125 protein-coding genes, 1 tRNA gene, 1 rRNA gene and 3 pseudogenes (1 of these 130 running past the window's edge) are annotated in these 111,305 nt (G+C 51.4%); 73 read left to right on the top strand and 57 right to left on the bottom strand.

Annotated elements, in window-relative coordinates; all coding sequences use genetic code 11:
* Both NWE93_13120 and NWE93_13115 read right to left on the bottom strand, forming a co-directional pair.
* Window positions 1-967: the 5' portion of a right-handed parallel beta-helix repeat-containing protein gene (locus NWE93_13120; GenBank protein ID MCW4001168.1), read on the bottom strand. It extends 206 nt beyond the left edge of the window; the window shows 967 of its 1,173 coding nt (coding positions 1-967); its start codon is at window positions 965-967; the stop codon falls past the left edge of the window.
* Between the two features lie 77 nt (window positions 968-1,044).
* Window positions 1,045-3,441, bottom strand: coding sequence for a PQQ-binding-like beta-propeller repeat protein (locus NWE93_13115; protein ID MCW4001167.1), 2,397 nt, complete (start codon window positions 3,439-3,441; stop codon window positions 1,045-1,047).
* A 257-nt stretch (window positions 3,442-3,698) separates the two neighbouring features.
* Between NWE93_13115 and NWE93_13110 the strand changes: the two genes are divergently transcribed.
* The 10 genes from NWE93_13110 (at window position 3,699) to NWE93_13065 (ending at window position 13,329) form a co-directional block, all read left to right on the top strand.
* Window positions 3,699-4,496 (top strand): hypothetical protein, encoded by a 798-nt coding sequence (locus NWE93_13110; protein MCW4001166.1) that lies wholly within the window; start codon window positions 3,699-3,701, stop codon window positions 4,494-4,496.
* Between the two features lie 350 nt (window positions 4,497-4,846).
* Entirely contained in the window at window positions 4,847-6,553 is a 1,707-nt protein-coding gene (gene ilvB, locus NWE93_13105; GenBank protein ID MCW4001165.1) for a biosynthetic-type acetolactate synthase large subunit, read from the top strand.
* A 1-nt stretch (window position 6,554) separates the two neighbouring features.
* Window positions 6,555-7,067, top strand: a complete 513-nt coding sequence (gene ilvN / locus NWE93_13100) for an acetolactate synthase small subunit (protein ID MCW4001164.1) — start codon at window positions 6,555-6,557, stop codon at window positions 7,065-7,067.
* Between the two features lie 94 nt (window positions 7,068-7,161).
* On the top strand, window positions 7,162-8,424 hold the full coding sequence (locus tag NWE93_13095; protein MCW4001163.1) for a 3-isopropylmalate dehydratase large subunit: 1,263 nt from the start codon (window positions 7,162-7,164) through the stop codon (window positions 8,422-8,424).
* Window positions 8,424-8,924 (top strand): 3-isopropylmalate dehydratase small subunit, encoded by a 501-nt coding sequence (locus tag NWE93_13090; GenBank protein ID MCW4001162.1) that lies wholly within the window; start codon window positions 8,424-8,426, stop codon window positions 8,922-8,924. The genes NWE93_13095 and NWE93_13090 overlap by 1 nt, the downstream gene beginning before the upstream one ends.
* Window positions 8,921-9,955: an isocitrate/isopropylmalate dehydrogenase family protein gene (locus NWE93_13085; protein MCW4001161.1), complete on the top strand. Its 1,035-nt coding sequence runs from the start codon at window positions 8,921-8,923 to the stop codon at window positions 9,953-9,955. The genes NWE93_13090 and NWE93_13085 overlap by 4 nt, the downstream gene beginning before the upstream one ends.
* A 10-nt stretch (window positions 9,956-9,965) precedes the next feature.
* A complete protein-coding gene (locus NWE93_13080) occupies window positions 9,966-11,483 on the top strand; it encodes a 2-isopropylmalate synthase (protein ID MCW4001160.1) in 1,518 nt (505 codons plus the stop codon).
* Window positions 11,480-12,292 carry a prephenate dehydratase gene (pheA, locus tag NWE93_13075; protein MCW4001159.1) on the top strand — a complete coding sequence of 271 codons (813 nt, stop codon included), beginning with the start codon at window positions 11,480-11,482 and terminating at the stop codon, window positions 12,290-12,292. Before NWE93_13080 ends, pheA begins: the two co-directional genes overlap by 4 nt.
* A 43-nt stretch (window positions 12,293-12,335) precedes the next feature.
* Entirely contained in the window at window positions 12,336-12,884 is a 549-nt protein-coding gene (locus NWE93_13070) for a nucleotidyltransferase domain-containing protein (protein ID MCW4001158.1), read from the top strand.
* Window positions 12,859-13,329 carry a HEPN domain-containing protein gene (locus NWE93_13065; protein MCW4001157.1) on the top strand — a complete coding sequence of 157 codons (471 nt, stop codon included), beginning with the start codon at window positions 12,859-12,861 and terminating at the stop codon, window positions 13,327-13,329. Before NWE93_13070 ends, NWE93_13065 begins: the two co-directional genes overlap by 26 nt.
* 85 nt (window positions 13,330-13,414) lie before the next feature.
* Here the strand turns inward: NWE93_13065 and NWE93_13060 are convergent, their stop codons facing one another.
* From NWE93_13060 to NWE93_12995, 14 genes are all read right to left on the bottom strand, one after another.
* A complete protein-coding gene (locus tag NWE93_13060; GenBank protein ID MCW4001156.1) occupies window positions 13,415-13,870 on the bottom strand; it encodes a hypothetical protein in 456 nt (151 codons plus the stop codon).
* Window positions 13,871-14,311: 441 nt separating this feature from the next.
* Window positions 14,312-14,944: a gamma-glutamyl-gamma-aminobutyrate hydrolase family protein gene (locus NWE93_13055; GenBank protein MCW4001155.1), complete on the bottom strand. Its 633-nt coding sequence runs from the start codon at window positions 14,942-14,944 to the stop codon at window positions 14,312-14,314.
* A gap of 2 nt (window positions 14,945-14,946) precedes the next feature.
* Window positions 14,947-15,819 (bottom strand): prephenate dehydrogenase/arogenate dehydrogenase family protein, encoded by an 873-nt coding sequence (locus NWE93_13050; protein ID MCW4001154.1) that lies wholly within the window; start codon window positions 15,817-15,819, stop codon window positions 14,947-14,949.
* Window positions 15,816-16,895: a pyridoxal phosphate-dependent aminotransferase gene (locus NWE93_13045; GenBank protein ID MCW4001153.1), complete on the bottom strand. Its 1,080-nt coding sequence runs from the start codon at window positions 16,893-16,895 to the stop codon at window positions 15,816-15,818. Before NWE93_13045 ends, NWE93_13050 begins: the two co-directional genes overlap by 4 nt.
* A 34-nt stretch (window positions 16,896-16,929) precedes the next feature.
* Window positions 16,930-17,190: a chorismate mutase gene (locus tag NWE93_13040; GenBank protein ID MCW4001152.1), complete on the bottom strand. Its 261-nt coding sequence runs from the start codon at window positions 17,188-17,190 to the stop codon at window positions 16,930-16,932.
* Window positions 17,191-17,193: 3 nt separating this feature from the next.
* Entirely contained in the window at window positions 17,194-18,297 is a 1,104-nt protein-coding gene (gene aroC / locus NWE93_13035; GenBank protein ID MCW4001151.1) for a chorismate synthase, read from the bottom strand.
* A complete protein-coding gene (gene aroA / locus NWE93_13030; GenBank protein MCW4001150.1) occupies window positions 18,275-19,567 on the bottom strand; it encodes a 3-phosphoshikimate 1-carboxyvinyltransferase in 1,293 nt (430 codons plus the stop codon). Before aroA ends, aroC begins: the two co-directional genes overlap by 23 nt.
* Window positions 19,568-19,569: 2 nt before the next feature.
* Window positions 19,570-20,439 carry a shikimate kinase gene (locus tag NWE93_13025; protein MCW4001149.1) on the bottom strand — a complete coding sequence of 290 codons (870 nt, stop codon included), beginning with the start codon at window positions 20,437-20,439 and terminating at the stop codon, window positions 19,570-19,572.
* Window positions 20,440-20,441: 2 nt separating this feature from the next.
* Window positions 20,442-21,302 carry a shikimate dehydrogenase gene (locus tag NWE93_13020; GenBank protein MCW4001148.1) on the bottom strand — a complete coding sequence of 287 codons (861 nt, stop codon included), beginning with the start codon at window positions 21,300-21,302 and terminating at the stop codon, window positions 20,442-20,444.
* Window positions 21,299-21,985 (bottom strand): type I 3-dehydroquinate dehydratase, encoded by a 687-nt coding sequence (locus tag NWE93_13015; GenBank protein ID MCW4001147.1) that lies wholly within the window; start codon window positions 21,983-21,985, stop codon window positions 21,299-21,301. The genes NWE93_13020 and NWE93_13015 overlap by 4 nt, the downstream gene beginning before the upstream one ends.
* On the bottom strand, window positions 21,982-22,995 hold the full coding sequence (locus NWE93_13010) for a 3-dehydroquinate synthase II (GenBank protein MCW4001146.1): 1,014 nt from the start codon (window positions 22,993-22,995) through the stop codon (window positions 21,982-21,984). The genes NWE93_13015 and NWE93_13010 overlap by 4 nt, the downstream gene beginning before the upstream one ends.
* Window positions 22,992-23,783, bottom strand: coding sequence for a 2-amino-3,7-dideoxy-D-threo-hept-6-ulosonate synthase (locus NWE93_13005; GenBank protein MCW4001145.1), 792 nt, complete (start codon window positions 23,781-23,783; stop codon window positions 22,992-22,994). The genes NWE93_13010 and NWE93_13005 overlap by 4 nt, the downstream gene beginning before the upstream one ends.
* Before the next feature lie 11 nt (window positions 23,784-23,794).
* Window positions 23,795-25,036, bottom strand: coding sequence for an aspartate kinase (locus NWE93_13000; GenBank protein ID MCW4001144.1), 1,242 nt, complete (start codon window positions 25,034-25,036; stop codon window positions 23,795-23,797).
* A 389-nt stretch (window positions 25,037-25,425) separates the two neighbouring features.
* Window positions 25,426-27,108: a hypothetical protein gene (locus NWE93_12995; GenBank protein ID MCW4001143.1), complete on the bottom strand. Its 1,683-nt coding sequence runs from the start codon at window positions 27,106-27,108 to the stop codon at window positions 25,426-25,428.
* Between the two features lie 166 nt (window positions 27,109-27,274).
* Here NWE93_12995 and NWE93_12990 point away from each other — a divergent pair, with 166 nt between their 5' ends.
* On the top strand, window positions 27,275-27,736 hold the full coding sequence (locus tag NWE93_12990; GenBank protein ID MCW4001142.1) for a helix-turn-helix domain-containing protein: 462 nt from the start codon (window positions 27,275-27,277) through the stop codon (window positions 27,734-27,736).
* On the top strand, window positions 27,733-27,921 hold the full coding sequence (locus tag NWE93_12985; protein ID MCW4001141.1) for a glycine zipper family protein: 189 nt from the start codon (window positions 27,733-27,735) through the stop codon (window positions 27,919-27,921). The genes NWE93_12990 and NWE93_12985 overlap by 4 nt, the downstream gene beginning before the upstream one ends.
* On the opposite strand, the gene NWE93_12980 is transcribed toward NWE93_12985, so the two are convergent.
* The 3 genes from NWE93_12980 to NWE93_12970 are packed head-to-tail and all read right to left on the bottom strand — an operon-like array spanning window position 27,908 to window position 30,544.
* Entirely contained in the window at window positions 27,908-28,606 is a 699-nt protein-coding gene (locus NWE93_12980; GenBank protein ID MCW4001140.1) for a UPF0280 family protein, read from the bottom strand. The genes NWE93_12985 and NWE93_12980 overlap by 14 nt on opposite strands.
* A complete protein-coding gene (locus tag NWE93_12975; GenBank protein ID MCW4001139.1) occupies window positions 28,603-29,037 on the bottom strand; it encodes a 4Fe-4S dicluster domain-containing protein in 435 nt (144 codons plus the stop codon). Before NWE93_12975 ends, NWE93_12980 begins: the two co-directional genes overlap by 4 nt.
* Before the next feature lie 4 nt (window positions 29,038-29,041).
* Window positions 29,042-30,544 (bottom strand): homocysteine biosynthesis protein, encoded by a 1,503-nt coding sequence (locus NWE93_12970; protein MCW4001138.1) that lies wholly within the window; start codon window positions 30,542-30,544, stop codon window positions 29,042-29,044.
* 204 nt (window positions 30,545-30,748) lie between these two features.
* On the opposite strand from NWE93_12970, the gene NWE93_12965 reads away from it, so the two are divergent.
* A complete protein-coding gene (locus NWE93_12965; protein ID MCW4001137.1) occupies window positions 30,749-31,621 on the top strand; it encodes an alpha/beta hydrolase in 873 nt (290 codons plus the stop codon).
* Window positions 31,622-31,834: 213 nt separating this feature from the next.
* Window positions 31,835-33,088 carry a cation transporter gene (locus NWE93_12960; GenBank protein ID MCW4001136.1) on the top strand — a complete coding sequence of 418 codons (1,254 nt, stop codon included), beginning with the start codon at window positions 31,835-31,837 and terminating at the stop codon, window positions 33,086-33,088.
* 18 nt (window positions 33,089-33,106) lie between these two features.
* Here NWE93_12960 and NWE93_12955 read toward each other — a convergent pair whose 3' ends face one another.
* Complete coding sequence (locus NWE93_12955; protein ID MCW4001135.1) at window positions 33,107-34,126, bottom strand: isocitrate/isopropylmalate dehydrogenase family protein; 1,020 nt, start codon at window positions 34,124-34,126, stop codon at window positions 33,107-33,109.
* A gap of 261 nt (window positions 34,127-34,387) precedes the next feature.
* Between NWE93_12955 and NWE93_12950 the strand changes: the two genes are divergently transcribed.
* On the top strand, window positions 34,388-35,737 hold the full coding sequence (locus NWE93_12950) for a HAMP domain-containing histidine kinase (GenBank protein ID MCW4001134.1): 1,350 nt from the start codon (window positions 34,388-34,390) through the stop codon (window positions 35,735-35,737).
* Window positions 35,738-35,781: 44 nt separating this feature from the next.
* On the opposite strand, the gene NWE93_12945 is transcribed toward NWE93_12950, so the two are convergent.
* Window positions 35,782-36,267 carry a hypothetical protein gene (locus NWE93_12945; GenBank protein ID MCW4001133.1) on the bottom strand — a complete coding sequence of 162 codons (486 nt, stop codon included), beginning with the start codon at window positions 36,265-36,267 and terminating at the stop codon, window positions 35,782-35,784.
* Window positions 36,268-36,572: 305 nt separating this feature from the next.
* Here NWE93_12945 and NWE93_12940 point away from each other — a divergent pair, with 305 nt between their 5' ends.
* Complete coding sequence (locus NWE93_12940; protein ID MCW4001132.1) at window positions 36,573-37,520, top strand: TIGR03560 family F420-dependent LLM class oxidoreductase; 948 nt, start codon at window positions 36,573-36,575, stop codon at window positions 37,518-37,520.
* On the opposite strand, the gene NWE93_12935 is transcribed toward NWE93_12940, so the two are convergent.
* The 4 genes from NWE93_12935 to rrf form a co-directional block, all read right to left on the bottom strand.
* Window positions 37,517-37,873, bottom strand: a complete 357-nt coding sequence (locus NWE93_12935; protein MCW4001131.1) for a hypothetical protein — start codon at window positions 37,871-37,873, stop codon at window positions 37,517-37,519. The two genes, NWE93_12940 and NWE93_12935, sit on opposite strands and share 4 nt — an antisense overlap.
* Window positions 37,874-38,005: 132 nt before the next feature.
* Complete coding sequence (locus tag NWE93_12930) at window positions 38,006-39,493, bottom strand: 2-isopropylmalate synthase (protein ID MCW4001130.1); 1,488 nt, start codon at window positions 39,491-39,493, stop codon at window positions 38,006-38,008.
* A 118-nt stretch (window positions 39,494-39,611) separates the two neighbouring features.
* Window positions 39,612-39,932 (bottom strand): cupin domain-containing protein, encoded by a 321-nt coding sequence (locus tag NWE93_12925; GenBank protein ID MCW4001129.1) that lies wholly within the window; start codon window positions 39,930-39,932, stop codon window positions 39,612-39,614.
* Window positions 39,933-40,033: 101 nt separating this feature from the next.
* Window positions 40,034-40,153 (bottom strand): 5S ribosomal RNA (gene rrf / locus NWE93_12920).
* A 185-nt stretch (window positions 40,154-40,338) separates the two neighbouring features.
* Between rrf and ilvD the strand changes: the two genes are divergently transcribed.
* On the top strand, window positions 40,339-41,970 hold the full coding sequence (gene ilvD / locus NWE93_12915) for a dihydroxy-acid dehydratase (protein MCW4001128.1): 1,632 nt from the start codon (window positions 40,339-40,341) through the stop codon (window positions 41,968-41,970).
* A 32-nt stretch (window positions 41,971-42,002) separates the two neighbouring features.
* Here the strand turns inward: ilvD and NWE93_12910 are convergent, their stop codons facing one another.
* The gene (locus NWE93_12910) at window positions 42,003-42,371 is read right to left on the bottom strand and encodes a hypothetical protein (protein ID MCW4001127.1); all 369 of its coding nucleotides are present in this window, start codon (window positions 42,369-42,371) and stop codon (window positions 42,003-42,005) included.
* 154 nt (window positions 42,372-42,525) lie between these two features.
* On the opposite strand from NWE93_12910, the gene NWE93_12905 reads away from it, so the two are divergent.
* On the top strand, window positions 42,526-43,140 hold the full coding sequence (locus NWE93_12905; protein MCW4001126.1) for a hypothetical protein: 615 nt from the start codon (window positions 42,526-42,528) through the stop codon (window positions 43,138-43,140).
* A 91-nt stretch (window positions 43,141-43,231) separates the two neighbouring features.
* Here the strand turns inward: NWE93_12905 and NWE93_12900 are convergent, their stop codons facing one another.
* The 3 genes from NWE93_12900 to NWE93_12890 all read right to left on the bottom strand — a co-directional run bounded on the left by NWE93_12900 (window position 43,232) and on the right by NWE93_12890 (window position 45,565).
* Window positions 43,232-43,822: a hypothetical protein gene (locus tag NWE93_12900; GenBank protein MCW4001125.1), complete on the bottom strand. Its 591-nt coding sequence runs from the start codon at window positions 43,820-43,822 to the stop codon at window positions 43,232-43,234.
* A gap of 106 nt (window positions 43,823-43,928) precedes the next feature.
* Window positions 43,929-44,771, bottom strand: coding sequence for a hypothetical protein (locus NWE93_12895; protein ID MCW4001124.1), 843 nt, complete (start codon window positions 44,769-44,771; stop codon window positions 43,929-43,931).
* Window positions 44,753-45,565, bottom strand: coding sequence for a hypothetical protein (locus tag NWE93_12890; protein ID MCW4001123.1), 813 nt, complete (start codon window positions 45,563-45,565; stop codon window positions 44,753-44,755). Before NWE93_12890 ends, NWE93_12895 begins: the two co-directional genes overlap by 19 nt.
* Before the next feature lie 181 nt (window positions 45,566-45,746).
* On the opposite strand from NWE93_12890, the gene NWE93_12885 reads away from it, so the two are divergent.
* Entirely contained in the window at window positions 45,747-46,211 is a 465-nt protein-coding gene (locus tag NWE93_12885; protein MCW4001122.1) for a flavodoxin domain-containing protein, read from the top strand.
* A gap of 139 nt (window positions 46,212-46,350) precedes the next feature.
* Window positions 46,351-46,458 (top strand) — tRNA-Met (locus NWE93_12880).
* Window positions 46,459-46,536: 78 nt separating this feature from the next.
* Here the strand turns inward: NWE93_12880 and NWE93_12875 are convergent.
* From NWE93_12875 to NWE93_12865, 3 genes are all read right to left on the bottom strand, one after another.
* Window positions 46,537-46,926 (bottom strand): hypothetical protein, encoded by a 390-nt coding sequence (locus tag NWE93_12875; GenBank protein MCW4001121.1) that lies wholly within the window; start codon window positions 46,924-46,926, stop codon window positions 46,537-46,539.
* Window positions 46,927-47,135: 209 nt separating this feature from the next.
* Entirely contained in the window at window positions 47,136-47,606 is a 471-nt protein-coding gene (locus NWE93_12870) for a flavodoxin family protein (GenBank protein ID MCW4001120.1), read from the bottom strand.
* Window positions 47,607-47,626: 20 nt separating this feature from the next.
* A complete protein-coding gene (locus NWE93_12865) occupies window positions 47,627-48,631 on the bottom strand; it encodes a nitrogen fixation protein NifH (protein ID MCW4001119.1) in 1,005 nt (334 codons plus the stop codon).
* A 171-nt stretch (window positions 48,632-48,802) separates the two neighbouring features.
* On the opposite strand from NWE93_12865, the gene NWE93_12860 reads away from it, so the two are divergent.
* The 3 genes from NWE93_12860 (at window position 48,803) to NWE93_12850 (ending at window position 51,475) form a co-directional block, all read left to right on the top strand.
* Window positions 48,803-49,234 (top strand): heavy metal-binding domain-containing protein, encoded by a 432-nt coding sequence (locus tag NWE93_12860; protein ID MCW4001118.1) that lies wholly within the window; start codon window positions 48,803-48,805, stop codon window positions 49,232-49,234.
* 20 nt (window positions 49,235-49,254) lie between these two features.
* On the top strand, window positions 49,255-50,862 hold the full coding sequence (locus NWE93_12855; GenBank protein MCW4001117.1) for a long-chain fatty acid--CoA ligase: 1,608 nt from the start codon (window positions 49,255-49,257) through the stop codon (window positions 50,860-50,862).
* A 106-nt stretch (window positions 50,863-50,968) separates the two neighbouring features.
* Window positions 50,969-51,475, top strand: a complete 507-nt coding sequence (locus NWE93_12850) for an SLATT domain-containing protein (protein MCW4001116.1) — start codon at window positions 50,969-50,971, stop codon at window positions 51,473-51,475.
* Here the strand turns inward: NWE93_12850 and NWE93_12845 are convergent.
* Together NWE93_12845 and NWE93_12840 are read right to left on the bottom strand one after the other, a co-directional pair.
* On the bottom strand, window positions 51,472-51,696 hold the full coding sequence (locus NWE93_12845; GenBank protein ID MCW4001115.1) for a hypothetical protein: 225 nt from the start codon (window positions 51,694-51,696) through the stop codon (window positions 51,472-51,474). The two genes, NWE93_12850 and NWE93_12845, sit on opposite strands and share 4 nt — an antisense overlap.
* A 36-nt stretch (window positions 51,697-51,732) precedes the next feature.
* Window positions 51,733-52,152 (bottom strand): hypothetical protein, encoded by a 420-nt coding sequence (locus NWE93_12840; GenBank protein ID MCW4001114.1) that lies wholly within the window; start codon window positions 52,150-52,152, stop codon window positions 51,733-51,735.
* Window positions 52,153-52,370: 218 nt separating this feature from the next.
* On the opposite strand from NWE93_12840, the gene hypF reads away from it, so the two are divergent.
* From hypF to hypD, 3 genes are read left to right on the top strand one after another with little or no spacing between them, the layout of a single operon-like run.
* Window positions 52,371-54,653 (top strand): carbamoyltransferase HypF, encoded by a 2,283-nt coding sequence (gene hypF, locus NWE93_12835; GenBank protein MCW4001113.1) that lies wholly within the window; start codon window positions 52,371-52,373, stop codon window positions 54,651-54,653.
* Between the two features lie 49 nt (window positions 54,654-54,702).
* Window positions 54,703-54,927 carry a HypC/HybG/HupF family hydrogenase formation chaperone gene (locus NWE93_12830; protein MCW4001112.1) on the top strand — a complete coding sequence of 75 codons (225 nt, stop codon included), beginning with the start codon at window positions 54,703-54,705 and terminating at the stop codon, window positions 54,925-54,927.
* Between the two features lie 9 nt (window positions 54,928-54,936).
* Window positions 54,937-56,028, top strand: a complete 1,092-nt coding sequence (gene hypD / locus NWE93_12825) for a hydrogenase formation protein HypD (GenBank protein ID MCW4001111.1) — start codon at window positions 54,937-54,939, stop codon at window positions 56,026-56,028.
* A gap of 48 nt (window positions 56,029-56,076) precedes the next feature.
* Here the strand turns inward: hypD and NWE93_12820 are convergent, their stop codons facing one another.
* Together NWE93_12820 and hypE are read right to left on the bottom strand one after the other, a co-directional pair.
* Window positions 56,077-56,475: a hypothetical protein gene (locus tag NWE93_12820; protein ID MCW4001110.1), complete on the bottom strand. Its 399-nt coding sequence runs from the start codon at window positions 56,473-56,475 to the stop codon at window positions 56,077-56,079.
* Between the two features lie 87 nt (window positions 56,476-56,562).
* Entirely contained in the window at window positions 56,563-57,627 is a 1,065-nt protein-coding gene (gene hypE / locus NWE93_12815) for a hydrogenase expression/formation protein HypE (protein MCW4001109.1), read from the bottom strand.
* Between the two features lie 198 nt (window positions 57,628-57,825).
* Between hypE and NWE93_12810 the strand changes: the two genes are divergently transcribed.
* Both NWE93_12810 and NWE93_12805 read left to right on the top strand, forming a co-directional pair.
* Entirely contained in the window at window positions 57,826-58,179 is a 354-nt protein-coding gene (locus tag NWE93_12810) for a hypothetical protein (protein MCW4001108.1), read from the top strand.
* Window positions 58,180-58,602: 423 nt separating this feature from the next.
* Window positions 58,603-58,923 carry a hypothetical protein gene (locus tag NWE93_12805; GenBank protein ID MCW4001107.1) on the top strand — a complete coding sequence of 107 codons (321 nt, stop codon included), beginning with the start codon at window positions 58,603-58,605 and terminating at the stop codon, window positions 58,921-58,923.
* 356 nt (window positions 58,924-59,279) lie between these two features.
* On the opposite strand, the gene NWE93_12800 is transcribed toward NWE93_12805, so the two are convergent.
* On the bottom strand, window positions 59,280-59,501 hold the full coding sequence (locus NWE93_12800; protein MCW4001106.1) for a hypothetical protein: 222 nt from the start codon (window positions 59,499-59,501) through the stop codon (window positions 59,280-59,282).
* A 487-nt stretch (window positions 59,502-59,988) separates the two neighbouring features.
* Between NWE93_12800 and rplV the strand changes: the two genes are divergently transcribed.
* The 18 genes and pseudogenes from rplV (at window position 59,989) to NWE93_12710 (ending at window position 70,652) form a co-directional block, all read left to right on the top strand.
* Window positions 59,989-60,474, top strand: a complete 486-nt coding sequence (gene rplV / locus NWE93_12795) for a 50S ribosomal protein L22 (GenBank protein ID MCW4001105.1) — start codon at window positions 59,989-59,991, stop codon at window positions 60,472-60,474.
* Complete coding sequence (locus NWE93_12790; GenBank protein ID MCW4001104.1) at window positions 60,475-61,269, top strand: 30S ribosomal protein S3; 795 nt, start codon at window positions 60,475-60,477, stop codon at window positions 61,267-61,269. It begins immediately after the preceding gene.
* A gap of 11 nt (window positions 61,270-61,280) precedes the next feature.
* The gene (gene rpmC, locus NWE93_12785; GenBank protein MCW4001103.1) at window positions 61,281-61,556 is read left to right on the top strand and encodes a 50S ribosomal protein L29; all 276 of its coding nucleotides are present in this window, start codon (window positions 61,281-61,283) and stop codon (window positions 61,554-61,556) included.
* The gene (locus NWE93_12780) at window positions 61,553-61,834 is read left to right on the top strand and encodes a ribonuclease P protein subunit (GenBank protein MCW4001102.1); all 282 of its coding nucleotides are present in this window, start codon (window positions 61,553-61,555) and stop codon (window positions 61,832-61,834) included. The genes rpmC and NWE93_12780 overlap by 4 nt, the downstream gene beginning before the upstream one ends.
* 7 nt (window positions 61,835-61,841) lie before the next feature.
* Window positions 61,842-62,156: a 30S ribosomal protein S17 gene (locus NWE93_12775; GenBank protein MCW4001101.1), complete on the top strand. Its 315-nt coding sequence runs from the start codon at window positions 61,842-61,844 to the stop codon at window positions 62,154-62,156.
* A 46-nt stretch (window positions 62,157-62,202) separates the two neighbouring features.
* Window positions 62,203-62,601, top strand: a complete 399-nt coding sequence (locus NWE93_12770; protein ID MCW4001100.1) for a 50S ribosomal protein L14 — start codon at window positions 62,203-62,205, stop codon at window positions 62,599-62,601.
* Between the two features lie 9 nt (window positions 62,602-62,610).
* Window positions 62,611-62,979, top strand: a pseudogene (gene rplX, locus NWE93_12765) (50S ribosomal protein L24).
* Between the two features lie 287 nt (window positions 62,980-63,266).
* Window positions 63,267-64,031 (top strand): 30S ribosomal protein S4e, encoded by a 765-nt coding sequence (locus NWE93_12760; GenBank protein MCW4001099.1) that lies wholly within the window; start codon window positions 63,267-63,269, stop codon window positions 64,029-64,031.
* Complete coding sequence (locus NWE93_12755) at window positions 64,024-64,566, top strand: 50S ribosomal protein L5 (GenBank protein MCW4001098.1); 543 nt, start codon at window positions 64,024-64,026, stop codon at window positions 64,564-64,566. Before NWE93_12760 ends, NWE93_12755 begins: the two co-directional genes overlap by 8 nt.
* Before the next feature lie 15 nt (window positions 64,567-64,581).
* The gene (locus NWE93_12750) at window positions 64,582-64,746 is read left to right on the top strand and encodes a 30S ribosomal protein S14 (protein ID MCW4001097.1); all 165 of its coding nucleotides are present in this window, start codon (window positions 64,582-64,584) and stop codon (window positions 64,744-64,746) included.
* A gap of 15 nt (window positions 64,747-64,761) precedes the next feature.
* On the top strand, window positions 64,762-65,145 hold the full coding sequence (locus tag NWE93_12745) for a 30S ribosomal protein S8 (GenBank protein ID MCW4001096.1): 384 nt from the start codon (window positions 64,762-64,764) through the stop codon (window positions 65,143-65,145).
* 12 nt (window positions 65,146-65,157) lie between these two features.
* The gene (locus NWE93_12740; protein MCW4001095.1) at window positions 65,158-65,703 is read left to right on the top strand and encodes a 50S ribosomal protein L6; all 546 of its coding nucleotides are present in this window, start codon (window positions 65,158-65,160) and stop codon (window positions 65,701-65,703) included.
* Window positions 65,703-66,095 (top strand): annotated as a pseudogene (locus NWE93_12735) (50S ribosomal protein L32e). Before NWE93_12740 ends, NWE93_12735 begins: the two are co-directional and overlap by 1 nt.
* A 272-nt stretch (window positions 66,096-66,367) precedes the next feature.
* Window positions 66,368-66,823: a 50S ribosomal protein L19e gene (locus tag NWE93_12730; protein MCW4001094.1), complete on the top strand. Its 456-nt coding sequence runs from the start codon at window positions 66,368-66,370 to the stop codon at window positions 66,821-66,823.
* Between the two features lies 1 nt (window position 66,824).
* Window positions 66,825-67,418 (top strand): annotated as a pseudogene (locus NWE93_12725) (50S ribosomal protein L18).
* 236 nt (window positions 67,419-67,654) lie between these two features.
* Window positions 67,655-68,320, top strand: a complete 666-nt coding sequence (locus tag NWE93_12720; protein ID MCW4001093.1) for a 30S ribosomal protein S5 — start codon at window positions 67,655-67,657, stop codon at window positions 68,318-68,320.
* Window positions 68,321-68,322: 2 nt separating this feature from the next.
* The gene (locus NWE93_12715) at window positions 68,323-68,811 is read left to right on the top strand and encodes a 50S ribosomal protein L30 (protein MCW4001092.1); all 489 of its coding nucleotides are present in this window, start codon (window positions 68,323-68,325) and stop codon (window positions 68,809-68,811) included.
* Between the two features lie 191 nt (window positions 68,812-69,002).
* Window positions 69,003-70,652: a hypothetical protein gene (locus NWE93_12710; protein MCW4001091.1), complete on the top strand. Its 1,650-nt coding sequence runs from the start codon at window positions 69,003-69,005 to the stop codon at window positions 70,650-70,652.
* Between the two features lie 334 nt (window positions 70,653-70,986).
* Here NWE93_12710 and NWE93_12705 read toward each other — a convergent pair whose 3' ends face one another.
* Entirely contained in the window at window positions 70,987-71,625 is a 639-nt protein-coding gene (locus tag NWE93_12705) for a hypothetical protein (GenBank protein MCW4001090.1), read from the bottom strand.
* A 194-nt stretch (window positions 71,626-71,819) separates the two neighbouring features.
* Between NWE93_12705 and NWE93_12700 the strand changes: the two genes are divergently transcribed.
* The 10 genes from NWE93_12700 (at window position 71,820) to NWE93_12655 (ending at window position 79,491) form a co-directional block, all read left to right on the top strand.
* Window positions 71,820-72,125 carry a DUF3892 domain-containing protein gene (locus NWE93_12700; protein ID MCW4001089.1) on the top strand — a complete coding sequence of 102 codons (306 nt, stop codon included), beginning with the start codon at window positions 71,820-71,822 and terminating at the stop codon, window positions 72,123-72,125.
* Between the two features lie 565 nt (window positions 72,126-72,690).
* The gene (locus NWE93_12695; protein ID MCW4001088.1) at window positions 72,691-73,128 is read left to right on the top strand and encodes an Hsp20/alpha crystallin family protein; all 438 of its coding nucleotides are present in this window, start codon (window positions 72,691-72,693) and stop codon (window positions 73,126-73,128) included.
* Window positions 73,118-73,540, top strand: coding sequence for a 50S ribosomal protein L15 (locus tag NWE93_12690; protein ID MCW4001087.1), 423 nt, complete (start codon window positions 73,118-73,120; stop codon window positions 73,538-73,540). Before NWE93_12695 ends, NWE93_12690 begins: the two co-directional genes overlap by 11 nt.
* Before the next feature lie 9 nt (window positions 73,541-73,549).
* Window positions 73,550-74,983 carry a preprotein translocase subunit SecY gene (gene secY, locus NWE93_12685; protein ID MCW4001086.1) on the top strand — a complete coding sequence of 478 codons (1,434 nt, stop codon included), beginning with the start codon at window positions 73,550-73,552 and terminating at the stop codon, window positions 74,981-74,983.
* Window positions 74,984-75,122: 139 nt separating this feature from the next.
* The gene (locus tag NWE93_12680) at window positions 75,123-75,668 is read left to right on the top strand and encodes a nitric oxide synthase (protein ID MCW4001085.1); all 546 of its coding nucleotides are present in this window, start codon (window positions 75,123-75,125) and stop codon (window positions 75,666-75,668) included.
* A gap of 219 nt (window positions 75,669-75,887) precedes the next feature.
* Window positions 75,888-76,799 (top strand): EMC3/TMCO1 family protein, encoded by a 912-nt coding sequence (locus NWE93_12675; protein ID MCW4001084.1) that lies wholly within the window; start codon window positions 75,888-75,890, stop codon window positions 76,797-76,799.
* Window positions 76,800-76,824: 25 nt separating this feature from the next.
* Window positions 76,825-77,451, top strand: coding sequence for a cytidylate kinase family protein (locus tag NWE93_12670; GenBank protein ID MCW4001083.1), 627 nt, complete (start codon window positions 76,825-76,827; stop codon window positions 77,449-77,451).
* Between the two features lie 94 nt (window positions 77,452-77,545).
* On the top strand, window positions 77,546-77,941 hold the full coding sequence (locus tag NWE93_12665) for a hypothetical protein (GenBank protein MCW4001082.1): 396 nt from the start codon (window positions 77,546-77,548) through the stop codon (window positions 77,939-77,941).
* 37 nt (window positions 77,942-77,978) lie between these two features.
* Window positions 77,979-79,217 carry a glycosyltransferase family 2 protein gene (locus NWE93_12660; protein MCW4001081.1) on the top strand — a complete coding sequence of 413 codons (1,239 nt, stop codon included), beginning with the start codon at window positions 77,979-77,981 and terminating at the stop codon, window positions 79,215-79,217.
* A 28-nt stretch (window positions 79,218-79,245) separates the two neighbouring features.
* Window positions 79,246-79,491, top strand: a complete 246-nt coding sequence (locus tag NWE93_12655) for a hypothetical protein (protein MCW4001080.1) — start codon at window positions 79,246-79,248, stop codon at window positions 79,489-79,491.
* Between the two features lie 5 nt (window positions 79,492-79,496).
* Here NWE93_12655 and NWE93_12650 read toward each other — a convergent pair whose 3' ends face one another.
* The gene (locus NWE93_12650) at window positions 79,497-80,531 is read right to left on the bottom strand and encodes a radical SAM protein (GenBank protein ID MCW4001079.1); all 1,035 of its coding nucleotides are present in this window, start codon (window positions 80,529-80,531) and stop codon (window positions 79,497-79,499) included.
* 158 nt (window positions 80,532-80,689) lie between these two features.
* Between NWE93_12650 and NWE93_12645 the strand changes: the two genes are divergently transcribed.
* From NWE93_12645 to NWE93_12635, 3 genes are all read left to right on the top strand, one after another.
* A complete protein-coding gene (locus tag NWE93_12645) occupies window positions 80,690-81,352 on the top strand; it encodes a class I SAM-dependent methyltransferase (GenBank protein MCW4001078.1) in 663 nt (220 codons plus the stop codon).
* Window positions 81,353-81,357: 5 nt separating this feature from the next.
* Complete coding sequence (locus tag NWE93_12640; protein MCW4001077.1) at window positions 81,358-82,086, top strand: glycosyltransferase family 2 protein; 729 nt, start codon at window positions 81,358-81,360, stop codon at window positions 82,084-82,086.
* A 79-nt stretch (window positions 82,087-82,165) separates the two neighbouring features.
* Window positions 82,166-82,921 carry a glycosyltransferase family 2 protein gene (locus NWE93_12635; GenBank protein MCW4001076.1) on the top strand — a complete coding sequence of 252 codons (756 nt, stop codon included), beginning with the start codon at window positions 82,166-82,168 and terminating at the stop codon, window positions 82,919-82,921.
* A 7-nt stretch (window positions 82,922-82,928) separates the two neighbouring features.
* Here the strand turns inward: NWE93_12635 and NWE93_12630 are convergent, their stop codons facing one another.
* Window positions 82,929-83,936, bottom strand: coding sequence for an AIR synthase family protein (locus NWE93_12630; GenBank protein ID MCW4001075.1), 1,008 nt, complete (start codon window positions 83,934-83,936; stop codon window positions 82,929-82,931).
* A 26-nt stretch (window positions 83,937-83,962) separates the two neighbouring features.
* On the bottom strand, window positions 83,963-84,508 hold the full coding sequence (locus NWE93_12625) for an ECF transporter S component (GenBank protein MCW4001074.1): 546 nt from the start codon (window positions 84,506-84,508) through the stop codon (window positions 83,963-83,965).
* A 328-nt stretch (window positions 84,509-84,836) separates the two neighbouring features.
* On the opposite strand from NWE93_12625, the gene NWE93_12620 reads away from it, so the two are divergent.
* Window positions 84,837-85,238, top strand: coding sequence for a hypothetical protein (locus tag NWE93_12620; GenBank protein ID MCW4001073.1), 402 nt, complete (start codon window positions 84,837-84,839; stop codon window positions 85,236-85,238).
* Window positions 85,239-85,269: 31 nt separating this feature from the next.
* On the opposite strand, the gene NWE93_12615 is transcribed toward NWE93_12620, so the two are convergent.
* Window positions 85,270-86,016 carry a hypothetical protein gene (locus NWE93_12615; GenBank protein MCW4001072.1) on the bottom strand — a complete coding sequence of 249 codons (747 nt, stop codon included), beginning with the start codon at window positions 86,014-86,016 and terminating at the stop codon, window positions 85,270-85,272.
* A 176-nt stretch (window positions 86,017-86,192) separates the two neighbouring features.
* Here NWE93_12615 and NWE93_12610 point away from each other — a divergent pair, with 176 nt between their 5' ends.
* Window positions 86,193-87,230, top strand: a complete 1,038-nt coding sequence (locus NWE93_12610; GenBank protein MCW4001071.1) for a HesA/MoeB/ThiF family protein — start codon at window positions 86,193-86,195, stop codon at window positions 87,228-87,230.
* On the opposite strand, the gene NWE93_12605 is transcribed toward NWE93_12610, so the two are convergent.
* The 4 genes from NWE93_12605 to NWE93_12590 all read right to left on the bottom strand — a co-directional run bounded on the left by NWE93_12605 (window position 87,221) and on the right by NWE93_12590 (window position 92,369).
* Window positions 87,221-88,453 (bottom strand): SDR family oxidoreductase, encoded by a 1,233-nt coding sequence (locus NWE93_12605; GenBank protein MCW4001070.1) that lies wholly within the window; start codon window positions 88,451-88,453, stop codon window positions 87,221-87,223. The genes NWE93_12610 and NWE93_12605 overlap by 10 nt on opposite strands.
* Window positions 88,454-88,485: 32 nt before the next feature.
* On the bottom strand, window positions 88,486-89,835 hold the full coding sequence (locus tag NWE93_12600; protein MCW4001069.1) for an SLC13 family permease: 1,350 nt from the start codon (window positions 89,833-89,835) through the stop codon (window positions 88,486-88,488).
* A gap of 125 nt (window positions 89,836-89,960) precedes the next feature.
* A complete protein-coding gene (ilvC, locus tag NWE93_12595; protein ID MCW4001068.1) occupies window positions 89,961-91,022 on the bottom strand; it encodes a ketol-acid reductoisomerase in 1,062 nt (353 codons plus the stop codon).
* A 120-nt stretch (window positions 91,023-91,142) separates the two neighbouring features.
* A complete protein-coding gene (locus NWE93_12590) occupies window positions 91,143-92,369 on the bottom strand; it encodes an FprA family A-type flavoprotein (protein MCW4001067.1) in 1,227 nt (408 codons plus the stop codon).
* Window positions 92,370-92,527: 158 nt separating this feature from the next.
* Here NWE93_12590 and NWE93_12585 point away from each other — a divergent pair, with 158 nt between their 5' ends.
* Window positions 92,528-92,761 carry a hypothetical protein gene (locus tag NWE93_12585; protein ID MCW4001066.1) on the top strand — a complete coding sequence of 78 codons (234 nt, stop codon included), beginning with the start codon at window positions 92,528-92,530 and terminating at the stop codon, window positions 92,759-92,761.
* Here NWE93_12585 and NWE93_12580 read toward each other — a convergent pair.
* The gene (locus NWE93_12580) at window positions 92,746-93,219 is read right to left on the bottom strand and encodes a GyrI-like domain-containing protein (GenBank protein ID MCW4001065.1); all 474 of its coding nucleotides are present in this window, start codon (window positions 93,217-93,219) and stop codon (window positions 92,746-92,748) included. The two genes, NWE93_12585 and NWE93_12580, sit on opposite strands and share 16 nt — an antisense overlap.
* A gap of 97 nt (window positions 93,220-93,316) precedes the next feature.
* Between NWE93_12580 and NWE93_12575 the strand changes: the two genes are divergently transcribed.
* The 3 genes from NWE93_12575 to NWE93_12565 all read left to right on the top strand — a co-directional run bounded on the left by NWE93_12575 (window position 93,317) and on the right by NWE93_12565 (window position 95,577).
* The gene (locus tag NWE93_12575) at window positions 93,317-93,805 is read left to right on the top strand and encodes a DUF3795 domain-containing protein (protein MCW4001064.1); all 489 of its coding nucleotides are present in this window, start codon (window positions 93,317-93,319) and stop codon (window positions 93,803-93,805) included.
* A 153-nt stretch (window positions 93,806-93,958) separates the two neighbouring features.
* Window positions 93,959-94,756: a WbqC family protein gene (locus NWE93_12570; protein MCW4001063.1), complete on the top strand. Its 798-nt coding sequence runs from the start codon at window positions 93,959-93,961 to the stop codon at window positions 94,754-94,756.
* A 215-nt stretch (window positions 94,757-94,971) separates the two neighbouring features.
* Window positions 94,972-95,577, top strand: coding sequence for a serine acetyltransferase (locus tag NWE93_12565; protein ID MCW4001062.1), 606 nt, complete (start codon window positions 94,972-94,974; stop codon window positions 95,575-95,577).
* Window positions 95,578-95,637: 60 nt separating this feature from the next.
* On the opposite strand, the gene NWE93_12560 is transcribed toward NWE93_12565, so the two are convergent.
* The gene (locus tag NWE93_12560) at window positions 95,638-96,549 is read right to left on the bottom strand and encodes an ornithine carbamoyltransferase (GenBank protein MCW4001061.1); all 912 of its coding nucleotides are present in this window, start codon (window positions 96,547-96,549) and stop codon (window positions 95,638-95,640) included.
* A gap of 115 nt (window positions 96,550-96,664) precedes the next feature.
* Between NWE93_12560 and NWE93_12555 the strand changes: the two genes are divergently transcribed.
* The 6 genes from NWE93_12555 to NWE93_12530 all read left to right on the top strand — a co-directional run bounded on the left by NWE93_12555 (window position 96,665) and on the right by NWE93_12530 (window position 100,365).
* Entirely contained in the window at window positions 96,665-97,501 is an 837-nt protein-coding gene (locus NWE93_12555) for a D-aminoacyl-tRNA deacylase (protein MCW4001060.1), read from the top strand.
* A 117-nt stretch (window positions 97,502-97,618) separates the two neighbouring features.
* On the top strand, window positions 97,619-97,795 hold the full coding sequence (locus NWE93_12550; protein MCW4001059.1) for a protein translocase SEC61 complex subunit gamma: 177 nt from the start codon (window positions 97,619-97,621) through the stop codon (window positions 97,793-97,795).
* A gap of 14 nt (window positions 97,796-97,809) precedes the next feature.
* Window positions 97,810-98,283, top strand: a complete 474-nt coding sequence (locus NWE93_12545) for a transcription elongation factor Spt5 (protein MCW4001058.1) — start codon at window positions 97,810-97,812, stop codon at window positions 98,281-98,283.
* 13 nt (window positions 98,284-98,296) lie between these two features.
* Window positions 98,297-98,785: a 50S ribosomal protein L11 gene (locus NWE93_12540; GenBank protein MCW4001057.1), complete on the top strand. Its 489-nt coding sequence runs from the start codon at window positions 98,297-98,299 to the stop codon at window positions 98,783-98,785.
* Window positions 98,786-98,843: 58 nt separating this feature from the next.
* On the top strand, window positions 98,844-99,494 hold the full coding sequence (locus tag NWE93_12535; GenBank protein MCW4001056.1) for a 50S ribosomal protein L1: 651 nt from the start codon (window positions 98,844-98,846) through the stop codon (window positions 99,492-99,494).
* A gap of 16 nt (window positions 99,495-99,510) precedes the next feature.
* The gene (locus tag NWE93_12530; protein MCW4001055.1) at window positions 99,511-100,365 is read left to right on the top strand and encodes a 50S ribosomal protein L10; all 855 of its coding nucleotides are present in this window, start codon (window positions 99,511-99,513) and stop codon (window positions 100,363-100,365) included.
* A 178-nt stretch (window positions 100,366-100,543) separates the two neighbouring features.
* Here the strand turns inward: NWE93_12530 and NWE93_12525 are convergent, their stop codons facing one another.
* Together NWE93_12525 and NWE93_12520 are read right to left on the bottom strand one after the other, a co-directional pair.
* Window positions 100,544-100,864 carry a hypothetical protein gene (locus tag NWE93_12525; protein ID MCW4001054.1) on the bottom strand — a complete coding sequence of 107 codons (321 nt, stop codon included), beginning with the start codon at window positions 100,862-100,864 and terminating at the stop codon, window positions 100,544-100,546.
* A gap of 78 nt (window positions 100,865-100,942) precedes the next feature.
* Entirely contained in the window at window positions 100,943-101,404 is a 462-nt protein-coding gene (locus NWE93_12520) for a methylglyoxal synthase (protein ID MCW4001053.1), read from the bottom strand.
* A gap of 136 nt (window positions 101,405-101,540) precedes the next feature.
* On the opposite strand from NWE93_12520, the gene NWE93_12515 reads away from it, so the two are divergent.
* On the top strand, window positions 101,541-102,179 hold the full coding sequence (locus NWE93_12515; GenBank protein ID MCW4001052.1) for a hypothetical protein: 639 nt from the start codon (window positions 101,541-101,543) through the stop codon (window positions 102,177-102,179).
* Here the strand turns inward: NWE93_12515 and NWE93_12510 are convergent.
* The 7 genes from NWE93_12510 to NWE93_12480 form a co-directional block, all read right to left on the bottom strand.
* Window positions 102,172-103,353 carry a cation:proton antiporter gene (locus NWE93_12510; protein ID MCW4001051.1) on the bottom strand — a complete coding sequence of 394 codons (1,182 nt, stop codon included), beginning with the start codon at window positions 103,351-103,353 and terminating at the stop codon, window positions 102,172-102,174. The two genes, NWE93_12515 and NWE93_12510, sit on opposite strands and share 8 nt — an antisense overlap.
* A 42-nt stretch (window positions 103,354-103,395) precedes the next feature.
* On the bottom strand, window positions 103,396-103,875 hold the full coding sequence (locus NWE93_12505) for a GNAT family N-acetyltransferase (protein MCW4001050.1): 480 nt from the start codon (window positions 103,873-103,875) through the stop codon (window positions 103,396-103,398).
* 96 nt (window positions 103,876-103,971) lie between these two features.
* The gene (gene larA, locus NWE93_12500; protein MCW4001049.1) at window positions 103,972-105,255 is read right to left on the bottom strand and encodes a nickel-dependent lactate racemase; all 1,284 of its coding nucleotides are present in this window, start codon (window positions 105,253-105,255) and stop codon (window positions 103,972-103,974) included.
* Window positions 105,256-105,344: 89 nt separating this feature from the next.
* Entirely contained in the window at window positions 105,345-105,629 is a 285-nt protein-coding gene (locus tag NWE93_12495) for a hypothetical protein (protein MCW4001048.1), read from the bottom strand.
* Window positions 105,630-105,640: 11 nt separating this feature from the next.
* The gene (locus NWE93_12490; protein ID MCW4001047.1) at window positions 105,641-105,991 is read right to left on the bottom strand and encodes a hypothetical protein; all 351 of its coding nucleotides are present in this window, start codon (window positions 105,989-105,991) and stop codon (window positions 105,641-105,643) included.
* A 66-nt stretch (window positions 105,992-106,057) separates the two neighbouring features.
* The gene (locus NWE93_12485; protein MCW4001046.1) at window positions 106,058-106,681 is read right to left on the bottom strand and encodes a hypothetical protein; all 624 of its coding nucleotides are present in this window, start codon (window positions 106,679-106,681) and stop codon (window positions 106,058-106,060) included.
* A 741-nt stretch (window positions 106,682-107,422) separates the two neighbouring features.
* Complete coding sequence (locus tag NWE93_12480; protein MCW4001045.1) at window positions 107,423-108,547, bottom strand: hypothetical protein; 1,125 nt, start codon at window positions 108,545-108,547, stop codon at window positions 107,423-107,425.
* 206 nt (window positions 108,548-108,753) lie between these two features.
* Here NWE93_12480 and NWE93_12475 point away from each other — a divergent pair.
* On the top strand, window positions 108,754-111,305 hold a 2,552-nt coding region (locus NWE93_12475; GenBank protein MCW4001044.1), incomplete at its 3' end, for a hypothetical protein.

Genomic DNA, 111,305 nt, shown 5'->3' with positions numbered 1-111,305 from the left:
CTTTGCTGGTTTGCTCGGTTGGGTCAGGCGGAGCCGCGGTGGCTGTGGCGGCGGGGCTTTGCTGCGGCTGATTTGGGGTTGATTGGGGTAGATACGCTGGGTAACTGCTTGTTTTGCTTGTTAACGGATAACGGTCGGTGTTGGCTGCGTCGATGATGTAGGGTTGGTCGCCTACGCCGTCGCTGTTTGCGTCTGAGCCGCTATAGCCGCTCCAGTAGTTGCCGCGGAACCCGTTGTCCCATGCATTCCCCTGACATGCGGATATGTGTGTTTGATAGGTGTTTTCAACAAAGTTATTCAGGTAGAATCTGTTGTCGGCTACATGCTCCAAAGAGACCCCAAACCAGCTGCCTGCAACGTTGTTTTCCGTTATGCTGTTGCCGTTTGAGGAGTAGCTAAGCGAGATGCCCTCATAGTTGTTTGCGATGACGTTGTTTCGCAAGATGCTGTTGCTGCTTGAGCAGTAAAGGTAAATGCCATTGTTGTTTTCTGCCACAACGTTGCCTGTTACGTTGTTATAGTTTGAGTAGTAGTCAAAGTATAAGCCGTCGCTGGTGCATCGGGTGATGTTGTTGTTGACTATGCTGTTGTAGCTGGAGTAGCAGCCTAAACCCCCCAGAAAGATGCCGAAGGCAAAATCACATATCTGCAGGTTCTTCACCGTCACGTTTTCTCTTCCACACAAACAAACTCCGGTTCCATCCCCTGAGCCCCCCAAGAAATAGCCGTTCCCATCTAGGATTATGTTGTTTTTCTCCACCACTATCTCGGCAGATACGTTGCCCACAAGAACGTAGACGTTGCCGCTTCGCTGTATCGATTCATCCGGAGGGGTTACTGTTCCATCTGTCAGTATGTATATTGTTGTGCTGCCCGCCGCTGACTGGAGCCCGCTAAACAACGTCGCCGTCGTCAGCAGCATCAGCGAAACCAACGTGAACATGAACATTCTTTGTTTCTTTTGCATGCGCAGACACAATATGATGTGTTGATTTATGTTTCGTTAATTAAATTATCCAAAAAAGGGAAAGAGAAATTGCTTCTCTATGGACGCTTCTTCAGCACTAAGATGGCAAGTACGGCGCCGATTATCAGAATCATCGCCATCATGCCAGCGATAGCAGGTACGAAATACAGGTCAGCCATTGATGGAGGTTCAGGTGTTGGTACCGGTGTGCTGTTGTCGGGGGGATAAACTGCGGACATGTAGGTTGTTGCACTTGAACTGCCATAGCTGTCGGTGCCTGCGAAGGTTGCGGTGATGCGGTATAATCCGGGGACTTCGGGAGCCCACGAAAAGCCGTAGGTTCCATCGGTGTTGGTTGTGGCTTCTCCGAGGTTGATGTAGTTGTTGTTGGGGTCGATGGCTGTTAAGGTTACAGTTACGCCTGTTGCATCTGCCGGTTTTGCCTGCTGCAGGTGTATGTACTCCATCCACGAACCCATGTATTCGTCAGATATAGCGGGGGTTCCTTCCTGTGCCGGTGACATATCCAAGACTGTGCCGGTTATGGTGAAAGCTTCGCCTACCTTTACCGCCGACGCGGGCGCAGCAACTGTTGTTTCACTTAGGCCCTTGCCGAAGACGTACATGTAGCCGTCGCCGCTAAAGTGGAATAGGTATCCTTCAGCGACAACACGCAGGTCTGAACTGTGTTTGGATGCTGCGCCAGATATTGTTACGTTCCATATGCCTTCGCCTGTTGTCATGTTTATGCAGTGGAGTCCCCAGCCTCGGGTGATGGGTACAGTGGCTGAGTGCTCGGTGTTGTACATGTATAGTTTTCCGTCAGCGATCCAGCCTTCAACGTTCCAGGGATATACGCTTTCGCCTTCCGAGTTAACGTAGGGTGAATCGTATGGGTACTTCGCCGGTGCCGTGTATGTCCACTGTATCGCGCCTGTAGACCAGTTGAATGCGTAAATCTTCGAGTAGCCGGGACGCAGAAGTAGACCGTAAGCAGACATTGTCGCGTAAGCGCCAAACGGAGGTTCATCCCAAGGATAATCCATTTTTTCGCTTGTCCATTCTAGCTGTCCGCTGTTTAGGTTCCATGCTTTCCAGTATCCGCCGTACATTAGAACAGCAATTTTTCCGTGGTCAGCGATGTGTACTGTTTGCCATTGAGTTTCGGTGAAGGTTGCATTCCAAAGAGACGCGCCTGTTAGCAGGTTAACGCCTTCTACGTTGCCGGTTGTTACTACTGCGCCTTTACCTACGTTCCAGTCGATGTAGGTTGGCAGAGCGCTTCGTGCATAGCTAGTGTTGCTTACGATTGCACCGTTGCCGCTTGTTGTCCAGTTAATTAAGCGGTATCGTTGGTCTGCGGGTATCGAGTTGCCTAGGTTTTGTACGTAGAGGCAGTGAGCATTCATGTAGTAGGTGCCGCCTGTTCCTGTTAGGTTACCGGGGAGTGTACGGTTAACTGACATGGCTCCAGTGAAGGGATCATATTTTCTCATGTATCCGCCGCTGATGGCTAAGAGCAGTGCGCCTGCTGATTCCGCGTCGCCGCCGCCTGAGGGCTTGATTTTTGCTTGGTACTCAATGTATAGCGGTGAGGTTTCGCCGGTTGCCAGTGCCCGTTCCCAGATTAATGCGCCTGTGCGGGTGTCATAGCATCCCCAGTAAGAGGCTGCTGCTGGCCCTGCGCCGGCTTTAGTGTAGGTTTGGTATGCTCGTCCGTCATAGATAATGTCGGGTCTAGCCCATGAAGTGCTCTGGGAATAGATGTCGAGGTTTTCCACGCCGATAGCGTAGTCTCCGCCCATTAACCCGCCTAAGGTAAGCTGCCGTTTCCATGCAATGTGGGCGCTTTCTGGTCCTTGAACCCATGGTGTGAAACGGTAAATTGCGTTCCAAGTCGGGTTCGTGTCAGGGTTGTACTGGTACCATAAAGGATCCACTGTTCCAGACCCATACCATGGCCAGTCACCTGTTATAGGCCACCATTCTCGATTCAAAAACGATATTGGTCTAGTCCAATAATCAGTTGGAAGTGGAGTCGAAGGCCAATTTGCGACGGGTTCTTCTTGAACTACGAGCAGCTGCTCTTTGGTGGCTACCTCGGGATAGGTGAAGTTTTCGATTGTTTCCTTGGGGTGAGTGAATTGGAGCGTGTAGTTGCCGACGATTTCAGGTACGAACTCAAACCATGCGGTTGCATCTGTCTTGACTGGATCCATTTTTATGACTTCTTTTTTGCCGTTGGGGTCTGTGATTGTAATGGTATAGTCATGGAGCTGGACGTTGTATGAGGGGGATGTCCAAAAGTTCACCAGTACCGTTTGATCTACTCCGACGGGGTTGGGTCTAAAGCTGAGGTAGGGCGTGAATTTTCTTTCTGTCTGCGCTGTTGTGCCTACTATTAGTAAACTTGATGCCAGAAATAGCAATGTAATGCTTATGGCTGTTGCCTTTTTTAATTTGTTTTTTTCCATTTTGTTTTCTCCTGTTTCTTGAGTAAGCTGAGCTTACTTTATTCTGATTAAATCGAGGGAATTTTTTAATAAAATGTATCAAGAAGGCTCCCCCACTTACAACATTGAACAAAAAAATTCAAATTTAGATTTTAATCTGTTAAAGCTATTTAATATATCCTCTTAGCGATAGCTATTTGTTTACATGTTCTTGTATTCACAGGAAGTGAGCCAGTTATATATGAAAAGTCACTACAACACAATAAGAAGACTGCGAATTGTCACAACTTAGCCATGGCACAAAAATTCTCCAAGAATTAGGACTCACAAGTGTACAAGCAAGAACATACATCGCACTCTGCAGGCTACCTACTGCATCTGACGCCAAAATGATAAGCGCCTCCGCAAACATCACTCGACAAGACATCTATCATACATTAACCGAGCTCCAACAGCTCAGTTTAGTAGAAGTTGTAATTGGAAAACCAGTTCTGTATAGGGCAGTCCCCATAATGCAAGTGGTCGCTATCTTAGCGCAGAGAAGAAAAACAAAAACAGAAGCTCTGGTTAATGAAGCTAAAACGTTCCTGTTGCCTTATCGAACTGATGAAGGGGCGCATTGGGATACAATGCATCAGTTCGTTATGATTCCACGGAAGGAAACGTGTATTCAAAGAATAAAGGAAACGGTTCAGCAGACCAAGAGTGATCTGGTTTTCGTTGCTCCTTGGCGTGAGTTGACCCAGTGGCTTTTTACGTTACAGGAAGCGGTTAAGCATGCTTTGGATCGAGGCGTTGAGGTGCGCTGTCTTTCCCAAGAGCAAAATGAAACCAAACTTGCCGCCAGCACAGTTGAGCTGTTGGGTTATCCCAATTTTAAACTGCGTTTCAGCCCTGACCTATCCAACGTAAGATTCGGGGTGTACGATAATGAAGCGGCATGTATTGCAACTATGCCCTCCTATGACGCTGCAGAATCCCCTGCTCTCTGGACCACTAACTATGCGCTTCTGCATTTGCTTACTCATTACGTAGAAACCAAATGGGCCACCGCTAAGGAAATCCATCAGGAGTAACACGTAGCCGCTCAGCTGTGTCTTGCCGCAGAAAGCCTCCAAAGCCAGCCGATTCGGTTACCTGTTGGCTCCCTGGTTGCGGCAGGTATTAACTTGATGGCAAGTTTTCCGCTGTGCACTGCAACCCAAGTGGAACATACACCACAATCTTTTTATGTAAACATGGCTTACGTTTGGGATACGTGAGGATTGAATATGAGGGATCGTCACCTCAATAGCTGGGATCGTCGGGTACAGATATTCTAATATGCCTAGCTTGCCCTCTGAATCAGCCGCACAGTTTTCAGCGCATTTTTCTTTTTCAGACAAGAGTCTATCCCATAAAACAGAACAGGAGACCATGAGTAGACATGACTAAAATGAACGGTGCCCAGGCACTACTAGAATCCCTTGAAAGACAAAAAGTGGACATAATCTTCGGCATCTTAGGCGGAGCTATCCTTCCAGTATACGACGAACTCTGCAGCCACCCCAAAATCCGCCACGTCCTCGCACGCCATGAACAATGCGCGGCGCATGAAGCTGAAGGCTACGCTAAGGCAAGTGGACGCGTCGGTGTCTGCATGGCAACCAGCGGCCCCGGAGCCACCAACCTAGTCACAGGCATCGCTAACGCCTACATGGACTCTTCGCCGGTTGTTGCGTTAACGGGGCAGGTGCCATCCAGCGGCGTCAACACCAGCTACATGATTGGCAAAGACGCCTTCCAGGAAGCCGACATCATCGGCATAGCCACCGCAGTCACCAAATACAGCTACCAGCCCCGCCGAATAGACGAAATCCCCCAGATGGTTAACAACGCCTTCTACTTGGCCTCCACAGGGCGTCCTGGGCCTGTTCTAATTGATTTGCCTAAGAACATTCAGGCAGGCATAGCAGAGGTTGAACCCACCAACAAAATCAGCCTACGAGGCTACAAACTAGTCACCGAACCCAAACCGCAAAAGATCAGCGAAGCCTCAGATTTGCTGGCTAAAGCAGAGCGTCCCATCATACTGGCAGGAGGAGGCGTTATCTCTTCAGGGGCATCTGACGAAATCGTGGCGATGTCTGATTTGCTGATGGCGCCGGTGGCAACTACGTTTATGGGTAAAGGAGCGTTCCCCGAGGGGCATCCGCTGTCGCTGGGCAGCATAGGCATGCATGGTAACCCCGCAGCCAACAGGCTAATCGGCGAGGCAGATGTGCTGCTGGCAGTGGGCACACGCTTCAGCGACCGCGCAACCGCTAATCTTGACACCTTCGCACCCGACGCCAAAAAGATACATATAGAAATCGATAATGCAGAAATCAACAAGAACATCGAGATAGATGTGCCCATAGTGGCGGACGCCAAGAAAGCCATGCGGGCGCTGCTGCAAGCCACTCAAGAGAAGCTCAAAAAAGGCGAAGGCACTGCCTGGACAAAGCGGGTTAAAGAGACCAAGGAGCAACTGAGCCCCCTGCTGAAGGATCGCCCCCTCGACGTTGTTCCCAAGCATCTGCTGTTTGCGTTACGTGAGCTTCTGCCGGAAAACGGAATCGTCACCACTGAAGTGGGGCAGAACCAGATGTGGTCTGCACTGTACTTTAATGCCCTTAAACCCCGCACCTTCATCAGCAGCGGCGGACTTGGAACCATGGGCTTTGGTTTCCCCGCAGCCATAGGCGCCAAAGCCGCGTGTCCCAGCCAGCCCGTCGTGGACATTGCAGGCGACGGCAGCTTCATCATGTCCGAGCAGGAGCTGGCATGCAGTGTTACAGAGAACCTCCCCGTGGTGGTTATCGTGCTAAACAACGGTGTGTTAGGTATGGTGGCGCAGTGGCAGAGAACCCTTTATGAGCGCCGCTACAACGCCGTCAAATTAGGCAAGTCCCCCGATATGGTTAAGCTGGCACAAGCCTACGGTGCAGAGGGATTCCGCGTGGGCAGCATCGAGGAGTTCCAAAAAGCAGTTAAGACAGCACTCGCTAGTAATGTTACGACGGTGATCGATGTGCCCATCGGCTCAGAAACCGACGTCGTGCCATTTGTGCCGCCGGGCTGCGGTCTACCACAGCAGAGAGGAGACTACTAAGATGGAAGCTGGAAAAACCAAAGTCATATCTGTGCTAGTCGAAAACAAACCCGGTGTCCTACACATGATTGCGAACCTGTTTAGGCGCCGAAACTTCAACATCGAATCCATAACCGTTGGACCCACCGAGCAAGCAGACATTGCCCGTATGACCATCACTGTTAACGAGGACGAAAAAACCGTTGACCAAGTCATAAAGCAGGTAGCCAAGCAAATCGACGTGCTGAAAGTCGGCGAACTTGAGCAGGGTAACTTTGTCATGCGTGAGCTTGCCTTGGTTAAGGTTGCAGTTAAGGATGCTAAAGAACGCAGTGACACCATAAACTTCGTGGATGTCTTCCGGGGCAGAATCATCGATGTCTCCTTCGACAGCTTAACCGTGGAAATCACTGGCACACCCGACAAAATCGACGCGTTCCTTAACCTCATGAAGACCTTCGGCATCATTGAGCTTGCCCGCACTGGCATAACAGCGTTGGCACGAGGCGCAAAATCGATAAGAATCGACGAATAAACAGCCTTTCCATGGCGGAAATACTTAATTGTCTGTTCTTTAGAAATTGCCCTTATCTCATCTCTGATTAGAATAATTCAAGGACTAGAGAAAGATGAACATTACAGAAAAAATCTTAGCTAAAGCCGCAGCCAAAAAAGAAGTGCATCCAGGCGAAATAGTCGACTGCAACGTCGACATGGTTATGGTGCATGACTTAACTGGCCCCTTAGCGGTGGAGGCATTCAAAAAAATAGGAACCCCAAAAGTTTGGGATAACAAAAAAGTAGTTGTAATCTTGGACCATCAGGTCCCCGCGGAATCCGTGAAAGCAGCGGAGCTCCACAAAACCATGCGCGGCTTCGCCAAAACCCAGAACCTCCGTTTCTACGAGGTCGGCCGAGGCGGCATCTGCCACCAAGTAATGCCTGAGAACGGACATGTTCTACCTGGCAACGTTATCGTGGGCGCAGACAGCCACACCTGCACCTATGGCGCCTTTGGCGCATTCGCCACCGGCATCGGCAGCACAGAGGCAGCGGCGGTTATGGCGACGGGCAAAATCTGGTTCAAGGTGCCCTCAACCATCAAGGTAGATGTGAAGGGCAAATTCCAACGCTTCGTTTCCCCCAAAGACCTGATATTAAACATCATTGGCACATTGAGCGTTGACGGCGCCATATACAGAGCCGCCGAGTTCACGGGGGCAACTATCAAAGCGATGAGCATAGCGGGCAGAATGACGCTGTGCAACATGGCGGTGGAGATGGGTGCCAAAAACGGCATAATCGCCCCCGACCAAGCAACAGCCGAGTTCCTATCAGGCAGAGTTAAAGAGTTACCTGACTTCAAAGCACTGCAAAGCGACAAAGACGCCAGTTATGAGCGCACCGTTGAATTCGACGTAGCTAAACTGGAGCCTCAGATTGCCTGTCCGAGTTCAGTTGACAACGTTAAACCCGTCTCTGAAGTTGGGGACGTGCCGATTGATCAGGCTTTCATCGGAAGCTGCACCAACGGTAGACTGGAGGACCTGCAGTTAGCGGCGCAGGTTATGAAGGGCAAAAAAGTCAAAGAAGGCGTCCGCGCCCTAGTTATCCCCGCATCGCAGGAAGTCTGGAAACAGGCAAACGATGAGGGATTGCTACAAATCTTCACTGAAGCAGGCGCCATCGTCTGCGGCAGCGCATGCGGTCCCTGTCTAGGCGGCCACATCGGCTTATTAGCAGCGGGAGAAACATGCCTGGCCACATCGAATCGTAACTTCATCGGGCGCATGGGCAGCACCCAAGCCAACGTCTACTTAGCCTCACCTGCCACGGTCGCAGCATCCGCGTTAACCGGCAAAATCACCAGTCCCCTGGAGGTTAAAGCATAATGGAAAGCAAAATCCAAGCTAAAGCCGTAGTCTTCGGCAACAACATCGACACCGACGTCATCTTGCCCGGCAAATACCTAATCCTAGTTGACCCCTATGACCTAGCCAAGCATGCACTGGAAGGCTTAGACACCACTTTTGTGGATAAAGCCAAAGAGGGCGTTATCCTAGTCGGCGGCAAAAACTTCGGCTGCGGCTCCAGCAGAGAGCAGGCACCACTAGCGCTCAAGTACAGCGGCGTAAAATGCGTTATCGCAGAATCCTTCGCGCGCATCTTCTTCCGCAACGCAATCAACATTGGTTTGCCGGTAATTGAATGCAAAGGCATATCAGGTGCGGTTAAGACTGGCGATTCGTTAGCCGTGGACTTTGAAGCTGGAAAGATAGAGAACCTGTCTAACGGCAAAAAGTTCCAGTTCGAGAAACTACCGCCTTTCATCTTAGAAATCTTGGCGGACGGCGGATTAATCGAGAATTTACGACGGAGAATGAAGAAATGACCGAATACAAAATATCCTTAATTCCCGGCGACGGCATCGGTCCTGAACTATCCGAAGCCACGCTGAAAGTGCTACAGGCATCTGAGAAAAAGTTTGGTTTAAAATTCAAAATATTGGAGTGCCCAGCAGGCGACATCGCCCTTGAAACACTCGGCGCCGCACTTCCTGCAGCGACCGTGGAAACCATCAAGGGCAGCCACGCCTGCATGAAGGGCCCAGTGGGCGAATCCGCCGCAGACGTTATCGTTAAGCTCCGCTACATCTTTGACCTCTATGCTAACCTGCGTCCAATCAAAACTTACCCTGCAGTTGAGGCTGCACGACCAAACATCGACATGATGTTTGTACGCGAAAACACCGAAGACGTCTATAAGGGCTTAGAATTCACCATCGGCAACGATACCACCCTGTGTCTACGCGTTATCACGCGGCAGAACAGCACCCGCATTGCCAAGAAAGCCTTCGAGATTGCAAGGCTACGCAACGGCAAAAAGAAAGTCACTGCTATACACAAAGCCAATGTTATGCGTGTCACCGACGGCCTGTTCCGTGATGTATGCCGCGAAGTCGCCAAAGGCTACCCAGACATCGCATTTAACGAACTTTACGTAGACGCAGCGTCGATGCGCCTCATCAAAGAACCCGAAAGCTTCGATGTGCTCTGCACATGCAACATGTTCGGCGACATCCTCAGCGATGAAGCTGCACAACTTGTCGGCGGCTTAGGCATGGCTCCAGGCGCAAACGTAGGCGACAACTTCGGCTTATTCGAACCCATCCACGGCAGCGCCCCTAACCGCGCAGGCAAACACACCGCCAACCCGCTTTCCATGGTGCTTTCGGCAAAGCTGATGCTGGATTGGCTAGGCGAGAAGTACCAGGACCAAAAATGCATTAAAGCAGCCTCCGCCATAGAACAGGGCGTAGTCTATGTGCTGGAAAACCGTCAGGGCGTTTCAGACTTAGGCGGAAAAGCCACGACCGTGGGAATGGCCGAGGCTATAGCCGCAGCTATGCCTGCAGGCAAATAGTCGTGTCGCTATGACTGAAAACCGAACTATCCGCATATTGGATACCACACTACGAGACGGGGAACAAACCCCCGGTGTTTCTTTAACTTCTGAAGACAAAATCGAAATCGCTCGCCAGCTCAGCCTGTTGGGCGTCGACATAATCGAGGCAGGTTTCCCCAGCAGCTCAGAGGGCGAACGCAAAGTCGTCAAAGAAATCGCAAAGCTGGGTTTAACCTCGAAAATCTGCGCGCTATCCCGATGCACAAGAAAAGACATCGACGCGGCGTTAGGATGTGACGTTGACCTGATTCACGTGTTCATACCCACCTCGCCTGTTCAGATGAAGCACGCCGTCAACATGACGCCTGAGCAGGTTCAAGCAGCCGCCGTAGACTCAATCGAATACGTCAAGAAGCATGGGGTGAAATGCGAATTTTCACCCATGGACGCTACACGCACCGAAAAGCCTTTTCTGCGCCAAATCTGTTTAGCCGCACAGGATGCAGGAATGGACAGCCTAAACACGCCAGACACAGTCGGCTGCATGATCCCCAAAACAACTTTTGAGTTCTTCAAGGAGCTAAAGAGCTACATCAAGGTTCCAGTCAGCGCTCACTGCCACAACGACTTCGGCTTAGCAACAGCCAACAGTCTGGCAGCAGTTGAAGCAGGAGCCGATCAAATCCACACAGCAGTCAACGGACTTGGCGAACGCGCAGGCAACGCGGCGCTGGAAGAAATCGTCACCACCCTGCATGTGGTCTACAACTACAAAACCAACGTGAACACAAGGTTGCTCTACAGCACCAGCCGCATGGTTTCCTCGTTGACAGGCATAAACGTGCAGGTTAACAAAGCCATAGTCGGCGAAAACGCATTCGCCCACGAATCTGGCATCCACACCCGAGGCGTAACCGAGCAGCCCCTCACCTTTGAACCCATCAGCCCTGAACTCGTCGGCAGAACCCGCAAACTCGTCGCGGGCAAACTGGCGGGGACACGCGGCATCCAGGCGGAGCTAGCGGAAATCGGCATCAACCCCAGCGGGGAACAGCTTGCCGAAATCGTTAAGCGCGTCAAGGAACTGGGTGACAAAGGCAAAATGGTGACCGACGCCGACCTCATCGCGTTAACTTCGGCGGTTATGGGTGAAGTGGGTGGGGAAAAGAGAATCGTGGACCTCTGCGATATGGCTGTTGTCACGGGCATAAAAGTTATCCCGACGGCTTCGGTGCGGTTGATGCTGGACGGAAAGGAATATGTTGCCGCAGAAACCGGCGTTGGCCCCGTCGATGCAGTGCTCAAAGCCATCCAGAAGTTAACCAGCAACCTCGAGAAGATCCGACTCAGCGAATACCGCTTGGAAGCCATCACCGGCGGCTCCAACGCAGTTGCAGAAGTCATCATAAAAGTCGAGGACGAAAAAGGCAACATCGTATCTGCACGCGCCGCCAGAGAAGACATCGTTATGGCGTCGGTTGAAGCAATGATAAACGGTATAAACAAGTGCCTACTTAAGAATCGTAGTCAGGTTAAGAAGCAATGAAGGTAACCTATCAGGGCGAAAGCGGCGCTTACAGCGAGATGGCGGTTTACAAGTTCTTCGGCGCCAAAACCGAGCCTGTGCCCTGCAGGGACTTTCGGGATGTCTTTGAATCTGTCAAGTCAGGCTCCGTGCCGCATGGCGTGGTGCCTATCGAGAACTCCATTGAGGGCAGCGTCAACCAGAACTACGATCTCTTCCTCGCCTACGACCTTAAAGTCTGCGGGGAAGTCGCCGTGAAGCTTGCCCATGTCCTCATCGGTAACCCCGACACCAGGCTTGACGCCGTAAAAACCGTTTATTCGCATCCGCAGGCGCTGGCGCAGTGCCGCCGCTACCTCGAAAAGCAGCAGTGGCAAGTTATCCCCGCCTACGACACCGCAGGCGCAGTTAAAATCATCAAGGAAGACCACTTAACCGACGCTGCAGCCATCGCATCGGAGAAAGCCGCGGACCTCTACGGCATGAAAATCCTCGCCCGCGACATCGCCGACAACCCCAGCAACTACACCCGCTTTCTTGTGCTGGGAACCGAAGACGCAGCTCCCACAGGAGACGACAAAACCAGCATCATCTTCAGTGCTAAGCATGAACCCGGAACCCTCTACCATGCACTGGGCGAGTTTGCGTCCCGAAACATTAACCTTAGCCGCATCGAATCGCGCCCCACCAAAACCACCGCGTGGCAATACAACTTTTACCTTGACTTCGAGGGGCACCGAACCGAGAAGCGCTGCGCTGAGGCGCTATCGGCGCTGGAGAAATATGCGACGTTTGTGAAAATTCTTGGCTCTTACCCTCGCGTTATCTAGTTTATAGGTAACCTTAAATTGTATTGTAACATAAATGTTACATATGGAACAAAAAGATTACAAATTCGAGATAGTACTCACCCTCCTCCAAGAAAAAAACCACATACGCGCGATCGCCAACAAACTGGGCACAAACCACATGATCATAGTACGAAAAATGCGCGAGCTACTTGACTCAAACGTAGTCGACTTTCTCCAAGAAGGAAAAAACAAAACATACTTCCTAAAAAAAACCGTAGAGGCAAAGTGCCATGTGCATATGGCTGAATACTACAAAAAGCTACAAACCATAGAGAAGTATCCATCGCTAAGGGCAATCATCGAGAAACTTGAAAATGACCAAAGAGTCCAGTTAGCGGTTATTTTCGGGTCATACGCAAAGTACACTGCCGACAAAGGAAGCGACATTGATATTTTCATAGAAACCCAAGACAAGGCTCTAAGAGATGAGTTGGCGAGGACTGATTCTAGGTTAAGCTTAAAAATAGGCACCTACCAAAAAGAGTCAGCATTGATTAGGGAGATTGAAAAAAGCCATGTTGTGCTAAAGGGCGTCGAAAAGTTCTATGAAAAAAATCGGTTTTTTGACTAAGCTCCACAAAGAAGGCAAGTTGCAGCTTGTCTCACCAAGTGACGCCATTAAAGAGTCATATCTGTCAAAATCGGAGAGTAATCTTATCTCCGCAAAGATTCTGTTGGATAACCAGCGGTTGGAAGAAGCAGTCGGTTTAGCCTACTACAGTATGTATAACATGCTGACTGCACTACTGTTTCAAGTCGGTATAAAATGCGAAAACCACACCGCAGCAATATTGCTGTTAAAATCGGTCTTTGACTTAGAGGACAGGGATATTTCGTTTGTGAGAAAAGAGAGAATTGACAAGCAATACTACGTTGATTTCAACATAACAAGAGATGACGCCCAATACGTGATAGAGACCGCGGAAGACTATAACAGGTGCCTTTTTGATTTTATAGCAAAGATGAATAGCGAGAAAATTCGATGCTACAGAGAGCAGTTTCTGAGTTTAATATAAAAATTCCTAAACCAGTTCAATTTTATAGAAGAAAGCAGTTGCACATTTAATAGGACAAAATTGCAAAACAAACAATTTTGATCTACTATTCCAGGAGGGGCTTGATTTTTTCGTATATGTCCGCGGGTTTGATGGGTTCGCCGCAGTGACTGCAGATGAGCAGCTTGCCTTTCTTGGGGATTTCAAGCATGCCGCTGCATTTGGGGCATTTAAACGCCGACCCCACCACTTCTTGCTTATCAAGCAAAGCCCAAAGCGCAGTAAAATCCGCTATGGATTCGTCGGAGGGCAGCGAAGCCTGTGGTTCCTGCTGGGGTTCTGCAGATGTGTAGTTTTCGCCCGTGAACACTTCATGCGCGCAGACCTGACAGAGCTTCTTGCCCATGTACTGAGGAAAATCCTTGCGGCTCCCCCATTCACGCGAGCCGATGACGTACCAGCGTATGTAGCCTTTTTTGAGGTGCTTGTTCCAGAACACCATCTTCCGCTCGTGCCATTCGAGTGTTTTGCCGCATCGCGCGCAGGTTTCAGTTTCGGACATGTTAGTTATGCTCTGGCGTGGTGGTAATTAGATATTACGCATAAACCGCCAGCATCAATGAGACAAGTTCGAAAGCAAACCTGCTAATGTGGGATCAACTATCAAAAAAATATGGCTTAAAAAATTAATCAAATGGTTTGCTTATAAACTGGCGGGGCTTTCCATCGCTGGCTGGCGCCGGGCAGCTGACCGGCTCCCTCATCTTGAGAGTTTTGGCGGCTTAGCCCGCTCTAACAGTAACTCAGGGATTTCGCGGTTCTGCTTGTGGAAAACGCCACAACCAGCAGGCAACCCAATGCAAACGTAGAAACAAAAAAGCAACCGCAAGCCAAACCCGCAGGTTGTTGTTGTGTAAAGGGGGGGTCCCCACAGCAACTATAGAAAAAGCAATCATCACTTAAGGCAGGAGATTTTGAGGTACTGCTAAACAGTGGGGGCAGGTTAGATGCCTAGGCGCTTGACGTTGTTGGCGTAAAAGTTGTCAAGAATTCGGTGCCCCTCAGGATGCGTTTCGTTTCCGATTGCGATGCGTTCGGGGTGGAACTGAACGCCGAAGAACAGCTTGCCTTTGTGTTTGACGGCTTCGACTTCGCAGCTATGGGAATCCGCAATCAAATTTAGCCCTGCATCATCCAGGCTGCTTTTGACGACGTAGTCGTTATGGTACTCGGCGAGGGGAACGCTTTGGCCTCTGCGGAACCTCGATAAGATATCGCCTGTCTGGACGATGTTGACTTGCTCGAAGCGGTCAAGAACTGGCTGGGGCAACGTGGCGGTTTGCGCCCCAAACGTGCGGCACATTAGCTGGTGGCCAAAGCAGATGCCAAGCAGCGGCACCTCGCAGCCCTCAATAAGGGCCTCTACACCGTCGAATTTGGCTTTATCCTTGGGGTTTGTGATTCGGGCTTCTGAGCCGCTGATAACCACCGCTGCCATGTCAACGCCGACTTGGTAGTCCTTCTCGATTTTGGTGTAGGGCACGATTTTGCAGACAGTGAACTTGTTTAGGGCGTCGGCTAAGGGGTTGATTTTGTTGCCGTCAAGGTAGCAGTTTACAAGCAGGGTTTTAGTCATGTTTATTCCTCAGTTGATTGAAGCATCTTATACATAACTTCATAACTTTTACCGTAGTCACCGTCGGCTTTCTCGAGTTTAGCTCGGAGCTTGCCCATGCGCTCGATTATGGCGGCGGAATCCTTCTTTTTCATAAGCTCAAGCCACCCCTCGGCGTTGGCGATGAAGCGCTCCTCGATTTTATCCACTCCCGCAAGCTTAGTCTGGATATTAGCGTAGAGATCCGGAGTCTCCAGCGCTGTGGCCTCCGCCAAAGTGAAGAGCATGCGGTAAGTGGTGCCTGCAAGCTGCTTGGATTCCCCGTAGGCGGGCTGCTCAAGGAGGGTTTCGCAGGCAGCTAACCCCAAAAAATGCGGGAACCCCAAAACAACCGCCATTAATTCATCATGCTTTTTGGGGGGCATAACAAAGACGTGGGCTTGCTGTTTCTCCAGCCACCTCTTAAATTCCTCAGCGTAGGCTTCTTCTTGGGGACCTGTCGGGGTAAGCACGAAGGCTTTGTGGGCTACGCCGCTGCTGCCGGGGCCAAAAACGGGGTGTGTCCCAAGCACCAGGGCATCCTTGAGGTAGCGGTGCATTATTTCCACGGGGTATTCTTTGATGGAGCAGATATCCATAACTGGCTGCCCCCTATGAATGGACGACGCGATTTTCTTGACGATTTCCTCAAAAGAAGAGATGGATACGCAGATGAGGACTCGGTCAGCGCCCTTAACTGCGGCTGGGAAATCGGCAACTTCGACGCCCAACTCGTCTTTCAGCTTTGCCAGCTTCTCTGGTTTTCGGTCGGCAACCACAACTACGTCGCCGTTGTCCCTACACCACTTCGCGAACCAAACACCCATTTTTCCCGCGCCAAGCACCGCGGTTCTCATTGGGCTGCCTCGCATATTTTATCTAAACCAGCCTCGATTTGGTCGTTTGGCGCGGTTAAGCTGATGCGGAAATGCTCAGGGTAATCGCCGAAGCTTGAGCCGGGAGCCACAGCGACGCCGCTGTCGAGGAGGTCAAGAGTGAATTTTGTGCCGTCCAGTCCCTTCTTGCGGGGGAACACGTAGAAGGGTGCTTCTGGCTCGGTGAATTCGAAGCCTGCAGCCCCAAGTTTTCTGCTTGCAAGGTCGGCGCGTTGCTTGTATTTGGCTTTGATGCCGCTGGCGATTTGCGCATGCAACTCTAGGCCCTTGAGCGCCGCGTCCTGGATGAAGACGGGTACGTTGTTGAAGGTGATTTGGTTGAGTTTGGTGACTTTGTCGACGAAGGCTTTGTTGGCGACTATGTAGCCGACGCGCCATCCCGTCATCGTGAAGGTTTTGCTAAAGCCGTTAGAGAGGATGTGGGATGTGTCGGTGCCGTAGTCAAGGATGCTTTTGGTTTTCTTAAACGCGATGGCGCCGTAAACTTCGTCGGAGAGGACGGTTACGCCTTTTCTGTTTGCGACTTCAACGATGCCGTCAAGGGTCTGGCTATCCATGACTTTGCTGGTGGGGTTAGTGGGGTTGTTGAGTATGATCATCTTTGTTTCGCCGTCGATTAAGCCCTCAAGCTTATCGAGGTCAACTTTCCAGCCGGTCTCCATTTCGGTGCGCAGCAACTTGACGTTGGCGCCGAAGCTCTTGGCGATTAAGTCGTAGGCTGTCCAGTAAGGAGTAGGGATAATCACGTTGCCGCCGCCCTTCAACATTAGAAACATAGTGGAGAAGATTGCCCATTTCGAGCCGGGGGTGATGACGACGTTTTCGGGTTTGACGCCGTGTACCTGGGCGATTTTCTGCCGCAGCCGCAGCTCGCCATATGAGGAAGAGTATTTGGTGTTGCCTGCCTTCATCGATGCGTAGGCTGCTTCCACGATTTCAGGGGGCGTAGCCATGTCTGGGTCGCCGAGGTTTAAGCGAATTATCTTTTTTCCTTCACTTTCAAGTTTCAAGGCTTTCTCGTTTATTTCATAGAGCATAGGAACTAACTCTCCGTTGAGAGCGATGGATTCTTCAGTGTTGAACGGTGCTGCACATATTAACTATTTCGTGGTAAATGCGCTCAATTCTATCGGGGTCAAGCTTTAGAAGCTCCGCTCTTTCGCGGACACGCTGGAAAACCTCGGTTTCCCGATGGATGTCATGGACTGGTTTGCCCTGTTGCTTCTTCAATTCGCCGATGGCCCGGCAGATTTTCACGCGCAACAAGATATCTCGTAGAATTTGGTCGTCGACTGCATCGATTTTTTCTCTTAAATCTGTTATTTCACTCATTTTTTATTGCTCCCTTAGGGTTTTTGGGATATCGCCTGAACGTATCAGGTGATCCGTTAAGGTGACTGCGACTGCGGCTTCAACTGCTGGCACCGCTTTAGGTACTACGCAGGGGTCATGTCTGCCCTTGACGCTTATGCTGGTGTCTTGCATCGAAGTCAAATCAACTGTTTTCTGCTCCTTACTGATAGAGGGTGTGGGTTTGATGGCTACGCGTACCACAATCGGCATGCCGCTGGATAAGCCGCCAAGTATGCCGCCTGCGTTCCCGGTTGCTGTCACCACTTTGCCGCCTTTAACCAAAAAAGCATCGTTATTCTCGGAGCCCCTTATCTCCGTGGCGTGAAAGCCAGCGCCGAACTCAACGCCCTTCACCGCGGGTACACAGAACAGTGCCTTCGCCAAATCCGCATCCAACGCATCAAACAGCGGTTCCCCTACTCCGGGGGGCATATTAAGCGCTATGCATTCGACGACTCCACCAAGGCTGTCTCCTGCTTCCTTAGCCGCGATGATGGCTTGCTGCATTTTCTCAGCGCAATCCAAATCCGGGCAGCGTGTGGCTGCGGCGTTGCGGTTCCGCCGGATTTCTGCCGGTGTGAAGTCTTTGTGGCTCTTGACGGGGCCGATGGCTTGGGTGTAAGCGAGCACGTCGATGTTGTATCTGCCCAACAGTTTCTTAGCGACTACGCCTGCCATAATCAGCGAAACCGTGACTCTTCCGCTGAAGCGTCCTCCTCCTCGGTAATCGTTGAAGCCTCCATAGCGGATGCTGGCCGGGTAATCGGAGTGACTGGGTCGGGGCGTATTTTTGAGGGAGTCGTAGTCGCTTGATTGAGTCTGCTTGTTTTCCACTGTGACCGCTATGGGTGCACCCGTGGTGTAGCCGCCAAAGACACCGCTGAGGATTCTGGCGGTGTCCTTCTCAACTCGGGCAGAAACAATTTTGGGTTCCGCAGGTATGCGCCTATCGAGTTCCTCTTGGAAGTCTGCTTCGGAAAGCAGCAGCCCCGCTGGGCAACCATCCACGACTACGCCGACAACTGCGCCGTGGCTTTCGCCGAAGCTGGTTACAGTGAATATTTTACCTATCGAGTTTCCCGACATCGACTTTTACTCCTAACTGCTTTAGATGATGGAAGAACTGCGGATAAGACTTTCTGATGCACTCTGAATGCGAAATGGTGGTCTGGCCCTCTGCACCCACCGCGGCAACTGCGGCTGCCATGGCTATGCGGTGGTCGTTGTGGGGGTCGATGGCTGCTCCATGTAGCGGTGACCCCGTGATGGCTAATCCGTCTTCGGTTATGACGATTTCGGCGCCCATACGGCTAAGTGCCTCGTAGAGTGAGGCGAGCCGATCAGATTCTTTAAGCCGAAGCCGCTTGGCGCCAGATATGTGGGAGGTGCCGTTTGCGTAGCATCCCAATGCAGCTATGGCTGGGACAAGGTCAGGGATGTTTTTCGCGTCCACATCAACCGGCTTTAGGGGGTTGCCTGTGCCCCGGACTTCGACGCTGCCCCGGCAAACCTTACCCTCCACTCCCATCTGTTGAAGGATGGTGAGTATGGCTTTGTCGCCCTGTACTGCCTGATAGTTGAGGTTGCAGACGGCGACTTTGGAGGTTGTGATGGCTGCGGCAGCTAACAGAAATGCGGCGCCAGAGAAGTCGCCTGGAACAGTGTCGTCTGCCGCTTTGTAGGTTTGGCCGGCGGGTATTGCAATGCAGTCCCCGGTTAAGCCTACGGTGATGGCGTGTCTAGAAAGCACCGCCTCAGTCATCTTCACGTAGTCCGCTGACTCCAGCGGTGAAGTAAGCGTTATCTGGGTTTCCGCCACGGCAAGGGGACACGCAAACATAAGCCCCGAAATGAATTGGGAACTGACGTCGCCTGCAATCTGGGTTCTGCCCCCCACGATGCCTCCGCCATCCACAAACACCGCATCCAACTCGCCGACTTTGCCGATGTGAGCGCCTGCGCCGAGGTCTTGGAGGCAATCCAGCAGCGGCTCTATGGGGCGACGGGTGATTGAGCCGTGAAACAGCAACGCCGAGGCTCCTTCTGCCAAAGCGGCGACGGGAACCATAAACCTCAGCGTGGCGCCTGACTCGCCGCAGTCCACCGGTTCCTCAGCGGCTAAAAGCGGCTGTGCACCCTTGATTGCCCAGCAGCCATCTTCCGCCCGAAACTCGGCGCCCAGCGCCGTAACCGCCCGTAGCGCCGCCTCCGTGTCCTCGGAATAAAGTGGATTTGTAATTTTTGAGGTACCCTCGGATAACGCTGCGGCTATCACCATGCGCTGTGTGTAGGACTTAGAAGCCGGAGCGCATACTTCGCCGCTTAGGCATGGTGATTTTTTGATGGCGACATCCATGCTTATAGCACCTTGGCTTTTTCGCTGTTGGGGTGCGCAACTATGACTTCGCCCTCAAACTTATCCAGCGCCGCCTTGACTGCATCTACCTTATCTTTGTGTGCTACAGCGGTTGTTGCGGGTCCTTTGCCGCAGAGCCCAGCCGCAACCGCGCCCGCAGCCAAAGCATCTATCGCGACTGCACTGCTGAGGCATGAGGCAGCAGAGTAAATCAGCCCATTGAGGGTGAGCGCCTGCCAGAACCTGCCCATGGTTGCCTGCTCAAACGCGACCTCCACCAGCGGCTTAACCGTGGCCAACCTCGCAACATCAACGTTTATGGTGTAGGCTTTCTGGGGTGGCACATGAAACAGAACCACTAAGTCCTGCTGCAGCGCCGCCCTGTTGAGCAGCGTACAGGTTTTGTTATCTGTGACTACGGCGCCGCCGAAGTAGGAGGCGCAGGCATCGTCGAAGGCGCCGGTGACTGTGACTTTAGCTTCAAACGCGGCTTCTACGCCGAGCTTCACAATTTCGAGGTCGCCTATTTTTCTGTCCAGAGCCGCCGCCGTTGCCAGAGCGACTGCGTTTGCGGCGACGCTGCTGCTTTTCAGTCCCCGCGCTATGGGTATGTTAGATTGGGTAGTGATTTTTGCGCCAAAACTTTTCTTTAGCCCCAAATGCTGAATGACTCTTGCAGCTGTTTTCTCGATAAGCAGCGTGCTCTCTTTGGGATCCGAAATTATTTCTGCCTCAAACACGCCTGCTTCACTGGTTAACTTTACTTCTGCTTTAGTCCACAAATCCACGCCGAACGCTGCGCCCTTACCCAGCGCAATCGCGTTAACGATTGTTGCTGCGCCATGCGCTACCGCCGATGCTTTACCGCTCACAGTTACGCCCTCTGCTGTAAGTGATTAAGCGCTGCCTTCCTCATAACTTCAACGGGGGCGGATTTGCCTGTCCAGATTTCAAATGAGGATGCGCCCTGATAAATCAGCATCTCCACGCCGCTTACGACTTTGGCGCCTGCGGCTTGGGCATCTTTGGCGAGCTTTGTCTCGAGGGGGTTGTAGACGATGTCCATAACGGCGAGGCTTCGCCGCAGCAGCTTCGCTGGCACGGGGGTTTCGTCGGCTTTAGGCTTCATACCCACCGATGTAGCGTTAATTAAAACGTCGGAATCCCGCAGGTTCTCATCAATGTCGCTTGGCGACAGTGAGCCGTACGCGATTTTTTTATTAAACGACTTCTCCAGAAGCCTAGAGATCTCCTGTGCCTGCTTGACGGTGCGGTTAAGCACTGCAAGCTCATCTGCCTCCTTTGCCAGCGCGTAGGCTATAGCTCTGGCTGCTCCGCCGGCGCCCAGCAGCAGCACCTTTCTGCCCTTAAGCTCCACCCCGTTTTCCTTAAGAGCCCTGATTGCGCCGACGCCGTCGGTGTTGAATCCGAAGAGAAGCTTTTCTTTGCAAAGAATAGTGTTAACGGAGTTTACTATTTGCGCTGAGAGGTCTATGCGGTCCAAATGCGCGATTACATTGGTTTTATGGGGCATGGTGACGTTTAAGCCGCGGATGTTTAGGGCTCGGGCGCCGTTGATGGCGTCGGCTACGCCTCGGGATTTAACCTTAAACGCCAGAAACACGTAATCCAGCTCCAGCGCCCCAAAAGCGGCGTTATGCATAGCGGGGCTTAAAGTGTGCTCGATGGGGTCGCCGATGACGCCGCATACCCGCGTTTTCCCCGAGATATTCATGGCTTCATCCCCAGCACCCCATAAGCCGCCCGCATATCGCTGATGCTCATCTGGCCCGCAGCGGTTTCGCTGCCAACCCCCAGCGAGGCAAAGGTGAAAAAGCCTCCGAACACCGGCGAGAGCAACCGCGAGGTTTTGCCGTCTTTGCCCATGCAGAAGCACACCAGCTTAGCTTTAGCGGAGGCAAACGATACAAAGCTCAGTACAGGAAGGTTATCTTCAACCTGCTTGGCGGTCAAGATGATTTTGCAGACTGCAGCTCCGCAGGCGATTTGCTCGTCTAAAATATGCTCCATCGCGGACACGGGGAGGATGCCGTCGAATTTATGGTACGAAACAATGGGTTGTGCTCCCCGCTTTTTTAGTTCAGAGACGGTTTGGTCGCGTATGCTGCTGGAGAAATCCATGTCCACATACTCAAAGCCGCTGTCTGCCGCGGCAAAGAGGATTTGCTGGCGCTGTGCTTCGGTTCCTGCGAAGAAGCCGCCTTCGCTCTGCAGTTTGTTGGTTGCGATGAGAGGGATTTTTGTGGCTGAGGTCAATTTTGAGAGGCTCTGCGTTTCCTTTAGCTGGTCAAGGCGGACTTCGATGAGGTCTGCTTTGGCTTGCTCTGCCTGCCCGATTAGGGTCAGCGCTTCCTTTTCGGTTTTGGGAAGAATCGAAACGCAGATTCTCAAGGTCACTTTTCAATCACCGTTTCATCCGGCACCGAAATGCCGAAGTGCCTGCCGCCCCGCGCGGCCAAATGCACCACCACCTCGTCGCCTGCCTTAAGCTCCGTGACGGGTTTGGAGCCAGCTGAAGTGACGACGCGTATGGTTTCGGCGTTCTGTAGAATCACCTTTATGGTTTTATCTGCCGCCTGCGCCTCGACGAGGATCAGGGGGCGGATTTCGATTTTGATTCTGCCAACGTTGGCTTTGCGGGTTTTGCCCTCGCGGTTCACCAAGATGACTTCGTCGCCGGCTTTAAGCTCGGAGAGGTAACGGGTAGTCTGCAGGTTGCCCAGCGTATACATCGAAAGTGAGCCTGCGTTGACGCGGAAGGGGCGCGACGCCACATAGGGATTCTCGTTGACTTCCGCCTCTACCAGAAAGAGCCCTGCGCTTTGGCTGCCTACCAGCATGCCTTCGCCTGCCACCATCAAGTCGCAGGTGTCCACGCAGACACGGGCGCCGGTGCTGATGGGTTTGGTTGACGATATTTTGGCGGTTGCCATCTCTAGCTTGAGGGCTTCGGGTTTTACGACGGCGACGGTTTTGAGGACTTCGTCGGGGTCAATGGTTTTAAGCAGGACGCCGTCGGTGCCCAATTCGAGGGTTTCCAGCGCCACTTTGGCTTCCTCGGCGTTTTGGACTTCGGCGATGAGTTTGCTTTTGCCCTTTATTCGGGCGATGAGGTTCTCAAGCGGAATAACCCGCCAGTTTTCGCAGCTGATAATAAGGTATTCTGCGCCCAGCTCGGCGGCTTTCACTGTCAGGTTTTCTGTTGCTTTGTCTTTTATGCAGATCCGCAGGGCTTTGTCGGCTTTTCCGATTTGGGCTTCGCTGCCGGGGGTAGATATGCTGAGGCTTGTTTTGTTTGCCAGAAACTGTACGTTGGCGTCTTCGATGACTGCATCGGCGTATTGGTCGATGAGCTGCTGCATAGATGTCTTCTTTTTTGCCTCTATTTCCAGCCAAAGTTCCTTCAAGTTTTTTCACCGAAGATTTTTTTTGCCTGCTCCACCGTCACATCCTCATGCACGATGGCGCTGAGGGCTTTGGCGATTCGGGTGGGGTTGTCGCATTGGAATATGTTGCGTCCAATCGAGAGCCCCGCTGCACCCGCCTGTAATGCGTCGTAGGTGGTTTGGAGCACTTCCTCTATGGATTTGCATTTGGGTCCGCCCGCGATAACTACGGGGGCTGGGCAGCTTTCTGTGACGGCGCGAAAGCTTTCGATGGTGCCAGTGAAGTTGGTTTTGATGATGTCTGCTCCCAGTTCGGCTCCGATGCGGGCTGCGTGAGCCACCACTTGGGGGTCATGCTCGTTTTGGATTTTGGGTCCCCTCGGGTACATCATTGCCAGCAGAGGCAACCCGTAGTGCTCGCATTCCTCGCTGACTTTACCCAGGTTAGATAGCATCTTGTCTTCGTCCTGTGCTCCTATGTTTACGTGTACGCTAACGGCGTCAGCGCCTAACCGCAGGGCTTCTTCGACGCTGCAAACCTGGACTTTGCCGTTGGGGTTGGGGCCGAGGTTAGAGGCGGCTGAGAGCATAACGATTAAGCCTGCGCCGTCCACGTCGATGCATTTAGCTATGCCTTTATGGACAAGAATGGCGTCGGCGTCGCCTGCGACAAGCTGGTTGGTTATGGTTTGCATGTTAGTTATGCCTGCTACGGGTCCGATGGTGATGCCGTGGTCCATGGGCACTATAACTGTGCGGTGGTCTTTCTGCATGATTTTTTTGAGTCTGCGCGTTTTTCCTACGTTCATAAGCATCCTTCCTAATGTGTTTTAAGCGCGTTTTTAATTAACTTTAGCGCTTTCTCTTTTTCATTCCAATCTACAAACAGCAGAATACTTGAGGTGATAGTTAAGATGCCGCTGATGTTTATGCCGTTAACACGCAGGTCCTCGCTGATTTTGCCTATGATGCCATGGGTTTCCTCGAGTCCGACGCCGCTGGTTTTGATGAATACGAGGTCGCGTTTAACTGCCATCGCTATGGTTTCCTGGTGGCTAACGGTGATCTGGTGAATCTGGTTGAATAGGTCCTCGATGTTTTCGCTTTGTGGCACGTAGAGTATGATGGAGTTGGTGTTCATGGACATGCCCAGCAGCATACTGTTCTGTTTAACCTGTTCAACTATCTCTGAGATAACCTGCGGATGAGCCGAAAGGCCGTTTCCTATCACAGTGATTTCCGCAACTGGGGCGGGCTGAGCGATTTCTGCGTCAAGCTCCCATGCTAATGCACCCGTGATGATGGTGCCTTCCATGCTTAAGTCGCCGTGCCGGTTGCTTATGACTTTCACGTCGATGCCGCGGGGTTTGTATTTAAGGGCTTTTCTGTGTATGAATTTGGCGCCGCTATCCGCTAGGCCAACCAGCGTATTCACGTCTATAGTGGGCAGAAGCATAGGTGACTGGATAATTTTGGGGTCACTAGACATTATGCCATCCGCATCGGTCACCAGCACCACTTGGTCTGCGCCTATGCCCTCTGCTAGGAGGAACGCTGTGGTGTCGCTTCCGCCTCTGCCTAAAGTTGTGATTTTGCCGTCTCGGGTTTTGCCTATGAAGCCCGCGATAACGGGTATGGTGCCTGCTTCGACGAGGGGAAGTATGCAGGCTTGGATGTTTTTGGCGCAGTCAGAGAGCAGGGGGTTGGCGTTTTGGAAGGAGTCGTCGGTGATGATGGGCCATTTATCATCCATGGGGTCGAAGTAGCATGCGTCGGCGCCGTTGTTGCGTAGGGCAGCGGCGAATACGCGTATGCTTGTGCGTTCTCCCATCGAGAGGATATCGTCTAGTTCGTGTTTTGATAGTTTGCCATTCGAAGTGTTTTTTGCTGTAGCCATGAGTACATCGGTGGTTTTGCCCATTGCTGACACTACAACGGCGATTTTGGTGCCTTTTTTTGCTTCATTAACAACAGCCATGACAGCACGCAAAAGCCGCTCGTGGTCAGCTAGGCTTGAGCCGCCGAATTTAACTACAATTTTCCGCGAGGATTGTTTTGCCATTTTCTGTTACACCCATCCTTGCCCAGAACCGTTCACAAAAATTTGCAGTTCTGGGCTTAACGAAAATAACCGAAATAATAAAAGACGTAGTCGAAGCTGCGGCGGTGGACTGCGTTGCCTTGGAGTGTGTTAGCGGTGGACATGCTTCGAACCTGAGCAATCAGACATCTTCTATTAAATATAAGCGTTTCGGATTTGAGCCTATATCAGTTGATTAAAAAAATCTGGCGTTAATTGTTTTTTTGTATAGTTGTTGTTGCGGGGGACCCCTCTTTACACAACAACAACCCAAGGGTTGCCTAAAACAATGCATTTCTGCGTCGGGCGCTGAGGCTTATTGCAGACTGGTTGTGCAATATGCCACAAGCAGAACAAGCAAAAAATCTTATCTACTGTGGGGGCTGAGGCTCCGCTTCCGGTGGACCTGGCATGGGCGCGGCGAGTTTTCTCTGCTCCAACGCCTTCACCGCCTCCGCCAATGCCCTGGCCGCTTCCCTGCGCACCCCCGCAGAGTTATCTTCAGCTTTAGAGGCGATGTCTTTCTCTAAACTCGCCATCTTACCCAACGCAGCCTGCTTCTTGCGCTCGTACTCTGCACGGAGCTGCTCCATCTCAGCCGACGAGTTCTGCTCCGCCAACTCCAGCCGCTTCCTTGCCGCAAACAGCTTTTCTTCAGCCTCAAATATCTGCTGCTGAATCGCCACTCTGCGGATGGGGTTGCTGGTTTTGGTTTTCTTGAACTCCTCAATCTGAGCCTCCAACTCCTTCACGTTGGCTGACAGTAACTCCATGGCAACGCGCCTCTTCTCGGATAGCTCTTGACTTTGAACCTCAAAATCAGCGTCGATATCCCCGCTTTTCCCCGAATCCACCGAGGAATTGCCAACAGCCATAGCCAGCCTCCTCTTTGCCGCGTTAAGCTTCTGAGTTAATTCGGAGACCTTCTGGTCTTTAGCCATCTTCTGCAGGGGGTGGCGGTAGCTGGTTTTAATCTGCTGTGCCTCAGCAAGCTCCATCTCGATGCTTTGCATGCTGCGCATGAGGTTCTCGATGGCGCTTTTTCCTTTTACCACCAGTTCCTTGCTTTGGGCAGCGTAGCCTTCATCGATTTTGTTGAGCAGATACCGATTCTCCACCAAAGTGCGGAGGGAAACTTCCATGTCTGCTTCGCTGGAGATGCGTTTTGCCAATTCCTCCTCGATTTCCCCAAATATCCGGTTGTACTGCGCCATAAAATCTTCATCTGCACCGATGACTTCGCTGGATTCAAAGGACATGATGATCTGCCGCAGATTCACCATCCAATCATCGAAGTAGCGGCTCACCGGCGCCTGCTCAAACACTTCCCCGCCCAGTAAATCCAGATAACCCAGCGTCTCAGCCACCACCGACTCAATCCCCAAGTTACGCTCCGCCAGCAAACCCGCCGCGTCAAAATCCGTCTGCGGCTCCTCAATGGGGGCTGGCTCCACCGGCAGCGGCAACTCGACGGGGGCAGGCAGCGGCGGTTCAGCGGGGACCTCCGAAGGCAGCAGAGGCTCAGCTAACAGGGGCGCGGCTGGCTCGATGACTGGCACGGCAGCCTCAACGGCTGGGGGCTCCTCAACGACAGGCGCAACTGGGGCAACGTCTTTGATTAGTTGTCCGGCGGCTGCTTGCTGGATGAGCGCTTCCAGTTTTGGCATAACATCATCTAGTACCTTCATCATGACTTCGCGGTATCTTGCCTCTTTTAGGTCCAAAAGCTCGCTGTGCCCGTTCATGAAGGATACCGCCAGGTGCCCGCTGGGGTAGATGCGTATTTGGGAAGCTAAACCCAATTCGAGGGGGAGTACATGCAGGGAAACCTCGAGGGGGCTTGTCAGGGGCGAAAGGCAGGCTTTAAGTGCAGAGAGAAACTGGGTTACCTCGTTTTGTTCCTGTTGGATTAGTTTGCCGATGTCGGTGATGTCGGAGGTGACCGCTTGGAAGGTGTCTGCAATGTCGTCTAGGCTAAGCTGTTTATTAGCGCCGTTTGGCTTGTGGGCTATGGACGCCGCTGGGTATGTTTGGGACTCCGTCTCTTGGGACATGGCTGACAACCCAGCATTAAGGGTTCATTGCAAGAAAACGCATTGGCGTACCAAAATTTACGCACACTCATCAAAGACTTTGTTAGTAAAAAATTTTTTACTAAAAATTCCTTCACCAACCATCTTATTTGCATCTTGTAATATAGAATCTTTGAGGATGAAAAGTATGTCAGAGAAAAACCAAACATCCGATAACCTCGAGCAAGATGTCTTTAAGGCGCTTGAGAACCAGAAAAGACGCGACATACTTCGCTTAGTAGGCGAAAAACGCGCTGTAACCTTCACGCATATACTATCTTCCAGCAAAATCCCCGATAGCCCCACACTCTCCTATCACCTTCGTGAACTGGCGCCTTTCATAACCCAAAAACATGGCAAATACGAGTTAACCGCCATCGGAAAAGACGCCTACAACCTGCTGCTTAAAACCGCAAGCTACGGCAAAATCGTCCTGTTCCAGAAAAAACGCATGGGGGCAACCCTTGGTAACCTGCTGCTCTGGGCAATAGGCATCGTTGCAGCGGCGTATCTGGAGGTTGATATTGCCCTGTGGGCGGTCATTATGCCTTTCTTAGCTTTGATTGCCGCGGGCACCACATGGCAACTGTTTGAGGAGGTGAAAGGATGAATCAGAAACAAAAGACGGTTTCATTGGCTGGTTTAGGACTGGTGTTTGGAGCTGCTTTCGGCGCGGTCATCGGCGGCTTTTTCGGCAACATGAGCCTCGGGATAGCATTAGGCGCAGCGTTTGGGCTGCTGTTTGCGCCTTCAATAAAAAATAGCACCGCCGACAAAAATGCTAAGTCACTTTGATAATCTGGGGAATCTTGCCTGCAGTGCCAACTTCGCCTCTGTAAAGTATCATAACGCCCTCAACACCCATTATAGCTAAAGCCCGCTCTATACCAGCTTTAATCCCTGCTTGAGTCTCCCCCTTCACCGCATTACCCGCCGCAGTCGCGGCTGCATCCGCCAAAACTGCGTTTCTGCAGAAAACCGTTGCTGCCTCCGCCTCGCCAAAGCTAAACGCATGGCTAAAACGCCCCGAACTCGTTGCAACCGCCGCGGGAAACTCTGTTAAGCGAAAGCCAAAGCGCCTCGAGAGGGGCTCGTTGCCTGCTGCGACTGCGATGTCGATGGGCTGGTTGGATTGCGCCGCGATTTCGCCTCCGTCCTCCACCACCGCCACGTTGCAGCCCACCTTGAGCATGTCGGCTACGGCTATGTCGGCTATGGCTCCTGCAACCGCCGCCATCGGGCCCACGTCGGCTTTCTGGGCTGCCTGCGCCATCAACTGCGCCACCAACGGCTTAGGAGGCGCCGCTAGGGGTTTAAGGGAATGCAGAAACTTGGGGTTTGACCGCACATACAGCTCCAGTTCACGGTAGCTGCGCTTGATGGAGGCTTTGGCTGCTTCTATCGCCTCTGGCTGCTCGCTGATCAGGGTACACTGGGACTCTTTGTAGGTGAAGCATTCTTTGTGCAGGTTCGGATTCAACTTTGTTTTTCCTTGTTATTGGCTCCGTTGGGGCCGTTGGGTTTGAGGGATTTTATGGCTCGGGCGGGGCAGGCGTCTACGCAGATGCTGCAGGTGATGCCCAGACATTTCTCCTTGTCAAACACGACGGTGGAGTCTTGGTCGAGGCTGATGGCTTCAACCGGGCAAAGCGCGATGCAGCTGCCGCAGCTAAAACACTTCTGTGAATCCACCTCGACGAGTTTAGGCACCGAGACTGTGACGCCTCGTCTTCGGAAGGCAGCCACGATTTTTTCCTCTGACTCATCAGGGATTTCAGCTAGGATTTCGCCGCCTTTGGAGTTTATGTGTGCAGAAAGAATCGCCATGGGCACTTTGTATTCGATGATGATTTGTGAAGCGATGGGCTCGGAAACCTGTTCTTCGTTGAATCGGATAAGAATTCTTCCCATACATTTACCGTCCTAGGAGTTTAGACACGTCCTCCGCTGTTATGATTCCCAGCACCCGCCGCTCAATATCCACCACGGGCAACGCTGAGATGCTGTGCTGCGCCATACGCTTCGAAGCGATCTCTAGGGGCTCGTCGGGTTTAGCGGTGAAGACGTTGTGGGTTTCGATGTCAGATAGCGCCTTTTTGCCCTCTGCCATGGCGCGGGTGATGTCCCATGAAGTGACGATGCCGCGGAGTTTGCAGCCGCCATCCACCACGACGATGTGGTTGACGGATTTGGTGACTATGCGTTCGGCGATGGCGCGGATTTCCTCCTCTTCAGTGCAGGTTACCGCGGGATGCATAACGCTTACCACGAAGGGGATTTCTTCGGTTTGCCGCATCGGCTTAAAAACCGTGTTTGTCGGAAGCTGCTCGATGGGCGAGGTTAACGTGAAGGTGCCCTCTTCAATCCATGACTTAAGTGTCCGGGAGACTTTCTTTGCCATCTTTATGCTTGAAAGGGAGCTAACGCGTACCTTTTTGCCGTTGACAGTTATCGCGCCTGATTTAAGTTCTTTGTAGCTGACTTGCCCAAATTTAGGTCGGTCTCGCCTAGGCACGCTGTAGTCGACGATGCTGGTGAAGATTTCGCTGTCGCGTATGGCGGTTTTTTTAGCTAAGCCCACGTTAAGGATTGGGATGGGGATGCCTAAGCCCACGTATAGGCTGGTGCCGTATCGGCTAAAGCTGGCGCCCTGCAGGAACTCGCTGCTCATCTGCTTAGCGTCGCCCTTAACCATCAAGGTGCCATCTTGGCCTTTGGGGCTATGCTGGGTGCCCTCGCCGATGACGTATCCTTGTCCGCCGCCTAGAAAGATGCGGGTGCCCATACCGATGGTTTCGTAGTCAGGGTCATTCATAAGCGGGTTGAGTTCGCCTGCGCCGCTGAAGGTGGCGTTTCTGAATCTGGGCAGCAGCTTACTCATGTAGGTGTAGATGGTTTCGTCGCTGCTGTTCACGGCGCAGTTGTAGCGTTGGTAGCAGTTGCGGAAGTTAATGAGATAAAACTGGTTAAGGTCCTCTTTAGTGATGGTTGTATGCACGGAGGTTCGGGGGTAACAGTCAGTGCCTGCTCCAGTGGCACGGAAATCCATTTCTTTACCCGCTACCAAATCCGAGATGACGTGTCCTCCGCCATACTCAAAGTTATGTTTCTCAGACATGTTCGTGGCGCCGACAAAAATATCCACCGCTGCGCCAGGATGCCCCACTGCGACATCGTTAATCCATGCCCGATCAATCTTTATCGGTGGATCGGCGTGTCCAAGGTTAAGGATTGCGCCGCTGCTGCACATCGCGCCAAACGTGCCTGTTGTTACCACATCTACTTCTTTGAAGGCAACCTCTACGCCGCTGCTTTCCACAAGCTTCTTCATTTCCTCGGCGGTTAAAACCTGCGCGTCGCCGCTGCGGATTTTTTGGTTGATTTCTTCTATAGTTCGAGTATTCGCTTCCTTGGACAAAGTAGCCTTACCCTTGACGCCAAACGAGAAGGCGGCGGGGCAATATAATATTTGCTATTTTTCTGGAAAAAACGGAAAAAGTCGAATTTAAAGAAAACTCTTCGTTGGAACTTAAGGAATCGGGTGTCGCTTCAAATGTTGCAACAGCATGATGCAGCATAATTGTAAATTGCACAAGATCCTAGTGGTTGGCGAGGATTTTAGATGGCGAAAATTGTTGTAAATGGAGCGGAACTCTTCTACAAAGACTGGGGCAGCTACAATGCGCAACCAGTAGTTTTTAGCCACGGTTGGCCCCTTAACTCGGATGCATTCGAAGACCAAATGTTCTATCTGGCGTCCCATGGATACCGCTGCGTAGCCCATGACCGCCGGGGACACGGACGCTCAAGTCAGCCCTGGATTGGAAACGACATGGACACATACGCCGATGACCTCAACGAGTTAATGCAGGCGCTTCACCTAAAAAACGCGGTTCTGGTGGGGCACTCCACAGGCGGCGGCGAAGTGGCACGTTACATAGGCAGGTATGGAACCGATCGGGTGGCGAAGGTGGTGCTGATAGGTGCTGTGCCTCCGCTGATGCTGAAAACAGATGGCAACCCCGATGGATTGCCCCTCGAAGCGTTTGATCAGATTCGCGCATCTGTTCTTGCTGACCGCAGCCAATTCTTCAGGGAACTAAGCATGCAGTTTTACGGCTACAACCGACCAGGCGCAACTGTATCCGAGGGCGTGCGCGAGGAGTTCTGGCGTGAAGGCATGATGGCGAGTTTACCCGCAGTTTACTATTGTGTCAAGGCCTTTTCGGAGACCGACTTCACTGATGACTTGGGGAGAATCGATGTGCCCACGCTTATTCTGCATGGCGACGATGACCAAATCGTGCCGATTGCTGACCACGCGTATCTGACAGCTAAGCTCATTAAGGAAGCAACGCTGAAAGTGTTCCCGGGGGCGCCGCATGGCATGTGCACTACCCATAAGCAGCTGATTAACGAGAACCTGCTGGCCTTCATTGAGGGCACACTGCCCCCGCCTGAGAGGGAGACTATGCCCATGCAGCCCGCAGCCTAGTTAATTCTGATAGGCTTAGTTTTTTTAGCCGCTAAAAGGCGGCTCCGCCCTTTTCTTTAATGCGGCGGCTGTGCTTTGGTTAGCCTTTGCTCTTCGTTGCCTGCTGATTAACGGCGTTTTGCAGTCCCCCAATTTCTGCATAATTGCTTACAATTTGTATTTCCTCTTCAGGCAGGCTTAAAAGCTGAAGGCTTAAACATCTGCTTGACCTCCATGGCGCGCACGAAGCGGAGCAGAGTCAGCGGCGACTTAGCTGAGTACGTAGTGCTCATTTTGCATAAGGAAGGCGCCCAGACCCTGCAGCAAATCGAGGAAAAGACGGCGCTGCAGACCGTGACTTTTCATAGCCGAGCCCAAAGGCGCCATGATGATTACGCGAAGGTTCAATACGCCTGCGAGGGGCTGGTCTGCAGCAAACTGATCAAACTTAACTCCGATGCCAAATACGAGTTAACTGACGACGGCAGGGCAAAAGCGGCGGAAACCGTATGGCAGATGGAGCGGGGCGCAGCTGTCATAGAAAACCAGTTTCTCAGTCCCAGTGCCACCGCACGCAATTGCACCGTGGGCTACGTGTTTTTGGCGGCTTTGAAGATGCTGGTGGGGCTGTTTACGGGCAGCGTTGGCTTAGTTGCTGATGGCGCCGACACCACTGTGGATACGGCGGCTTCGGCGATTGTCTGGGCAGGGATAAGGTTCAAACGTGAGCTATGGGGAACCATAACGATTTTGGGGTTGATGTTCTTCACCGCCGCCTTGCTGTTCTATGATTCGGCGGGATCCATCCTTGAAAACTTGAAGGGCACTTTTGTGCCTATGACCTTGCCCCTTGTGGTTGTCATCGTGGAGCTTTTAGCGTTGGGGTTGATGATGGTGATTTCGATTTATCAGCGGTTTGTCGGGCGGAGAAGCCAGAGTTTAGCGTTGATTTCGCAGTCGATTGACTCCAAAAACAGTATGTACTCCTCAGCAGCCGTCATCGTTGGCGCCGTCGCCACAATATTTGGGGTTTACTGGGTGGATGCAGTTGTAGGCGGCTTTATAGCGGTTCGAATAACACTTGACGGCATCGATTTAACCCGTGAAGTCATAAAATCGATGCGGGGCGAAAAACCAGAGCTTTCCAAATACAAGATTCCCTTTGAAAAGCAAATTGCTACGCGGCGCAGCGCCAACTTCCGCAATTGGATACTCTACGCCATCCAAGACGAGAAAGCCCACACTAAAACCCAGCTTGTTGATTCGCTGGAAAAAACGTTCCGCCCCAGCTATATGCCCGATGTCTTCAACGAGTTCACGGTTGGTCGCGGAATGGATTTCAACGAGGAATTCGATGCGCTTATCAAGCCGCTGCTCGACGAGGGCTACCTGACCCAAGTTGACGGCAAATATGCGTTAACCAGCCGGGGCAAAACGTTCCTTAAAGACACAATCGATACCATACGGTACCGTGAAACTGAACTCTAAAAAGAAAGAAAGATTGGTTTAATGGATTTTTGAAACGATAGCGGCGGTGATTTCGCTGCCCTTATTTGACCCGCCTAAGTCATGCGTGCGCACCTTGCCCTCTTTAAGCACCGCGATTACAGCGTCCTCGATTTTCTTTGCAGCGGCCTTTTCACCAAGCCAAAATAGCATCATAGCGCCCGCCAAGATGGTTGCGATGGGATTAACGCGGTCCAAACCCGTGTATTTTGGTGCGCTGCCGTGGACGGGTTCGAACATGCCGTAGGATGCGCCGATGTTGGCTCCTGCTGCCAATCCGAGGCTGCCTGTGACCTGTGCGGCTTCGTCGGATATTATGTCGCCGAAGAGGTTTGTGGTGACCATAACATCGTATTTTTCGGGTTGCTTGATGAGCTGCATGGTAGCTGCGTCAATGTGCAAGTCATCCACTTCAACTTGGGGGTAGTTCTGCTGGGCTTCTTTAACTGCGTCTTTAAAGATGCCGTCGGTTACCCGCAGAATGTTGCCTTTATGGATGTAGGTGAGGTGTTTTCTGCGCTGCATCGCCAGCTTGAACGCGAAGTCAGCGACCTTAAAGGAGGCCTCTTTAGTGATTATGCGAAGCGCGACGCCGACGCCGGGTGCCAGAAGCGACTCCATGCCCGAGTATAAGCCCTCGGTGTTCTCGCGGACTACGACGAGGTCGATGTTGGGTTTAAGGGATTCCACGCTGGGGAAAGTCTTGCAGGGACGCACGTTTGCATAGAGGCCGAACATACGGCGTAGCGTGACGGCGACGCTGACGGGTGCACCGGGTTCCTCAGGTGTAGTCATGGGGCCCTTGAGGCATGCGTTGGTCTGCTTGATGAGCTCAACGGTTTCCTTGGGCAGGTTAGTGCCGTGCTCTGGGATGCAGTGGGCGCCTGCTTCTCCGTAGAGTATGTTGAGTTTGAAACCTGATTTCTTTTCCACCGCCTCCAAAACCTTGACTGTGGCTTCGGTGACTTCGGGTCCGATGCCGTCGCCTTTGAGTGCGGCTATGCTGTATGTTTTAGTCATAAACGTCTCTTCCTTGTGGCTTCTGTAGAATAATGTTTTTCCTTATCTGTTTTCCTGTTGATGATTTGCCTTTTTGTTTTGGGTCTAGTTAAGTTGCAGGCTGCTGCTTGGGGTTTATGGTGCGTGGTGGCTGTTGTATGGCTGCTTTAGCTTTGCTCTGTTTTCTGTTACTTGCTATACGCACAAACCACTAAGTGCCTGAATGGAGAAGAAGAATATAAGCTTGGGCAGCCATAAAGCGTCAATCGGCAGGAGCAAAGAATGGTGATGTATGAGGCGTTAAAAGACAGCGTTTTTCTGCTAATTCCCTTGGTTGCTTGGCTTCTGCTCTCCTGTATCCTCGCCTGTCAGTACTTTAAAGATAGAAACAAGCGGAAACTGGTTTTTACCATAGGCATTTTTGTATCTGCCTTTAGCTTCTACAACCCATTTATCGAAAGCATAGGTGCAACACCGTTTTTTCCCTCCTCAAATTGGCTTTTTCTACCCATAACGTTGGCGGTTGTCATCGCCGCGTTATCCAGCCTCTTTAAAGTGGAAGATTTTAAGGTGCCCTTCGCCACGTTTATGTGTGGAACATTGGCTTCAGCAGCTGCATTTTTCCTGCAGCTCCCCTCGATAGTGCAAGTTACGCTGACGATACTGTTTATGGCAACCTCCATCCCGATTCTAACGTACATATTCCTGAAGAGTCATGCATCAGCTGACCTTTACTTTTTGATGGCTGCGCTCTGCTTCCTTTTTGAGGGGCTGGTCGCAGGATTAGGGACTTCTATTGATATCCCTGTGCTTCTTGCTTTATTCGGCGTAGTTTTCATCGGCTTGATGTTTTATAGGCCCGAAAACGTGAACCCCAGCAGTTTGCCGTCTTTTATTATATTGGAAAAAAAACTCGATGAGGCAAACCATAACCTTAAGGTGATGGAGGCTAAGCTGCTTAAGGCAGAACGGCTAGCCGCCATCGGTGAACTCGCAGGCATCATTGGGCACGATTTACGCAACCCCCTGCAGGGCATCATGGGCGCCACCCACTACCTAAAGTCGCATGCTAAAGAGAAAGCCGATCCCGTCTGCTTAGAGATGCTTAATGAAATCGATGACTGCATCTTGCGGGCTGACAAAATCGTTAATGATTTAGTCGAGTACTCGCAGGTTATCACTTTAATGCCGTTCTCGACCAACCCCGCGGCGTTAACCTCGAAAACTCTCAGCCAACTCAAGCCCCCCGTCAACATCGAAATAGTGAATCAAACAGCGCCTCAGCCGCAGTTGACAGTTGACGACCTGAAGATTCAGCGGGCGTTTGCCGCTATAATCAAGAACGCCTTCGACGCCATGCCCAGCGGCGGAAAATTAACCATCAAAAGCAGAAAAAGCCGCGGCCAAGTTGTTTTCAGCTTCCAGGATACAGGCGCTGGCATGACTGAAGAGACCTTAGCTAAACTCTGGACGCCCCTGTTTACAACCAAAGCCCAGGGCATGGGTTTCGGCTTAGCCGTCAGCAAGCGTTTTGTGGAAGCACACGGGGGACAAATCATTGCCCACAGCGTCTTGGGCAAGGGCACTGAAGTCACGGTGATGTTACCCCAAGATTTCAGGGCTGCCAGTTAGCTGTGTTCTAGTTTGGGCTGACCTGCTTTCTAATCTTCAGCTGTTTATGGCGAGCTGCATTCGGCGCTGACGTATTTGGGTTTGTATTTTCGCCGAAGAATCGCCGCATTCGACTTTACCCGCATAAAACGCTTCTTGGCGTTATTCTTTTCCTGCAGCTTAATGATGTCGGATACTTTTCCAAATTTCTCATTTTCCCCGTTTTCTCGGGTGCGCTCGATTTTGATGCAGTCATCTACCATGCAGTTCGCGACGCATGCGCCGCAGTAAACACAGAGGTCATCGATGATGCCGACTTCGCCGGTCCCCCAGTAGAGCGCGTTGGTGGGGCATTTTTGGATGCAGAGTTTGCATTGTCCGCCCACGCAGGTGAATTTGTTGATGCTGATTTTGCCTTCTTTAAACAGTTCCTGCACGCCGGTGGGTTCTAAAAGCTCCTTTCGCCGCTGTTTCCTTTCTTCTTCCTCGCTTACCGCTGCCTCGTCTTCATTCATCAAGTCGAATATAGAAGGCGGCTTATCTGCAGGCATGGAGCTATCACGGTGGGTGTCTAAAAAATTGTTTTAGAATTATAATTACTTATCTTATCGCTCTGGACTTTTTCATGTTTGGAAATGCGGTTTTAACCATTTTTTTCTACATTTGTATGGCGGCTTTTAATACTTCCCTGTTATCGTTGCAACTTTGACTTATCCGGCCCCGATGGACAAGACGCACAAACAAGCAACCCCCGCCGGTAAATCCATAGAGCCGCAGTTCCTGTAATCCATCAAACATATCGCAACCTAAAACCTAATACCGCCAGCCTCCAATACATAAAGCACTGGTGGGCTATTTGGGTAGGCTTAAATTCGGTGTGTTTCTGCCCTTCTACGGCTTCCAAGCCAAAACAGCCAAAGAGCACTACCAGCAGCTCCAAACCATAACCCTGGAATGCGAGAGGCTCGGCTACGACTCCGTCTGGCTAGACGACCACCTCATGTATGGAGACACGCCGATTCTGGAATGCTGGACCACCCTCTCCGCGTTGGCTGCCCAAACCAGCAAAATCCGATTAGGCACGATGGTTACCTGCACTGCACACCGCAACCCCGCGTTGCTTGCTAAAGCCGCCGCCACCCTTGACGTAATTTCGGGGGGACGCCTCGAGCTGGGGTTAGGCTCGGGTGTACAGGAGAAGGAACACCTTGCCTACGGCTTCGGCTACCCCAAACCCAGAGTCCGCGCCGAGCAACTGGCGGAGTCATTGGAAATAATCACTCGGCTCTGGACGGAAGAAACCGCCAGCTACCAGGGCAGACACTACCATCTAAACGGCGCCGTCTGCCAGCCCAAACCCCAGCAGAAGCCGCATCCGCCCCTCATCGTGGGAGGAAACGGCAAAAAACACACCCTGCCCATAGCTGCCCGCTACGCTGACCGCTTTGACTGGGGATACTTGCCCCTTGAGGAGTACCGGCGCAAGCTGGCTGTTCTGGAGCGGCTCTGCAGAGAAGTCGGCAGGGACTTCGGGGCGATTGAGCGGTCCTGCTGGCCAAGCGGGCAGGTTCTGATGGCTCAAACACAACGGGAAGTAGATGCGAAGGTTAAGCTACATAGGCCCAAAGGCACCACGCATGAGGAATATGAGCGATACACGTTGGCTGCAACGCCCGAGGGCTGCATTACGCGCTTACAGGCTTACTTGGATTTGGGTGTGACTTATTTTATGCTCTACTTCGCCGACTTACCCTGCCTTGAAAGCCTGCGGCTGTTTAGTCAAGCTGCCGCCCAGCTGCGTTAGAGGTCGCCCCGCGCGATATGCGCCAGTTCGTGGCTGATGATTTCCTGTAGGCTATGGTAGGGGCTCTGGCGAATCAGCATAACGTAGTCTGCGCCGTCGGCTGCCTCGCCGCAAAAGACGCAGGCGTCGGTGCCCTGGACCGTGAGCAGGTGGCCCCACTCCTCGATTTCGCGTTGGTCATCCTCTGGGCAGCGGCGATGCGCCAGAACATGGTTGAAGTCGGCGTCGCTGACTTGGAGTGCTTTGATTTTGGGCAGCGGTTTTGCGCTTAGTTTTTGCCATGCCGCGGCGAGTTGGCGCCTTGGGATTTGGCGGGCTTGCATCTCTAGTCCTTCAACAGAAGCCAAAACCACATGTGTCACCTGTAAAATCAGAAAATAGGGTTGCCCTTTGGGCAGGTCACTATGTAGACAGCGGGTTTGGCGCTAAAAGCCTTAGCTGTAGCTTAGGCACAACCACAAGCAACAGCAGCCAAGGAGGGGGGCTTAGGGTTTTTGTTTGCCGTTGTAGTCGGTTTTAAGCACGTTCATGCCTGAGATGACTGCTTCGATGCTGGCTTTCACGATGTCCTCGCGTACGCCCAATGCCTTGACGGTTCGGCTGCCCTTACGCATATGCACAACCACCTCAACCATGGCGTCGGTGCCGCCGGTGATGGCTTTAACCATGTACTGCTCAAGCGTTATGGGCTCGGTTTCTTTCAATGCATCTTTGACTGCGTTTATGGCTGCGTCCACGGGGCCCACGCCGATGCCGCTGCCCCAGACTTCTTTGCCGTTAAGCTTGATTTTGGCGGAAGCCGTCGAGGTGACTTTGTTTCCTCCCACATAGGTCATCTCCTCGAGCACTATGGGTTTCTCGCCGCCTAGCCCCATTACGGTTTCAGCGATGGCGAGGACGTCGGCGTCCATGACTGTTTTGCCTTTGTCGCCTAGCTCTTTTATGCGCTGCATGATGTCGCGGAACTGGTCTTCGCTGGGTTTAAGGCCCATGTTGGTGAGGTCCGCGCGGATGGCGTTGCTGCCGCTGTGCTTGCCGGGTGCGATGCGGCGTGTGCAGCCTACCAGTTCAGGGGCAATCGGCTCATACGTTAATGGATTCGCCAAGACGCCCTGGGTGTGGATGCCGCTTTCGTGGGTGAAGGCGTTCTCGCCGACAACGGCTTTGTTGGGCTGCGTATACACGCCAGTTAGCCGAGATACGAGTTGGCTGGTGCCGTAGAGCAACTCGGTTTTGATGCCAAGCTCCAGCTTGTAGAAGGTGCGTAGCGCCACCACGATTTCCTCAAGCGCCGCGTTGCCTGCGCGTTCGCCAAGGCCATTGATGGTTGCATGGCACTCCTCGACGCCTACGCCCAGCGCCGCTACCGAGTTGGCGACTGCCATGCCGAAGTCGTTATGGCAGTGCACGCCCATGGGCACCTTAACGTTTTCCCGCAGTTTAGTGTAGAATTCTACGGTTCGCTCCGGTGTGAGGTAGCCGACGGTGTCGCAGGGGGTGACTCGGTCGCATCCAGCGGAAACCGCAGTCTGGAAAACCCTGATGAGGTAATCTATGTCGCTGCGGGTGGCGTCCTCGGCGAGTAGCTCCACAGTTAAGCCGTGGGCTTTAGCGTAGCCTACACATTCCTCAGTTATCTTAAGAACCTGCTCGCGGGTCTTGCGGAGTTTGCATTCGATATGCAAATCCGAGGTGGGTATGATCATGCTGATGGTGGATGCGCCGCTTTTCAGGACGGCGTCGATGTCGCCCCGTGTGCCTCTTGCTGCACTGCTAATTTCGGCTCGCAGCCCCTGTTTAGCGATGGCGCTGATCGAGGCTAATTCACCCTCGGATACCGCGGCGAATCCGGCTTCAATCACGTCTACGCCGAGTTCGTCGAGCCTTTGGGCTATTCGCAGTTTGTTTTCTGGGACAAGAGATACTCCGGGTGTTTGTTCACCATCCCGCAGGGTGGTGTCTAAAAATTTCACGGTTTTAGGGAAGCGGTTGAATAAAGCAATACCCCATTGTATAGTCAACTCTTCAAGTTTCACCGTCAAGCAGAGATATAAAAATTATGGTGTGTGACCTTTGCTGTGAACTCAAGGGCTAAGCGGTTTTCGGCAACTTCACTACGAGAAACCTAAAGACGTCCTCGCCGGTGTTTCGGAGAAGATGCGGAATACCTTTTGGGCTATCAATTATGGTGTCCTTCTCTACTTCGGTGGCTTGGTCGCCGACTTCCACTACGCCTTTGCCCTCAAGGATATAGAAGAAAACGTTCACGGGGGTTGTGTGCCGCTTAAGCGCTTCATCCCGCTGCAGCGCCATATGGATGACTTCCGCGTTGGGGGACGCGTAGATTTTTCGGGCGTCCACGCCATGTGCGTTTTGGACGGACTCAGCATCATGTACCTTAACGATTTTCATAGCTAAATGACAGGCGTCAGCACAGTTTAGGGTTACCCCTGACAAATAAGGGATTGCTGGCAAAAACGGGTCCGGGCTGCATTTGCGATAGGATAAGTAGGTGCTGCCAGCTTTCCCAGGTTCACGTGGCCTAAGACCACACTACAGCTGGGAACGGAACACGGTTTAACTTCTGAGTTCGGTATGGGATCAGGTGGAACCCGTGCCCTTTGACCGGCAAACCTGCAGTAACTGTACGTTGAGGCTTATATGTGTTGTTTTTGGCTTAGCGGGATTTGTTAGTTTATCGGTCATTTGAATGGATACGTTTGATAGTCGGCATAGCCAAAGCTGGATTGACGCGTAAAAAAACTTAACAGCAACCCATGCCAAATAGTTCTCATCAGCCACAGTTGAGGCATACAACTTGAAAAGTGACCAAATTAAAACCGGAACCGAAAAAGCGCCCCACCGCGCTCTTTTGAAATCACTGGGACTCCAAGACGACGACCTCGCCAAGCCCCTTATCGGCGTCGCCAACAGCTACACCAACATAGTCCCCGGACACATACACCTCCGCACCATCGGAGAAGCAGTCAAAGAAGGCATCCTGGCCGCAGGCGGCACACCCTTCGAATTCAGCACCATCGCGGTATGCGACGGCATCGCCATGGGACACATCGGCATGCGCTACAGCCTACCCAGCCGCGAAGTCATCGCTGACTCCGTGGAGATTATGCTGCAGGCCCACAGCCTCGATGGCCTGGTTATGATTTCTAACTGTGACAAAATCACCCCCGGCATGCTCATGGCAGCCGCACGGGTGGATATCCCCGCCATCATGGTTACCGGAGGCCCGATGGCTGCTGGACGCCACCGCGGCAAAAAAGTCAGCTACGCCAGCATGCCTGAAGCCACATTTGGCCAAGTTGCCATGGGAAAAATGACTGAGGCTGAACTCCTCGAATTGGAAACCAATGCGTGTCCAGGTTGCGGAAGCTGCAGCGGCATGTTCACCGCCAACACCATGGCTTGCCTCACCGAAGCGCTCGGCCTCTCGCTGCCCTACTGCGCTACGTCTCTGGCGACCAGCGCTTTTAAACTTCGCTTGGCACGGGCAACGGGTAAACAAATCGTTAAACTCATCCAAGCCGACCTTAAACCCTCCAAGATACTTACCAAAGCGGCTTTTGAAAACGCCATCGCCGTGGATATGGCGCTGGGCGGCTCAACCAACACCACCCTGCACCTGCCCGCTATAGCAAAAGAAGCCGGTGTGTCTCTTCCGCTGTCAGCGTTTGATGAAATAGGCAGAAAAACCCCGCATTTATGCAGCATGATTCCAAGCGGCATCTATGCGATGGAGGACTTGGATGCTGCAGGCGGTGTCCCGGCGGTGATGGCTGAAATCAAAGAGCAGCTTAGCCTAGATGCGCCGACTGTATCGCTAAAGACTGTGGGCCAGAACATCAAGGATGCAGTGGTGCTTGACCGCAACGTCATCCGATCCCTCTCTGATCCGGTGCATAAGGAAGGCGGCATAGCCATCTTGACGGGCAATTTGGCGCCGAAGGGCTCAGTTATCAAATCAGCCGGTGTATCCGAGAAGATGATGCGTCACAGGGGACCCGCTAAAGTCTTTGACTCCGAATCTGAAGCGCTCGCCGCAATCAGGGGCGGCAAAATCAAGGCAGGCGACGTCGTCGTCATCCGCTACGAGGGACCACGCGGCGGACCCGGCATGCCCGAAATGCTTTTCCCAACCGCCACTATCGCAGGCATGGGCCTCTCCGAATCCGTTGCCCTAATCACGGACGGCCGATTCAGCGGAGCAACCCGCGGCGGCAGCATCGGACACGTGGCGCCTGAAGCCTTCGAGGGCGGACCCATCGCGGCTCTCAAAGACGGCGACACCATAACCATCGACATACCAATGCGCATCCTGAAAGTGGAGTTATCCGACAAAGAACTGGCGGAGCGGTTGGCAGCTTGGAAACCCCGCGCGCCAAAATTCAGCAGAGGAATCCTTAGTCGCTACAAGCCCACAAGTATAGAATAAAATTGGGGGTATGGGTTTGGTTGCTGCCCAGTTTATCGGCAGCCTCCGCAACCCCATCCGTTTCTTTCATCGCCAAAGCGCGTCTGCTGCTGGTTCTGGGTTTGTTCACCGCAACCGTAGCCGTAGCTGTTGGCGCAGCTGTTTTCTTGGCATCCTTGGCCACTGCCACAGCCGTAGCAGTTGCCCGCTGCGGTGCAGGTTTGATTGCAGTATGGTTGGCCTGTTGTGCCGTTGATGCAGTTTACTTGAGTTTGGTTGCTGGGGCCTGTTAGGCAGGGTTGCTGGTTTGCTGTGTTTGTGTAGGGGGTTTGGTTGGCGCCGAATTGGGCTGCTGCGAGGCCGACGGCTGCGGTTGCGACTGTTGCTATGGTGATGAGTGCGAGGATGAGTTTTAGGTTCATTTTTTTCACCTCACAAGATATACTGGGGTTGGGGTGGTTTGGATGTTGGCTGAAACGGGTTTGAAACGGTTTTTTGAAACGTTTCTTGGGGTGTTGGCTGGGTTCTGCGGGGAATGCTTAAATCCCGCCGTGATGAGTCTAATTTAGATATAAAATGAAGAGAGTTAACCTGTTTCTGATCCTACTGATAACCGCCATAGCAGCCCTCATAGTCGCAACAGCCATCGGCTTTGCAGTCTTCTCCACCCAGCAGAACCCCACCGGATGGATGGGCCAGATGTGGGGCGGCAACGCCAGCAGCAGCGTCAACGGCCATGGTTCAATGATGAATCACAACGGCGCGACGCAGACCCCCACGGCAACCGCAGCCGCCAGTTGGCTACCATACTTCGGCGTCCTATTCGCAGTAATCATCGGCATCACCATCCTATCGGTAATCGGAGTAACCTACTACTTGGTTTACCCCCAAATCCGCATCGGAGCAGCCCCTCAGCCGCCCGCCACACTAACTGGCGCTGTAGGCAACGGAGGTTTAGCGTATGAATCGGTTTCCAAAACCCTCACCGACGAGGAACGCCAAGTCATCGAGGTCCTCAAAGCCCATGACGGCAAATACCTGCAGAAATACATCAAAGCCGAAACGGGCCTCAGCCGCCTAAAAACCCACCGCATCCTAGCACGGCTTTCAGAACGCGGTATGGTTTCGCTGGAGAAAGTCGGCAACACCAACCAAGTAACATTGGCCGAGTGGCTAAACCAGACGGCTTAGTGCTTCTCGGCTCTGTCACCTTTTCTTTCTGTATAGGCGGCGCTTCTGTTGCTGCCCCAGAGACCTCCCTCCCCTTATTTAAAGCAAAAGCCTACTTTTTGGGCAACCTACGCCACAACGCCACCATACCAACCGCCAAAACCGCAACTGCAGCAGTTAAAAGGGCCAAGGCTACGTTCTGCCAATCAATATTTTCCAGAAAAAGACGCTCAAACCCCGCTGTTGAGAGTGTTTCTTGTGGTGCTTGCGGCTGCGGAGTTGATGATGGACTGTAAGGTTGCTGGGTAGGTGGTTGTGTTGGGTCAGATTGGATAACTTTGCCGTCGATTGATTGGGTAGGGCTCCATCCGCTACTTTCGCCGCTAAAAGTGAAGGTTGTCAGGGCGCTAAACAGGTCGAGTGCGTGGTCGTTGTGTGATGTAACAAGTCCAACAAATGCTTGAACCTGAAACTCCTGCTTTACTTCTGTACTAATCGTCAAAGTAGTGTACTCCCCAGAAAGCGCCCGTCGGTACGGTTCTCTTTGCCAAAATCCCGAGTCATAAACAGTATAAACTTCAATAAGCATCCAATCGTTGGAATTGTGATCTTTTGTGCGTACCTGATAATACAGAGCGTTATTTTGGGGTATTTGCTGGTTTAGTATTTTGATGACCGTGCTGCCATCTTCGTTGACATGCACAGTAAACTGCGGAACCGACGGCGTAGGAATTGTTTGTGCAGATGCGAATCCAGCCCAAAGCAGACTTGACACCACCAAGATAGCGACAAGAGCTAACGAGCATACCTTACGCATTCTTTTTGGTGCCTCCTCTATGTGAAAGCAACAATGCCGCCGCCAAAACAGCAATCACTGTGCAAGCCGCTGCAAGCGCGATGTCTTTCCAGCTAAGTTCGAACGCAACAGTTGATTCAGTAATTACTTGAGTTGGAGTTGCCGTTGAGCATTCTGTTGGGGGTGCAGTTGCCGTTGGAGTGGGTGTAGCCGTGGGTGTCACCGTAGGTGTTACGTGGGCTTCGCCGGTAACCAAGTCTATTGTATTGATGCTGCTCCAGTCGCTTTCTCCAAACATAGTTGTTCTTGATCCTCCGAATGGGTCTGTAGCTGAAGGCGTTGCCATAACTTCGCCCCATGTTTCCGCTTTAACCTGAAAATCCAATTGCCCTTCAGAGGGAACAAAGAAGCTTTCGCCGCCTCGATAAAAGTATCCTGATTGCCCCGGCAAGTCCTGTCCTCTCAAGGTTGAAAATGTCCAAAGGGTAAGCTCTGGGCTTGAACTATTAACCCATCCTTTGTAGATGCCTGTCCAATTCTCGGAAAAGTGTCCTTTCATACGGATAACATAGTACAGTTGACCGGTTTCCGTCGAAATGGATCTCTTTATAGTAAATTGTAGCGTTCGGTTTTCCACATGCATTGAAGGGACTTCGATGGTTTGTCCAGTATAGGGGTCAATAGTAGAATATGCGGGTGAATCGTATGAACAATCAATGTATCTTACTGAAACTTCGGGAGTGGCAAGTTTTGTTGTTGTGCATACAGCCGGTTGCAGTGTAACAACACTGGATAAGGCAAGGATAAGAATTAAGCCAAGTGCTCTTCGGTGCCCTGTCATTTTCTTTTTCTCCATAAAAGTACCAAGGCAGCCGCCAGAACAGTAATCACTGCAAGAGCAGATACAAGCGCGACATCTTCCCCGTTAAGCTCGAACACAACACCCGATTCAGCAGTAACTTGAGTCGGCGGTGCTGTTGAATTCTCGCTGGGAGTTGCGGTTGCTGTTGTGGTTGGTTCATCCTTTGGGGCTGATGTAGGAGTTATGTATGTTTGGCCGTTAGTTGTGTCTATTGTTTCGGTTTGGCTCCAGTAGCTTGCTTGGCCATCAAAGTAGTAATCATAGAAATCACCTTCAAAAATTTGTATAGGCGTGTTATGCGTGGCGCGGTAATCGCCGTAAAGTGCCTGCACTTGGACATCTAGGGCGCCCGAAATGTGGTTTACCGAAATTACCGTAATTACAGTGTATTCTGAGTCAGAGGCGTATGCTGGAGGACCACTGAAGCCAGATGCGGATAAAGAAGGAGTTTGGTCAGCCTCAGTGTCAAAGGGGTGGTAATACCAGCGGCTTTCGTTGTGTGGTTTCCACCTGAAATTATATGCATCAACACCAGACGGATTCTTTATTGTCGCCACAATCGATTTATTCTCAACACGGTAACCTGGAATAGTTGTGGTTATTGTTTCGCCGGTATAGAGGTCTTTGGTGAATGTGGGGGAAGGCGCAACATCATATGAGCTGTCAACGTATTGGAGCCGAAATTCATTTACCTCGGGTTTGAGGGTCTGAGCCGAAACCGGCCCAGCAATCACTAAACTCGAGGCTACTAAAACCGCTATGAGTGCGAAGGCGATGGTTCTGCTCATGGCTGTCCCTGAGAAATTGTGGGTTTGGTTTTGCATTAAAGCGTTTTTGTATAGGTTTCTTGACAAGGGTTAGTCCAGGTTTATTGACAAGCCCATTTGCGGGCAGCTTCTGTTTTTCCCTGAATTGTTAGGGAGCCACTTTTAACGTCGCCACATACAATTATGGTTTGAGTTGGAAGCGATGGCGAAGGTCTTTATCTTCTACGATTCAAAATACGGCAACACCAAACAGGCAGCAAAACAAATCCTTGAAGGCATACGCTCGGAGGGCGTGGAAGCCGACATGGGCTACATTAAAGACGCCAGCCTCCAGACCGCAGAAGGCTACGACGCCATAGTTTTGGGGGCGCCAAACCACATGGGCCGACCCTCACGGGCTATGAAGCGTTTTGTAGAAAGCTTAGCCTTAGCAGACCTAAAAGCAAAAAGTGTCGCTGTTTTCGGCACCTACTCAGGTAGGGTCCGCCTCCAAGACCGAGCCGAGAAAAAACTGGAAAAGCTAGCAGCCCAAAAATTGCCCAAGCTAAAGCAGCTTACGCCGGGGCTGTCTGTGAGGGTGAAGGGCGTAACGGGGCCCCTAGCCGAGGGGGAACTGCCCCGGTGTTTTGAGTTCGGCAAAAAAGTTGCGGCTCAACTGAAAACTTGACTGCCAAGGCGCCTACCCGCAAGCTGGTTTGCCGTTTTTTCTTTGTCCCGCTGGAGCGCCTATTCATTGATTTGCCCTTAAAGGTTTAAATGACAGAATCTAGACTAAACATTCCGATGCCTCCGTTTTGGAGGCGTTTGCCGGGGTAGCCTAGCCTGGCTAGGGCGCCAGACTCATAATCTGGAGAACAATAGGGCCACACGCCCCTGTCCAGAAGTCGCGGGCTCGAATCCCGCTCCCGGCACCAACAACTTTTGGCAATTAGAAGTGACTTCGGCTATCTCTGGCATGCCTCTTAAACTGTAAGCTTCTTTGGCTGGATTCTTTACTTTTGGTTTTGCAGTTTGCTTATGGCTTCTTCGAGTTTTGGCGGCAACTCGGCTCCCGAGATAGTCCAGATTTTGTTTTTCATCGTTTTGATGCTGGGTTTGGATTGCTGTATGCAGAGGCTATGTTGCCCGCTGTGTGCAAAGGCTTTAAGCGTGGCTTCGTCTTCGAAGACGGCTAATTGGCTGACTTTTTTGTTTAAAAATTCCATCTGTGCAGTGAAGCCTACTACGCCTGCTGATGTGTTTAGCTGTTTTTGGATTTTTCGTGCCCTCATCAGGAAGTTGAAGTAGGACCATACGGATTTTCTCTCAACGTATGCTGCGTAGGCAACATAGGTGCTTGATGGGTTTGTTTCTTTGAATGTCTGCCAAGCCACTTTTACCATGCTTTCATCCGATTTGTTTTATGTTGAATCAACTTATAAGATTTTTTGTAAATTAAACCAAATTATGCTTTCTCATGTATTTATTATTTGGAAGCTGCCACAAAAACACGGTTTAACCCTTGGATTTCATCCTATACGGAGAGACGATTAAGCAGTCTTCGTTAACTAAGGCAGTCTAAGCAATGTGCCCCTAGACTATTCTAAACTTCCTATTCACCAATTTTTCCTTTCAGGTTGAGCGCAAATTCTTTTGCTTCCTGGAGGTCTTCGGCGTTGGGTCGGCCCTTGTTCATGCCGCCGATGTGTTTGAGGAAGCTGTTAGTGTTGTAGCCGTGGCAGTTAAAGTCGCCTTGGATCACGTAGCCTTTAGCTTCGAGTTTCTCGCGTAGGGTCTTGTGGATTTTTGTTTGGTATTTGGGGTTTGAGACGCCGCTGGTTGAGAAAATAAACGCTTTTTGGCCGTTGCCGCTGGGCAGTTGATCCGCGAAGTCCAGCAGGGGCTTGTAGTGTTTTCCGCTGTCTATTCCTGCGCCAAAGCCGAGGAGGCTGTAGGCTTGGAGGTCTTGGGGGTTTGTTTGCTGTGGCGTCTGTGTTTGGGCGTCCAGAACCTGAGCTATGGCCTCGGCGACCTTCTGAGTATTGTTATGATGATATGAATAGACCACTAAGAGTGTTTTCATGGCATTTCCCGTCATGTGACTTAACTGTAGTATCTCTTTAGTGCGCTTAGCGCTTTTAGGGTTATCCATTTGCTGGGTTCACCCTTGCGTTCGATGCTGGTTTGGAATCTGCCGTTGAATGTGGATTCAAGCTTCCAGTAGCCCCGCTGATCCTGCTTTGAAACCACAAGGTCAACTGTCTCCTGCATTCGTTCGTCCTTATAGCCGAGTTTTGTTAGGATACCCAGCAACTCCAAGGCATCGGTTTGGTACATCAAGGGAAACCCGAATTTAAGCCAGCCGGGTTTGGAGACCTTGTTGAGGTCGTGGCTTTTTTTGTAGATGTGGTGTTTGAGGAAATATTCGGCGCCCGCCTCAATGATGGCTGAGGTTTTGCTGTCTCGGTTTTCCGCCGGGATTTCTGATAGAGCTTTCAGCGCTTTGGCAGCTCCCATGTGGCAGCTGTGTTTCCCAAAGCACATGACGTATTTATCGTATGGCCAGCCTTTAGGTGCACCTTCCCCGTCATCGAAGCGCTGGTAAGCGTTAATCCACTCTATCCCCTTCTGCACTCTAGAGTCGTCTAAGTAGCCTAAGCGGATTAGGCTAAAGACCATGTTGCCCGTTAAGCATGGGATAACGCCGCTTTCTCTGCCTCCCCCAGCCCTCTCCGAATGGGCCATCGAAAACCCCCCGCTGCCAAGGTGCTGGCTGTTCTGGAGAAGGAATTCACAGGCACTTTGCACCCTACTGTCGGCTGAGTCAGCGCCGAGTTCGGCTAGGATGATGAGTTGCCAGACGCTGCCTTTGTATTTAGCCGTGTAATGCGACTGCGGGGTTTCCCAGTAGCCGCCGCTTTGCATTCTTGCGAGGATTTTGGGGACCGCGCCAGCTTGCATGATTGCTGCTTTAGCCTCAAGGACTTGGGGGCTCTGCGGGGGTTTTTGTAGGATGTCGGTTAGGGTGAAGTAGCGGACAGAGGGGTTCTCTGGTTCTAAGAGCCAATCTGTAGGGTCGGCCTTCAGGGCAGATTTCCAATCGTTCAGAGGCATCACCGGAATGCAGATGGCGGCGTGGGCACTTAACTTTTTGGTTTAACCTGCCCAGCTTTACGTTTGCCAGTGGGGAATCCTGCAAACGCTAAAGCAAAGAATCAGATAGCTAAATTTGCGCATAGCTTTTAAGGTGCCCATCCATAGAAGAGGACGGTGTATACTTTGAATTGCATCCGATGCGGCAACAACGTTCCCGACGGCGCAGGCTTCTGCCCCAAATGCGGCGCCCAACAAACCACCCCCTCACAGTTCCTGATTGTAACCACTCCCACGGTTGCAGGCTACAAAATCAAAAAAGTCCTCGGCGTCGTCACAGGCATGACTCCCCGCACCCGAGGCATCTTCGGCCAGTTCGTAGGGGGACTTGAATCGATGGTCGGCGGCGAAGTCACGGCTTTTTCCACTGAGATGGAGAAGGCACGTTGGGACGCCATCGACCGCGCTAAAGCCCGCGCTGCAGCCATGGGCGCAAACGCCATCATCGGCTTGGACGTGGAGACCTCAAGCATAGGGCAAACCAGCATCGTACTGTTTTCGGCGACTGGAACCGCCGTTGTACTGGAGCCTGAAACCTCCGAGGGCGCATCTGTGTAGCGCTGCCGGCTGGGTCTGCTTTGAGCGACGGAACCGCGCCATGGTTCAGATGCTGGCCTGCGGCTGTTCCCACGCGCCTGTCTTATTCTTCTGTGCCGCTTCAGGGGCTGCTTGAGGCGTCGGCGCATCGGTTCGGCGGAAAGGCAGCAGTGGTTTTTGCTGGCGAAACCTTGTCTTATTCGGATTTGGATTCTTTGTGCGCTCGATTCGCGAATGGTCTCTGCGGGTTAGGCATAGCTAAAGGCGACCGCGTCGCGCTCAACTTGCCCAACATCCCACAGTTCATAATCGCCTACTTCGGAGCCCTCAAAGCAGGCGCCGCAGTCACAGCCATAAGCCCCCTGCACCGCCAACGCGAAGTCGCCTATCAACTATCTGATTCAGGCGCCAAAGCCCTCATCACACTCGACAGCCTCCACCCAGTCGTCGAGGAGGCAAAGAAGAAGACTCCCCTGCAGCATGTCATAGTTACGGGGATAACAGAATTCGGCGCCCAAAAAACCCCCGCTTGGGCCCCTCCCGATACAGTTCCCTTCCAAGAACTCCTCACCGCATCCACACGCCCACTTAACATGCCCGTCAGTCCCTCCGATTTAGCCGCGCTCCAATACACCGGCGGCACCACCGGAACCGCCAAAGGCGCCATGCTCACCCACCGCAACCTCACCTCAAACGCGCAGCAATTCGCCGCCGCCATCCAAGCCACCCCCGACGACATCTTTTTGACTGCGCTGCCACTTTTCCACATCTACGGCATGACCACCAGCCTCACCGTTCCAGTCAGCGTAGGCGCCTCGATGGTGCTGCTCCCTAAATTCGAAGCAGCCAAAGCGCTCCAAGCCATCGCGCAGCATAAGGTAACGGTGTTCTGCGGCGTCCCCACCATGTACCAGATGCTCCTCGCCGACCCCGCCTTGCCAAGCTACGACCTAACTTCAATCCGCGTATGCATCTCAGGGGCGTCTTCGTTGCCGCCGCAGGTGCAGCATCTCTTCATGGATGCCACGGGCGGCTTGTTGGCGGAGGGATATGGGCTCACGGAGGCTTCTCCGGTTACACATTGCAGCCCCGTGGCCCGCATGGCGCCGCTTAGGGTGGGCTCGATTGGTTTGCCCCTGCCTGACACCGAAGCCAAAATCGTGGATTTAGAAACAGCCACCAAAACCCTCGGCGCCGGCGAAGTAGGCGAATTAGCAGTGAAGGGTCCGCAGGTGATGCTGGGCTACTGGAACTGCCCCGACGAAACCGCAGCGACGCTTCAAGATGGCTGGCTGCTCACCGGCGACATCGCCCGCATGGACAGCGACGGCTACTTCTATGTGGTGGACCGCAAAAAAGACCTCATCAAACACAAAGACTACAGCGTCTACCCACGCGAACTCGAAGATGTACTCTACGAGCACCCAGCGGTGAAACTGTGCGCGGTCGTGGGCAAACCTGATGCGGCGACAGGTGAGGTTCCCAAGGCATACATTGTTCTCAAGGCGGGCAGTGTTGTTTCGGCGCAGGAACTGATGGTTTTTGTTAATGACAAGGTGGCGTCTTACAAGACGATCCGTGAGGTGGAGTTTAGAGCGGAGTTGCCCCTTAGTGCTGCGGGAAAGGTTCTGCGGCGGCAGCTCAAGTGATAAAAGAGCTAAAATCTCATCGGCGGGGCTGGTGGAAGCGTTGGCTGCTCTAATTGGGTATGTATATTTTTTATAGGGGAAGTGTGCTCTTCAACTTGGGGATAAATTGGATAGCATAGAACGTTTGGCTCATTGGCGCGCCGGCGTCAAAATAGCGCATAACTCACATATCGAAACCGCAACACGCTACACGCGGCTAAACAGATACTTTGGAATCCCAGTGGTTATTCTAACAGCAATAATCGGAACAACAGTGTTCACCTCGATAGCCTCCACGGAATATTCTCTTCCGCTACAAATAACCGCGGGGGTACTGAGCATCACGGCGGCGGTGCTTTCAGGCGTCTACACCTTTCTGAATTACGGTGAACTCGCAGAGCGCCACCGATCCGCGGCAGTTAAGTACGGGAATCTGCGTCGAGAAATAGAGCAAGTTCAATGTTTTACCACTCAGCAGTGTGAATCAGAAACCATGAAGCAGTTACGGCTAAAATGGGATGCACTTGACTTAGAGGCCCCAAGTATCCCGCAGGATATACATGATAGAGTTCACGGTCAAGTGCAGGCGCAGCTTAAACAAGAACTGGCAAAGATGGGTTACACAATGACCTAATTTTGCTTAGGCACGTCTTTTCTCTTGAGTAGTCTCAGCACTATTTTTTCTCCTAGCCAGCTGAAAAACAGCAATACCACAAATGGCCCTAGGAAGAATCCGAAGACGATTTCGTTGTTCTGGGTTGCTGCTTTGCCCAGCACGTCGGGGTAAAGGATGACGCCTGCCAAGATTAGGCAGACGGTGAGGGCAAATGCTGCGGCAAAGGTAATGGGTTTCATTGCACCCAAATAGGCGGATGCGGATTTATTTTTTTCTTAGTAGCGGCTATAGATGGCGGTTTGTTCTGCAGGGTTTATTTCCACGCCGAAAATATGCGTGCCCACATGCTGGCTATGTGTGTTGGTTTCCCAATTCAGGTTAACTGTCCAGATGCCGTCAGCGCTGGAGGTTGCAGTTTGGACTGTGCAGGAAGCGTTTTCTATTACCCTTGAAAACACGCCCGTCGCCACGCTAGTTGCCTCGGCGAGGCTCATTCCATCGGACAAGTCAACTTTGGCGTTAAGGATAAACGAGGGATCCGTTTGGGTCTGGGGGAAATACGCCGTTGACTGGATGTTTAAGCCCGATAGTCCCCCTATGTTATTCCACCATGCAACCGTAACAAAGGAGCAAACGACAACCGTCGCCAAAATAACGGCTGTCACCATAAGCATTTTGGTTTTTGTTTGTGTCACTTCTCTCTCCTCACCCAACAGTGGGCAGCGTCAAAGATAATTCTAACGCTTAGAACAGACTGTTCTGCACCCCAAAAGTCCCGGCGGAACACACTACTCGGCAAATCGGTTACTTGAAAAGCAGGTTTTAGTGATCCCCTAGTTTATTCTTTCATTAGCTGGGGCCAGTTTTGGGAAACCTATAAGAGAACACGTTTCTAAGAGATGGTGAAGCTAAGTTGCGAGTTAAACTCACTGTTTCAGGTATCGTGCAGGGCGTCGGTTTCCGCCCCTTCATCTACCGCATTGCAGTGCGGCATGGCTTAGCGGGCTATGTGCTTAACCGGGGCGACGCAGGCGTGGAGGTGCTGCTGGAGGGCGAGGTGGGGGCGATAGAGACGTTTTTGGCGGATTTAACGCGTGAGAAGCCGCCGCTGGCGCAGATTTACCACGTCAGTCGCCATGAGCTCTCGGGTAGCAACCAGCACCGCGACTTTACCATCCGCCAAAGCAGCCCCCAAGCCGAAAACCAGGGCTCCGTCATCCCCCCCGACGTAGCCATCTGCAACCCCTGCCTAGCCGAGCTGCGGGACCCCCAAAACCCCCGCTTCGACTACTTCTTCATAACCTGCACCGACTGCGGACCCCGCTTCACCACCATCGAGCGCTTGCCCTACGACCGAGAAAACACCACCCTAAACGAGTTCCCCATGTGCAGCTTCTGCCGAAGCGAGTATAGCGACCCCGCGAATAGGCGTTTTCATGCGCAGACGGTGGCGGATCAGACATGCGGGCCAAAGGTGTATTTGACCACAAACAAGGGCGAAGCCATAAAGGCTGATGACCCCGTGCGGCTTGCGGGCAAGCTGCTTTCCGAGGGAAAAATTTTGGCGGTGAAAGGCTATGGTGGCTTCCACATCGCCGCTTCAGCCACGTTGGAGGCGCCGCTGCAGAGGCTTCGGGAGACTAAGCATCGCCGCGAGAAGCCCTTTGCGGTTATGGCGCGCAGCCTCGATGCGGCGAAAGTCATCGGCGAAGTTGGAATCGAGGAGCAAACACTCCTCGCTTCGCCCCAGCGCCCCATCGTGCTGCTAAACAAAGCCGCGGATTATAGTCTCTCGCCGCTGGTTGCGCCGGGCCTTCACAACGTCGGCGTCATGCTTCCCTACACGGGCCTGCATTACATGCTCTTCGATGAGGTGGCGGACGCCTCGTTTGTTATGACCAGCGCCAACCCCGCTAACCAACCCATCGTTAAAGACAACGACGAGGCACTGCAGATTCTGGGCGGCACAGTGGATTACTTTCTCTTCCATAACCGCCTAATTGCGCAGCGATGCGACGACAGCGTCATGCGCCTCCACGGCGGCTACCATGTATTTCTGCGCCGAAGCCGCGGCTACGCCCCCGCCCCCCTCAAACTCAAGCTGCACTCGAAGCGCTGCGTGGTGGCTTTAGGCGGCGAACTCAACACCACCTCAACTGTGTTGCTGGGCGATAAGGCGTTTATCAGCCAGCATATCGGCGACGTAGAAAACATCGAAACCCAGCGGTTCCTCCAAGAAGCCACCCAACACCTGATGCACCTAACCAACACCCAAGCCGAAGTCATAGCCTGCGACCTGCACCCCAAATTCAACACAACCCAGCTGGCGATGGATATGGCGCAGACGCAGGGGCTGAGGCTGGTGCGGGTGCAGCATCACCATGCCCACGCCGCGGCGCTCATGGCAGAACACGGCATAGAGGACATCGTGGCGGTCACCTGCGACGGCTACGGTTACGGCTCTGATGGTGGTGCATGGGGCGGTGAGGTTCTCTACTGCGAAGCGGGCTCGGCGGAGTTTAAGCGACTTGCCCACTTAGAACCACAGCCGCTGTTAGGCGGAGACTTAGCCAGCCGCTACCCCCTTCGTATGGCGGCGGGTATGCTTACCAAGGTAGGCGTGGACGCGCAGGCATGGCTTCTAAGCAACAGTAGGCACCTGCCCCACGGCGAAGCCGAAGCCAAAATTATAGCTGACCAACTTAAAACCGGCACCTCGGCAATCCAAACCACCAGCTGCGGACGCGTGCTCGATGCCGCCGCTGCGGTGCTGGGCGTCTGCTATCGGCGAAGCTACGAGGGCGAACCCGCCATGAAACTCGAATCGTTGGCGCTGCACGGACGGGATATTTTGCACCTAAAACCCCGGCTAAGCGGCGATGTTTTGGACACTACTGCCATGATGCGGGAGATTTATGCCAATTTAGGTAGGGTTTCCGCTGCAGATTTAGCTTACAGCGTCCATCGCTATCTGGCCGAGGGCTTAGCGGAGCTGGCAATCCAGAAGGCCTCTGAAGTGGGCAGCGCTAATGTGGGTTTCACGGGGGGCGCCGCCTGCAATCAAATCCTCGCCGGCTGCATCAGATCCAAAGTGGAGGCTGCTGGCTTGCGGTTTTTCGTGCATGAGGCGGTTCCGGCGGGCGATGGCGGCGTCTCATTTGGTCAGGCGGTTGCAGCATCATTTACGGAGTTTTAGACCAATCTGTTTTTATCGCTCCAGCCCCCATTTTTTGGGGTTGATGTTTATGTGCTTAGCAATCCCCGCAAAAATAATGTCGCTTGAAGGCACCAAAGCCCAAGTGGATTTTGGGCAGGGCGTCCTACGCGAGGTAGATACCTCGCTGGTGTCGGCTAAGCTGGGCGATTATGTGCTGGTGCATGCCGGCTACGCGATCCAGGTTGTGGAAGAGCAGGAAGCCCTCGAGACGCTGAGCCTCTGGAAAGACGTGCTCGCGGCTGGGCAAGAATAGGCGAGCGGCATGACCCAGAACATGCAGTTCCGAAGCCCCCAAACCGCACATGCCATAGCCCAAAAAATCCGTGAAGTCGCACCCAAAACGGGCACTGTTAAGTTCTGCCACGTCTGCGGCACCCACGAGTGGACCATAACCCACTTCGGCCTACGCAGCCTACTGCCATCCAACGTGGAAGTCATCGCTGGCCCAGGCTGCCCCGTCTGCATTGTACCCGCCTCAGAAATCGACGAAGCCATAGCGCTCGCCAAAGACGGCAAGGTGATAGCCTGCTTTGGGGATTTACTGCGTGTGCCCGGCAGTGAGTCCTCGCTTCTGGAAGCCAAAGCCGCCGGCGGGGATGTGCGGATTGTTTATGCCCTCTCCGACGCGGCGAAAATGGCGCGTGAGGAGCCGCAGAAGGAGTTTGTGTTCCATGCCGTGGGTTTCGAGACCACTGCCCCCATTACGGCGCTTGAGGCGCTGGGGGATTTGCCTAAAAACTTCAGCTTCCTTGTTTCCCATCGCCTCATTCCCCCCGCCATGGAGCTGCTGCTGGGCATAGAGGACCTGCAAATCAACGGCTTCATCGCTCCGGGGCATGTGAGCGCCATAATCGGCACCCAACCCTACGGGGTCTTCGCCCAAAAACACCATATGCCCACAGTCGTCGCAGGCTTCGAACCCAACGACGTACTGATGGCACTCTACATGCTTCTAAAACAGCACAGCCAAGGCGACGCCAAAGTCGAAAACGAGTACAGCCGCGTCGTCAAAGCCCACGGTAACCCCCGTGCAGTGGAAATGATGAGCCGCGCCTTCGAGGTGACGGCGGGGAACTGGCGGGGCATCGGCAAACTCGACCACTCCGCCCTGCAGCTCCGCAGCAACCTCAGCGGATTGGATGCACGCAAAAAATATGGTCTCAAAGCGGCTCAGGGCAAAGATATCCATGCGGGTTGCCAATGCCACCTTGTCATAGTCGGCAAAATCAAGCCCGACCAGTGTCCCCTGTTTCTGAAGGACTGCGTGCCCGCTAAGCCCGTGGGCGCATGCATGGTGAGCAGCGAAGGCACCTGCCGGGTTTGGGCAAAAAACGTTGCTGCTAACAATCAGTAACCTATGGACTGTTAGGGCTGAGGGAAACCTGAAGGTTTGTCTGCTGGCTTACCAGAAGCCGCCTTTCGATGTCACGGCAACCGTCGCATCCAGCGACCCCGCGCCGACCAGCGCCAAAGTGAGGTTATAGCTTCCCATAGGCAACTCTATCCATTCACTGGTATAAGTCACCTGTCCACCCTGCGCGGAGGTATGCTCCCAAATCACCTGGTCGCCGCTAAGTATTTGAACCCTCCAAACCGCGATGCCGCTTTGAACATCTACCTTAACCTGCGCTTTATCCATCAGGAAAGGCTGGTCAAGGGAGGCTGTCTGGGAATCCGCGCCCACCGAGAAGGACGCGGGGACATTTAGGGTTTCTCTGGGATACGTTAAACCCGCATAAACCGCAAAGCCCGCAACAACAATAATCACGATAACCGCCACCGCTGCCACTGCTCGATTCATAACAAAAACTCCTTTCTATACCACCCTAATTAAACAAAAAGGGGTGAAGATGCCGATATAATTCTTTGTGGGCACAATCTGTTAAAGCTAACAGATTCTGGGCACGGGGTCGCCTACTGGCCGCGCCACAATCCGTTTGCCGCCCACCACCGTCTGCATCGCCACGCCGCGGAACTCGGATGTGGCTTCCCCGATTATCTGGGCTTCCCTGCCCTCGCTGGTGCCTCTTAGAAACGCCAGTGCCTCCTCGGCTTTCTGGGGGACTACTCCGATGATGAGTTTGCCCTCGTTGCCGATTTCCATCGGGTCCAAGCCAAGCATCTCGCAGGCCGCCCGCACGTCGTCATGGATGGGGATTTTGTCTTCTTGTGTTAGGATGCCGACTTTGGATTTCTCGGTCCACTCGTTTAGGGCGTCAGCTAAGCCTCCGCGGGTAGCGTCTTTGATGGCGACTACTCCGCCGACTGTGCCTAGCAGCGCCTGCACCATGCGGTTTAGGGGTTTAACGTCGGATTTGATGTCGCTGCCAAACCTTAGTCCCTGCTGAGCGGAGAGCACCGCGACGCCGTGGTCAGCGATGCTGCCCAAAAGGATGATTTTGTCGCCTACTGCAAGGTTGGAGTCCAGTAGCCAGCGGGATTGGAGCTCGCGGGTTCTACGCACGACCCCCAGGTTGCTGTCCAATGCTTCGGTGCGGCGTCCGATGCCTGAGACGTTCATGACGCAGCCGCCAAGCGCGCCCTTCTCAACCACTTTGGTGTCGCCTGTCACCACTCCCACGTCGGCTTCAAGGCAGGCTTGCCGCATACTGGATAGGATGCGTTCTAAGTCGTTGAGCAGCAGCCCCTCCTCAAGAACAAGGCCGCATGCAAGCGCGAAGGGCTGGGCGCCTAGGCAGCTGATGTCGTTGACGGTTCCTGATATGGCGATGCGTCCTATGTCGCCGCCGGCGAAAAAGATGGGCTTCACCGCGTGGCTGTCGCTTTTGAAGACCACATCGCCCACGACTGCGGCGTCATCCATGGCTTCCAAGGGGACCTCTGCGTTGCCGATGCCTCCGAAGGCTTTCACCACGTAGTTTTTGACGAGGTCATGCATGACGGTGCCGCCTGCGCCATGCAGCATAGTGATTTTCTCATCTTTAGATGCCATTTCAAAGCCATCCTGACAAACAGTACCTATCATTTCTTACCGTGAAACATAAACAAATCGCAGCTAGCCCAAAATTTTTTAAGAACACCTGCCTCAATAATCTGCGTATTGTGGGGCATGAGCAGAAATGTATGGGCAGCAAGTAAGTAAACCTGAGGCAGCGTACTATCTTACCTTGATCGGCGGCATACTGGGCATATGCCTCGGCGTGGTTCTCCTGTTTATCTTAGTGGGCATCTGGATAATCATCGCAAACGCCCTGATGATCCTGTATGCGCAGAGGCTGATGGCGCAGCCCACGGAGCACTCAAATACGGCACCTACATAATCGTGCTCTCGATTTTGGCCGGAATCAACGTTTTAGGGCTCATCGGAGGCGCACTCGCACTCACCCACAACCCAACTCCCAACCAGCCCACACAGCCCTACCAACCCTACACGCAGCCAACCCAGCCCCAAATCGAGGGTTACTGCCGACTCTGCGGCGGACCCCTAACCGCGGACTCCCAATTCTGCCCCCACTGCGGCCAACAAGTTAAGCCGCCACCTTGATTCTCCATACTTTTCTGTCTCTCTGCACTTTTTTGCCCAATTACCCCTGCCTAAATACGACAAAAAGACTACACGGCAGATTTATACGCTATACGGCTTCTCTAAGTGTCCATCGTCAGATTGGTTACCTGCAAATCCACCGTGTAATTTTCGCCCAGCTACAGCACCACCATAGATGCGCGGTATCTGCCCTGGTAACGGTGGATGCTGCCCCATTTCCTGCTTGCCCCTGATCTTTGTCTGGCGCCGTCATAAGTACAACTTGAACAGCGAGTAATGCCCGTATATCTAGACTGCATCTTGAGAACTGTCGAGATCGGGCGGCGTTTGAGGGTTTCTTCGGAAAGCATTGGACAAAGGTGCCCGGAAGATTCGGGCATAGGTTAAATAGCAAGCAGGCATCTCCTCAATCAGGAGAGTTCCATGAACAAAACAAAACTGTTAAGCAAAATCGCCCTCTACATCTCCGCAGCCGCCTTCCTATTCACCGCTTTATCCGCCATCTGCACCTACATCCTCATAGGCATCGTCAACACCGGCGTAACCATCCCCGCCGAATACTACGCCTTCAACATCCTAAACGTCATACTGCCCTACCTGCTACTCGCCGTATCCGCCCTGATAGTTTCCGCATTAACCCGCAGCGCCCAAGAAACCCCAGCAAAAGAAGACGATGGCAGCATCCCCCCAGAAGAAACATCAGCAAACGAAATCGAAAAAACTTTCAACGAGGAAACTGCCTAAACCCTTTTTATCCCAGCAAGCCGGCTTTTCGCTCCCGCAGCCGAGCAAATTGCAGAAAAATCTGGCTTATTCTATTTTGGCATTTAGGTGGCATCATAAACCCTCAAAGGCATCTGTTGCTCCACCAGCTCTATCCCCCCTCTATTTATACTAAGTGCAAACGCATAAAGTCCGCCAAACTCCCTATGCAACCATCGACCTGGAATCAGCCGCATTGAACGTCCGCAGGGTTTAAGCAGAGTTTTCTAGGCAGACGCCGCCGACCCCACCACAAGCCTCCCCCATGCGGAATTGGCAACATTGCCTATCCTAATTCCGAATAAAATTTTGGGCAGCATTTGAAATCAGTTTGCATGTTATCGTTTTAATCCTATGCCCACAATCACTGCGCCGATGCTGGCGAAAAGAAACGCCAAGCCATACCTTAAGAAGTAGTCGCCAAAAATCTGGTTCATGGAGTCAGCGGAGTTTATTTGGTCCACAGTCATCCCCAAATTAACAACCGCCACCACACAGCCAACCACTATCAATAGAACACCGATTAAAACTAAAGGTAAACTGATGGCTTTTTGATTCAAACGCTACTCCCACGCGATAGTGGGCTGTTTACGCTTTTAGTTTTTGTCATCGCTTGCTTTGCAGATTGGGATAATCAGGGCCTTTAACCAAGTTGTGGGCAATTGGTGGGGGTTGTTGCTCTACGTTTAAGGGTGTGGGGTGCTTGTTTGCTGTCTGGTCATTTGCTGCTCTTCTTGTCCTTTTCATGTGGACCCGTGCCCGCGCATGAGCTTTAGAGGCTGGCCTTCCTATGCCCAGTTTTTCTTTTTCGATTTGCTGCTGGGTGCATTTTTGAGGCGTGGGAGCCCTGTTTTTTCTTTGTTTAGCCCCATTTCTGGGCAAACTATAAAAGGTTAAACGTAATCCAAAAACTGTACACCTCACGCGTTCGAATTGGATCCCTCGCAGGGACACTCATTAGCCCAGTTAAGAGTAAAATCTTAGTTGTGATACGGAAAGCCATATAAATTGCTTTTACGTGTTTGAATGCGCATCGGAGAAATAAAAATGCCAAAATGGGGATACTCTATCCAACAGGAAATGCTTAATCCAGATAAAACAGCGATAGCCAGCGGAAGAGAACTAAAAGTATCCCACAAAGCCGCACGGGAAGTCGCTAAAGCCATAAAAGGCATGGATCTCGCTCAGGCAAAACAGTACCTGCGCGATGTTATAGCACTCAAAAAACCAATTCCATACAGAAGGTACACTAAAAAACTCGGCCACAAAGGCGGCATGGCGGACTGCGGAGTCGGCAGGTTTCCCATAAAAACCGCTGAGCAGGTCCTTCGGGTTCTGCAGGCAGCTCAAGCTAACGCCGAAAACAAGGGTTTAGATGTGGATCGCCTAAAAATCGTTCACACCGCTGCTTATCCGGGTATGAAGCTTAAACGTTATACCCCGCGTGCACATGGCAGGGCATCACCGAAGTACGATATCACTTCACATGTTGAAATTGTGCTGGAAGAAAAAGCCACTCAAGGAGAACAGTAGATGAGCATAGTTAAACGTTTTATAACTGAATCGATTAAACGAACTGAAATCGACGAGTTTTTGCAGAAAAAACTTGAACGCGCCGGATACGGCGGAGTTAACCTATCCAAAACACCCTTGGGCACACACGTAGTCATCTACGCTATGCGTCCAGGCCTCGTTATCGGCAGAGGCGGAGAAACCATCAAGGAACTCGCCGCTTCTCTGGAACGAAACTTCAAAGTAACCAACCCACAGATCAGCGTATCAGAAATCGAAGTACCCGAATTCAACGCCCACGTCATCGCCAACCGCGTTTCCTCGGCACTTGAACGCGGCGTCCACTTCCGACGCGCAGGCTTCTGGGCACTAAACCAAGTTATGGAAGCAGGCGCCTTAGGCGCAGAAATCGTCATCAGCGGCAAACTCACCACTGAACGTGCACGCTTCGAAAAGTTCCGCGCAGGCTACTTCCCACGGTGCGGTGAACCCGCGTTGCGCGCGATGAAAACCGCTGAAGCCCACGTGCAACTGAAACCCGGCATCATCGGAGTTCGCGTTAAAATTATGCCGCCGGATGCATATTTCCCAGATAAAGTCCAAATTATGGAGCCGGCGCCCGAAGAAGCAGAAATCGCGGCTGCTCCAACCCAACCCGCAGCGGCTACTCCAGCCCCCGCAGAGCCAGCAAAAGCCAAAGAAGAAGCCCCAGCTGAGCCCAAAGCTGAAGAGCCCACGCCAGCACCCCAAGAGGCAGCACCTCAACAAGCTGCCCCTGAGGCTGCAGAGGCAAAATCCGAGGAGGCTTCAGCGTAATGGCGCCAATCATGAGAATGAAAGACATTGCCGCGCTATCCCCTGAGGACCGCGCCCAGCGACTAATCGACTTACGCGTCGAACTCGCCCGGATACGCACTATGGTTAATGCAGGCGGCGCAGTAGAAAACCCAACTCGCATCCACCAGCTCCGCAAAACCATCGCGCAAATCCTCACGGTAGAAAACGAGCAGAAACTTGGCAAACGCAAGGCACCTGAGGCTTCAAAGGAGAAGCCCAAGAAGGCCGCAGCCAAGAAAGAATCCAAGGAGAAAGCTTCCCAATGAAAATAACCCCTGACATAATCCGCTACGAATTCATCGGCGCACAGGGCCTAGTCGCTTCTTCCCTTAACCGGGACAGCATCGGCGTAGGCGGCCTTGTAGTCGGCGAAACAAAAAACAGCTTTCTCTTCCAGGCGACGGGGCAACCCCGCCGGGTAATCAAGGAATCCTCAACTTTCGATTTTACCTTCAGCGACGGCACAGTCGTTGAAATTGACGGTAAACTACTTGTCGGTAGACCCGAAAACCGACTTAAGAAAAACATGAAGAGGTTATGGTAATATGTCGATGACTTTCAAGCGACCGAAAAAGACCTGTGACGACCGCAACTGCCCATTCCACGGAACCCTCGCTGTCCGAGGCCGTGTACTGGAAGGCACCGTGCACACAGCAAAGATGGATAAAACCGTTATCGTAGACAGAGAATTCATGCAGTTCTCCTCGAAATTCGTGCGTTACGAACGCCGACACGGACACATCCCATCCCACAACCCACCCTGCCTAGACGTCAAAGAAGGCGACCGCGTCAAAATCGCAGAATGCAGACCACTAAGCAAAACAGTTTCCTTTGTAGTCGTCGAGAAAATAGGAGAGGAAAAGTAAAATGTGTGCAGCGAAGGCAAAGCAAAGAGCCCTCACAGCAAAAGGCATGCTTAGCCACGGCCAAAAAGTTAGCCGCGGTCTACAGGCAGGCTCAGAAATGAAATGCACCGATAACACCGGCGCACGCGTCCTACGCCTCATCCAAGCCATGGGCTACAAGGGACGCCTAAGACGCTACCCCTCCGCGACCGTCGGCGACAAAGTCACCGTCTCAGTCCGCCAGGGCTCACCTGATATGCGCAAAAAGATCTTCCAGGCAGTAATTGTACGCCAAAGGAAAACCTTCCGCAGAATCGACGGCGTCTGGGTGCAATTCGAGGACAACGCAGCCGTCATTATTACCCCTGAAGGAGAAATGAAGGGCTCGGAAATCCGTGGTCCAGTAGCAAGAGAAGCAGCTGAGAGATGGCCCAGAATCGCAAGTGCCTCCAGCATAATTGTATAGGTGAAGATCATGCAACAAACTAACAGAGTAAAAAATCCGCGTAAACAAAGAAAACGGCACTTCAACGCCCCCGCCCACATACGCCACAAGCAGATGGCTGCTCCCCTATCCAGCGAGCTTGCCGCCTCAAAAGGCGCAAAAACCCTGCCTGTCCGCAAAGGCGACACAGTACGTATTCTCCGCGGCGACAACAAGGGCTTTGAAGGCAAAGTTTCACGCATCGACCTTAAAGCTTACCGCATCTACATGGAAGGGTTAACCCGCGAAAAAGTAGATGGCACAAACATCTTTCTAGCTGTCCACCCCTCAAAGGTACAGATACGCACCCTTAACCTCGACGATAAATACCGCAAAGAAACCATTCTGCCACGCAAAGCTGCCCCCGAAAAGAAGGAGCCGAAAGCCAAAGCAAAGAAAACCGAGAAGGCACCCGCTAAAGCTAAAGAAGAGCCAGTCACTGAAGAAGCAGCACCAGAAGTAGCAGCAGAAGAAGTCGAAGCAGCAGCGCCTGAACCTGTAAAAGAGGCAAAGCCAGCAGCCAAGAAGGCACCGGCTAAGAAAACCGCAGCGAAAAAGGCACCTGTAAAAGTAACAGAGGAAAAGAAAGCCGCAGCTAAACCGCGCGCTAAAAAGAAAGCCTCTGAAGAAGAAGGAGGAGAATAAATTTGGGTAGAAAAGGAAAAACTGCACGGCTGAAACGTAAGCCAGCGCCAGCATTCTGGCAGATTCATCGGAAAGAGAAAGCATGGGTAGTGAAGCCCTCTTCGGGTTCACATTCACTTCAAGAATGTTTACCTATGACTTTGGTTCTCCGGGATATGCTAGGTGTTGCTCAAACACGCAAAGAAGGCAAACTCATACTATCACAGGGCAAAGTTCTAGTCGACGGAAAAATCCGCAAACAAGACGATTCCCCAGTCGGCTTAATGGACGTTATCTCTATGCCGGAAATGGGCAAATACTACCGTGTCATGCCCTCACACAAAGGATTGATTCTGGCTCCGATCAGCAAAGAAGAAGCCAGCGTCAAACTGGTCCGTGTGGACGACAAAACCGCCGTCAGCAACGGCGTTCAAGTTGCATTACACGACGGCTCAAACATACTCATAAGAGTCGCAGACCCAAAAAACCCAGTTGAAGTTCCATACGAATCCTTCGACATCCTCAAAATCACCTTCCCCGACAAAACAGTCACCCAGACACTTAAAACCAAAGAGGGCAACATAGCCATCATCACAGGCGGCAAAAACATCGGCAAACAAGGCAAAATCATCGAAATCGAAAAAACCGAAGCGAAAAAACGGCGCCAAGCCCTCGTCGTCATCGAGGACTCGCAGGGCGCTCGTTACCAAACAATCCTGGACTTTGTCTTCTCCATCGGCGAAACCGCCCCTATGATTAACACTTTGGAGGCATTCAACGTTGTCTGAGGACGAAGCAATCATTCAGGGCTGGAATGAACATCCGATGCGTAAGCCCCGCATCGAGAAAGTCGTGGTTAACCTTAACGTGGGCAAATCAGGTGAACCCCTTGAGAAAGCCAACAAGGTCCTTGAGGAAATCACCGGACACAACCCCGTCAAGCGCAAAGCCAAAAAATCCATCCGTGACTTCGGCATACGCGAAGGCGAATCCATCGCAGTCATGGTTACGCTGCGTCACGAAGAAGCCGTGGCTTTTCTGAAGAAAATCTTCCCCGTCGTCGACAACAAGCTTGCAAGGCGAGCCTTCGATGTCCGCGGAAACTTTAGCTTCGGCCTCAAAGAACACATCGAAATCCCGGGCGTCAAATATGACCCTGAAATCGGCATCTTCGGTATGGACATCTGCGTTACAGTTAACCGCCCCGGTCAACGAATCAAGATCCGCAAGCGCCAAAGCAAGCCGCTGGGGCCAAAACATGTGCTTACACCTGAAGAGTCAATTCTCTTCATAAAACAAACGATAGGAGTCGAAATCGTCTAAGGCTGAGTGGAATGTATGGGAAAAACGCAAGTTAAGAAAACACGAAAATACGGCAAAGGTTCACGTCCATGTGTAAGATGTGGCTCGTATGGTCCAGTTATCCGACGTTACGATTTATATCTGTGTAGGCATTGTTTTAGAGAAGCTGCACCAAAATTAGGTTTCAAAAAATATGAGTAGGAGCTAAAGAAGAAAATGGACACTTTAACAAATGGTCTGATCACCATCATAAACAACGAAACACGCAACAAACGCGAATGCATCATTAGCCCCGCCTCTAAACTTTTGGGACGCGTCCTACGCATCATGCAGCTCAACGGTTACATAGGCGAATTCGAATTCATCGATGACGGCCGCCAGGGAAAATTCAAAGTTCAACTCCTCGGCAGAATCAACAAATGCGGCCCCGTTAAACCCCGCTTTGCCGTGAAATCCACCGAGTACGAGGACTGGGAAAAGAAGTTCCTTCCCTCCCGCGACGTCGGCGTCATGGTTGTTTCAACATCGCAGGGTGTTATCGCCCACAAGGATGCAGAAGAACGCAATATTGGAGGAAGGCTCTTAGCCTTCGTGTATTAGGAGTGAAAACTTATGCGGCTTCCAGAAGTAACCCGAACCATCGAAGTTCCCCAAGACGTAGATGTAAGTTTAAACGGCAAAGTAGTCACTGTCAAAGGCGCTAAAGGCAACCTGACCCGCGACTTCTCCTATGCTACCGTAGCTATAGAGGGCGAAGGCAAAAACGTCCGAATATGGGCAAAGTGGCCACGCAAAAAAGAAGCCGCGTTGGTAGGAACCATCGAGTCACACATCAAAAACATGATAACCGGCGTAACTAAAGGCTACTCCTACAAACTCAAGATAGTCTTCTCTCACTTCCCCATATCCGTCAAGCAACAGGGCAAATCCATCCTCATCGAAAACTTCACCGGTGAACGCAGAGCACGCAAAATCAAAATCGTAGGCGACGTCAAAGTCAAAATCGATCCTGAAGACATCACAATCCAAGGCATAAACCTTGAAGACGTCAGCCAAACCGCCGCCAACATCGAACAATTAACCAAGGTCCGGCGAAAAGACCCCCGTGTTTTCCTCGACGGCATATACACCTATGAAAGAAACGAAGGAATGGCATAATGGCAGAAAAGAAAGTTTCCCCCTCACAGAAAGCACTCAAAGTTAGGGCACGCGCCAAAAACAAGAAACCCAAATTCGTGCGGGCAGAAAGCTGGCGGTTCGACCGCTTCAGCGAAAACTGGCGCAGACCCCGCGGACTCGACAACAAAATCCGCAGAAAAATCAAGGGTTGGCCGCCGGGACCAAGCACTGGCTACAAAGGACCAAAAATCGCCCGAGGACTACACCCTTCAGGCTACCGCGAAGTCCTAGTTTACAACGTCGCTGACCTCGCAACCATAAACCCCGCAACTGACGCAGTACGCATCGCCCACACCGTCGGCAAACGCAAACGCGCCGAAATCATCGCTAAAGCCAAGGAGCTAAACCTTAAAATCCTCAACATCAAAGTCTCCGCTGAAGCCGAAGCAGAAGAGGCAGAGGAAGAAGCGGAAGAGGGCGCAGAAGTGGAAGAGGTTGAAGGTGAAGAAACCGAGGAAGAAACCGCTGAGGCTACTGAGGCTGAGCCCAAGAAGAAAGCTAAGGTAGAAGAGAAGACTGCTAAGGAAAAAGAGAAAGAGCGGGAAAAGCGGAAGAAGGAGCTAGCGAAGAAGAAAAAGGCTGCTGCTAAAAAGAAAGAGAAGGAAAAGAAAGCTGAACCCAAAAAGAAGGAGAAGAAGAAGTAATGACTAACCTAAGTGGACAAAGACGCCTCGCTGCGCAGATTCTCAAAATCGGCCAGAACCGCGTTTGGATAGACCCAGACCGCATCGACGACGTAGATGGCGCCATCACACGTGAAGAAGTACGCAAACTGATTCACGAGAAAGTCATCGTTTCACTGCCTCAGAAAGGCGTAAGCCGCTCAAGAGCAAAAGTCATCCGCGGCAAAAAACGCCTTGGCAGACGCAGCGGCATGGGCAGCGTTACAGGCGCAGGCTTCGCAAAAGTCACCCAGAAAGACGCTTGGATGCTGAAAATCCGCTCGTTGAGACGCAAGTTGCGGGCTCTGAAAGCAAGCCGCGTCATCACCGAAGCCACCTATACTCAGTACTACCGTATGGCTGGCAGCGGCAGATTCAACTCTATCGCAGAGTTAGAGCGCAACCTCAAAGAACATGACCTATGGAGGAAACGTTAAGTTGGCAAATAGTAGTAATTACCGCGTACAGTTAAGACGCAGACGCTCTGGAAAAACAGATTATCAAGCACGCAAGGCAATGGTTATATCCGGTAGACCCCGGCTTGTTACCCGAACCTCAAACAAAAACGTCACCGCACAGATCATCATGGCAAAACCCATCGGCGACCAAGTGCTGGCAGCAGCCAACAGCCGCGAACTCATCAAGAAATACGGCTGGAAAGCTCCCACCGGCAACATCCCTGCAGCCTACCTGACCGGTTTGCTCTGCGGATTGAAAGCCAAAGCAGCAGGCGTTGAGCAAGCCATCCTCGACATAGGCTTAATCACTCCCACTAAAGGCGCAAAAATCTTTGCTGTCCTAAACGGCGTCCTCGACGCTGGCATAGAGATTCCCCATGGCGAAGGAAAACTGGTTAAGGAACGCAACAAAGGCGATCACATCGCTAAGTACGCTAAAAGCCTCAGCTCAGAATCTGAGGAAGCTAGCGAGTTGTTTTCCCAGTACAAAGCCAAGGGTGTAGCCCCCGAAAAACTGCCTGAACACTTCAGCAAAGTGAAAGCTGATATGGTCGGCTCGTTTAAGGGCGCTAAAGTAGCAGAGGAAGAAGAAGAGGAAGCGCCCAAGAAACCCGCCGCAAAAGAGAAGGAGGCAGCGCCTAAGGCAAAAGCTAAAGCTGAGCCGCAGGCAAAAGCAGCCCCTGTAAAGGCGGCCGCTGCAGAAAAAGCCGAGAAAGCATCCGCTAAAGAGAAAGCACCTGCCAAAGAGAAACCGGCAAAAGAGAAAGCTGCACCAAAAGAAAAGGCAGCTAAGAAGGGTGGAAAAGAAGAATGAGCAGAAATCCAAGAGATAGAAGTAGAGACAGCGAAAGACGCCAAGCTAGCCTAGAACAGTGGGTTCCAAGGACCCGTCTGGGCAAAATGGTTCAGGAAGGCAAAATCACCACTATCGAAGACCTTTTCCTCTCAGGCATCAAAATCAGCGAGCCCCAAATCGTGGACTCTTTGATTCCTGACCTGCAAGAAGAAGTCATCAACGTCAACTTGGTTCAGAAGCAAACTGACGCCGGCGAAAAATCACGTTTCAAAGCCATCGTCGCAGTCGGCAACAGAGACGGCTACATCGGCCTAGGCCAAGGCAAAGCCGGTCAAGTACGCAACGCCATCGAGAAAGCAGCAGCTAACGCACGCCTAAACATCGTTCCCGTTAAACGGGGCTGCGGCAGTTGGGAATGCGGCTGCGGTAAACCCCACAGTGTCCCCTTCGAAGTGGAAGGCAAATGTGGCGGCGTCCGCGTAGTCATCGTGCCTGGTCCAAGAGGCTTAGGTCTAGTTTCCAGCGAAGTCGCCAAGGTCATTTTGGGTCTTGCTGGCGTGAAGGACCTTTGGATGCGAAGCTACGGCTCCACCCGAACAGTGCCCTCCTATGCCCGCGCGATCTTTGACGGCTTAACCAAAACCTACAACTTAATCACAACCACAGATTGGGTGAAGTAAACATGTCACAGAAAACTGAAGAATGCAAATGCCTCGTCGTGGTCCGAGTCCGCGGAACCGTCAGCGCAATGAAGGAAACCCGCGAAACCCTCGAACTGCTCAGGCTCACACACACTAACCACGCAGTCATAATCGACAGCAGACCCGCCTACAAAGGCATGCTGCAGCGCGCAAGCAACTATGTCACCTGGGGCGAAGTCTCCAAGGAAACCATCACAGCTATGCTGCAGAAACGCGGCAGACTCGCAGGCGCCAAAAAACTCACCGCTGAATACCTGCAGAAGGCAGGCTACGGCTCCATCGAGGAACTCGCCGATGCCCTCCTATCTTGCAAGGTTGCATACAAGAGCCTACCCGACATCGAACCCCGCTTTAAGCTGCATCCCCCATCAAAGGGCTACAAGGGCTTAACTAAGAAGGCCTTTAATGCAGGCGGCGAAGCTGGGTACCGCGGCGAAGCCATCAACGATCTCGTTAAACGCATGATTTAATCTGCGTAACCTTTCTTTTCCTTTTGATTTTTGTTTTTAGTTTGCTTTGTGTAAACTGGTTTTATCGTCAGCGTATAGTCTTGTTGCTTACGGGTGCATGATGGTTAGGTGGATGTTTCAGGCGCCGGTTTGCCATATCTATTAATACTTTCATATGGAATCTATTGCATCACACTTTGGGTTTTACACGTATGCCCCTAAACCAAGCTTTAGTAGATGAGGTTGAAGCGTCGATTCTGCGGGACTTCACTTTATCGTACAGTGAACTAAAACAGCTTCACTCAGAAATGCTTGACCAGATTACCTCAAGCGCCAGCCGCTCACCCGCCTACGCTTCAATCGAACATGTCACTGACATCTCGCAGCTAAGCAAGCTTCCCCTCTCCTCCTATGAGCAGATTCAGGACCTCTTCGATCGGATTGGCCCCGAGAAGGTGCTTCTTAAAAAACCCGCCATATTCTGGTACACCTCTGGCTCCACGGGCAAACAGAAAAAAGTTTACTACGGAGAAGGCGACCTAGATGTCATCGCGCAGGGTTTTCTCGAGCTCCTCTACCTTAGCGGCGTACGCATCACGGATAGCCCCTGGGTTTTCACTTCCACTGGCGGCGATACCCTCTTTGGGCTTGTCCTAAAAAAGTATGGTTTAACCGGTTTGATTTCTACTTTGGCCAGCGAAATGGATGTTATCAAAGCGTTGAGGCAGGCCTCTAAGCTTGAACGTATCGATGTTACGGTTGGTGTCACATGGCTTTACCTTGTTATCCACAAGATAGCGCATCACCCCGGCGAATTCGAGAAGATAGTGCAGAAGATAGTGAAGGATAAGGTTAAGGTTCCGGGGTTGTCATGGTTAATCTGCAAGTATCTAATGCGGGGCATCGACTATTCCAACCTTGCAGAAACCCTGTCTAAGACGAGGCTGGGCTTTTCCCACGCTGAAGCGCTCGCGCCGTATCTGCCTAAAATCCATAAAGCTTATCCGCTTATGGAGATGCATGACGTGTTCGGCGCAACCGAGCAGTGGGTTCAGGCAATCCAGGTTTCCACCGAGCATGATTGGCTCAGCTTCTTTCTGCGTTACTCTATTCCCGAGATTGCTAACCCCGAAGAAGTCATCAAAGCCAAACAGGACCCAACCTACATACCCAAAACAACACCCTGGTATGAATGGAAAAAGGGCTTGCGTGGCGAGCTAATATTAACCCGTCCCAACGAATGTCTTCCCCTGATACGGTACCCCACAGGTGACATGATTGAAGTCATGGATCCCGCCTACACCTTCACCGTCAAGCTAGAAACAGCATCGCTAACTGTTACGTTGCCGGCTATAATGTCTCTTGGAAGAGCCACTGACGCCGTCGACTTCGATTCCGGAGACCAATCCGGTAACTTCTTTGGCTTTAAAGTCTACTCCAGACAGATAAATGACGCCCTCTTCAAAATCAGCAACATACGCTGGTGGGAACTCTATCATGTCAAGGGATCCCCCGGCAGATTCATCTTTCTGGTAATCCCCGAAGCCCCCGTCCAAAACGAGCCCGAATTTAAGGGGGAAATCCTGTCGTCGCTTACCAAAACCTTCGTCGAGTTCTATGCGGTTGATACTGGTCGACAGTTCCTGCTTGACAGCACATCGGTTAATGGACACGGCGTTCTCCATAAGGAACTCATCGAAGTTGCCATTACGCGCCCGGAGGCTTACGGCGTTATAGACCGCGAGGTAAAGCGGCGTCTCAAGGAGGGTCGCGCGATGGGCAGGCAGAAGCCTAAGAGGATATTTAAGGTTGAGAACGAAGCTGAGTTTGAGCGGCTTGTTGACGAGAAACTGAAGGCATAGCGTCCCGCCTGGAAGTACCTCCCTCCCCCTCTTATTCTAGTGAGCACATTTTTCTGCTTTAACCTGTTTTTGTATAGTTGTTGTGGTGGGTGCCCCTCTTTACACAACAACAACCAGTGATTTGCAGAAAACAATGCATTTTGGAAACGGGTTTTAAGGCGCATTGCAGATTGGTTGTGCAATCCGCCACAAGCAGAACACCATTAATCTACTGATTTGCCCGGAAATGACGGGTATGGCTGGCGGTGACTTCCTCCACAATTATGACTCGCCTATTCACAAGAAATGAAGAAAGCCGGCGTTCTCGGGCTAGATGTTTCTGAGGAAAAAAGGGTTAGTTGGTGTTTGTGAAGGTTTGCTCTGTGCTTCTGCGGGTTCTGCAGAAAACCTTGGATTCCACAACGTAATCCTGCGTCTTTAGCGTGTCCGCCAGGTTCCCCTGTGCTGCATATGCCGCCGCGGCGTGTCTGTGTCGGTGCACGAAGGCGAAGTAGGTTGTCGCTATACCCATCAAGAACCCGCTTGCCCAAAGTGGAACCACGAAGAAGAAGAAGTAGAAGTTCCACACATCCACCGAGAAGAGTAGCACTTGGATAGGCGCGGGGTAAGCCATGTTGGTCCAGTAGAAGCATCCCAGCATGAAATCAAGCGTGTTGAAGCCCAAACCCGAGGTGGCTATGGCTACGAAGAAGAGCGTTAGCAGTATGAGGATGTGTTTTTTGGTTTTGGTGAAGTTAAAGAAGGCAGCCATCGCTAATCCGGTTGCTAACCCCCCTATGGCCATGGTGGCGAGTCCAAAGATGCTGTATGCGTATTGAGCATCCATAACGATGTAGTTGTTCATGTGCCATTGAAAAGTGGCGTCTTTACCGTACCAGTCTGCGCCGATCATAACTCCGATGTAGAGGCTGTAAAAAAGAAGCGCTATGCCTACAATTATCATTGTTACTAGGGCAATTTGTTTTCCCCTCATGATATTCTCCCTTCCAACCTAATAACCCCAACTTTCCGCAAATAAATGTTTCCCAAAGAATATCAAAAATCGGTTTTTCAAGCCGCGTTTGCATTCTTGTTCACCCTGCTCATAAGGTGGCTACTTAAATGTCAAAGACCGATGCAATAACTGTTAAATAGTACAATGAAATTTCTGGTGCAAAAGGTGATGGCATGCAGAAGTGGGCAGACTATCTCATTTCAGGAGTCAAATCTATAACTGGCTCCGCCAAAATCAGTTGCGTAGAAGTCCACAGCGACTTCGGTTGCCTAGTCTGCGAAACAAGCATTGAGTCACGTGAGCAAGTTATCGCCAACATAAAACAGGGCATCAGCTACGCCACGGTTTTCCGGACTATGCTGGGCAAGTGGAGGCGAGGCGAAGATGTCCGCGTTGTCACAGTAAACGGGGAAGAGTTTCTGCGCACCGATGCGAAACCCGAAGCCGCAGACAACTTCAACGATGTGCCAGAAATATAAGCAACCGAGCTACCTTCTTTCACTTAACGTATATGGCAGTCTTTATGCCGTTTTTAGGGTAACAAGAAACCCCTTAATAATTGAACAATCAAAAATCACCTTTCAAGCTTTACAGTGGGGTTTGTGGTTGTGCTGCCAGAAAAAGGAGGGAGAGGTTTTGGAGCCTTTTTTTCCCTCGGTGTTGATAGCAAAGTTCTCAATGCTATTTGCGGTAAGTTGAAACCAGTCCTCGTGCTTTGCCTGTGGCCTGAGCCATCAATGCTTAGGCTTCGAGCTTGGCTCCACCCTCATCTAGCACTGCATATCCATGCCTATTATAATTTACGCAAAACCGCCCGAGAGAAAACTCCGGCTTCTTGTACCTGAAAACAGCCAAATAAAGCTTGGGCAGCCACCAAATAAGCCGTTATGTCACAAAAAAGCAGCCGTTTCCTGCTATCTACTCCCCCGCTGAGCATTTTTCGCTAGCTAACAGCAACCTGTTCTTCAGGGTTTTTATCACCCTTTATGTGCGATACATTTTATAATCCCCACAGAGAAATCCGTTAGTTAATTGGAGGGGGAAATGATGAGTGCAAAATGGCGAAGAACCAACAAGAACCGAAAATGGCTAAACCTAAACGAGCTAAGTCCACCCAAAAAACAGCGAACAAGCCAAAAATCCGCTCCGACGCCGCCGAGCCTCCGCCCGCAAAACAGCTACGCCAAACGCAGGGGGCAAGAGCCAAAACCCTTAATTGACATCTTCCAAGACACCAATAACATCACGATAATCGCTGAGATAGCGGGCTTTAGCAGAGATTCGCTTAAAATTAACGTGAAAGACCAGAAAATTACCCTCTCCGCCAAATCAAAAGAACGCCGTTATTATAAAAGTTTAAATTTACCGAAGGTAGTGATTCCAGACGAAACGCACACCAAGTTCAAGAACGGCGTGCTAGAAATCAAGCTAAAAAAAGCTGAATCAACAGCTATAGGAAAAGCCGATCACCATGCCCCATAAACTTAGAAAAATCAGGAAATTCCGAGGTTCACGAACACAAGGTTACGGAAGAATCGGGCAACACCGAGATTCAGGTAGCAAAGGCAACCGCAGAGTTGGACGCCACAAGCACCTCTGGAGCAAAATCCAAAACATTGACCCAGGGTACTTTGGGAAACACGGATTCACTTCTCCGCAGAGCATAAACCGATATGAAAGCACCATTAACCTGCAGAAACTCGACCAGTTGGCAAAAGGCGCCGAAATCAACTTAACCGAACTCGGTTACACTAAACTGCTCGGCACAGGCAAAATAACCAGAGCCTTAACCGTGCAGGTTGCTGCAGCCTCTAAATCTGCCCAGCAGAAAATCGAGGATGCCGGCGGCAAGCTGGTTCTCCCAGAAGCAGAAGCAGAAGCCTTCGAGGAGTAAAGCTGCTAAATGGCCGGAAGATTCCTCAGCCTATTCAAGCCTGTAGGCAGAGTTTTACCTGAAATCAAAAAGCCCGCACGCAAAGTTAGCTTTAACGAAAAAATCTTCTGGACCGCCCTTGTCCTAGTCGTCTTCCTAGTGATGACCGAGATTCCACTCTACGGCGTAAGTTCAACCGCCTCAGACAGATTCGGTCAACTCCGCGTTATCTTCGCCTCAAACCAGGGCACACTGATGGAGCTTGGCATCGGCCCCATCGTCACGGCAGGCTTAATTCTCCAGCTTCTCGCAGGCTCCGGCATCATAAAATGCGATTTATCAAACCCTGAAGACCGAGGACTATTCACCTCAGCCAGCAAAGTCTTCAGCATAATCCTCACCGCAGTTCAAGGCGGCGCCTACATCCTCAGCGGCATGTATGGTACTTTGGACGAATTGGGATTCGGGGTAATAATTGTGATTTTCGTGCAGCTCCTAGCCGCAGGTATAATCGTTATGTTAATGGATGAACTTGTCCAGAAAGGCTGGGGTCTAGGCAGCGGTATCAGTCTCTTCATCATGGCAGGTGTCGCCCAGAGCATACTCTGGTCTATGTTCGCGCCGCCCACCGGCTTATTCGTCGGTGCACTATCACAGCTACTCGGCGGCGGCATAACAGGGCTAGAATGGGTGTTTGGCACCGCAGGCGGCGTTTACCCCTCCCTAATAGGGTTAATCGCAACCATCGTTGTGTTCCTCATCGTTATCTACTTGCAGGGTGTCCGCGTTGAGCTCCCCATGAGCTACGCCGGCTACAAAGGCTTCCGCAGCCGCTACCCAATCAAACTCCTCTACGTCAGCAACCTACCCGTCATCTTCGCCTCCGCATTATTCGCCAACGTCTACTTCTTCAGCCAGCTACTTTGGAGTCAACTTGGAACACCCGCACCAGGCACCAATCTCTTTTTCCAAATAATCGGCGACTACAACCAAACCGTCGGGTCCGATGGCAGCGTCAGTGTTCAACCTGTGGGCGGCTTAGCCTACTACGTGACGGCTCCGCGTAACATACAAGGTGTCCTAGCTGACCCGTTGCAGGCAGCCGCATACCTCGCAATCATCGTGGCTTTCTGTGCCGTGTTCTCCCTGATTTGGCTGGAAGTCGGCGGCTTAGGTCCCAGCAAAGTCGCTAAGCAACTCATGGACAGCGGCATGCAGATCCCCGGTTACCGCCGCAGCGAACGTCCCATCGAAGCCATACTTAAACGCTACATCCCCGTCGTGACGGTGCTGGGCGGCATATTCGTCGGTCTCTTAGCTGGGCTATCGGATTTCCTAGGCGCCTTCGGTACAGGCACCGGTATCCTGCTATCAGTGGGCATCATATACCAGTACTATGAGCTGCTGATGCGTGAACGCGCCGCAGAAATGTTCCCAGCGTTCAGACGAATCCTGGGCGATTAAGCCTCGACCCGCAAAGCCGCGGGTTCCCCTTTTCACTTTTTGTTGCTATTCATCGCTTTATTCTCATCTTCATGACATGCTTAATATGCCACTTTAAACTGAACTATGGCTAATTCTGCAATGAACGTTGGAAAACACGATGAAGGCTCTTGTAATCTATGGCACAAGATGGGGCGGCACCGTTAAGGTGGCACAGGCAATCGGCGCAGCGTTATCAGATGAAGGCATCCCCGCCGAAATAGTCGACGCAAAAGATGCCCCCTCAGACATAGGCGGCTACGACTTAATCGTGGTGGGTAGCGGGATGCGAGCGGACAAATGGACTAAAGAATCAATAGAGTTCCTCAGCAAAAACAAGCAGACGCTTCAAACCAAAAAGACCGCGCTGTTTGTCAGCTGCCAGATGGCCGACCGCAAGGACCAAAAACGTGAAGAAGCAAAATGTCAATATCTGCAAAAAACCGCTGATGAACACGGTTTGCAGCCTTTAGCCTTAGGCTATTTTGGCGGCTACCTAGATTTCAGTCATAGCCACGGCTTAGTCGTTGACATCATGGTTAGGGTTAACCGCAAAAGCCTACGCAGAAACGGTTTAGATACCACCCGCATCCATGACACTCGCGACTGGGCAGGCATAGAGGTTTGGGCGCGTTCGCTTGCTAAAGCAGTTAATGAGGCAGAATAGGCAAGATGCTTTAGGCTCCCAGAGGGCCTGGGCTATGGCCCGTTTGGTTTCTGGCCCGCTCCAGCTTGCAGGTTGGCTATGGAGGCTTTTGAAAGCTGACTTTTTGGTCGATTGAGAAACTTGGTTTTGCTCATTTTGGCTCTTAAGAAGCAAAAATGGTTATTAACGAGGAACATGTAGCCATAAACGACATAACCACGCAAAAAGAGAGCCCCGAGAATGAAGGCGTTAAACAAAAAAATAATCTTACTTGCAACTGTGGCGTTATTTGTGATTTATGCGGTGAGTGCTTTCGCCGCTGCCCAGGCAGCTTCAAACTATTCTCTTTCCGTCTCGTCAAACAATGATGGCGTAAATCAAGCTGCCTCCTACACCTGCGTAATCACCAACGCAGCCAACAATAGCACCTTAACCAACATCAACGTCACGATTCCCGCAGGCTACAGCGCCATAGCCAACCCAGCTATAACCCAGCAGCCTGCCTCGCAGTCATGGACCATAACCCGCAAGGAATCCGTCTTCTACCTGAGTCCATCTGGCCAAGGCTTAAGTTCGGGGCAAAGCCTAACCTTTACGTTCGACGCAACCAACCCTGTCGTAGCAGGGAACTACACGTGGGCTACAGATGCATCCACCGCCACATCTACAGTTCAAATTGACGATGTAAGCTTTCAAGTGAACATTGTCACGTTCCTTCCCGTACTGGCGATACTGGGCATTGCTGCGGGCATTGCATTCTTGAACACAGGGATAAACCGTGTTCTAATTAACTACTTCATCGGCTGGGCGCAGTACCGTGTTATGCAGAAGGAAATGGCTGAATTCCGCCGGGAAAGCATGGCTGCAGCGCGGGCACAGGATAAGAAGCAGATGGAGAAGCTCAAGAAGAGGCAATCTCAAATAAACAACATGCAGGCCAAAATGTTCAAGCCGCAGATGCTGCAAATCGGCATATCCTTCGTTTACCTCATCGTATGGTTCCTGGTGCTTATTCCAGTCTTCGGAACCACCTCGCTGGCATATCTGCCCGGGATTGGTCCATTGCCCGTTGTGTGGCTCTACCCGCTGCTTTCAGTATTCCTGGGGCTGCTGTCCCAACGCATAATAGGCGTCATGCCCATAGAACAGTAACTCCCCGATAGAGATGACCCCTAACATGCCCCAACCCAACCACACCTGCCAAGCCACCCCTAAAATGGTCATATGCATCTCTGGCATGGCGGGCACGGGCAAAAGCACTCTGGCAAAGAAAATCGCAGAGAAATATGGGCTCCGCTACTACTCTGGCGGCGATGCACTCAAAGCCCTAGCTAAAGATGAGGGATATGACATAACCATCGAGGGCTGGTGGGAAAACCCTGTTGGCATAAAATTTCTAAAAGAACGCGTCAGCAACCCCAAATTCGATAAGGCTGTTGACGATAAGCTGCTTCAGTATGCCTCGGAGGGGAATGTTTTGCTGGACAGCTGGACTATGCCTTGGCTCTATAAGGGCGGCGGCTTTAAGATTTGGCTGGAAGCCTCTTTTGAGAACCGAGCTGCAAGGGTTGCCCAGAGGGATAACTTGACTTTGGAGCAGGCGGTTAAGATGCTTAAGGAGAAAGAGGATCATACTAAAGCGATTTATCTGCAGCTTTATGGTTTTGTTTTAGGCGAGGATCTTTCGCCGTTTGATTTTGTTTTGGACACTAACAGTCTGAATGCGGTGGAAGTGTTTGAGGTGCTTTGTCGGGTGGTCGACAAATTAGTTCTTACAAAATCTGATTCAGATTCAGAAGATTAATCTTCTAAAACATAGTTTCCGCACCTTTAAAAGCACAAAACATGCAATAGCCCTTTATCAATACTTATTACTGGAGAAACGGGAAGGGAGAAGCATGCAACTGATAAGGCGGCTAGCCGAATTCCTACTGGTGGAAATAATCCTGCTATCCCTCCTCATAACCCACCTTCAAGCAGATTTCCAATCAACCATCGCCCTGCTAATCTTCAACGCACTCTTCATCTCACTCATGTCCAGACTCCAAGGCAACCCCCTCACCAAACTGGGCCTGATAACCGCCGGCAACATACTATTCGCCACATGGAACTGCCTCTTCCACGCGCTTACCCTTTCAGTCGCCAGCATCAACTTAGTTTCAGATTCCACCCTCAAAGTCCTCTACACCATAAGTTATCCCCTCTTCAACTCGTTTCTAGTTATCTCTTTTTGGTCCCTTAGCCTAACGTTTCTACGCTTCCGGGCCCCGCAGGTGATAGCAGCTGATAATTGAAGCCATAGAATTTTTCTTCATCGCTCTAAGCGTTCTCATGTTTGCCTACCTCATCCGCCACTACATCTTCACTTTGGCGGTGCTAAAAAAAGCCAACAACCCACCAAAAACCGTCCCCGCCGCCGCAATCCCCTTTGAGCCAACTGTATCCATCCTTATCCCCGCTAGAAATGAAGAAAGAGTCCTTGGGCGACTGCTACAGCGCCTCACCGAGGTGGCCTACCCCAAAAATAAACTGCAGATCATCGTTATCGATGATTCCTCCACTGACCACACGGGCAAAATCGCTGACGACTACCAAAAACATTACCCCTACATGGAGGTGCTGCACCGCGGCTCCCACGGTGGAATTGGCAAAGCCGCCGCCATGAACGAGGGCTTCAAAGGCGCTCGCGGCGAAATCATCCTCTGCTTTGACGCTGACTATTACCCATCCATAGAGATTGTCAGGCAACTTACCGCCGCCTTCACTGATCTCAAAGTCGGGGCGGTCCAGGGTAGAGTGGTGGTGCTAAATGAGCCTGAGAATGCGATAACTCGCCTGGTGGCGTTGGAGCGTGTGGGCGGTTACCGTGTTGATCAGGAGGCAAGGGATATTTTGGGGTTGATTACGCAGTTCGGGGGCACCGTGGGTGGTTTTCGCCGCTGTGTGCTGGAGCAGTTGGGCGGATGGGATGAGGGGGTTTTAGCGGAGGACACTGATTTGACTTTTAGGATTTACCTGTCTGGCTACCGAATAAAATATGACGTTAACGCTGAATGCTACGAAGAAGCCGTTAACACTTGGGCTTCGTATTGGCGGCAGCGGAAACGCTGGGCAAAGGGGCATATGCAATGCTTCTTTAAGCATTTTTGGAGTGTGCTCTGCACCACCAAGCTGGATGTGAAGCAGAAAATCGATGGGTTGCTGCTGCTTAACATCTACTTTATGCCGATTCTGGTGTTTGCTTCCTTCATTATGGGTTTAATTCTGATTTGCTCCAACATGAATCCGCTTCTAAACAGCTATTACCTCTTCGCTTTAACAATCATTCTTCCCCTGTCCCTCTACAGCTTCGTAGGCAACTTTGCACCCTTCTTTGAGGTCAGCGTAGGCTTATACCTGGACGGTCGGAGGCGAACGCAGTGGCTGGTTCCATTATCCATGGTGACTTTCCTCTATAACATGCCCATCTGTATGCTTGCCATCTTTGATTTAGCCGCGGCGAAACTGAGGCGGCGGCAGCATGGTTGGGTAAAAACTGTGCATTCTGGTAAAGGAGAGAGATTATGCTGAAAAACCAAACCTGCGAGGCGAAGAAGAGTTGGCTATAGAATTGGTGGTTGCTGCTTTGGTGGGTACCTCGGCTTTTATGGGTTCACTGCTGTTTTTGCCCGCTGCCATAGAGCTTAGGCGGCCCCGTGACGCCGGCCCAAGATTGATAAGCAATGACATATCTTTGATCTGTATTGCCTGCGTTGCAGATATGGAGGCGCCGCAGCCTAACAGTCGGCAGCTGGCAAGTATGTTCACGGGGTGCTTCTCCGCGATCCAGAACTTGGAGCTATAGGCAAGCTACTTGAGGAGCAGCTTGGCGTTTTTCCACTGTTCCCTTGCTAGGGCAATGTGACCCCTGGGGGAGCCGTATAGGGAGTAGAATACGTAGCAGAGGTAGTTGCATTGGGTGCAGTCATGGAGGTCCTTGCGTAGAGCCTTGAACTCTTCGCTTTTCATTTTCTGCGGTAAATCAAAGACGCTGCCCAAATAGTTTCTGCTGTGGCAAGGCGCAACTCTGCCGAGGTGATCCACCACCAAGAAGCTGCTGAGTGCTTGGCATTTCCAGGTTCGCTGTTCCTCGTCAAAGAGGCTGCGGAGTGTCTCAAGGAGCTTGGTGGTCATCAGTATGTTCTTGTTTGTTTTCTTCATTTCGATAAGTTGGTTGCAGAGGTTCACCATGGCTTTTTTGTCTGTTATTACGAATTCGTCGTTTGCTTTACCTATCCTGAAGAGCTGCTTGCTGTCCTCGGAGGTGTCATAGCTGTAGAGGCAGTACCACACTGGGACGCCCCTGCCGGTGAAGTAATTGGTTATATCCACGATTTCATAGAGGTTCTTTTGGCTAATCGTGGGGGTAACGCTCACGGGGAGCTTTTCCTTCTGGAGCAATTCGACGGCTGCCATGGCGTTTTTCCAGGCGCCCGGAACCGCCTTGATGTAATCGTTCTTGGCTTCATCTAGGCTGTCGATGGATAACGCGACAAAATCGACTTTGCGCAGCAGATCAATTTTTTTTGCCGCCATGCTGCCGTTATCGTAGACGGTTGTGACGAAGCGCTCTGAGGCGTAATCGAGGATTTCGCCGATGTCGGGCCTTAGCAGGGGGTCGCCGCCTGAGATAACCAGCTCGATTATGCCTGCGTTTTTGAGGATGTCTAGCCCCTTCTTTATTTCTTCGGTTGACAGTTCATTGGGATCCTGTTCTTTCCAGACGTTGCAGCCTACGCAGCGGTAGTTGCATTTTCTGGTAACTAGCCACTGTGCATGATGGGGTTTACCTGAAGCCAAGGAACGCCTCGCGATGGATAATGCCTTTTTTATGCCCGTTGTCAAACCTTAATTTTCACTGCCGCTTAACTTTTTGTTTAGAGTATTCAGTCTGGACAACTATAAAACCGTTATCAGTTGCACCTGTGTTTTTGTTGTTTTCCTCTGTGCCGCGGGCAGGGTGATTTGGGCTTGAACATAAAAGCAACCCCGCATAAAAGATAATGGCGGGCACCGGATTGGCATACACCCAGAGTTACTTCCAAACAAGAAAGTACACGCTAAAACAGCAGCTGGTTAAGCGGCATGTACTGGAAGTATTACAGTGGGCCTCCCAAACCCTCAACATGCCCCTTTTAAACGGTCAGGGTAAACAAGCATTAGACGTCGGCTGCGCCTACGGATTCACCACGCAGGCCCTCTCAGAATCAGGCTACCAAGCCGTGGGCATGGATGTTTCCGCATGGGGCACGAGGCAGGCGAAGGCTGGCAGCGGCGAATTTTTGGTCGGCGACGCCCAAACCGCTTTGCCCTTTCAGGCCGATACGTTTGATTTGGTCACGTGTTTTGATGTGCTGGAGCATCTGCCCCATCCTGAGCAGGCGCTATACGGCATGTTTAAGGTCTGCAGAGGCGTACTTGTCTGCACCACCCCAAACCGGAAGGTGGAGAAGCCCCTGCGTAGGCTGATGCGGGACTACGACCAAACACACATAAGCACCCGAACGCAGGCGGAGTGGGAAACAGTTACTGGACGTTTAGGGTTTGGGGCTTTATCTGTGGAGTCCTTCTATGATTTGGCTGCTCGGTTTGGGGGCAAGCTGTTTTTTAGGTCGTTTCGCTTTCCAACGTATGGATTAACCGTTAGGATAGCGGCAAGGAAGTGAATGCGGTGGCTGATGACTCAATCGATGTGGTCCTGATAACCAAAAACAGCCAGCGTATGCTTCGCCGCTGCATCGAATCCATCTACCAGAACGTGCCGGTTGCACGATTGATTGTGGTGGACGGTTACTCCGTCGACGGCACCCACAGGATCCTTGAGGACTTCAACCGCAGATACGGCAACGTAAAAGTAATCCTCGATGGGGGCACCCGCGCCACCGCGCGCCAACGAGGCATTGAAAACGTTGAAACGGAGTGGTTTATGTTTGTGGACAGCGACGTGGTGCTCTGCCAGGGCTGGTATGAGAAAGCCAAAAAATACATCGGACCCGACGTTGGGGCAGTATGGGGCATTGAGGTTTGGTCCACCATAACCAAGCCCAAGACGCTGCGGCTGTTTCTCACGACCACCCGCAAGATTTTTGAGGTTCGAGGAGGCACCCATGACACTCTCATCCGAAGTAGCCTCATGCGGGACATACATATCCCCCCTGACCTGCATGTATTCGAGGACGCCTACATCAAAGACTGGATAACCGCCAAGGGCTACCGTGTTGTGCCCTGCTATAGCCCCTTCTGTATCCATTACCGCCCCGAGACCGTTTGGAGTCTGAGGGGAAGTTTAGATCTGATGGCGGAGTCCTTCCGGTTTGGGAACCCCCGATTAATCAGCAGGCTAATCTTGGCTTACGGCTTCTATACTGCCTACTCAATCTACCAGATGCTCTCGCCCTAAACGAAAACAAAAGCTTAGGTTACATATTTTTAAGGGTAAAGGTAACCATTAACATGTAGCTACTACATTGAGGGCACCTATGCAAGTCGACGTCGTCTTGTTGACCAAAAACAGCCAGCATCTCCTACGCAAATGCTTAACCTCTGTTTACCAAAACGTGCCCATCAAAAACCTCATCGTCATCGATGGCTTCTCCAGCGACCGCACACTCAAAATCCTTGACGAATTCAACCGCAGATACGGCAACGTCAAGCTTTTCCAGATGGAGGGTTCAAGAGCCAGAGCACGCACCGCAGGCATAGCTAAAGTGACCACGGAGTGGTTTGTGTTTGTGGACAGCGACGTAATCCTTAGCCGAGGCTGGTTTAGTAAAATCCAATCCGATGCCTCTAAGGGCGTTGGAGCGGTTTGGGGAGTAAACATCGATCTTTTGCCTAACGTCAAAAACCGGCATATTCTCAAGGTTCAGATGCGTGTGGCGCGGCGATGCTTTAAGCTGCGGGGCGGAATGCATGACACGCTGATTCTGCATAAGGCGGTGGCGGGGATTCGGATTCCTGAGGAACTCCATGCCTACGAGGATGCGTATTTGGTGCGCTTAATTGAGCGGCGCGGCTATAAGGTGTTGGTGGCGTCGGAGGCTTATTGTCTGCATGATAAGCCGCCGGATAACTGGAGCCTAAAAAACGGCTTAAGCCAATCAATCGTGGAGTTACGCTGCTGCCTTGTTTACTCTCATCTCTACGAGTACGTGCTGTTTTATCCGGTGTTCTTTTTGTATTGGGCTCTGCAGCTGCCGCTCAACGGCTTCCGCAATGGGTTGCATAAAACCTAACGTTTTCTTATCGGCTTAACGCTATCCAAAGATGGTCTGAAACGGGACGTGGCAGCATATCCGCTGAGCCATCCGCCTTCATCAGCAACCGCTTGTTAACGTTACCCGTGAATTCGCCGATGACATCCGCGTAAATTCTCTCCCTGCAGAGGCGATCAACGATTTTTTCCGCAGCCTCCGGAGCAGCGGCAATCAGAAGCGCCCCTGAACTAATGAGCTGCAACGGGTCGATTTCGTAGAAGCGGCAGATCTTCGCGGTTTCCGGCTCCACCGTGATTTTCTCCGCAGACACCCTTGCCCCCAGCCCTGCGGCGTCTGCCATCTCGTGGATGCCGTTTAGGATGCCGCCTTCGGTGGGGTCATGCATGGCGTGGACTCCGCCCGCGTGGTAGGCGGTTAAGGCGTCTTTGACGACGCTGATTTGGCTGTAGAAGTGTTTGGCGTCGTCGAGCATGGTATGGCTGAAGACCTCTCGCAGTTGGAGTTCGCGGTCTGTGGCAAGTATCGCCGTGCCCTCGATGCCTGCGGATTTGGTAAGTATGATTTTGTCGCCGGGTTTTGCCCCCGCAGCCGTCACGTAGTTGCCCTTCTCGGTTAAGCCCATGATGCAGCCTACCACAATGGGGTTTGTCAGCCCCGGCGTGGATTCGCAGTGGCCGCCCACGATGGCTATGCCTAGCTCCGCGGCGGCGTGGTGCATTTGGCTGCTGATGGCTTCCACGATTTTGCTGTCTGCGCCCTCGGGCAGCATGATGCAGCTGAAGAAGAATGCTGGTTCCACCCCGAATGTGGCGACGTCGTTGGCGTTGACGTTGATGGCTTCCCAGCCGATGCGTTCCACCGCCCCCGTTATTGGGTCCATGGAGACGATGGCGTTTTTGGTGCCTACATCCAGCACGGCGCCGTCTACCCCGGCGGCTGGGCCAAGCACGACTTCGCCTCGGGGAGCGCCCAGGTTCTTGAAAACTATGTCTTTTAGCAGTTCAATGGGGATTTTTCCAGTCGGTAGCTTCATACTTTATCCTCTGTTTATTCTAGCTTTTAAGTGCGTTGCGCTCTCCAACTTTTAGGCAGCGTTCTTCGAAGCAGCAGAGCGATGGGGACACCGACCAAGCCGCCGACAACTACCTGCGAGACGTTGCCGGGGATTTCGGCGAATGCAGCCACGCCCAGCCCCAGCACAAAATATTCAATCAGCAGGTACCCAAGGACCATTTCTGCGCCGGCAACCGTTACTGCTAATATGTCACGCCAGAGCCGTTTTTGGTTGGAGATTAACCCCGCGATTGTACCTTCTGCTCCTTTAATGATGAAGGTGAAGGGTGCAAAGATGCCGTAGCCCAAAATTACATCGGCGAGTGCTGAACCCACCGAACCCGCGATGCCGCCGACGACTGGGCCAAAGGTGAGGGCGCTGACGAAAATCATGATGTCGCCTATGTTTGTGTAGCCCCGTGTGACGGGGTTTGGTATCTGAAACGTGACGGTGGCGACTATGACTAGTGCCGCCATGACTCCTGAGACTGCAACCTGGATTACGGTTAAGCGTTTCCTATCGGGGGACTGCTTTTCCTGTTTTTGACTCATGGTCATCACGGTGTTATAGCTGTAGGTACATACTTATCAGCTATAAATGATACGCTGCTTGCGTGCTTATCAACTCATGCATCGAAGACAAAAAGGTCTCTTATCGATGATGCTACCGGGGCAATTGCCTAGACACACATAGATTAAATCAGCAGGCAGCCTTCTTTCCCAGCGAAAACTAGAGGATGCAGACAAAAAACCCCTTCTTCTATGCATATGTTGAGCCTATAAATAAGGGGGTATAGAAAAAAAAACAGGCGCTAGGGATATTTGGGGGAGGGAAAATTCTAAATGGGAGTACAAGCAGAGTATTTTGCAGTTGATGATCATGAGTGTAAAAGAAGACCCCATTAAACTCCACAAAGACGCCATGGCGATTATGGAAAACGGCAAACTAGCCGAAGCACGCGACCTCTTCGTAAAAGTCGCTGACCTCTACTATAAAGGACAGAACTACTTCGGCGCAGCCGAAATGAACTATAAAGCAGCTGAATGCAGCTTTAACCTCAAAGAATACGAGAAAGCAGTTGAACTATATACCAAATCCAGCGACATATCCTTCGCGAAGGGCTTTGAACGCTACGGCATCAGCGCACTGGAAAACGCGCGGGACAGCCAAAAAGCACTTGGCAACACCAAAGAAGCCGAGGAACTAGACAAGAAAATCGCGGAATTCAACAAGAAAAACGAGGAACCTGAAGAAGAATCCTCCTTCTCGTTGTTCTCCTAAACCCCTTGCCCCAAAAGGGGCTCTGAGGATTTTATAGCGTCCTGACGCTTAAAGTGGCAACAGCGATAGCTGGCACAGCTGAAAAGTCAGCTAACGTCTTCACTTCGGCCGTGAACTCCGCAACGCCCAGCATATAGGTTGGATGCTTCTCCAGCTCTACTTCGCTGGTATAAGGCGTCTTGGTGAAGCGAAGCACAACAGATGCTTTTGAGGAGCTTATCTGCTGCAGCATGCTGTTTCTCTGGTTGCTTTCATGTGAAAGATAAGTTGCAACAAGGATGATTCGGTGCTTCTTTGCTAAGTCTGCGAGGTAACCCATAACTTGGCTGTAGGCTGCTTTGGCTTCCTGGTCATCGACGTTGCCGCTTAGAAATGGACCCGCAATGTCTGAGATAACAACGAGTTTTGCGTCGGATTCAACGATGGCTTGCTCTAGCTGCTCAGTCACGATTGAAGCCAACCGATATGCAGTGTAGGCACGCATTTTGGTGACGTTTAGCTGCATCGCCTGTGGCAGGCTTGAAATGGAAGGGCTGGTTGCTGCGTCGATGAAGACCACTTTGCTTTCGAGTCCACCGAACTCTTTTGGAATCTGTGCTTGAACGCAGAGTTGACAAACCTGGGAGTTAACTGTTTGTGAGCCGTAGATAACTGCGAAGTCGCCTGCCTTGAAGCCTGGGAAAAGCCCGTCTATGTCTGGCTCGTTAAAGGTTAACCGTGGCAGGACCGAATTCTTTTGTATCTGCCGAGTTCTGAAGAGGAGTTCTTGTTGCTGCATCTTGTTCACGGAAAACCAGTTACCCCGCTTTTGCCTATTTAAATCAACGGCGAAACAACATTACCTGGCAGGGGAGGGGTCACCGAAAGTGAAAGCGTCTCCCCCATAGTGCAAAGGGAAATCTATGATAGGCACCTCCACGTTAAAGGCAAACACACGCCCAGAGGAATAGCAAGATGCAGAAAGACTTCAAAGAAGTGTTCTATAGCCGACAAACTGTGCTAAAAGAACTTGGAGAAGCCGGACAGGAAAAGCTCTCAAACGCGCGGGTAGCGGTAGTCGGCGTCGGCGGCTTAGGCAGCGTTTCTTCGCTTTACCTTGCCTTGGCGGGCGTGGGCTACATCCGAGTAATCGACCAAGATACGCTTGAACCCCACAATCTGCACCGCCAAATCCTCTATCGCCCAAGCGACCTCCGTTACCCCAAAGCTGAAGTGGCCGCAAAGAAACTCCTTGAACACAACCCCCTCATCCAAGTGGATGCTGCCTCAGAGAACCTAAACCAAGACAACGCAAAAACCCTGCTAAGCGGCGTCGACGTGGTGGTTGACGGACTCGACAACGTATCTGCACGACACATTGTTAACCGCGCCGCCGCGGAGCTGGGGGTGCCCTATGTTTTTGGCGCCGCCATAGGCTTTGAAGGCAACTTATCGGTGTTTTATCCCCCCAAAACAGGTTGCCTGGAATGCTTCATGCCCAACAATGCAGATGCAGACCACATGGACCGTGACACCTGCAACCGCCGAGGCATCTTGGGCGCAACCGCGGGGGCAATCGGCACCTTGCAGGCGCTAGAAACCATCAAGTTAATCACTGGCATAGGTGAGCCGCTTCTGGGCAAACTGCTGGTCTGCGACTTCACCGATATGAACTTCACCGTTTTGCCCCTCCATGCAAATCCACAGTGCCCAGTCTGCCGCGGAGAATCCAAATCGGCGGCGGAGGGAAGTCGGCTGGTTTGGCTCTGCGGCGAAGACACCGCCAACATTAACCCCCAAAAACCCCTGAGCATCCCCCTCGAAGCCGTCTATGAGCGCGTCAGGCAACATTTTGATGTGTTGCTGAAGAGCAAATTGGCGTTGAGGTTTGTTTTCCGCGGTTTTGAGGTTACCTTGTTTGGGGGCGGACGCATGCTGATTAAGGGCGTTAAAGATGAAAAAGAGGCGTTGGATGCGTACAGCGAGGTTTTTGGTGAGATTTCTCAGTGCTGAATCGTCAGTGCCTCGGTTAGAGCTTTAGCGTCTTCTATGTAGCCGTCGAGGATTTTGAGGTTCTGCTCGAGTTTCTGGGGGTTTTTCTCGAAACCCATCAGTTGCTCTCGCTGATGCAGATAATACGCTGCGATTTTGCTGGCGGTCTGCCTATGCTCAGCCGTGTAAGCGCCCGCTTTTATGGCGTCGCCTGCCGCTTTTATGCTGGTCTGCATTTCATCAATCGACATACCGGTGGTTTTCTTAAAGTCCCTGGCAACCCACTGGCGCTCGAAGAGGTTGCGTTTCTTCCAGCCCTCCGACTGCTCCATGAAGCTGTTAAGCACCTTCTCGTAGAGTTCCCTTAGCCTTCGCGTCTGCGGGGTCTTTTCTGGCTGGCGCTGCGGTTCCTGCGGCGTTGGCTGCGGTGCCTCGGATGCGTCCTGCTCGAAGGGTATGTTGGCTTCCCGCAGCACCTGAATAGAGCTGGTTTCCTGCCCATGATAACGCTGTGCTTGGGCAACAGCCAAAGCAAACCCCGCGCCCGCCGCCTCAGGGGAAATCTGCGCGTTTTTGTTAAGTTCAAACAACTCATCAAGACTCATGCCCATAAGCTCCGCCACTTTGCCTCCGCCTTCGATGAACCCGGGGGTTTTGGAGATGCCGGGGCCAATCGTGAATGCATACACGCCGCTGCCTTCCAGCTCCGCGGAGAGGGTGTTTGATAGCTCCACCTGAGCAGTCTTGAATACCTCGTAGGGGCCCATGAAGGGGGCTGCGCCCGAGGAGGAAACGCAGACGAAGACGCCGTGTCTGCGCTTGAGCATGTCGGGAACGAATTTTTTGGCTAACAGCACGGGTCCACGCAGGTTCACGTTGTAACTGAGGTCCCATTTGCCTATTTGGGAATCCACAACCGCTGCCATTGGAAAAACAGTGGCGTTGTTTAGAACTACGTCGATTCTGCCATACTTTTTCAGCGCCGCCTCCGAGAGCTTCTCGATGTCCCCTTCTCTTCCTATGTCAGTTTTAACGAAAAACGCCCTGTCTGCCCCGAACTCTGCGCTGAGGGCTTCTTCTGCGGCTTTCCCGTTTATCTCGTCGATTTCGGCGACGACTACTTTGGCGCCCAGCCAAACAAGTGCCCTTGCAGCTTCATAGCCGATTCCGCGGCCTGCGCCCGTAACCACAATGACTTCGTCTCTGAGGGTTTGTTGCCCAAATTTTCCTTTACTAACCAGCATCTTAGCCACCTGCCTCATCTTTCTGTTGGCTTCTAAATAAAAAGCTTAAACCCAAAAAAGGCAATCTCCACCCAAAGAACCAGCGACGCAACCGCCACCTCAACGATGGAGAGAACCGCGCCGACTTTCAGGTAACTCCACAGGCTGATGCTGACGCCCCGCCGCCGCATGGTTTCCAGCCACATCAAAATCGCCAGTGAACCCAGCGGGAAAAAGTGGGGTCCCAAATTGTTGCCTATGACGTTACTAAACACCAGCCCCGTGAGCTGCGTGCCTGAGGCGCCGATGTGCTGGATAGATAGCATGCCAAGGATCGTCATGGGCCAGTTATTCATGAAGGATGCGCCGACGGTGACGACCATGCTGGGGGCGAAGATTCCCAGAGCCGAGGGCAACCTGCTGGAAGCATCGAGCGCCGCTGCGAGGAGGTTGGTGATGCCTGCTGCCTCGAGGCCCTGCACCACGATGAAGATGGCGAGCATGAAGAGCAGGATGTCCCAGTTGATGTCGCGGGCTAACCCAAAAAGCCCCCGGCGCTCGCCGCTTACGGAGCCGTTTTGTTTTAGGCTGATTCCGTAGGCTGCCGCAAGAAAAACTGCACCGCTGCAAATCACCAGCGAAACAGGCACCCGCAGAAGCGAAGTCACCACGTAGCCCACATCCACCGCAACCAACGTGGCAATGCAGACCCGTAGCAGGGCCCGCGAAATCGGGGGCTTGCCGGCTGTTAGGGTTTCTGCGGCGGCGGGGTTGTAGGCTTTGGGGATACCCTTGCGGAAGAACAAGTACAGGATGGCTATGCTGCTGGTTATGGTGGCTACTGCGATGGGTCCCATGAAGGCAAGGTGGTCTAGGAAGCTGTAGCCGAAGTAGTCGGCGCTGAGGATGTTTATGGGGTTGCTGGTGATAAGTGGCATAGCTGCGGTGTCGGCGATTAAGCCTGCGCTGAAGAGGTAGGCGAGTTTGCCTTTGGAGCCGATGTCGAGGAGGCTAACTATTTCCAGCACGATAGGGATCAGGATCAGCACGGCGCTGTCATTGGCAAACAGGATGCTCACCGCAGCCGTCAGCAGCGTCACGTAGAAGTAAAGCCGTAAGCCGCTGCCGCCCGCAAGCCGCACTACTCCCAGCGCCGCCCACCTGAAAAAGCCCATGGCATCCAAAACCACCGAGAGCGCCACGATGCCCACAAACGCCAACGCCGCATCCCAAATACTCAAAAAAGACTGCGCCGCCTGCCCCAAGGTAACGGTGCCCAGAGCCAGCGAGGCAGCTGCTCCGATTGCCGCAGCGTAGCCCAGCCGTATACCCCATGGACGCTTAAGCATCAGAACCAGCGTTACCGCAAAAATAGACAGTGCCGCTGCAGCTATGTAGTCCAAAGGGAGCCTCGCATAACAAAGCAGGCACTTGGGTCAACTATAAAAAATTAGCGAAGTCGGCAAGCCAGAATGAATATGCTTGAGGTTAAAAAATAAAAGAAGTGAAAAGGGAAAGGGGCGAAGGCTTACTTCTTGGGTTGCTTGGGACGTAAGCTGCGGACGGTTTCTCCTGCACGCCACATCTCGCTTTGACCCATCTCTTTGAGTTCGTCAGCGAGTTTCTGGCGGTAATCCGCTGCCTTGCTCTTCTCGAGAACGATGCGGGTTTCTTCGCCTGCCGCCACGAGCTCGTAGAGGCTGTCGAAGACTGGTTGGGTTGCGCTGCGGAAGCGTTCTTTCCAGCGTAGGGCGCCGATGCGGGCGGTTTCGCTGCAGTTGCAGTACATCCAGTCCATGCCGTTCTCGTCAACGAGGCGGATGAGGCTTTGGGTGAGTTCCTCGACGGTTTCGTTGAAGGCTTCACTTGGGCTGTGACCGTTCGCGCGCAACGTGTTATATTGGGCTTCAAGGATGCCTGCTAATGCGCCCATAAGTGTGCCGCGTTCGCCGGTTAGGTCGCTGTAGACTTCTTTCTCAAAGGTGGTTGGGAACAGGTAGCCTCCGCCGATGGCGATGCCAAGTGCCTTGGCGCGGTCCATGGCTTTGCCGGTTGCATCCTGGAAAACCGCGAAGCTGCAGTTGATGCCTGAGCCGTCAACGAAGTTGCGTCTGACGCTGGTGCCGCTGCCCTTGGGGGCAACGAGGATAACGTCTATGTCTTTAGGTGGGATAACGCCTGTTTGTTCCTTGTAGACGATGCTGAAGCCGTGGCTGAAGTAGAGTGCATCGCCAGCTTTGAGGGTGGCTTTGACTTTGGGCCACAGGGCTTTCTGGGCTGCGTCGGTAAGCAGGTACATTTTGATGGTTCCCATCTTTGCTGCTTCCTCGAGTGGGAAGAGGTTTTTGCCTGGAATCCATCCGTCTGCGACTGCTTTGTCCCATTCTTTCTTGAATATGCCTTCTTTTTCTTGTCCAATGATTACTTTTACGCCGTTGTCTCTCATGTTAAGTGATTGGGCTGCTCCCTGTATGCCGTAGCCAAGGGAGACGACGACTTCGTCTTTTAGGATTTTTTGGGCTTGCGCCACTGTAAACTCTGTGCGGGTGATGACGTCCTCTTTGACGCCACCGAAATCCAGTTTAACCATATTAAGTACCTTCAGCCAACCATCTAGCAGATGGGCGATTTAAGAATTATGTTACCGAACTCCATGATACTTATGCATCAACCTGCCTTAACCTAGCTGAACCGCGCAGCCCTCTCCAGCTCAGCCTGTGGCTTTATATTTCTGGAAGGCCTTCTCCGCTGCGGCTTTAGCTAACCGCTTAATTTCCGATAGGCTCTCCTGCGTTGGGCTCCCATACACCGGAATCGGCGGACCTGCCAACTCAAAACCCAGCGCTGTCAGTTCAGAGGCGATTTTTCGGGTTGCTTCCCCGCTCCAGCCGAAGCTGCCAAAGGTAGCTGCTATGCGGTCAGCGTATTTTTTGACTTTCAGCATGTTTAGGAAGTCGGCGACTTTGGGGAAGATTTCATGCTCATAGGTGGAGGAACCAACGATTAAGGCGGGTGCTTCAACTAGGGCGGTTAGGGCATCAACTGCTTTATCTTCGGAAAGATTAAAAATCTCAACTGTTCCACCTGCCTCCGCCACGCCCTCCTCTACGGCGCCCAAGCATCGCCCCGTAAAGCCATACATCGAGCCGTAAACAACCACCACCTTTCTCTTGAAGCTGCCCCGGCTCCAGTTTGCCCAGTCAGCAAGCTTCTGCTTTGCAGTCTGGTTGAAGACTGGCCCATGGCTTGGCGCTAACACATCAAATTCCAAACCCAGTTTGCTGAATTTTTCTATGGCTTTAAGCACCCATTCACGTTGCCCATTAAAGACCGAAGCAAAATACTTCTGTGAACATGAGCAAACGTCCTGTTTGTCAACTATATCTGATTCAAATACTGCGCCATCCGGCAGAACGTTGAAGGCTCCAAAGGCGTCGCAGCAAAATAGGATTTTGTCTTCGGGGAGGTAGGTGCTCATAGTTTCGGGCCAATGCAGCCACGGCGTCTGGATGAACCGGAGGGTTTTGTCGCCCAGTGGGAGGGTCATGTCATCTCCTTTGGTGAGGATAGCGGCGGGGTCGTTTTGGTAGAATTTCTTGAAGATGATTTGTGCCATTGGGGTGTAGATGACTTTGATGTTGGGCGCCCTCTTGAGGAGTTGGGGGATGGCGCTGGTGTGGTCGGGTTCCATGTGGTTGATGATTAAGTAGTCTATTTTGGAGATGTCGAGGACTTGGCTGATTTTCTCAAAGTGCTCCTGAGCTTTTCTTTCGTGGACGCAGTCGATAAGCGCGGTTTTCTCTCTGCCCACCACCAAGTAAGAGTTGTATGATACGCCTTCGGGGATGGACCAGAGGCCCTCGAATAGTTTAATGTCCGAGTCGTTGACGCCTACCCAGTAAACGTTCGGAGACAAAACAAAAGGTTTAGCAGACATGGAAATCCCATTCTAGATGCTCGGCGGTAGAGATATTTCTTTTTAAAATGCAGCTACCAAAAGGCAACGTTCAGAAATAATAGACACAAAGAGCATACCGGAAGGTTTGCTGATTAGAAATACGTAAGAACTTTAAGGGGCAAAGCAGCCGTGTTCTTATGACTACCACAGGCGACGTTGCCAAGGGCATTCTGATCTTTTTCTGCGGTTGCTTCCTGCTGGCCGCAATGGGTCAAGCGAAGAGCGGACAAACAGTTATGGCAGCGTTCATGCTGGCAATTTTCTTGCTGCTGCTGTCCTATGTCACCTACGGATACGTTAAGGATAAACAAAGAAAGCCAAAACCTACGCTAAGCAGCAGTGTAAGGGATTTGGGTTATTCTTTTACTTGAACCATGAGGCGAAAAACCCATTCGTTCGGCGGTTTCTGTTCCTGCCAATTTATGAATTCTTCAAAGGCGCTGTTTACCCAGCCATGCACACCTTTCTTTACACCGAGTGGTCCATAGCCGCTGGCTTCAACCCACATGAAAAGTTTCTTCCAATCTTCGCTTAAGCTAAACAAGCCTACACCGTCTAAAACCGCGTATAATCCACCCGGGACTTCCCCCACTATAGGTTGGACCTTAAGCTTGCCCTTATCTTCTACAGTTAGATAATATTCGTATCCGTGGGGTTCAGGCTGGTCGGTGGGGTAAATGTTTCTGCCAAACAAACGCCCACCCAAACCACCGCTGATTTTCAATTGGGTTATTTTGGAAAGCGCTTCTTCCTCGGGGTTTTGGCTTAACGAGTAAACGTATGCTGCGTGCATGGGGTTTAAGCGCAGAAGTTTTGGTGTTTTCTCCAAGCCTAATCGCCAATCAGATGGGGTATAGTTGACCTTATAGCGTTTGCTGGATTCAAGTGCAAAATCTATAATTGCCCTCGAAGACTATGCCAATAACATGGAAAACCGTTTAAACGCTGACCTCATCGCGCCCTGCGGCATGAACTGCGGCGTCTGCAAAGCCTACCTTGCCTACTCTCGGGGCGTGCCCAAAAAGAAGGGCGAAGTGTCGCATTGCAGCGGCTGCCGTGAAAGAAACAAGAACTGCGCATTCCTAAAGCGGGACTGCGAGAAAATTCGGAAGCAGCAAATCAGTTCATGTCATCTATGCACCGATATGCCCTGCGCGAGGTTAACCCACTTAGACGAGCATTACCGTCTACGCTATAGCATGAGTATGGTTGAAAACCTCAAGGCAATCAGGGATAAGGGCATGGAGGCGTTCCTTGAAAGCCAAGCTGAGAAGTATCGTTGCCCAAGCTGCGGCGACGTGGTTTCGGTGCATGACGGAAAATGCTATGTTTGCGGTTATCAGGGAGAAAAACCCCAAAAGAAAGTCAGTAAGGCTCAGTGGGATAAGGCTCGTTGGGTGCCAAACCGGAAATAGCCTCTTGCGCTGAGGAAAACCGCTGGCGCCTGCTTTTTCCTGTTTAGCTGTATGTCTTGAGTTGTTGCTTGAGTGTCAATACATAGATTTATATGGCTTGATTTATTGTCTAACCCTGAATAGGTGCCAGGCTTATTGACTAGAGTGGTTCTCTTGCAGACTGATTGCCAATTGGCTCTCCAAGATACTCAGAGAGCATCAGAGCAAGTTGAGCATCTCTGTTTAGACGACGTGTTGATTCTCAGTGGTCACCAACCCACGCTTCTTCCCTACCCCGGGTTCTTTTACCGCATGTTCCACTCAAACATCATGGATATCTGCCCCTACGACCCACTTAGCCGACATAGCGACCGCTTCGTGCACCGCGTCAAAATCGGAACGGACAACCAATGGCGATGGCTAACTCTGCCCATCGAAGCCTCCGCCGGCTGCGCCATTAAGGACGCAAAACTAAAAGCGCATTTGATGCCTAGCCGCTGGGCGGAACTTGAACGGGTATACGGCAAGTACCCCCTTTGGAGCACCTACCGTGAAGATTTAAAGGAGGTTTTCTTTAGCTACAGCCGCCTCTGGGAGCTTAATCTGCGTCTGATAATATGGATGCGGGATCTTTTAGGCATCAAAACATACCTTTCCATTTCCTACGGCAGCGAGGGCTCTGACACCACCGAGCGGATAGCTTCTCAGTTTAGCCGTTATGGTTCTGTTGTTTACCTCGCGGGTAAAGGCAGCCTCGAATACCTTGATGTACAAAAATATGAGCGATTAACCCATTCTACAACCGCCGTAGTCACCTACACTCCACCCGCTCCTTACGCTACGGTTTCGATGCTTACCCCGATTATGAAGTATCCCGCTGACAAGGTTCTTGAGGTCCTAAACATCCGCCGGGAACCCATAAAAGTGATTATTAACGGCACCGAATACAGCGCCAACTACCTGAACAGCTAAAAACGCATATTTTTGTGACTAGTGTTATTTGCGTGTTATCCCTTGTTTTATTCTTTTGAACTTTTGAAGATCAAGAGGTCATGGTTTACGCCGCTTCTTTTCTCTTGGGTGGTCACTGGTATCTTTCTAAATCTGGTAAAGCGGTATCTTATTATCGGCTTTTGCTGGGAATAAGCTTTTATAAACAAAACTCAACGTTAGCCTGAGTGACTAAAATGAATCGTGTTATCTCTTCAAAAGATGAATACGAGTTTTTCTTGGAAGCAGACCGTTTAGCCCTTGGTGACACTCTTCATGGACGTAAAAAACCAAAACTAGTAGGAGACGACATCTGGAAATTCCAGCGTGCTCTCCGTAAAGCTGAATACTACAATAACTGCAAAAAGGGCTTCCTCTCTAAACTGTACTTTCAGTGGCTTCGCTATAGGCTTTACCATTTAAGCATGAAACTGCACTTCTACATTCCGTTAAATGTCTGCGGCCCCGGTTTATCCATAGCTCAATACACTGGGCCAATCGTTATCAACCAATCTGCCTCGATAGGTGAAAACTGCAGAATCTCAATGGGGGTTTTAGTGGGTCGCTCACCGAAAGATGAACAAGCCCCTAAGATAGGCAACCATGTTTTCATAGGGCCTAACGCTGTGGTGGTTGGCCCGATTACGATAGCTAACGGAATAGCTATAGGCGCAAACGCCTATGTATCCAAATCTTTTCTGGAGCCGGGAATAACCATAGCTGGAGTGCCCGCTAGAAAAGTGCTCAGTCACGGTTCAGAACTAATCACCAAAGAAGCATCGCTAACAATTCTGGCGCGATAATTCCTCAAAAACCCTTTCGGACAGCCAAAGCGGACACTCAGCGATTTAATAAATCGCCAATTAAGCGCCGATTAACTTTAGGAAAATAGCTTTTGCCGAGTACAGCCGATTCTCCGCCTGCTGATAAATAACTGATTTTGCGTTACTGATGGCTTCGGCGCTGATTTCGTAGCCGCGGTGGATGGGCATATCATGCATGATGTAGGGGTCGCAGCCGCTGAGCAGCTTTAAGTTGATTTGGTAGGGCATCATGAGTTTGATGCGCTTCTCCTTTTCCGATTCGAATTTGGGGTCAGTGAAGAATTCCATGTCGATCCATGTGTCGGTGTAAACGAAGTCTGCGTCTGAAACCGCCGCCTTCACATCCAACGTTGACTCCCACAGCCCAGTTTTTTTTGCGGCAGCCAGCAACTCTTCGTCTCGTGCTGCCTCATTGAAAATCGGGGTAACAGTGGTCAGTTTCACGCCTGTTTTGGTGCAGGCTTCAATTAAGCTGTTAGTGACGTTGTTGTGCACGCCGATGTAAACCAGCTTTGCCCCCTCCAGTTTGCCATGTTTCTCTTTGATGGTGATGAGGTCGGCGAGGGCTTGGCTGGGATGGTACATGTCGTCGCAGCCGTTAACCACGGGCACCTTAGAAGCCGCCGCCATCTTTTGGAGGTCCCTGTTGTAGAGCAAACGTGCCATTATGCAGTCCACGTTACGACTTAAGTACTGCATTTCGTCGCCGATGTCTGCTAAGGTAAAGTTGGTGCTTCTCCAGTCGATGAAAAGCCCATGTCCCCCCAGCTGCGTCATGGCAACCTCGAAGCTGACGCGGGTGCGGGTGCTTGTTTTCTGGAAAATCAGCGCTGCCGATTTGCCTTCGAAGGTTTTAAGGTACTTTTTGGGGTTCTGTTTGGTTTGTATGCCTAAATCAACGAGGTCTAGGAGGTCTTTGCCTTGGAGTTGCTTGAAGTTGAGCAGATGCATCTTTTATGCGCCTCTATTAGGGTCAATCGGGCATTCAATAATAAGCTTTATGGCAGCTTCCATTTGCAGTTGACCCAAACAGCTTTTTTAGCTGTAAGTGTATAGATACTTGGATGTGCCTGATGTGATATTACTTGTTCATTCAAGCCTTGACCCCGCAGGAGTAAACATCGCTAAAACCATCCTTACCCAGTACAACTTCACCCGAACCCCTCAGACCTACCAGAAAAGCCCCATCTACCAAGCCACAATCAACAACCACCCCGTAACCTTCATCACCCTTGAAGAGGAAACCGTCAATGCCCAGTATCTCCAAACTGATTTTCCCAAAGCTGACCTATGCGTTTTTCTCTCGCGCCACAGCAGCCAAAGCGGCAAACCCACCCTCTCCGTCCATACAACAGGTAACTTTGGCGACGCTGAACTGGGCGGCTTATCAAAAACCCTCTCGATGGCGCCTGCCACGGCGATGCAGACCGCCCTTAAAGCCCTCGTCCACTACAAAGATCCCCTCAACGTTTTCCAATACGAAGTTTCCTACGAGTGCACCCACCATGGCCCCAGCTTGGATTTGCCCACGATGTTTGTGGAGCTGGGCAGCTCTGAGGCTCAGTGGGGGGATGTCAAAGCGGCGGAGGCGGTGGCTCATAGCGCCATGACGGCAGTTGCCACCTTCACCGAGGCTGCTTCTCCAGTGGCTTTAGGTATAGGCGGAACCCATTACAACCAGAAGTTCACGCTTATGGCGCTTATGGGGCAAGCCGCGTTTGGGCATATGGTTCCCAAGCATGCTGTTTCCAGGATCGACGAGGATATGCTGCGGCAATGCATAGATAAAACCAGTGGACACGTGTGTTTAGCAGTGCTTGACTGGAAGGGCATTCTGAGCGAAGATAAACCTGGGCTTCTATCGGCTTTGGAGGCAGCGGGGCTGCCGTACCAGAAAATATAAGCCCCCTCAAGTACGCCTGTTTGGGAAGCTTTAAAAGTGGGGGCACCGTAGTTTTTTAAACCTAAACATTACAGCAATGTTTATTATAGCTGATGAAATCTTGAGTGTGCGGTAAATATGGGTATAAAATCTTGGCTAACGCAGGCGGCAAGGACGTTAAAGCTAGCTGTGAAACCGGACCGCGAAGAACTCTGGTTATCCATAAAAATTAGTTTCTTAGGTATCGGCGCTATTGGTTTAATCGGCTTTATAATAAAGTTATTATCGTTCGCTTTAGGCGGCGCAACAGGATAGAAGGAATAGGCGTCATGGATAAAAAAGAAGAGCTCTCACAGGTAAAGATTTTCGCAGTGAAAACCACCACAGGTCAAGAACGCAACGTGGCACGGCTTATTGCCTCAAAGGTAGAAATGACCCATATACCCATCAAGGCTCTTCTGGTCCCCGACACCCTCAAAGGCTATGTTTTCATAGAGGCAGACGGACCGCACCTAGTTGAGGAAGCCATCTCAGGAGTCAGGCATGTTCGCAGCCGAATTCCGGGGCTAATCAGCTTTAACGAAATTGAACGCTACATCGTCCGCAAACCCGTCATGGAGGACCTCAATGAAGACGACGTCGTCGAAATCACCGGTGGACCCTTCAAAGGAATGCGCGCGAAAATCACAAGACTCGACAAATCTAAAGGCGAAGTTACCTTGGAGTTGCTTGAGGCAACCTTCACTTTGCCCATTACAGTCCATTCAGACTATGTAAAACTCGTAGAAAAAGCAAAAGCATAAGGAGAAAACAAACATGCCAGAAAAGAAAGTTGTAGAAGTAATCGTTAGCGGCGGACAAGCCAACGCCGGTCCCCCGTTGGGTCCAGCTTTGGGTCCTTTAGGCGTCAACGTCATGGCGATTGTCAACAAAATCAACGAAGTCACCAAGGAATACGCTGGAATGAAGGTTCCAGTCAAGGTCAGTGTTGACACCGAAGATAAAACCTTCGAGGTAACCGTGGGCACCCCCACTTCATCCGCCCTCATCGTCGCTGAACTGAAAATCGAGAAGGGCTCCGGAACTCCCAACACCGTTAAAGCAGGCGACCTCACGATGGAGCAGATTCTTAAAATCGCCAAAATCAAGAGTCCCCAGCTTTTGGCTTCGAACATTAAGGATGCAGCCAAAGAGCTATTGGGTACCTGCGTGAGCATCGGCGTTACCGTTGAAGGCAAAGACCCCCGAGATGTCCAGAAAGAAATCGACGCTGGCAACTATGATAACCTATTTGGTAGCGACTAATGTTGGGCGAATATTTTTATAATGGGTTTCTTATCCCCTATTGGCACGAGGCTTAAAAATGCCCCTAGACAACAAGACTATATCTGAAGCGATAAAACAGGCAAAATCTCAAGCTGGAGACAAAAAATTCAACCAGACCATAGACCTGATTCTGGACATTCAGGAAATCGACATGAAGGCGCCAGAAGGTAAAATCCAAGAGGTTGTTGAGCTTCCGCACGACACCCTTAAACCAAATAAGGTCTGCGTTATTGCTTCAGGCGAGTTTGCCCTCAAAGCGAAGAACTCTCAAGCTGACCATGTTATAGAACGCGCCGATCTTGATGCGTTAAACGGCAAAAAGAAGGAACTGCGTAAAATCGCATCCACCTACGACGTCTTCATATCTGAAGCGCCTCTGATGCCTCTGGTCGGTAGGATTTTGGGTCCCGTTCTGGGTCCAAGAGGCAAAATGCCTGTTCCTGTTCCACCTAACGCCGACATCGCTGCGTTGATTGGTAAGCACCGCAAAACGGTGGTTGTCCGCATGCGTAACCAACCCATCATTCAGGTGTCTGTTGGTTCTCAGAAGATGAGCGACGAGGACCTGACCGACAACACCATGGTTGTTCTCCGTATGCTGGATGGAAAACTTAAACGTGGCCTCAAAAACGTAAAGTACGCGTTCATCAAGACCAGCATGGGTGAACCCGTCAAAATTAAACCATAAACAGAGAAGAAGAATCATGCCGTCCCAACAAGTATTAGATGAAAAAGCAAGCGAAGTAGAAGCCATTAAAGACATCTTTAAGGAATACAAATCCGTTGGCATCGCCAGCCTCCAGAAGGTCCGCGCTTCACAGCTGCAGGAACTCAAGAAATCGATGCACGGACAAGTTTACCTGCGCGTCCTCAAGAACACACTAATTAAAATCGCCATCGAAGAACTCAACCAATCTGAACTCAAGAAGCTCGAGGAATACTTGGAGGGATCAAACGTTTTCCTCTTCACCGACCTTAACCCCTTCAAGCTTGCGTTGCTTTTGGAACGCGGCAAAGTAAAAACCACCGCTAAAGCCGGCGACATAGCCGCAGACGATGTGGTTATTCCCGCAAGCAACACCGGTCAACCTCCAGGACCAGTCATCAGTCAACTTAACGCAGTCGGGTTACCTACACGCATCGAAAACGGTAGCGTCTGGGTCAGCAAAGACACGTTGGTTGTCCGCAGAGGCGAACCCATCAACGAGCGTTTGGCAGGTGTCCTCTCGAAGCTGGGCATAAAAGCCGTTGAATTAGGCATATCCATGCGCGCGGTCTTCGATAACGGATTAATGATCACCGGCGACCAACTCAAGGTTGACGTTGCAGCCACCCGCAGACAGGTGGAGTCCAGCAACCAGGAAGCCTTCGCTTTGGCGCTTAGCGTCGGTTACCCATGCAAAGACACAATCAAGCCACTGCTCCAGCAGGCACACCAGAAAGCAGTCTCGCTCTCCGTGGGCGCAGCCATCCCAACTAAAGAAACCATCGGTGACCTCATCCGCAAAGCCAACGCAGAAGCATCCTGCATCAACCAGAAAGTTAAGCCAGCAGCTTAACCCACCCCTTTCCTTTTCTTAAAAATTGAGTTAGCCCGATCGGGCTTACGCCATTTTTATCTCTTAACCTTTAGATACATACATAGCCTCGTTTTGCTATAGCCGGGTGTCTACAGGATTGATTAACAGTTGCGTTTTCTACGGAACAAAGAAGAAAGCTGTGTCTGTGCATCAAGTGTTAGTCTAAGTGCTCATGTTCATGCTCGTGTTCATGTTCATGTTCATGGGTATGGTCATGGTTGTGGCGGCTGGCACGCCATGCTTTGCCCACTATCGCCGAAACTAAAGCAACCACCAGAAAAGTCACCGCAGTCAAGAATAGGTCTCCGCCTGTAAGGAACCAGACCAGAACCGCTGCCAACACTGCGATTGGAAAAGCAAGTAGGAAACCGATGACGACAATCACGACTAACCCAACGATTATCAGTGCGATAAGTATCCACAGCAAAGTAGCGGGGTCAGTAGGTATCACTATCTGAAGGGTTGATAAGAAATCCAAAATAACATCCCTAAAAAAGATAAGTTGGGAGGTTATTTAATGGTTTGCATCCTGTATTGACCGCCAATAGGGCAGAGGCTAAATTTGCCTGTCGAGGCGGTGGCGGTAGCATTCGTAGTCAGTGATTTTGCGCACGTAGTCCTCGCACATAAGCGGTGAAGAAATCAAGAAGTCCGCTGAACTGCGATTACACGCCACCGGGATATTCCAGACCACGGCTACCCGCAGAAGAGCTTTTACGTCGGGGTCATGGGGCAACTGTGCAAGGGGATCCCAGAAGAAAATCAGGAAATCAATGTCGCCGTCTGCTATGCGTGCGCCAACCTGCATGTCGCCGCCCAAGGGGCCTGACTCTAAAATGTTAATGCTGAGCCCAAGCTCCCTTTGCAGCATCGTGCCTGTGGTGCCTGTTGCGTAGAGCTCATGTTTCTGGAGCGTGCCCAAGTTATATTTTGCCCACTGCAGCATGTCCTCTTTTTTGTTGTCGTGGGCGATTAGGGCGATGCGTTTTCTGGTTTTAATCAGGGCGGTCTTAACCAAGTGTTGTCTCCTCTTGATACGCGTCTGGCAAGCGGCTTTAATATGTTGCGTTGTCCTACAGGTGCCTGCAGGCTGCTTTTGGGAATAAAAGTTATTACCGCCGGCTGCCTAGCGGAACCTGGGGAGAATACTTCACATGGGGGCAATCAAAAGTTTAGCCCAGGGCTTTCTAGTCGCCACCGGCATCGTCTGGATATTCAATGTGGCTGCGCTTATCCGCGGCGGAGACGCCTGGCTGGGCCTGCTTTACCTGCTGATTCTGATTCTTGCAGCCTCCAGCATAGCCCTCCTCAAACTCCGCCCACAGGCACATCCAGAAAAAGCTGACCCTCACCGCTGGCATAACCTGCTTTTTGCCTTCCAAGGCGCCGCGTTGGCGTTCTGGAGCCTGGATTTGATAACTACCTTCTACGCCATCAACGTCACAGGCCTTGCCATCGAGCTTAACCCGCTGGGCTGGCCCCTGGGCATCCTGGGTGCGCTGGCATTTTATGGTCCCGTGTTGGCGTTCTCCTATGTGCTGCTTTTTCGGCTAAAAGAAAAAATTTCACTCATCGCCGCTGTGCCGCTGACGGCTTTGACGCTTTGGATGGCGTCGATGAATCTGGTGGCGGGCGCCCAGAACTTCCAGGTTTTCGTGGACACTGCTGCTTTAGCGGTGGATGTGCGGTTTGGGTTGCTTGCCGTAGTTGTTGTGTTGGATTTTGTTGTTCCTTTAACCATAAAGCGCCTGTTTTCTGCATCTAAGCCCTATCTGGCTCTGCAAGCTACTTAGGGGGGTTTGCTGCTGTGACGGCTCTAATTAGGCGAGTAAAGAGCGGCAGAACAACTATCATTGAGCCAATCACAACTATGGCTGTTAAAGCCAAGAATTCCGTGCCCACGATACCCGTTGCTACCCCTTCGTAGGCGATGATAAAGGACATTTCCGCTCTCACCGCAAGCCCGACTGTTACTGCCCACAACGTTTTATTTCTGTATCCTGCTAATCGGCCGCCAATCCATCCGCCGCCGAATCTGGCTGCAAGCGCCACTGCCAAAATTAGAAGGCCAACTGGAAGCATCACGAGGATGCCTGCGGGGCTAATCACCAACCCAATGCTGGTGAAGAAAACCGCCGCGAAGATTTCCTTCATCATGGAGAGTCTGTTTGCCAGTTTCTCGCCTATTTTCGCGTGGGGGATAATTGCGCCCATGATGAATGCTCCAGTTACTGCTGCTAATCCGACTTGTGTGGCGACAAAAGCCAGCATTAACCCCAAGCCCAGCAGAACCGCGAATAAGACTTCATCTGATAGGACGCGTTCGAATCGTTTGATTATCAGCGGAAAAACTTTGCTGCCTATGTAGATTGATACGAAGATAAACAGGGTAGCAATGACGCCTACTCGCAGCAGACTGGCGGTTGAGAACGTGTTTTCCGTGATGATTCCCAGCACCACGGTTAGGATAAGGATGCCCTCTATGTCATCGAGGATAACTGCCGTTATCAGTGTTGACCCCACTTTTGAATCTACGGCGCCCTCGGAGCTGAGAACCGCGGCTATCACGCTGGTTCCGCTGGGTGCTAATACGGCTCCTAAAAGGATGGCGGCTTGCCAGGTCCACCCCAGCGCCAACCCGATTCCAAATCCCAGGACGATTGATAGAATCACCCCGATGGTGGTAAGCAGGAAGGCTTTGCTGCCTACCTTCCAAAAGGCTGCAGCATCAAACTCTAAACCCGTGACAAAGAGGATTAAAATCGAACCCAACGCTGCTAATATGTTAATTACTGTCAAGTCCGTTACAAGCCCCAATCCTCCCGGGCCCCCAATGAAGAGTCCGACTAAGATGGCGCCGATTACCCCGGGGAGTCTAAGCTTCTTGAATAGCTCTGAGCCGAGGGAAGAAATAACAATTAACAACCCAACCTCGAACAGGATAAAGAAAGCTGGGTCTGTTGCCATACCCTAAGAGCGGCAATTAAGTAATTTATGTGTTTCTTTAGGCTAAGATAAACGCTTAGTCATAACGTAGGCGTCTTCGCCGTCACTGTAGTAGCCGTTAATGGTGCGGGTAATCTCAAAGCCCAAATTCTTATACAGGGTAATCGCGGCGTCGTTGGTTACGCGGACCTCCAGAAAACCCTGCTTAGCTTTATAGTACTCCATACCCTGCAGCGCCCGATTAATCAGAGCCTTCGCCACGCCCTTGCGTCTTGCCTGCGGCATAACCGCGATGGAAACCACATGTCCCTTGCGGACCAAGCCGCCGAAGCCGAAGTTAGATAAGCCCACTTCTATGCGGCACATGATGTAGCCTACGATTTTGCCGTTCTCCTCCGCCACAATGAAGGTTTCGGGGAAGCGCTGGTGGAGGTCAACGAAAAAGAAGTCTGTGTAGTTCTCGGGGAGGCAGACGCGGTTGATTTGCATGACGCCTTGCAGGTCGTCTGGGCCGAATTTGCGGAGGGTAAAGGTTTCTTGCATCGTTTCGCCTTGCCTAACAGGATTTATATGTTGAAACTTAAAGGTTACGCTTAACGCAGGCAACATACAGGCGGCATACACCATGCGGCGGTGAGTTTAAGCTTTGCCTTCCTCGGGGGCTTTAAACACGGCAAGGGTGTAGCTGCCCTGCGGCATCGCCCAAACCCTCGAAGCCGACCCCGCAATCTTGAAAGCCTCGCCTAAGGCGTCGTTGACGGCCCGTGCGGTTTTTAGCTTGAAGATGCTGGTGGCGTAGTAATCCGGCAGCGAGGAAACCAGGATTATGGGGTGATTCTGCAGCGCCTTAAGCAGGTAGTAGGCTTTGTGTCCCCCCATCACGAAGTTGCGTTTAACCTCGCGCTCCATGGCTTTGATGTCGGGCAGCTTAATCATCCAGTCATAGAAAACCTGGTTGCCATGTCCCTCGGGGCACTCCGCCACAAGAATTATGACGCCGCCCCGCTTCACCGCATCCAACGCGTTATCGAGTCCCTTGTAGGCCTGGTAGAGGTTAATGTCGGCTGGGTGCCCGCCTGCGCTGACCACAACGATGTCGGCGCGTCGATCCACCGTGACGCGGTACATCTCATCCACCAGCTTAGTAGCCTCCAGAAAGGCGGCTTCTAAGTCGCCGGCGAATGCCCGCACGATCTCGCCCTTCTTGTTCTCCACCACGTTAACGATGAAATCCACCTTCGCCAGCCGCGCCGCCTCCATCATATCAACATGCACAGGGTTATCCTCAAGGTTGCCTGTTTTGGCAGCAGCAGAAAGCAGCAGGGCATGGTTCTGCTTGATGGTTTCCTGGCTGCAAACCGCGGGCAGCAGGCTCTTTCTGCCTCCCCCATAACCCGCATAGTAATGGTAATTCACATCGCCCAGCAGCACCTTAACGTCGGCTTCCGCGAAAACCCGGTTAACGTAGACCTTGTTGCCGTAGGTTTTGGTGGTGCCCACATACACGGCGTCCTCGCCGGTGCAGCAGTGGCTCACCGTTTTGACGCGTCTTAGGGCTTCTTCGCCTAGCAGCTCCTTGGCTTCCTCGGCTGTGACGGCGCGGTGGGTTCCGCAGCCAAAAATTACTGTGACGTTCTCGTCTTTGACGCCTGCCAAGTTAAGCTCCGATAGCACAGGCAGCAGCATCCGCTCGCTGGGGGCTTTGCGGGTGTGGTCATCCACGACGATGGCGACTTTAGAGTCAGCCGTGGCGATTTCCGATAGGCGCTTGGCGCCGATAGGTTCATGCAGGGCCCGTTCTATTTCGGCTTTCTGGTCCGGCGCCGCAGCGGTCTCTTTAGGCTCGATGGTTCCGAGCAGGTTGCGGGCTGGGACACGTACGCACACGTCGGTTTTTCCGTAGGGTAACCAAACATCAACCATGACAAGTCACACTGGCAGTTTAGATGTACTCGGCGCAAGAAACTATTAAGCCTTATCAAAGCAACAGTGCGCTGTATGTAAATAAAGCCTCAAGTAAAACGGTAGCCCTGTGCCTCTAAAATTCTCAGGTAATCTTGTGCTGAAAGTGGGCAATTAACCAAATCAGCGAACTGTCTTTTTTCCAGTTTAACCTGGAGTGACATCATATGCAGCAGATACTCATCCAACTCGGTTTTTCCATGGCTTACTTTTGTGCGGATTGAAGTTTTTTTACCGCTGACGTGTAAAACAAAGTAGGTGTGGTCGCCCTCAGATTGGAGGAAACCCTTCTTTTTTAGGCTGCTGATTACTTCTCTTGCCTTAAGAGTTGCCATGCAAGCAACGCCTAAGATTTAACGCGGCTTAGTATCTTACTCTTGAGGTCTCTTGCATCAGCCGTTAACTTTTCGTCACTTTCTAATGCATATTCGCTGTAGATGAAGCGTATTTCATCCTCGAAGCTTCTTATGCAGTCCTGCAAGTTAGGGGACATTACAACGATGCCGAAATCCCTGTTCGTACAAGAATACACTTTACCCTCTGAAGAAACATCGGCGACTATAGCCTCGGTAAACTTGAGGGTTTTACCCTTCACCCTGATGCTTTTAAACTCTACTTTCCCGACTCGTGGGGTCTTCGCTTTTTTGGCGCCCTGAGAAACAATAACGTCATCAAACGTCAGCAAATTTGGCTTCATACTATTCATCCGCAGCTAAGATAAACATCAGTTAATCAGTGATTTCCATATTTAACACTTCTTGCACTATTCAGCAAACCCAACGCTGCCGTCTTTGGGGTAATACACAATGCCCTCGGCAACCTCCACCTCGGTGACCGTCTTGTTGCCCCTGCATTCCTCAGCGGCATCCTCGATTTTCTGCTTAAGCGCAGCCACCTCCGCATCTGACTTGCCCCGAAGACTCAGCTCCGCAAGCAGTTCCTCTTTAGAGTGGGTGCCCACCATCTTGCGTCGTAGCGCGCCGCCCATCATTTTGCGGTAGCTGTAGCCCTCGTAGAGGAAGGGTGCGCCGGAGAAGCCCATGCCCCGCAGTGCCTCCGCCACCGCAGAGGGCAGCACCGTCCAGTCGGGGTAAGCCAAATACTCGTACGGTTCGGGTATGTCGCCTTTGCGTTTGGGCTTAGGGGTTCTCCAGACCCATGGTGCATGGTCGGGGAATTCGCCTGCCTCCTCGGATTCGGGTTCCGCCATGGATTTTATCATGCCTTCCTGCGGCTCAAACACGTCGCCTTTGCGGAGCAGATAACGCACGGCGGCTTGGTCGGGGACCTTTTCGGTTTCAACCATGCCTAGCCCGTTTGTTTTCTGCTGTTTTTGGATCCATGCGAGGGTTTCTTTGCTGCGTTCCGTGATTGGTTTCTCCGCCATTCTTTTCCATCCTCTGCTGTGTGTTAGATTTGTTTGTTGGGACATAAATTTCTTTTAGTCTGTTTGGCCGTGCGCTTCTGCGGCTGTTTTTTGGTGCTTTGGGCGCTGTGTTTCTGTGGTTTGCCTTCTTATTAGTGGGAAATGCTAAAGTGTATTGTGAAAACATATTGAAAATAAACAATCGCTGTCTGGGTTGTTAAAATTTAACGGTAAGTATTTATAGTGTAATGAACTAAACTTTCGCTAAGATAGTTGCCTAGGAACTGGGCAAGAGGGATGAATTCGGCTTAACTGGCTCCATCCGGAGTCACTTGCGCCTTCCATCTCCGACCCGCCAGTCTGCCCCTTCTTAGGCTACTATCACTTTAGCGAACCTTCCGCTTTCTATATATTTAAGAATTGTTGACATGAACCTGACTAGAAACCTTGGGAATGCAAACCACAGCATCACCGCGCAAATAGTCAAAAATGATAGCAAAACCGCAAAAAACCCCCTCTTCCACTGGAACCTCAACACCATTTTTTGCCAAGCTCCTCGCATAGGACATACTGCGCTTGCTTGAGCAGGCAAACCTCCAGACCTGTGGATTTCTTCCGAACCCGAAATGTGAGTGTTCGGTGTACTTTTCGCCCAGCTACAGCACCACCATAACTGCGCGGTATCTACCCTGATAGCGGTTGCTGTTGCCCTATTTTATCTGGCTGCCCCTGTTTGGGCGATGGGGATGTGCCTGAAAGTTGCTAAGTGTGCTTGTTTTTCCTAAAATATGCAGCCAGCCCAATAGTCACGAGTGCGATTGCTACAGCTGTGGCTGCAAGTAATGTTGTGTGGAAGGTTTGCGTTTGGTCGGAGGATGCTGATTCCGTCAAGGTTTCTTGGTCATCGGAGCCTCCATAATCGGCAGGGAGGTATTTTTCGTTGACCGCAAGAATTTTGGCATAATTCGGTTCCGTTCCCCCCATCAAGAAAAAGGTATCATTAAATACTGCAACTGCCGCGTCGATTCGCGGTGAAAGCATAGAGACACCTTGAGTCCAAATGTTGCGGGCTGGATCATAGATTTGGGTTAAATCAAAATTAGTCCCTCCACTGAAGAAATATAACCGTGTGATCGTCGTTTCCGTTGTGGCGCCTGCCGCACTCTGATAAACCGAGTCGGGTGGTGGGCTTGCGGAGGTCCAGGTGTCTGTTTTAGGATCAAATATTTGGGTGATATTATCGTTTATGCAGTATATTTTATCGTTGTAAACGACTGAAGAAAACTTGCTCTGATGGATTGGCATCGGTGACATATTTGACCAAGAGTCCGTCAGGGGATCATAAACCTCCATAGAATTGATAAGTTCAAAATTGGGAAAAGTAAATCCCCCCGTAACGTAGATTTTATTTTCCACGACATTTGTCTGTATATTGCTTCGAGGTGTAGGCATAGGCGACATAGTCTGCCAAGTATTAGTTGCGGGGTCGTAGACTTCATTTATGTTGGTCACTCCAGTGACTTCAAGGATATTTGAAAAGGGAACAAGTCCGGATTTGTTGGCGCCTCCAATAACATAAATCTTATTTTGGCAAACTGCTATTCCGAAAAACGACCGCGGGGTAGGCATCGATGCCTGAATAGTCCAGCTGTCGCTTGATGGGTTATACATCTGATTTGTCCCAGTTAATTTCCATTTTTCATCGTAACCGCCGATAGCGTATATCTTTTCATTGCAAACTGCTGCGCCTAAACCGGAGGAAGCAATAGGCATCTGCGCTTTAGTTTCCCATGAGTCATCCGATGTAGCCGCAGTTACAGGGTTGAAAATCATCGTGCAAGGAACTATAAGAACTATGGCAAGCAAAAGAACGCCTATTCTTCTCATCAACTCACCAATCTTCTAATCTCAGTTTGCAGATATATATTTTACTATTTGATGTATTAAATGCGATGTATGTAGTATTGAATGTTGTTCAAAAATATAATTGTTTTTCTGAACGAATTATTAGTAAAATATAAAAGCGACATGCGCAATCTTGACTTGTAGAACCTTGCTTGTTTGCTTTCAATAAGCGCATGAAGTGATAAAGAATGACGAAAAAAACCCGACTTATAATGTCGATAATTGTTCTTTCAATCCTTTCCTCGATTGTAGTTACATCTATTCCAAGTGTTAAAGCAGCAGAGCCTACAAGTCAACAAAAGACAATTCTAACTTTAGAAAATGTTCTGGGCGTTGACTTATCACACTATAATATCTCAACATCACTATATTCTAGTGACTTGTATCAGGGGAATCTTCCTCAAGATACTGTCTATACAATTTTGAGTAGCCCAAGCAGCAATCTGGATACACGCTGTACTTTCGTAAAAGGCTCATTGCAAATGATTTATGTTTCAACTAACGAGGGTTCGCCCTCAGCAAAATTGCATGGCGCCGATACTATCACGATGGCACGGGACTTTCTCAGCAATTACCAAGTCCAAACTGGTAACTCTTTCTACCAAGAATTAAGCAGTATGATAGTAAAAGAGGATATAAATACAAATACATCAAAAATTTCCCAAAATATCAAGCTAAACATAACATCTGTATCAGAAGGTATGACCTTTAGATGGACATACGTGTGCAACGGCATAGAAGCGCCGAACAAATGCGTTGCCCTGCGTTATGAGAATGGCTTCCTCAAATATTTCATTGACAACTGGAACCTATACCCTATAAGCAACACAAAAATAACTCTCTCTGAATCAGAAGCAATAGAAATTGCGATTTCTAAAGTTAAGCTTTACTCGCCCGATAGTTCGCAACCAGGAACCATCGGCGGGATAAAATTTAATGTAACCAACGGCATGATAGTGGAGAAACTCTTTGCTCCGTCCATATATGTAGATGCTGACAAAGCACGCGGTCAAGACGCTCTTGAGCTTTATCCAATGTATCACGTTTGGGTGTGCCTGGATAAATTTTACCCTGGTTACGTTTATGGCTTTAACGTTTATGTCTGGGCAGACACAAAGGAAGTCTGCTATATTCATCAAAGAATTTCAACAATGGAGCCACCGACTGGACTACTTCCTTTTGCAGGCAATGAAAACGCATCAACAGAGCAACCCGAGGCCTTAACAAGTGAAGGTGCCTTCATATTGGCATTACCTCTAATAGCGCTCACTGTATTTACAGGAGTTTTTCTTTCGTCAGTATCAGCCTATGTTCTCCTTGAGAAAAAACCATTTTCTTTTAAAGGACTGACTAAGTTAAGACGTTTTAAAATTAGTAGGTTATTGCTTTGTCTCTTAGTACTTTCCCCTCTTCTGGTTACTGTAATCTCGGAGCCAGTCATGGGTGCTACAGGTGGTGCAAGTGTTTGGGGTTCTGAAAGCTCAGCCTCAAGAAATCCGCCCAATACAGGCGAAAGCTGGCGCAAATCAAATGATGAAGTTGGTGCCCAACAATGCCTTGCCTTATACATCGCAAGTCTGTTTACAAACAACAGCTACAATTTCCCCGGTCCAGAAATAGATAATCAAGGAGTACAGAATTCAGGCTCAAATAAAGATGCAATTCTGAGCAAAATAACCTATCTTGCTTCCAACTATCCTCAGATGGCAGTAGTTGACTTTGACCACGGAGTCGGCAACATAGTAAACGGTGAATTCCATTATATGATAGAAGACCAGCGAGGAACTTTTACAACAACAACTTTTCATCCCGAGCCCGCAGACCACCCTGAGTATGGGGTATATGATCAAGAAATTTATAATCATACAACCGACAACACATTCTTCGCCTTCATAAATACCTGCTTGTCAGCAAGAATCGACCAGTGGGTTGATACATACCATGGAATTGAGTATCCAGTGATGGGCGAAGGAGGATTTGTAAACGGTACTCATGCACAGGGTATGCCGTTCGCTTGGATGCACAAGGCAGTAGTAAGTAACCCTTCGGCTAATGAAATGAGCAGCGATGGTTATCATGCATACACAAAAGATAATGGGCCTGACTGCTACATTGGCTTCCCAATGGGTTCTGCTGCCTTAAATGAGACAGTTGAAAACTGCGGTTATCAATATTGGTATTGGGTGAGTCGCTTTTTCTACCATGCTTTGGCGGAAGACAATACAATACACAACGCATTAGACCTAGCCACACATGACGCGTTCAGTGGAGACACGGATTTTGATGAATCCTCACTGTGGAATGGCTTCACATCTTTATGGCCGACTTATAGAGATGGCGAATGGCATAATTCAACAACTGGAGAAAATAGCCGTATGGCCGTTTATGGAAATGCCGATATAAAACTCTATCAGCCCCGTGTGAATTTTTCTGCTTTCTGCGATACGTCTGGTCATGAAAATGATGTTTTATATCCTCAGTTCACCGTGGGCGGTGAAACGCATTATTGTGGAAATCAGAGGTTAATCGGTAAAACCTACTCTGTCAGCGTTGAGTCGTTGCATAACTATGCTTTCAGTTATTTTTCATTTAATGGTCAGAATTATGCTCAGGGGAATATTCCGCTGACTTCTGATGGGAATTTGGTTGCGCATTACACCTGGGATCCAGTTTACTATAATTTGTCAATTTCTTCTAGCGGTTCAGGTAGTACTTCGCTGTCTGGGGTTCAATCTTGTCT

Source organism: Candidatus Bathyarchaeota archaeon, from assembly GCA_026014735.1.
Classification (GTDB): domain Archaea; phylum Thermoproteota; class Bathyarchaeia; order Bathyarchaeales; family Bathycorpusculaceae; genus Bathycorpusculum.
Note: the sequence above shows the minus strand (reverse complement) of the source record. Positions and strands in the feature narration are given on the sequence as shown.

Bases quoted from the DNA above. Each gene is read 5' to 3' on its own strand.
- NWE93_13115 (MCW4001167.1), bottom strand. From the start codon at position 3,441: ATGGAAAAAAACAAATTAAAAAAGGCAACAGCCATAAGCATTACATTG.
- ilvB (MCW4001165.1), top strand. From the start codon at position 4,847: ATGACTAAAATGAACGGTGCCCAGGCACTACTAGAATCCCTTGAAAGA.
- ilvN (MCW4001164.1), top strand. From the start codon at position 6,555: ATGGAAGCTGGAAAAACCAAAGTCATATCTGTGCTAGTCGAAAACAAA.
- NWE93_13095 (MCW4001163.1), top strand. From the start codon at position 7,162: ATGAACATTACAGAAAAAATCTTAGCTAAAGCCGCAGCCAAAAAAGAA.
- NWE93_13090 (MCW4001162.1), top strand. From the start codon at position 8,424: ATGGAAAGCAAAATCCAAGCTAAAGCCGTAGTCTTCGGCAACAACATC.
- NWE93_13085 (MCW4001161.1), top strand. From the start codon at position 8,921: ATGACCGAATACAAAATATCCTTAATTCCCGGCGACGGCATCGGTCCT.
- NWE93_13080 (MCW4001160.1), top strand. From the start codon at position 9,966: ATGACTGAAAACCGAACTATCCGCATATTGGATACCACACTACGAGAC.
- pheA (MCW4001159.1), top strand. From the start codon at position 11,480: ATGAAGGTAACCTATCAGGGCGAAAGCGGCGCTTACAGCGAGATGGCG.
- NWE93_13070 (MCW4001158.1), top strand. From the start codon at position 12,336: ATGGAACAAAAAGATTACAAATTCGAGATAGTACTCACCCTCCTCCAA.
- NWE93_13065 (MCW4001157.1), top strand. From the start codon at position 12,859: ATGAAAAAAATCGGTTTTTTGACTAAGCTCCACAAAGAAGGCAAGTTG.
- NWE93_13060 (MCW4001156.1), bottom strand. From the start codon at position 13,870: ATGTCCGAAACTGAAACCTGCGCGCGATGCGGCAAAACACTCGAATGG.
- NWE93_13055 (MCW4001155.1), bottom strand. From the start codon at position 14,944: ATGACTAAAACCCTGCTTGTAAACTGCTACCTTGACGGCAACAAAATC.
- NWE93_13050 (MCW4001154.1), bottom strand. From the start codon at position 15,819: ATGAGAACCGCGGTGCTTGGCGCGGGAAAAATGGGTGTTTGGTTCGCG.
- NWE93_13045 (MCW4001153.1), bottom strand. From the start codon at position 16,895: ATGCTCTATGAAATAAACGAGAAAGCCTTGAAACTTGAAAGTGAAGGA.
- NWE93_13040 (MCW4001152.1), bottom strand. From the start codon at position 17,190: ATGAGTGAAATAACAGATTTAAGAGAAAAAATCGATGCAGTCGACGAC.
- aroC (MCW4001151.1), bottom strand. From the start codon at position 18,297: ATGTCGGGAAACTCGATAGGTAAAATATTCACTGTAACCAGCTTCGGC.
- aroA (MCW4001150.1), bottom strand. From the start codon at position 19,567: ATGGATGTCGCCATCAAAAAATCACCATGCCTAAGCGGCGAAGTATGC.
- NWE93_13020 (MCW4001148.1), bottom strand. From the start codon at position 21,302: ATGAATATCTCGGGGAAAACGCGGGTATGCGGCGTCATCGGCGACCCC.
- NWE93_13005 (MCW4001145.1), bottom strand. From the start codon at position 23,783: ATGAACGTAGGAAAAACGCGCAGACTCAAAAAAATCATGCAGAAAGAC.
- NWE93_13000 (MCW4001144.1), bottom strand. From the start codon at position 25,036: ATGGCAAAACAATCCTCGCGGAAAATTGTAGTTAAATTCGGCGGCTCA.
- NWE93_12995 (MCW4001143.1), bottom strand. From the start codon at position 27,108: ATGTCCCAAGAGACGGAGTCCCAAACATACCCAGCGGCGTCCATAGCC.
- NWE93_12990 (MCW4001142.1), top strand. From the start codon at position 27,275: ATGTCAGAGAAAAACCAAACATCCGATAACCTCGAGCAAGATGTCTTT.
- NWE93_12985 (MCW4001141.1), top strand. From the start codon at position 27,733: ATGAATCAGAAACAAAAGACGGTTTCATTGGCTGGTTTAGGACTGGTG.
- NWE93_12975 (MCW4001139.1), bottom strand. From the start codon at position 29,037: ATGGGAAGAATTCTTATCCGATTCAACGAAGAACAGGTTTCCGAGCCC.
- NWE93_12965 (MCW4001137.1), top strand. From the start codon at position 30,749: ATGGCGAAAATTGTTGTAAATGGAGCGGAACTCTTCTACAAAGACTGG.
- NWE93_12960 (MCW4001136.1), top strand. From the start codon at position 31,835: ATGGCGCGCACGAAGCGGAGCAGAGTCAGCGGCGACTTAGCTGAGTAC.
- NWE93_12955 (MCW4001135.1), bottom strand. From the start codon at position 34,126: ATGACTAAAACATACAGCATAGCCGCACTCAAAGGCGACGGCATCGGA.
- NWE93_12950 (MCW4001134.1), top strand. From the start codon at position 34,388: ATGGTGATGTATGAGGCGTTAAAAGACAGCGTTTTTCTGCTAATTCCC.
- NWE93_12945 (MCW4001133.1), bottom strand. From the start codon at position 36,267: ATGCCTGCAGATAAGCCGCCTTCTATATTCGACTTGATGAATGAAGAC.
- NWE93_12925 (MCW4001129.1), bottom strand. From the start codon at position 39,932: ATGAAAATCGTTAAGGTACATGATGCTGAGTCCGTCCAAAACGCACAT.
- NWE93_12910 (MCW4001127.1), bottom strand. From the start codon at position 42,371: ATGAACCTAAAACTCATCCTCGCACTCATCACCATAGCAACAGTCGCA.
- NWE93_12905 (MCW4001126.1), top strand. From the start codon at position 42,526: ATGAAGAGAGTTAACCTGTTTCTGATCCTACTGATAACCGCCATAGCA.
- NWE93_12895 (MCW4001124.1), bottom strand. From the start codon at position 44,771: ATGGAGAAAAAGAAAATGACAGGGCACCGAAGAGCACTTGGCTTAATT.
- NWE93_12890 (MCW4001123.1), bottom strand. From the start codon at position 45,565: ATGAGCAGAACCATCGCCTTCGCACTCATAGCGGTTTTAGTAGCCTCG.
- NWE93_12885 (MCW4001122.1), top strand. From the start codon at position 45,747: ATGGCGAAGGTCTTTATCTTCTACGATTCAAAATACGGCAACACCAAA.
- NWE93_12875 (MCW4001121.1), bottom strand. From the start codon at position 46,926: ATGGTAAAAGTGGCTTGGCAGACATTCAAAGAAACAAACCCATCAAGC.
- NWE93_12870 (MCW4001120.1), bottom strand. From the start codon at position 47,606: ATGAAAACACTCTTAGTGGTCTATTCATATCATCATAACAATACTCAG.
- NWE93_12845 (MCW4001115.1), bottom strand. From the start codon at position 51,696: ATGAAACCCATTACCTTTGCCGCAGCATTTGCCCTCACCGTCTGCCTA.
- NWE93_12830 (MCW4001112.1), top strand. From the start codon at position 54,703: ATGTGCTTAGCAATCCCCGCAAAAATAATGTCGCTTGAAGGCACCAAA.
- hypD (MCW4001111.1), top strand. From the start codon at position 54,937: ATGACCCAGAACATGCAGTTCCGAAGCCCCCAAACCGCACATGCCATA.
- NWE93_12820 (MCW4001110.1), bottom strand. From the start codon at position 56,475: ATGAATCGAGCAGTGGCAGCGGTGGCGGTTATCGTGATTATTGTTGTT.
- hypE (MCW4001109.1), bottom strand. From the start codon at position 57,627: ATGGCATCTAAAGATGAGAAAATCACTATGCTGCATGGCGCAGGCGGC.
- NWE93_12810 (MCW4001108.1), top strand. From the start codon at position 57,826: ATGCCTCGGCGTGGTTCTCCTGTTTATCTTAGTGGGCATCTGGATAAT.
- NWE93_12805 (MCW4001107.1), top strand. From the start codon at position 58,603: ATGAACAAAACAAAACTGTTAAGCAAAATCGCCCTCTACATCTCCGCA.
- rplV (MCW4001105.1), top strand. From the start codon at position 59,989: ATGCCAAAATGGGGATACTCTATCCAACAGGAAATGCTTAATCCAGAT.
- NWE93_12790 (MCW4001104.1), top strand. From the start codon at position 60,475: ATGAGCATAGTTAAACGTTTTATAACTGAATCGATTAAACGAACTGAA.
- rpmC (MCW4001103.1), top strand. From the start codon at position 61,281: ATGAGAATGAAAGACATTGCCGCGCTATCCCCTGAGGACCGCGCCCAG.
- NWE93_12780 (MCW4001102.1), top strand. From the start codon at position 61,553: ATGAAAATAACCCCTGACATAATCCGCTACGAATTCATCGGCGCACAG.
- NWE93_12775 (MCW4001101.1), top strand. From the start codon at position 61,842: ATGACTTTCAAGCGACCGAAAAAGACCTGTGACGACCGCAACTGCCCA.
- NWE93_12770 (MCW4001100.1), top strand. From the start codon at position 62,203: ATGCTTAGCCACGGCCAAAAAGTTAGCCGCGGTCTACAGGCAGGCTCA.
- NWE93_12750 (MCW4001097.1), top strand. From the start codon at position 64,582: ATGGGAAAAACGCAAGTTAAGAAAACACGAAAATACGGCAAAGGTTCA.
- NWE93_12745 (MCW4001096.1), top strand. From the start codon at position 64,762: ATGGACACTTTAACAAATGGTCTGATCACCATCATAAACAACGAAACA.
- NWE93_12740 (MCW4001095.1), top strand. From the start codon at position 65,158: ATGCGGCTTCCAGAAGTAACCCGAACCATCGAAGTTCCCCAAGACGTA.
- NWE93_12730 (MCW4001094.1), top strand. From the start codon at position 66,368: ATGACTAACCTAAGTGGACAAAGACGCCTCGCTGCGCAGATTCTCAAA.
- NWE93_12720 (MCW4001093.1), top strand. From the start codon at position 67,655: ATGAGCAGAAATCCAAGAGATAGAAGTAGAGACAGCGAAAGACGCCAA.
- NWE93_12715 (MCW4001092.1), top strand. From the start codon at position 68,323: ATGTCACAGAAAACTGAAGAATGCAAATGCCTCGTCGTGGTCCGAGTC.
- NWE93_12710 (MCW4001091.1), top strand. From the start codon at position 69,003: ATGCCCCTAAACCAAGCTTTAGTAGATGAGGTTGAAGCGTCGATTCTG.
- NWE93_12705 (MCW4001090.1), bottom strand. From the start codon at position 71,625: ATGAGGGGAAAACAAATTGCCCTAGTAACAATGATAATTGTAGGCATA.
- NWE93_12700 (MCW4001089.1), top strand. From the start codon at position 71,820: ATGCAGAAGTGGGCAGACTATCTCATTTCAGGAGTCAAATCTATAACT.
- NWE93_12695 (MCW4001088.1), top strand. From the start codon at position 72,691: ATGATGAGTGCAAAATGGCGAAGAACCAACAAGAACCGAAAATGGCTA.
- NWE93_12690 (MCW4001087.1), top strand. From the start codon at position 73,118: ATGCCCCATAAACTTAGAAAAATCAGGAAATTCCGAGGTTCACGAACA.
- secY (MCW4001086.1), top strand. From the start codon at position 73,550: ATGGCCGGAAGATTCCTCAGCCTATTCAAGCCTGTAGGCAGAGTTTTA.
- NWE93_12680 (MCW4001085.1), top strand. From the start codon at position 75,123: ATGAAGGCTCTTGTAATCTATGGCACAAGATGGGGCGGCACCGTTAAG.
- NWE93_12675 (MCW4001084.1), top strand. From the start codon at position 75,888: ATGAAGGCGTTAAACAAAAAAATAATCTTACTTGCAACTGTGGCGTTA.
- NWE93_12670 (MCW4001083.1), top strand. From the start codon at position 76,825: ATGCCCCAACCCAACCACACCTGCCAAGCCACCCCTAAAATGGTCATA.
- NWE93_12665 (MCW4001082.1), top strand. From the start codon at position 77,546: ATGCAACTGATAAGGCGGCTAGCCGAATTCCTACTGGTGGAAATAATC.
- NWE93_12660 (MCW4001081.1), top strand. From the start codon at position 77,979: ATGTTTGCCTACCTCATCCGCCACTACATCTTCACTTTGGCGGTGCTA.
- NWE93_12645 (MCW4001078.1), top strand. From the start codon at position 80,690: ATGGCGGGCACCGGATTGGCATACACCCAGAGTTACTTCCAAACAAGA.
- NWE93_12635 (MCW4001076.1), top strand. From the start codon at position 82,166: ATGCAAGTCGACGTCGTCTTGTTGACCAAAAACAGCCAGCATCTCCTA.
- NWE93_12630 (MCW4001075.1), bottom strand. From the start codon at position 83,936: ATGAAGCTACCGACTGGAAAAATCCCCATTGAACTGCTAAAAGACATA.
- NWE93_12625 (MCW4001074.1), bottom strand. From the start codon at position 84,508: ATGAGTCAAAAACAGGAAAAGCAGTCCCCCGATAGGAAACGCTTAACC.
- NWE93_12620 (MCW4001073.1), top strand. From the start codon at position 84,837: ATGAGTGTAAAAGAAGACCCCATTAAACTCCACAAAGACGCCATGGCG.
- NWE93_12615 (MCW4001072.1), bottom strand. From the start codon at position 86,016: ATGCAGCAACAAGAACTCCTCTTCAGAACTCGGCAGATACAAAAGAAT.
- NWE93_12610 (MCW4001071.1), top strand. From the start codon at position 86,193: ATGCAGAAAGACTTCAAAGAAGTGTTCTATAGCCGACAAACTGTGCTA.
- NWE93_12605 (MCW4001070.1), bottom strand. From the start codon at position 88,453: ATGCTGGTTAGTAAAGGAAAATTTGGGCAACAAACCCTCAGAGACGAA.
- ilvC (MCW4001068.1), bottom strand. From the start codon at position 91,022: ATGGTTAAACTGGATTTCGGTGGCGTCAAAGAGGACGTCATCACCCGC.
- NWE93_12590 (MCW4001067.1), bottom strand. From the start codon at position 92,369: ATGTCTGCTAAACCTTTTGTTTTGTCTCCGAACGTTTACTGGGTAGGC.
- NWE93_12585 (MCW4001066.1), top strand. From the start codon at position 92,528: ATGACTACCACAGGCGACGTTGCCAAGGGCATTCTGATCTTTTTCTGC.
- NWE93_12575 (MCW4001064.1), top strand. From the start codon at position 93,317: ATGGAAAACCGTTTAAACGCTGACCTCATCGCGCCCTGCGGCATGAAC.
- NWE93_12565 (MCW4001062.1), top strand. From the start codon at position 94,972: ATGAATCGTGTTATCTCTTCAAAAGATGAATACGAGTTTTTCTTGGAA.
- NWE93_12560 (MCW4001061.1), bottom strand. From the start codon at position 96,549: ATGCATCTGCTCAACTTCAAGCAACTCCAAGGCAAAGACCTCCTAGAC.
- NWE93_12550 (MCW4001059.1), top strand. From the start codon at position 97,619: ATGGGTATAAAATCTTGGCTAACGCAGGCGGCAAGGACGTTAAAGCTA.
- NWE93_12545 (MCW4001058.1), top strand. From the start codon at position 97,810: ATGGATAAAAAAGAAGAGCTCTCACAGGTAAAGATTTTCGCAGTGAAA.
- NWE93_12540 (MCW4001057.1), top strand. From the start codon at position 98,297: ATGCCAGAAAAGAAAGTTGTAGAAGTAATCGTTAGCGGCGGACAAGCC.
- NWE93_12535 (MCW4001056.1), top strand. From the start codon at position 98,844: ATGCCCCTAGACAACAAGACTATATCTGAAGCGATAAAACAGGCAAAA.
- NWE93_12530 (MCW4001055.1), top strand. From the start codon at position 99,511: ATGCCGTCCCAACAAGTATTAGATGAAAAAGCAAGCGAAGTAGAAGCC.
- NWE93_12515 (MCW4001052.1), top strand. From the start codon at position 101,541: ATGGGGGCAATCAAAAGTTTAGCCCAGGGCTTTCTAGTCGCCACCGGC.
- NWE93_12510 (MCW4001051.1), bottom strand. From the start codon at position 103,353: ATGGCAACAGACCCAGCTTTCTTTATCCTGTTCGAGGTTGGGTTGTTA.
- NWE93_12505 (MCW4001050.1), bottom strand. From the start codon at position 103,875: ATGCAAGAAACCTTTACCCTCCGCAAATTCGGCCCAGACGACCTGCAA.
- larA (MCW4001049.1), bottom strand. From the start codon at position 105,255: ATGGTTGATGTTTGGTTACCCTACGGAAAAACCGACGTGTGCGTACGT.
- NWE93_12495 (MCW4001048.1), bottom strand. From the start codon at position 105,629: ATGGCAACTCTTAAGGCAAGAGAAGTAATCAGCAGCCTAAAAAAGAAG.
- NWE93_12490 (MCW4001047.1), bottom strand. From the start codon at position 105,991: ATGAAGCCAAATTTGCTGACGTTTGATGACGTTATTGTTTCTCAGGGC.
- NWE93_12485 (MCW4001046.1), bottom strand. From the start codon at position 106,681: ATGGCGGAGAAACCAATCACGGAACGCAGCAAAGAAACCCTCGCATGG.
- NWE93_12480 (MCW4001045.1), bottom strand. From the start codon at position 108,547: ATGAGAAGAATAGGCGTTCTTTTGCTTGCCATAGTTCTTATAGTTCCT.